Raw genomic sequence first — 113,651 nt, forward strand, 5'->3', positions numbered from 1 at the left:
GCGAGGGCCGTATATGAGGATAGTGATGATCCGGAAGGACTATTGAATCATATAGGAATGAATTTCGGGTTCAATACGTCGGGGAAATCCCAACTCATTACTGAACAACATCTGAAATCTCTTGAGCCGTATATTTCTGATATTCCTAATATGGATTTGATAGGAATCGTGGAGAAGGCGGATGAACTTGGAATGAAAGATTGGGCCGCAAACCACGTACAGCCTCATTTGCCAAATGACCAGCGACCGAGGCACTTTCCGACTAACGACGACTTCATAGAGGAACTCAACGAGATTAAAGACAACGACAATAAAGATATCAGGGGTTGGATGACAAGATTTGATCAACGGTCGATATCAAAGTCTCGTGTCTTTGGGGTTCTAGAAGAATGGCTACAAACTAACCCAACACTGGAAACATACAGAATATCTGTGGAGGTAGTAAAGAACTGGGGGACCCGTGAGGAACTCAAAATCTTGGACGACATATCGATTGAAGACGAGAGTGCCCAGCGATTCTACAAAGATGCGGAATTCGGAGTGAAGGTTCGTACACTGAATTGATTATATTTGAAACGATGTCACAATCTAACTGCCACTAAGAAGCTACTCTCTCAGGCAATAATATAACACATATTATGCAAAATTAGACTGTCTTGTCTCAATCCAAGACACCTCTGGATTCTAAGCAAGACAAAATTACAGAGTCAAAACGATTAAAAATACCAAGCGGCTCTATACCTGATGTAACGGTTCGCAGGAAGACCAACCGCGATGGGTCCAGCATCGCGGCTGAGTTCGCGGGCCTTGGTTGGCACAGGCTCCGCGAGGAGTCCTGCACCGAGTAGCAACAGCGTTCGCCACAGGACCATGCAAGACTCCCGAATCCCACCCCAAGAGCGTATCGCTTTCCAATCAGTCGAGCGTCAATTCGCCCTCAAGATAGACGCGACCACGGGCCGTGATTTCGTAATATCCCGGCTCCTCGCGTTCAATCAATCCCTCCTCTTCGAGTTCACGGCAAATTCGCACGATGTAACTGCTGTTCTTATAGCCGGTAGAACGAGTGATAGAGGTCGGATTAAGGCGCATTTTCTCAGACCGACCGCTCGATGGTGGCTCCAACGCAAGCAGTTCAAGGACAGTCCGGTGGGCATCCGTTGGACCATCCTTCTCGATAGCCATACGACATTGTTTTCTCTACCTAACTTTAGTGTAGCCGGAATCCCTCCACAAGTAAATACCTGTTATACCGAGTCAATAGGTATTGAGTTAAGTTTAAGTTGCTACATTTACCACTCGACAAGTAACGGGAACGAGACGCGGATTCACCACTTTCGGTTGGACGCATCGCAGAAACGATGCGGACCCGATGGTGGAGTCATCGGGGTCCGCGGTTCGCTCCCGTATCCACGGTACGGAAGCATGCACGAATTCACCGACGCGGGACTTGAATCCCCCGCACGACTAGCGGATAGTCTGTCAATCGCACGCGCCAGCGGTCGGGGAGGAGTGGCGGCATGACGGCCGAGTCGGTCACGTCGCTCAGGACCATGCCCTACTCCCGAATTCCAATTCAAGAACCTACTATCTTCCAATCAGTCGAGCGTCAATTCGCCCTCAAGATAGGCACGGCCACGCCAATTAATCGAATAATAGCCGGGGTCCTCCCGCTCGACCAACTCGGCATCACGCAATTCTCGGCAGACAACTCCGATATGGCTAGAGTCTTTGTAGCCAGCACTCTGGGTGAGACATTTTGGAGAGAGCCGCATTTTATCGGAGCGAGAAGAAGGCGGGGTTTCGAGCGCCAAGAGTTCGAGAATGGCTCGATGTGCGTCAGTCGGTCCATTCTCTTCCAAAGCCATGGAGAGACATTCTTAAGCCCAGAATTTAATTTGCGTGATTTAATCCCACAATCACTTACTTGGGTTCCTAGGCATTCAGATGAGTGTATAGATTTAAGTTGTGTTAGTTATGAATTGAGAAGCAACGGGAACGAGACGCGGATTCACCACTCTCGGTTGGACGCATCGCAGAAACGATGCGGACCCGATGACTCCAGCATCGGGGTCCGCGGTTCGCTCCCGTATCCACGGTACGGAAGCATGCACGAATTCACCGACGCGGGACTTGAATCCCCCGCACGACTAGCGGATAGTCTGTCAATCGCACGCGCTAACGGTCAGGGAGGAGTGGCGGCATGACGGCCGACACAGTTGCGTCCCTCACGGACTTGCGGGCGTTCGAGCGCGACCTCCTGTACGCGGTCTGCGCGCTCGAAGACGATACGCCGCCGAAAGGACTCACAATCAAAAACTATCTCGACAGCGAGTACGGCGAGGACCTCAACCACAGCCGGCTCTACCAGAACCTCGACCGGCTCACCGACAACGACCTCCTCACCAAAGGCCAGAAAGACGACCGCACCAACGAATACGCGACCACCGACCACGCCCGAGAACTCCTCGCCGACCACGCCCAGCGCCGCGCCAGCGCGGTCGACCTCAACGGAGGTGGCCCCGCATGACCCACGCCATCGAGTTCGGTCCCGACCTAGACGACGCCATCCCCGAGACGTTCGACATCTGCGACGACTGTGGCACGCCCACCGTCCAGCTCTCCTCGCACACCTGTCCCGACCCGGACACGGTTGCCGACCCGTCACGGGCGGAACTCGACCGGCGCGCCGAACAGGACCCCTTCCCCGACTCCGAGACCGTCCTCATCCAGCAGGCGCGACGAGCAACGAGCTACGCCTACCACGAAACCGACGCGAACAACCAGCCGCTCTGTCCGGCGAACACCACCAGCGGATTCGAGCAACTCACTCGCACCGACGCCCAAGCTAAACGGTATGCCCCCTGCCAGTTCTGTCACCGCATCCGCGGAGCCAACGCAGACAACGGAGGTGACCAGTGATGAGTGCCCGTCGGAGACAACTGGCGAGCAACCTGACGAGCTACAAGCGCGACTTACTCTGGGGCGTCCATCGCGCGAACCGCGCACACGAGACCCCCGTTGGCGCAGACGTAAAAACAGAACTCGAAGAGCTAGGCCAAACCAACACCGAGGGCGGCCAATTCTACCCCCGGCTCAACGAACTCGTCGATGCCGGTCTCGTCACGAAAGACGACCATCCAGATGACGGACGCGGATTCACTGTCGACTTGACCGAGGAGGGCAACGCTGTGTTGACCGAGTTAGTCCTCCGAACCGTCGAGTCGCTGGATGTGGATGTCCCCAGATGTGCCCTCCCAGATGCTGATGCTCGGCCGCAAGTTCGAGGTGAAGGCTAATGGCAACTAGCGAGTTCTATGCCAACTCCAGCGGAGAAATCATCTCGATGACCGACGCGGCCGCCAACCGGGACCAGAACCGAGACCGGGACAGCCCTGAGGGATCGAATTCGCTCCTCGTGGCGGCGCTCCATCGGCTGTTCGCCTGTCCAGCGAAAAGACCCGGCAGTTGAGACGTTCTGCCCGAACCACCAGACCAGCCACGGAGGCGACGATGCCGGACCGGACACCGGATATCGGGAGAGTCGTCGAGATGCCGAGCGGCGAGTGCGGCGAAATCCCCACCGACCACAAGCCCACTCCCGACGCTATCCGTGTCCGACTCGATTCCGGCCGCGAACCACGGTATAGCAACGTTGAACCAGTCTCCCCCAACCGAGAAACCACTTCCCAGCAATGACCGCGACACGGACCGACTCCCCCACGACCAGTACCGAGACACGAACTAGCCAAGTTTTCATTCGCACGAATAGCGAGGAGAAAGCGATGGCGGAAGCCGCCGCCGAATACTATGGTTGTTCGCAGGCGGAAGCCGGACGGCAACTCTACGAAGCGTGGTTCCAGAACACGTTCGGCGACGTGGACCCCCAGCTCGTCGCCGACACGAACCTCGATGCCGAAGACTTGCAGAATCTCGCCGCGAAAGATCTCTCCGAAGACGAACTCCACGCAGAACTCCGCCGACACGCAACCTCGGACGACTCCGACACTACGCCGACGAGCTACACGGCGACGGTCGTCCCGGCCGAACTCGAACGCTCCGGCCCTGAACTCGACTACGAGGATCTTCGGGAAGCCGTCCAAGACCCCGAAGACGGCGGCTACTGGAGCGACAATCTCGAAATCCACCCCGACCGCGTCGGCAACACAACGCTTCGAGCGAACCACTTAGTCACGAGTCGCGTCCTCGCTGCGATGGCGCGGTCATGCGCAAACGAGGGCGTTTTTCACGAAGATCCACTCACTGACCTCGTTCAACAGTACTGTTTGCATCTCACGGATCGGTTCAACGCCGACCGTGGGAACCAGTATATCATCGAGACCTACAAGAACAACGTTAAACGACTACTTTGGACCCACCCTCGTCCGAGTTCCAAGACGTTGTTCACGAGCGAGGAGTCCTACTACAGTGCGCTTCCCGGCCTGATGAACGACTGCGAGACCACGCTCAGCGGCTTTGCCGATATCATCCTCCAGCGAGAGGAGTGCCTTGAGACGGACCTCGCTGGCCCGCTAACCGCTTCGCTTGCGGAAGTCGAAGACCTCGATGACTGGTACGGCATCGTCGGTGAAGCACTCGAATTCGTCGCGACGACAAGAAACATTATTAGTGGAATCACTGACCCAGATCAGTTCCTTGAACAGGCCGGGGATGACGCCTTCGACTTTGGTGTCCGACCTGAGGTGGACGGACCGTTTGGAGAGCTAGCGAAATCCCAGAAAGAGTTCATGAATCTTTACGAGACGAATCTGCATGTTCACGTTCAAGAGAAGATAGAGGAGAACCACGTTTCCCCCGAAGTCCAGAATATGCTCAGACGGGAGTAGCCAGCTCGTCACGGGTCGGTCCGCATCACGCTGGATAGCGGCTACTGTAGCTTTCCCTTTCTTGGTTCGGCCATAGAAGCAGTACCAGTTCCTCGGTGACTGCGAAGAAGTAAGTTCTCGACATTTTCACAGCGATTTCTTGGAGCAGTCCGTTCATTAACCGGGTAGATGACACTGATGGACCGATTCGTCGAGGCGATCAATCGGCATTAGGGCGATACCGCTTGCGGTTAAGTTAGCTAGATTGGAGAAGCAGAGCGAGAAATAGCGTTCCGTCTTGCGATTAACAATAGACCGCTTGCGGAATTCGGCCCGATTTTCTCGTTCTACAGAACGGCATTAAGATAGAAAGATTGGTGGAAACGCTCGGTAGCGGGGCGAGAAGTAGAAATCATGCGCGGTTCATCGTCTGCAAGAATACCGATTGAGAGACGGTCATGAGCGACGCTACGGAAGAACTCTGTTCTTCCTTCGCTTAGAAGCCGACAGTACGGATATCATTGAAATTATGGATTTAAAAATATTTTGATTCCAGTAGTTTATCAGGATAGAACATACGATACCAGTTATTAATACATAGAACCGCGTTCTTAATAACGGGCTTTCCGGAGCGTTAACCGTGTATCTGGTTTTTCAGGTCTTCTCGACCACGCTGGCGGTAACCATACCGTCTTCTCACGTCCTTTCGGTCTCCCCACCCGTCCAACTCGCTGACTTACGTCTAAGAAACGAGAAAATCGAATCGAATTCCGCAAGCGGATCTCAACAACGTGCTGGTGCAGTTGAACGAAACTCCCCTTCCGTGTCGCATCGAATCTTCCCGCTGCGAGTTGCTCCCAGCGATATTTTGATATTATAGAGCGTATTAAAATAATCTAATGCGTCGAACACCAGATTCCGTTTCTGCGTCGTTAGACCCGCCGATGGACATGGCTGTTGAGTTGTTCCTCGAACACGGTGAACGAGCAGATTTTATTCGGGACACTCTTCGAGAGGAGTTTTTCGGTCGTGAGCCGGAGTCTATCGACGAGTATCGCGTTTTGACTGAGCTGGCACGGCAACACATCAGGGAGTTAGATGCCGACATCGAACGGTTAGAGAACGAAATCGCCTCCAAGCGGCGACAGCAAAAGAAGTATAGAGAGTACGTGGATCGCTTGGAGGAGCTAAAGTCGGAGATTGCAAAGAAAGACGCAAAAGAAGAGATGAATCGACTTGACCAAGCCGATCCAGTAAACAAGTAGCTGTTGCCATCACGGCCTCCACCGACAAACTAAGATAGAGAGACCATCGTTTCCAGTGCTTTTCCAAACTGAAGCGTGAGTCGTTGCAGTGGCGGTCGACATTTACTATTCTTGTCAATCGTCAATTGCGGGGTGTCAGCATCGGCTTGGCTGTCTTGTGTCGCGGTCAAATGCTTCTCATCCTCAACTGAGTCATCGTCGTTCGGTGTTCTCTAGAACGACTCCCTCCGCTGGGGTAGCGGTCTGTCCTCTTAGAGACTTACCTCCAACTAGGGCAGTATAGTGTACGTGACTGTCTTTCATACAGGAATAGTCCAAGTAGTATTCTTGTTTGGTGTTACTGTCTAGTGTTACTGCTTGGTATTGCTGTCCAGTATTATTACTTGGTGTTACTAACCATTGACAATAGCCAGTACAGTTGACCAGTCTATCTGGTTAGCGTATTCGACAGGTACGTGTACTCAATGAATCTGATGAGTACATCTGGCTAACCCACCCCCCAGTGTTTCTAGATAGTGTTACTAAATAGTATTACTGGACAATTTTACTGGACAGTGTTACTGGCTTGTCTGACGAGTCTTTTTATAGCAGGGGTGGGACATCTCAATTGATGATCTCGTACACCGTCTGGAGTGAAGCAGGCGGCATCGGCAAAACAACGACCACCATCAGCCTCGCCGCTGCACACGCCCGCCGCGACCAAGACGTTCTCGTCATCGACATGGACCCACAGGATGGGGGCCTCACCCATCACTTCGGCGCAGAAGACTACCGCAAAGACCCTGACGTGGACAACCTCGTCCGACACCTCGTTGAACGTCCGAAAGGAGACTTCGGAGATATCATCCGAACTGTGGAAGACGATATTGACCTTGTCCCCAGCCACAACATGCTCAGCGACCTCGAACAGAACCTCTCTCGGGCAGCGAAAATGGAGGAGTCCATGCATGACGCCAATTATCGCTGGCCGAAAGAAAAGCAACTCCGGCGTGTCCTCGCTGACGCCGACATCCCGAACGAGTACGATGTGATCATCGTGGACCCGCCTGCGACGGTTGGTCAGCACCTCTATAATGCTGTGTACGCCACCTCGAACTTGTTCATCCCTGCAGAACTCTCCCCGAAGGGGAAGCAAAGCGTGGACGGGCTGCGTGACGTTGTTGACGGCATTGAGGATACGCTCGGCGATATCGAGGTCGGCGTCCTTGGAGTGGTCCCAAACAAAGTCTCTGATACGACCCTCCAACAGGAATACGAACAGCGACTCGCCGACCAAGACCTCCCCGTTGCACCCGTCTCGATTCGAGAGCGCGGGGCGATGCTGAGTACTGCATGGGAACACCAAGTCAGCATCTTCGAACTCGCTGAAAATGATGACTACCGCGACCTCCGCGACTACGAGGAGCAGACCTTGGAGAAGTTCCACCAGCTCGCCGACTACATCACGACACAGTTCGAGAACCCTGAGGAAGTGAAAGCATGAAATCCGGCGCATCAGATCCATTTGCTGACGACGATGACTCGACTGACGAGACGAAACAGGAAACAGAGACGGACTCGGTAGTGTCTGAGCAGTCAACCGACCGAGTTGACTCGGCAGATGAGGTCAGTAATACTGGTCAGTTTAACCGATCAGACTTACCATTCAAACTTCGTCGTGACAAGGTGAAAGACGAACGAGAGAACGTCCATCAGTTGTTTGTCCAAGATGCGACTGAAGCGGACGAGCAGGATGCTCGCCGCAATCTCGATGACCGCTTCGATGAAAGCGTCTACAAACTCGACGCCCGCGAGGCGATTTATCTCGCAGGAATGCAGAATATCGACGACGCCGAAGACATCCTCCGAGAGTGGGGCTACGACCTATAGCCCACTCCCGCTAACCAATGTTGACCTAGCCATAGATGCCATCATTGGTTAGTTCCGGTCGTTGTCGCCGCAGCTTGGAACACCTTCATCACCCCTCATTCGTCGTTCAGTCCGTCGTAGTCAGTATCCCGAACCGTCGGGATTACTCACCAGCGCGTAGTACTCCCGCCCGTGAACCTGCTTGCGTGGCCCGATCTCCTCGCTGTCAGTCAACCTGTCGCCGTCGGTGTCGTAGCCAGTCTTGTGTGTGTCGGTCTCGACGGCCTACTTGATTCACCGTTGAACCCAACTGAGTGAGTACGAGCTGGTTAGCTGTCGCGGTTAAATTCGGCAGATGTGAGGAAGTCGGCAGTTGTTGGTGGCTCCCAACCGCCTTCGGTCTACGGTTCGGAAGAGGGGAGAACGTCGTCCTCGGCTAGTTCGTTAACTGGTGGCTGTAGGTCGTCTGCTTCCTTTAAAGGCTCTTCGTCAAGTTCCGATGACGAGCCGTACGCCCGGAGCAATTGGCGGATCTCGTCAGTCGGTAGACCAAATGTCTGTTTCAAACTGCATTTCTGAATCCTACCGACGGTCTTCGACAGTCTCCAATAGCTCTTGAAGTTCCCGAATCTGTCTGTGATCTCGAACGTCTTCATTTGTGGCAAATATCTTCTCCAACGATTCGTTCCCGAGACGAATCACTTCCTTGGTGAACGCCTCCTTCGTTATGATGACTTGAGGTTCGATGGACATCCGTTCGTGCGGTTCATCAGCGCTCTTTTTGGAGAAACATTGTGCGAAGGTCATCGTTTCGTCATCGCGTGGATCAAGAACGAGATACGTTGGCCCATCGGCCGTCTTGATGACTCTCTTTTCACCGTTTTCGATTGTCTCGACTGCCTCTAGAGCCTGACCTAAGAAGTTAGTCAGGTACACACCGGTATACCCTTTCTCAGCCCCGGAGATAGACACGTCTCCTGCTTGGATTCCGAGTGAAACACGCGGATTGTACGCGCGTCCCTCACCGGTGACCTGCCGCTCGAAATCGTCGTCGAACTCAACCGTTAGCCGGAATCGATCAAACACTGGGTCAGTCATCTCTACTTCAGTCTATCTTTCCAGTCGTTCGCTTCGCCGATCCATTGTTTTACTGCCGATCCTTCGCCTTCAGGGAAGGCAGAAACCAACTTTCCGGTGTCCGGATCAACTCGAACCGTGATTTCGTCAATACCGTCTATCGAAGGTTTATAGATGTATTCTATGTCACCTGTTGCCCCTATTTCGGGGTTGTCACCTCGTTTCACCGCGGTATACACGAGTTCTTTTACCTCCTCTTCTGAAAGTCTATTCGGCAAGTCGCGCCCCTTAACAGTTTGACCTATAGGGAAGAACGAGGTTAGTCTTTTCTCATCCAACTCAATCGTACCGTAAACGTGACGACCGCGTATGTGTGTCCAACCGGTATCTCGGTCACCCAGTTCAAGCGACACTACACCGGTGTTATCGTTGAACGATTCATCCGGCGAAGTAACGAATTCAGTTTTACTTAAGTCACCTCCATCGGCTTCAACTTTGAGAAGTTGTTTAGCAGTGATATCACTATCTGCGTAGTACTTTGTGTTGTCGTCGTCAATCAACTTCGACGCCCGCTGAAGGTCGTTCCCGTCGATATCGTCACGCTCGTAGGCCTGGATAAGCGGGACGATGTCTCTTTGAGCGGTGTTTCGGAAGAACTGCACGCCGAGAATCTCGGTCTCTGATAGAACTTCTTTGAATTCTCCGCCAAGCCCATCGTCAACTAAACTTTCGTGTTTCTGAAGAACGTTCTCGATATCCCGACTACTTAGGTCCGCACCGTCAGCCCGCCTCGCTTGGACGAGTACTCGCTGTGAATCAGCATCCATCCGAACGAACTGATTCAAGGCGTCATCGTCCAGTTCGCTCGCCACCTCGACGCCATACCGACTGGTATGAACGAACGCTCGTCGAGCGTTTGCAGCACTCACGTCGGTCTTCGCTAACCGCGCGCTGAATTCACTCGGGTCAACATCCGCCGCAACGACCGCATCATTATACACTCGTTGCTCACGATCATTCAGATCCGTACAGTCACCACCACCGACCCGCTGGGTTCCGTATCCACCAGCACTACACGCCCGTTGGAACAGGGCTTTCACGTCTTCGTCGTCCAACTTTCGGAGGTCGTCTGCCCCATCCTCCCCGTGGCGCGCAAGGAACCTCGTCACCCGCTTCTGCTCAACGTCCGATAGGTCGGCGGTATCAACCTCAGCCTTCTGCTGAAGTTTCCACAGCCGATAGGTCGCACCCGCCGATTTCGCCCGCCGCAGTAGTGGCCCCGCCGCTTTCTTCCCACCTTCGGCCAGCCCGGTGGCCACGCGCGCCTTGCCACGGTCGTAGGGTGCCTTCAGCCGCATCGCGGTCTGGCCTGCCCGCGTCGATTTGGCGAACGACTCCATCTTTTTGAAGTACGACGTACTTTTGACGAATGACCCGACTTTCGCTCCTGCAATCGCTTTCGTGAGGAATCCGGCGACATACCCGCCGTACCATGCGTGCTTGTACTCGTCGTAGTACTGGTCGCCCTTCGAGTAGGGGTTATTCGTCTGCTGTTTGTCTTGAACACTTGATAGCATCGCCTCCATGAACATATCGAGCAAGCCGGTTCGGTCGAGTACTTCGATTAACTGTCTAAGTTGCTTCACGAACCCGAAGGGGTCGTCGAAGAACCCGAGGAGCGACTGAATACTGCTTCCGATGTTGGCTTGGAAGCCCGAACATGCGCCTAAATAGCCAGCGAAGCCACCGTTCTGTCTTCCGGTCGCGCTCATCCGCTTGGCTAACTGTCCGCAGTCGTTCGCTCGACGAATCGCGGTAAGAGACTCTCGATTCCCGTGGCTATCGGTCGCCGTCACCTCGACAGTAGACCCGCTAAGTCCAGTGTCTCCTATCTGGCTGATTTCGACGGTCATCGACCCATTGTGGTGGCTGAAGACGCGTTCGGGTGATTCGCGATAGAACGTGTTCCCGTCTTTTCGAAGCGTCGTCTGTTCGACGCCACTCGGGTCGGCGACGAAGTAATCGACGAGATACGTGCGTTCGAGAGCGCTGTAGTTTTCGATATAACCGTACTTGGCGAGGCGAATGTCCGGCCCCCGGTAGTCGTAGAGGGTCGGGTCTGCACCGAAATCGCGCTCGCGGCCGTCTTCGAGACCGTCGCCGTCGCTATCTCGGTTATCTGGATTCGTCTGGTACAGCCACTCCTCGCGGTCCGAGAGGCCGTCCTCGTCGGAATCTCGGCTGAGGGGGTCCGGACTCACCCACGGCCGGTAGAGTTGCGCTTTCTTTTTGCTCGGACTCTGCGCGCTAAGATACGTCCGCGACTTCTCCGGACTCCGCGTCACCGCGAGATGGTATCCACTTTCGACCTCCTGCTTGTCGCTCAGTCCGTCGTGGTCGGTATCCCGGACCGTCGGGTTGCTCACCAACGCGTAGTACTCCCGCCCGTGAACCTGCTTGCGCGGCCCGATCTCCTCGCTGTCGGTCAACCCGTCGCCGTCCGTGTCCGCGAGGTACGGGTCCGTATCCAGACATTGCCCGCGGCCGTCCCAGAGGCCGCAGGTCCCGCGCTCGACGCTGTCGTAGAGACCGTCGCCGTCGGAGTCGTAGCCGATTTTCAGCGCATCGATCTCGAAGGTCGCGCGCCCGACCGTCACGACCCGAATCGTGACCTGTTCGCCCGCGAACTGCGAGAGGTCTTGTTCGACCGCCTCAAACTCGCCGCGGTCGCCCTCGCCGCCGGGGATGATGCCCGTCGCCTTGACCGTCGAGTTGTTCGCCGTGCGAGCGATGTGCGAGCGGTCCTCGCCGTAGACACGGATGCGCTGGTCGTCAGGACCGATGACCACGAGTTCGGCGACCGACCGGTCGCTGGTGGCCTCGGCTTTGGCGATAGTGCCGAGCGTGACGGTTTCGGCGTCGCGTAACGTGACGGTACGTTCAAGGCTCGATTTACGCGGACAGCCGTTCGGCTTCCAACCGGGGAACTTCGGACAGGCGTCGTTCAGGTTCTTTGTATCGTCACTGTCGTCGTCCTCCGGACAGCCGTCCGGCCCGGAGCCAGCCTCGTCCGGACAGTCGTCGTAGTAGTCGTTGTACTGGTCGTCGTCGCTGTTCTGCGCGCATCCGTCGTCAACGCCGGGCGTATTCGGACAGTCATCGTAGTAATTGCGCGTGCCGTCGTCGTCGCTGTCACTCTTACAGCCGTCACCAGCCCCGACTTCGTACGGACAGTCGTCCTCATGGTTGACTTTTCCGTCGTCGTCGCTGTCGATGGGACAACCGTCGGACCCGAGACCATATTCGTACGGGCAGTTGTCATTGCGGTCCCACGTCTCATCACCGTCGGAGTCATCTCTCGGGTCCGGGTTCGAAACCTCCTTTTCCGTAGTCGTCTCCTTCGTCGTCTCCTCTGTCGTTTGACACCCCCGAGGATTCTGACGACAGTACACGTAGCCCGAAACGGTCTTGGCATCGGTCGTCCGTACCGTAGTCGTCGCTGTCGGCGGTTTGGTCGTCGTGGTCGTTGCGGTTGGCGGTTTGGTCGTCGCGTCACTCGTGTCCGTACCCTGTTCCGTTGGATCGGTGTCTGCCGTCGCGGTCCGGTCGGTATCTATCGTTGCTGTCGACTCGCCCGTCGTCGTCCGACCGGTTGCTCCTCCGTCAGTGGTCGTCACCGTGGTGACTGTTGGCGAACCATCACTGGCTCTATTGGTAGTCGTGGTGTTCGTCGACGTTCCGCCCGTTACGGTAGTGACGGTGCGAGTCATCGTCTCGGTCACCACAGTGGTCGTTCGCTCGGAGGTGGTCTGGGTCCCCGCGGCGTCGGTCGTCGTCTTCGCGTCCGGGACACGGGTGGTCGAGGAGTTCGCCCTGGACCGACCCCCGAGTTGTTTCGTCCGGTCGTCCGGTTTCGTCCAGTTGCGGTTGTCGGGGCGGTCGGTCGTGCCGACGACGACCGCCGACGAGCGGTCGGCGGTATCCGTGTCGCTGGCGGTATCGAGCGATGCTGTCGCACTGACCGTCGCGGTCGAGACTGTGCCGTTTTCTGTCCAGTTGGCGAGGTTGCTGAAGTCGTCGCTTTGGGACCATTTTGCGGGTCGGGTGCGGTTGAACTGTGCTTCCCATTTGTCGGTTGAGATGACCGTATACGTCGAGAAGTGGGGTGTTTCGGCGGTGACGGTGTCGTTGGTGGTGTCGACGGTGGAGTTCTCGACGGCGACGAAGGTTTGGAGGGTTTCGTTGTAGCGGTAGGCGTCGAGCGTCGATTCGTTTGCGTCGCTGACCGTCGACTCGTTGTAGGGGAGGGTGATGTTCGCGGTCGAGAAGTTCTCGCTGGTCTCGAACTCGTAGGTCTCGCTCGCCGTGACGTTCTGGACTGTCTGGGTTTCTAAGACGGGTTCGGAACTGTTGTTGACCGAGACCGTGTCGGCGACGTTGCCCTCGCCGGTGATGGACATCGTGACGCCGGTTTGTTCATCGGTCGAACTCGTCGTGAACGTCTCGTTGCCGTCGAGCGTCCCGTCGCCGTCGGTGTCGGCCACCGTCGGGTCCGTCGAGAGGTTGATCTCCTCGCTGTCGTTCAAGCCGTCGCTGTCGGTGTCGCCCGCCAATGGGTTCGTCCCGTAGATGTCTAGTTCTTCGCTGTCGTTCAGGCGGTCGCCGTCGGTGTCCGACTGGTTCAGGTTGGTTCCGACGGTCCGCTCGCGGCTGGTGTCGAGTCCATCGTTGTCGAAGTCTTCGGCGGCGTCGGGAACGCCGTCGTCGTCGGTGTCCGCCGACTGGGGCGATAGCAGACTGGATTGGGTCTCGTAGCCGTCGCTGAGACCGTCGTCGTCGGTGTCGTTGTCGTAGGGGTCGGTCCCCAGCGCGTACTCGTAGTAGGTAGCGACGGCATCCGCGTCGAAGTCTTCCGAACCATCGCTGACGTTGTTGCCTGCTTCGTTGGTGTCCGTGCGTCCCGAGTTACTGTCGGCGACGAGCGGGTTCGTGAGCGTCCGGTTCAACTCGGTGCTGTCGTTCAGGCGGTCGCCGTCAGTGTCCGAGGAGTTCGGGTCGGTGCCGTACTGGTGGACTTCCGGGCCGTCCCAGATTGTTTCGTTGTCGGTGTCGACGTTCAGCGGGTCGGTCTGGTAGGTGTGAATCTCGGGACCGTCTTCGAGACCGTCGTCGTCGGTGTCCGCGTCGAGCGGGTCCGTACCGTTGGCGACTTCCGGGCCGTCCCGGAGACCGTCACCGTCCGTGTCCGCCACCAGCGGGTCCGTTCCGTGGATGTTCAGTTCGGCCCCGTCCGAGAGGCCGTCACCGTCCGTATCTACCGCTAGTGGGTCGGTGCCGTGGTCTTCGACTTCTGCACCGTCCGCTACCCCGTCGCCGTCGGTATCAGCCGTCAGCGGTTCGGTTCCATGTACCTGAACCTCGGCTCCGTCTTGCAAGCCGTCGCCGTCCGTGTCCGGCGCGCTCGGGTCCGTCCCATGAGTATCGACTTCGACGCCGTCGGTGAGGTTGTCGCCGTCCGTATCCGCGACGTGAGGGTCGGTATCGTGGGTCTGCTCACGCTTGTTGTCCAGTCCGTCGCTCTCGAAGTCCTCGCTGGCGTCGAGCGTCCCGTCGCCGTCCGTGTCGGTCGCCCGCGGATCCAGCCGGTCGTACTCCAACTCGAACCCATCCTGAAGCTCGTCGCCGTCGGTATCTGGGTCGAGCGGGTCGAGCGTCGCGTCGAACTCCTCAGCGTTGCTCGCGCCGTCCCGGTCCAAGTCCTCCGCGCCGTCCCGTCGGCCGTTGTCGCTCTCGTCGGGCGCAGTCCGATTCGAGTCGCTGTCCGGATTGTCCGGCAACAACCCCGCCACCGTCTCGTTCCCGTCCGTCACCCTGTCGTCGTCAGTATCCGCCGCCAACGGGTCCGTCCCATACTGCAGGACCTCCTCACCGTCGGATAGACTGTCGCCGTCGCTATGAACCGCCAACGGGTCAGTGTCGTACTCGTTGACCTCCTCGCCATCCGTGAGACCGTCGCCGTCAGTGTCCGCGACCAACGGTTCAGTGCCGTGGTCGTGGACTTCGGGACCGTCTTCCAGACCGTCCCCGTCCGTGTCTACCGTGAGCGGGTCGGTACCGTTCTCGCGGACTTCCGCCGTGTCGTTGAGACCATCGTCGTCGGTGTCTGCGTCAGTGGGTTCAGTGCCGTACTCGTGGATTTCCGTGGCGTCCGAGAGACCGTCACCGTCCGTGTCGGGTTCGTTCGGATCCGTCTCGTGCTTCTCCACTTCCGCCGCGTCGGTCACCCCGTCACCGTCAGTGTCGACCACATTCGGGTCGGTCCCGTACCGCTTGACCTCCGCGCCGTCCCAAAGACCGTCGTCGTCGCTATCAACCGTATTCGGGCTGGTGTGTTGGACGTTGATCTCGGTCGCATCTCCTAGTCCGTCGCTATCGCTATCGAACTCGGTCGGGTCGGTGTCGTACCGACGTAACTCCTCGTGGTCGTCCAGTCTGTCGCCGTCCGTGTCGATGCCGGTCGGGTCGGTCCCAAGTCGCACCTCGGCGTCATCCGTCACCCCGTCGCCGTCCGTATCGTTGCTCGCCGGGTCGGTGCCGTACTGACTGACTTCCACCCCGTCGGCGATGCCGTCATCGTCCGAGTTGTTGCTCAATGGGTCGCTCCCGTACCTCGTCGTCTCGTTGTCGAGGAGACCATCGTCGTCCGTGTCGGGATTGAGCGGATCGGTGTCGTATTTTTGGAGTTCCGCGCCGTCTTCGAGACCGTCGCCGTCCGTGTCGGGATCGTCGAGCGCGGTGCCGAGGGTCTGCTCGCGCTGGTTGGATAGGCCGTCGCCGTCGAGGTCGCCGCCAGCATCGTCCGTTGCGTTCCCGGTCGCGGTGCTGTCGACCCGCACGGGACTGAGACCGTCGGCACGAATCTCGACACCATCCGCGAGACCGTCGCCGTCCGTGTCGGCCCGGAAGGGGTCCGACCCGACGTGCTGTTCGGCGGCGGTCGTGGCGTTATCAGCGTCGAAGTCCTCCCGGCCGTCGCGGACGCCATCGTCGCCCTCGTCGCTGTCGGTCCGAGCGGCGTCGCTGTCAGGGTCCAGCGGGTCGGTCCCAGTAACTGCCTCCTCGTAGCTCGCGCGAAGACCGTCGCCGTCGAGCCGCAGGACTGCAGAATCGTGCTGGACGAGCGAGACATTCGTCGTGGTCATGGCGACGCCAGCGGTCGTCGCGTTCACGACGATGCGGTGGGGCGCGTCGGTCAGCCGGAGGGTCGCGGTGAACGTCGCGTTGCGACCGGGCGCGCTCGGCGTCGAGACCGACACCGGTCGCCGGTCACCGTCCACGGTCACGGTGACGTTGGTGTAAAGCGTGCGCGCGTCGGACACCACACCGCGGAGGGTGTACGTGTAGCGGCCGTCACGGAACGGGTCTTGCCGTGTGGTGAGCCGCACCTGCGGGTCGGTGGCGCGGTCCAACAGAGCGAGCGCGCGCTGGGCGGCCAGCCAACTCTCCTTGTACGCGTCGATAGCGGCGGCGTACCGGCCGTTCGTCCGGCGTCGGTCGCCGCGCGCGAGCGCCTCGCGCGCCGTCGAGACATGCGAGGAGACTTGGGTGGCGGTCGTGTCGTTTAGCGAGGTTGGGTGTTGGTTGACGCGTTTGATGTCGGTGAGGGCGGTGTCGGCGGCGCGGTGGTCGGCGACGGCGAGGAGGCGGGCGGCGGCGGGGGTTGAGTTTTGGATGTCGGCGGCGACCTGTTGGTCAGTGATGAAAACGTCTCGGCTTTCCGGCCGGGTTGGTCCGGAGATGGCGAGGGTTGCTTTGAGTCTGGCGAGCGCGTTGGCGGTGTCGTTGCTTGCGGCGAGCCGGTCGATGGCGACTCCTCTGAGTTGTCTGGCGTTCGATGTAGAGAGTTGTGTTGCGAGTTCGGTTGTGGTGTTGGGTGGGGATTGGGCGTTGGGTACGGGTGAGGAGGTCGCGGGTGGGGTAGGCGAGGAGGAAGTGGGTGTGCTGACTGCGTTGAGCGGCAGGGCGGCTGTGACGATGAGAAGTGAAAATATTACTGCTAATATCTGACGAGATAACTGCATTTTCCCTATCTGTTAAGACAGTATTTATTTAAAAGTTATTACCTAGTTCTGGCTGATATGATTGGTCATTGAAAACCGCACCACACGGCGGCGTGTCCGTAGAAAGACAATCCCACGGCATAAGCCATGGGCAGGCGACAGATACACCAGCAGTTCGACAACACTGCAAAGCGCACCCTCTCGAAGCACTCGAAGAAGTGACCACCACAACCGCAACCCACAACTACAACCCTCCACGGGAGAGTTTCCCCGGCCACAGACGCTGTTGGCGGTCAAACCGCTCCCTCACCCTCTCTATAGTTGCCGCTGGATGCCGCTGGAACTGATAGACGCACCAGTAAGCGTATCGTGTCACCGCCACGAGGAGCCACCGTTTGGGGTGGGCTACATGTCGTGACGGATTCAGACCGCGGTCGATTACGGTCGGTTGTGGGAGAGAGGTGTCCCTCTCGGGGGATGTGTGGGTCCACCCACTCCGTTATCCGGCCACCTCGTCTGTTGCCGGACCCTCCGACTCACCGAGCGAATGCTCGCCCGGTAGATCGGCGTCGTCCGTGAGAACGACAACGTTCTCCTTGTACGTGAGGCCGTCCGCGGTGCGTTTCTTCTGGGTAGTGATGAGGCGGTGCTTGCTGAGTTCTCGCATCGCGTCAAGCGTCCGCCGCGCCAATTCTTGCGCATAGTTTTTCGAGACGCCCTCCTCGTTTGCGCGAATCCAGTCCGCAAGGTCCGAGGATTTCAGGTAGACGCGCCACCCGCTGCTGCCGGTGGTCCACAACTGATAACGGCCGGGATCGTCTCGTTCTCGCCACGCTTTCGCCGCTAATTCGTCTGGCTTCCGGTTGGTGACGCTCGCGAGCATTTCGTCATCATAGCGAGCAAGTCGCTGGATCGGGAGGAGGTCGGCCGTGGAGTGTGCGACTGCGCCGCCACGATTGAGTGCATCCTCCTCTCCAGGCAAGCGAGCATAGTGGTTGCCGTCGTCTTTCGTGACCCGCTCGACGCGCTCGCCCTCGATGTCGAGCAGTTCGTCCATGATGTTCGGCTCGACGTTGTCATACTGGAGGTGTGCGCTTTTTTCGAGTTCTCGCGATTGGAGTTCCGCGATCATCGACCGCGTTCCGTTCGCCTTCGCTTCCAGCGCGCTCAGGCGCGCATCGTGTTCGCCTTCGACTGTCTCCGCTACGTTTGCGAGTCGCGCTTCGGCTTCCCGGCGTGCGTCACGTTCGTTGGCTAGTTCGTCGCGGAGGTCGTCTACCTCGGCTTCGAGGTCGGCGATCTGTTCGTGGAGGTCCGCGGTTGCTTGCTGGATGCGTTGTTCGACGAGTTCATCGAGCTGGTCGGGGAGTACTTGTTCGGTCGGGGTGTGCGATTCGTCGGTGGGGGTGTCGGTGGTCATGGGTTCTCGGGGAGGTTCGGTGATAGTTGGATGGCGATACCGCTAGGCGTGCATGCGCGCGAACGGACGAACAAGGGCCGACTGAGCTACCCGCGGGATTGCCCGCGGAGACACTCAGTCGGCGGATTCACGAGGAGTTCCGTCTCAGGTATGTCGATATCGAGCGAGGTAGCGTTCCGCACGAACAACTGCGCAACTAGGCTTTCGCCCTCCTCGGTGAGGTTGCAGGTGAATCCACGGGCGTCCTCCGGGTGATCGGTCTTCGTGATGAAGCCTCGCTCGACGAGTTCGTTGAGCCGCGGGTAGAACTGGCCGCCCTCGGTGTTGGTCTGGCCGAGTGTTTCGAGTTCCTCCATGACATCCGTCCCAACCGGGGTGTCGTTCGCTTGGTTCGCGCGGTAGGCCGCGAGTAGGAGGTCGCGTTTATAGCTCGTGAGATCGGCCGCCATCTCCGTTATTGAGCGAGACGAATTCATCGACGGTCACCTCCCGTGCGAGCAGTAAATTCCGTGGGTAGGGTGCAACCACAGGGCTGGAGGGTGTGTTCCGTGGGACTATCGGCAGTGATCGCGGAAATCTTCGAATTACAGCACGGACACTCACCATCCTCAAGCGTCGTCGTGACACTACTCATTGGTCGGTCACCTCCTCGTTCGCACGGCGGATCCGCTGGCAGAACTGGCAGGGTGCGTACCGCTGGTCTTGAGCGTCGGCGCGGGCGAGTTGTGTGAGGTCGTCGTGGTCCACCGGGCACAGCGGGGTATCGTCGTGGTCGGTCTCGTGGTAGGCGTACGTATTCGTCCGATTCGTCGTCCGGACGAGAACGGTGTCACTTGCGGGAAACGTATCCTGTTCGGTGCGGCGATCAAGTTCCTCGCGCGTCGGGTCAGCAACCGTCTCCGGGTCCGGACACGTATGGCTCGACAGCTGGACCGTCGGCGTTCCGCACTCGTCGCACACATCGAACGTCTCGGGAATAGCTTCCGTGAGGTCCGGCCCGAACTTTTCGGTGGCTTGCGTCATGACTCGCCCTCCTGTTCGAAGGCGTCCGTTTGGCTCGGGGCAGAATCGGACTCAAGTTCGATGCCGGTCTGTTCTGCACGTCGGCGCGCGAATGTATTCAGCAGGGTGCGGGCTTGCTCAGTCGTCGCATACTCGTTCGTCCGGCCATCGCGTTCGGCCTTCTCCAGCAACCCGCGCTCAACGTGTTTATCGAGATTTTGGTAGAGTCGCGAATGATTAATCTCCTCGGGGTACTCGGCGTCAAGGTAGGACTTGACCGCGAGGCCCTTCGGTGGACTGTCCTGGCGTTCGAGCGCGCGGACCGCAAACAAGAGATCGCGCTCAAACGCACGGAGGTCCGCGACCGACCAAGAGGAGTCCGCGCTCATCGCGGGACTCCTCTCGTCGTCAGGGTAGTTGCGAAGCTAGTCGCTGGTCGTGCGGGACATTCAAGTCCCGTCTGAGTATAGGCGAACATGCGGTTCGTTTCTTCGAACGACCGCACGACGGGTCCGTGCGCCATCACGGATCCACTTCTGAGAGTCCGTCGATTGGTCGTTAGTTCCATCTCAACAGGACTAACTAATAAAACTAATCATTAATCCATGTTCTGAGAACACTAATTCATTATTTGCGTGTAAGAGTCGGCGTCGTTATCCCTCGGTCGTTGCACGCTATCCACATGCGCCAGCGTCCCGACTGGATGAGTCCCACGGATGATCTTATCCTCCAAACGCTGGCAGATTCCGATCTCGTTCTCACACCTGCAGTACTCGCATACAATCTAGATATTAGCAGAGATCACGTTAACCGACGACTCTCAAAATTTGTTGAGGCTGGGTTGGTCAATCGTCCTGACAGAGGTTACTATATCCTTAGCGAAACTGGCGAGCAGTACCTCACAGGCGACCTTGATGCGAGTGAGCTAGAAGACGAATAAAATGCGCCCGCGGGTCTCATGGATGAGCGGCCCAGACGATACTATTCTCGAATTCTATGCGGAGAAAGATCTCACCACAACTCCCAAAACAGTCCATTATAATCTCGCCAATCGATACGGGTTTCTTGATATCTCGTATGGCCACCTCAAACGACGCATGCGGACCTTAGCCGACCACGGCCTCCTTACCAAGGTAGATGGAATGCGCGGCGGCTACGAACTCACCGACAAGGGCCAGAAGTATCTCGCGGGCGGATCTCGATGCCAAAGAACTGGAAAACGACGAGGAGTAGCGTGATGGTCAGTCAGTTTATCTTCGGGGTTAGTCTCTTTTCTTTAGATTATTTATATGTTCCTTGTATTTTTTGTACTCGGATTCAACAATACGTCCTCTGTCTATAACTACGTAGCTTTGTTCCCAAAGCCGTTTGTAGTACTGTCCCCACTGATCATTCAATTCCTCTGAACGGATATATGAATCACGAGGATACGTCGATTCACGTTGCTCTCCGACGGCCACAAAATATGCACTTTCGTCGTCTATCAGTTGAACGGCAATATGTTCATTCAGGTCCTTTTCAGGTTTGTTATCTGGTAAACAAGCCAAAGAAAAGTTCCCGTCACCCTTATGAGTCTCTACCAACTCCTCTACCCACTCTTCCATCTCTGGAATTGCCCTGATTAGACGACGAAATTGTGCATCTGAAGATTTTGTCACCCTTTCGATTTCCCTATAATAGTTTATTTTATTTTCATTGGCGCTATCGAGAGGGCTTTTATTATCAAAATAACTAATAAAGACCTGATGTTTAGCGGATCGCACTTTCTGTAGAAAGTGAGAATAGAAATTTGGCTCTCTTATTGGATCAACTATTGATTCATTTTTAGTAGACTTTCTAACCTTCTCTAAACTTTTATCGATGTCATTCAGCCTTCTTTTAAGAAATTCATGTGTTGTCGCTATTTGAACGACTAAGAGACTTATAAATGCGCCTAGAAGGGTATTTGTACTCCATCCTGTGAATATAGTCAACAATGTCACTATTACAGCCAATATAAAAGTAATAACGTACGATAGGTGCCGTGTACTCAGTTGCCATAAACTCATTGTATACTATATGTATGATGGTTATATGCTGACTTATTAAACTTCTTAAATAGAAAGTATTTTTTACTAAGGTATGATTTTCATTATCTGCAATGGTTAAGAGACAAGTTAAAAGAAAAAGAAATGACATAATCCTGCTTTCGATTGACCCTCAATTTTCTGAGGAAATATTCTCGGGTAAAAAAGAGTACGAATTTCGGAAACCAAGTCTCCCCAAAGACTTGTCGTATGTAGTGCTGATGGAGAACGGGTACCGACATATTGTTGGCGGTTTTAGCGTTGGCAGCGTTTATGAGGGAGAAATTGCTTCCCTTTGGGAAAATTTTGGCAAAGATATATCCGTCAAAGATCGGTTTATGTCCTATTTCGAAGGTTGGGAAACAGGATTAGCAATAGAAGTTGATGAGATTGATAAATTTGAGGAACCTATTTCTGTAGAGGATATTACTAAAGTAGATGATGAATTAAAGGTCCCCAACCAATTCTCATTCATTTATTTAACGGACCGTTCTCTCCGTCTCTTGGCAGAACACAGTAATTTAATAGGTGACTTCCTCCCCAACACTACGCTATATGATTGGATAGATGGCAAAGAAAAAGAAGGAGAGTCTGAGTTAGATTTTCGCCTGATGGTTCCGGAAGAGGAAGATCAATTCCGGAAATTATTCTCCGAGTCGCCAGTTCCTTCTGAGTACGCTGATATCACCGACTCCTTTATCGATCATATAGTCCAAACGCATGAGGAAGGAGAAGATCCATACGGATACTTCACTAAGAAGAAGGAAATCTATACTCTCCTAGTAGATAATCAAGTAGCGGGCTTTAGTGTTACAACTTGGAAGAGAGGAGGAAGCGTTAAATATGGTCCTACCATGTTGAAAACGGAATATCGAGGAAGAGGATTGGGGCCACAATTTCGAGAACGCTTGGATAAGAAACTGAAAGAGAAAAATGTACGGAAAACATACTCTACCATTCCGGAAACTGCCCATCAGGTACTAACTTATCTTCTTAAATCTGGGTACAAAACGGAAGCTCACATGATCAATCAGTATTCTGAAGACCATAGTGAATTGGTATGTGGTAAATTATTACGATCTGGCTCTCCTCAAGCTAATATTCACCCAACAAGAGAGTCAATAGAAGATTTAGAATTTAGTATTGGCTCCTCCGAGTCAAATGAATTTGAGCAATTCATTCTTGAGTCTATGGAGCCTTGGTATAACGAGATTGATGACAGTTTCGTTAAGTCTGTTCAGAAAGCAGAAAATAGAGAGTTAGAGTCCGAATATCACAAAAAAGGAAAACGAGTCTATATTGGTGGGAAAAATGACCAAATCGAATGTGTGACCATAGCGAGCTTAAAACGTGGAGGCGGCATTAAAATCAGCCCCTTCTTAACTCGTGTCACCGGTGAGAGTATTACAAAGTTCCTCGAGTTCGTAGAAAATGATCTTAGAGAAGTCCAAGGGGCTCGAAAGCTCTATACTCATGTCCCACTCCTTGATTCTGAACTTCTGTCGTTCTTTACCCGCAATGGCTACGGAAGAGAAGGACTTATCCGAGAGCCCTACAAGGAAGGAATTGATATGGTTTTCTTAGGAAAGTTCTTAGATTCATGAGTGATTACGCCTTGAGCAACTGGACAAAAGCACAATATTTCTGGGTAATTAATTTACTTGTCCCAGCCTTGGCTACTGTACTAACTCTTTTTACAGATATTGTCTCAGCTTCAGGTCTTATTGTTATATTCTCTAGCATCCTTCTCTTAGAACTCACGATTGCGTTTGATTACCTCCATACAAAAGTAGATAATATGGACAAAGAACACCAAGACCATTTTAAAAATATTAACAGATTCGTAGAAAATCGGGCTTCGATAGAGGAGATATCAGAATGGAATTTTTATGATCGGTTTATGATTGATGTACGGAATGCAGACCGCCATGTTTATATTAGCTATTTCCACAATGAAAATCCCCTGAACAGCAATAACAATGATCAAAAAGAATATTATAACAAGATCGGAGAAATAACAAAAGAAAAAGCAGATGACAATGTGGAATTTAAGCGACTCATTCGGGCCCTCCCCCAACATGAATCTTGGATAGAAAAAATGAAGGAAGAACACGAAGGCGACCGGAATTTCTCACTAGCTTGTATTCCAGATAATGAACCAGAAAAAGGCAATACAGCCTATATTCCAGTTCAGCTCATTGATCGTGATACTACATATTTTGTTGCTGTCGGTGAACAACGAGAATTAGCGGAACCACGAGATACCTATGTTCAATCAAAGGAGTTGAATAAGCAATGGACTCGCTATTATGACCGACTCTGGAAAGACAGTTTTGAGATAATCAGTCGAGGTAAGGTTCAGCACGATGAAGTGGAAAAGTACGAGAAACATCTAGAGAAAATAGAAGGCTGTAATAAAAATGAGTGAAAATAACCGATCTAACTCGTCGCTTTTTGAAGCAGAGACGGGAATCAGTAACTGTGATAACTTTGCAGAATGCTGTAGTTCTACCTCTTTAGAATTAGAGCGAAGTGATATTCAGCCGGGTGATGAAAGACGCGGTAGTCGGAATCCTAGTGTCTTATTATTGACTGAGGCTCCAGATCAAAAATCAAGCGAAGGAACAGCATATAGCGGACCGACTAGTAGACGGATGATATCCTACTTTTACGATGAAGAATATGGGATTGGTATCAAGGGTGAACCACCAGATTCGTTCAGTGCTTTTCTCAACGAGAATGATTTTTATGCTACTTCTGCAATTAAATGCTTTGTTGGTGGCTCTGTATCCAAAGTAGGAGGTCATGTCGTCAGAAGCTGTAAACGTAAATTTTTATCAAATCAAGTTGGTGCAATGAAAAATTTAGATTTGGTTATCACTATGGGTCGAGTTGCCACTGCCTCGATGTTGGATTCGACGAGTGACCCTTTAGATATACAACTCTCACAAATACTTGGACGTAGAGGAAGTGGAATCTTAACGAAGGAACACGGTCGTGATGTTCCTCTAGTTGCGTTCCCACACCCTTCAGGGCAGAATCCAATGGCTAATCCACCACTAATCAATTCAGATGACAACCGTAAACAGAGAAATAAGAAGATACATTTCAGAGACGCACTTATATTTGTAAGAGATAAGTTAGAGAGAATGGGATACGATGTCCTGCAGGACTCTCCAGATTGTTGGGATTCGCCGGGAGGATTATCTGAGTTCTCTTAACCTAAAATAGAATCAACAAATTCTACAGGGTTTACATAGTAGAAGTTCTGAGGAACAGTAAACGCACGCTCGTTCCCCGATTCTTGATATAGTTTAATTGGCGGGGTTATCGGTTCAACATCCCCAATAAAAATAGCAGTGCCGGAATCTTTCCCATCAAAATATTCCTTGAGTGATTTTCTCGTAGAGGGAGTCTGTTTTGCTCCGAGATCGATTAGCTCCCAAACAGACCGCCTTTCGATTGACTCAATTTCAAAAACTGCAATTATTCCTTTCGTAGGCGCAGTTTCGTACAGGAATCCGACATCTGGAGGATTCGTCTGATTGACATTAGTCCGCCGGAATTCTATTTTCTTACTACCGTCAAGTATGTCCTGACTGTGAGGTTTCTGTATCGGAAGAACAATTCCTTTTTCAGGTTCAGGTGAGATATTATGGATTGAACTGATTATTTCGCTCAGCTTTTGATTCTCACCTTTCCCAAGGCTATCGGGTTTCTTCCATAAAATGGAGTTCCCAACTTTGTTCGATTCTACTTTTCCGTCTTCCTCTAATTCACAAAGACGAGTATATGCGGTTCGTCGTGAACAACCTACAGTATCAGCGATAGTTCTTGTATCTGCAGCTTCTTGATTCTGTAGACAGACTAAGAACTTATCATCGTTGTAGACTGTCCGAAACTCGCCATCCTTACTACGTTGTTGCGGGGACATAATCTAGGTACGTAACCGTCTCCTATGGAGGAGATGGTAGCCTAGCAACTTAAAACATGAGTTCTCCTTTAGAGATATCTCCATACTCTGGTCAATATAAAGGTGGGCAATAAGATTGGTTATTCTCCGGATGAGGATCAGAAGAGGGCTAACTCATTGTACTCCTACAACGCTCCACGGCCTTGCTCAGTCACGAGGGATATCTTTACGGGACAATTATCGGTCTTACACTTCTCGATTCCGCCACGCTAAATGCTACAGACCAATCTGAATCGATGCTAACCAATGAAGTCCTTCCTAGCGACAGCAGTCATTGGTTAGTAGCTGGCGCGAATCCTAACCTTCGCCACTCGGGAAAACTCCGCGCGGTCTCCAATACCAACAGCATTCTGTCACGATATCGCTAACCAATGAAGCCGACTCCCGAAACCCGCCACCATTGGTTAGCGAAAGCTACCGTCCATCTCGACCCTCACGTCTACCCGACTAACTAGCGACAACCACCGACCGCAATCAAGAGAGTACCTCCACCCCAACTGACGCGCTATGCGTCGCTTCCGTCGTCTGGCCCGCTGTACTCCTCCAACTCAACACCCGTCAAAACCAACCGACTCGTCTGCGATGCGGCCACTTGCAACACTCCAAGGAACGCGGTCGCCACAACCTCGGCTGTCCCGAGCGTGGGCGTCTCAATCTCACCCTCGTTACAGTCCCGACAATACATCCGCGGCAGGTTCCACTGGTCGTGTCCGGCGGTCCGATACGCATACACCGTGACACAGTGGCTGTCGTGTAACTCCCGACCACACCAACAGCAGGTGCCTTTCGCTCCGGCTAGCCCAACCTGCAACCCAGTAAGCACTTGCTCGATGTCGGTCTCGACTCGCACGGTCTCGGCCTCCGACTCGGCATACGCCATCCTAGCGACACCTCCAACAGACGACGCCCTCGCCACTCGTCTGACCGCCACACTCAGGACATGCTGCGTCAGCAAGCATCGAGTCGGAGCGCCGCGCCTGTTCTTCAGCACGCTCCATACGCTCACACTCACGGCAAATCCGATAGGGCGTACAACACCCACACTTGCGACACCCCATACTCACACCTCCTCCGAACGGACTGCATTCGATTCGCTGGCGATACGCTTTTCTTCGCGTAGACTTGACTCGAACATGGCTTTCCTCCTACCATTGGAAAGCCGTGGTCTCGGGTGTTGGCGCACCCGCGGACCGTTCTTCCGAAAAGAAGAACAAGTCCGTGTAGCCTCGGCTTTCCTAACTAGAGTTAGGAACGTAATCAAGTTAAAGCTACTGGAAGCAAAACACAAGATAGAGCGTCCAAAACGCGGTAAAACGCGCGTTTCACACCGCTAGAACCGCACTTAAACTGCGCTCTACAGTCCCTCCTTGGACCGGAGTATGTCGCGCTAACCAATGCCAGCCGCTATTCGGTTGGCGTCATTGGTTAGTGAAACCGAGACAAATAAAGTGTATCTTGGAGTCGGCCGAAAGACTTCGGCTGTCACGATTTCCCGTGTCGGAGGAGGTCTACATATCTCTCGAACAACTCGTCGGTTATCGACGCCCTACGCAGGCCCCCTAACTCGGTGTATCGGTGCGCTTGCGGGTACTCCTCGCCGAAGGGAATCGCTGCCAGCTCGTAGAGTATCCCCGACTCGAAGACCACCGTCTTCTGCGCACCGAACGTCACCTCCTCGCCCGTGTCTACCGAGTTCGCTAGTTCGGCCTCGGCGGCCGGAACAACCGTCTCGGCCGCGACGGACCGGACCTCGCGCGCCGTCCGCGTGGTGTAGACCGCGGTGTACTCCGGCGTCTGTCCCATCCGGACGAAACCTACGCGTCGTTCTCCTGCAGGAACGTCAGCCCGGACTCCTGCGACGGGAAGACGACCACTGGCGCGTCGTCGGGTCTCTCCAACTCGCTTCGCGAGATCTCCCTGGCGACCGCGTTCGCGCCGACCGCCGGTTTCCACTCGTCGGCTCCTCCACTTCCACTACTCTCCCCACCGCCTTTGTCGCCTCCGCACTTGGCGACGAGCTTGGCTTGCGCCTTGAGCGACCGAACCAGCGTATCTACGAGTTCCTTGGTCTCGGTTTCGAGTTCGACCTCCGGACCTCGTCGATTTCATCGTTTATATAGATGCTTTGGTGTTAGATTACTATCTAGAACGAAGTTCTTAACACATTGGTAGACGATGATAGTATATGCGTCGGAGAGAATATCTCACAGGACTATCGTTGGGATTAATCGCACTTTCTGGCTGCTCCATATTGGAAACTGAGACCCAAAATAATGACCCACAAGCAAATTCGTCAGTAAATGTTTTGAATGAATTTTGCGAAGATAAATCGTCACATATCAATATCAGTAAACATAACGATGGAGGGATAAAGTTCAGAGGTGTAATCAAAGATATAAAAAAGGGATATGGGATCGATTCTACTGTTTACGGTTCACCTGAAGAGAAGAGTCTCGTCTGTACAATTCGGTCCTCAGAACAGCGGTCTCCATCTATTGACTGTTCTGGAAGTGTCGAATATTCTGGTACAATAGAATATTCGAATTTTGAAATAACGGAAGTTTGGTTCATCCACACAGTCAATGGCGAACAAGGACTGGGACGAACCATCGAGACTGAACCATCATGATCGAATTTTGCACCTGTTGACTCTAAACAGGATATGTACTACATCACTTTTCTGTGGTAGCTTCCAAAGATGCGTTTTCGGGAGTAACCTCGTAGACAGGTCCGTCCTGTACGAATTCTTCGGGAAGACCAAGTTCTTCAATTTCACTCTCACTGAGTTTCTTTCGTGAGCTACTTTGAGTGCTGATGCCTCCATCAGAGCCAGACTCAAAGACGTACGATTCTTCAACTTCCGAGTAAGGGTCACGAATATCCTCATAAGCATTCGCTTCCTTGAGGTCTACGTAATGGTGGAGATCGAATGACACGGGTGCGCCTTGGCTGGGGGGTTCTATGAGGAAATCAATGAAGTGACCAACAAGATTGTGTCTCAGCTCACTCGCCCATTTATTATTCGTGTGACCCCATGCATAATGTTGGCCATTATCTAGAGACTTGGTCTGTCCATCGGTGAAGACAGCGGACTTCACTATGTCTGCCGCAAGTACAGCGGCTCCGGTTTGTATACTAGCTAACCCGATTGCACCTTTGAGGGTTGTCCATGCTACGTTAGCTGGAACACTTGTTTCTTGAGCGGAGCCAGCCGTATCAGGCCAAACACAAATGTTATTAGGGTCCATGTTTGCATAGAGACTTCCATCAGAGACTTGAATCCGTGATCCGTGCCCTTTTAGATAGGCATCGTAATTGCCATCGCCACAGCCGTCGAATCCAAACACTGCAGTGGCTCCGTGGTACAGTTGATCTCCAACGGAGTTTGTATACATGCTTAGCATATACGTAGTACTGTATACCCAGCCACTGTCCAGATTGTCTGAATCTACAACATCCGGACTACCGTAATCCCATCGGGAGCCATCTTCTAGCCAATCTGGGTCTGTGCAACTCCCAGCACTGGCTACACCTGCTCCAATTGTGAGCGAACTTGCGATCGATCCAACTGACGCCGATAGCACCTTCCGTCGGTTGATTTCTTCCGACATCATGTTAGAAAACCTATTAGTTCTAGTTAAATCTTTATACATTAGATTTTTGTCCAATATTAGTGTTAGGCAACTATAATTAGAAAATTGTCTTTCTTGAGCTATCATTGTTATTTTCATTATTAATAATAAATTTAGCAAATCAGACGTTTTAAGCCCGAATTCTATGTTAATAACCGCCAAGCCCAGCGTACTCCTCGACATCGTCGATTCCCAGCGTCGGCTTTTCGTCGTGGTTTAGGAGAACGTCGACGTGTACCGAATTGTCCTTGAGCTGCTGGAGGTGACGCACCTTGACGCCGGGAGGAGGCTTCTCAATGACTTCTACTTTCTCGTAGTCAAACTCAAGGGCCGCCGGTACGCGCTTGTGCAGCGAGCGCGTGACTCTTCGGTCAGCACGCGGTCCATTAGAAAGGCGGAGTCGATTTCAGTCACGATTGAGAACACGGAGAGAAAGAATGTGAAGGTCAGTCGTGGACAGAATGGATGTGAAAGTGGGGACACAAACTCTCAGACACCACAAATAACAGTACATTCGAGAAGGTAAATTCAAAGAGGACTGGCGGAGACAATACATGAGATAGAACAAGTCCACCCCGAGAAAACGAACGTTTCATACCATCTATAGAGTATTTAAATCAACTCGCAAAACCCACCAACCACGACGGTCTCCTCTCCTCGACCGTTCGAGGCGCGTAGCTGGTGGGACAAACCCGTTGTCTAGCTCTCAACTGTACCAACAACAGATGTCTTTCGCACCAACCTACGGTTCCCGAAGCATCGTCCTTTGTTTCCGTCGACCCCCCAGGGGTTCAGGGGGAATTGAGGGTCGACGGAAACACTTGTATGCGTTCGGCCATGAGAGCCTGTGAGGCCGGGAAATCCGGCATGGTTCCAGATGCACCCTTGTGGGGTTGAAGCATCGGTAGCCACGGCGAAGAGCTGTTTGAACGGAACATCGAGTTCCAGATGCACCCTTGTGGGGTTGAAGCTAAGGGAGAGAAATCAAGCGTCTCGCTCTACGACAACGTTCCAGATGCACCCTTGTGGGGTTGAAGCGATGGAATCCCCACCAGACAGTCACGACGAACACTGTTCCAGATGCACCCTTGTGGGGTTGAAGCGTCCCTCCTCGTGAGGGGGCCGAGTCGTGAGGGGTTCCAGATGCACCCTTGTGGGGTTGAAGCACGTCGTAGTAGCCCGCTCCGCCAACATTGCCGGTGTGTTCCAGATGCACCCTTGTGGGGTTGAAGCGTCGAGGTGAGTTGGCCGAACCCCTACCGGCGCTAGTTCCAGATGCACCCTTGTGGGGTTGAAGCACTTTACGCTGGACAACCCCAACGCTTCGGCGCAGTTCCAGATGCACCCTTGTGGGGTTGAAGCCGGGGTAAGTCCGCCAAGTTGACCTCCCCGCCCAGTTCCAGATGCACCCTTGTGGGGTTGAAGCTCTCCAATGTCGGCTCAAGATTCGTCACGAACCGTTCCAGATGCACCCTTGTGGGGTTGAAGCGCCTTCGACCACAAACCAGACACTGCACGAAACGCGGGTTCCAGATGCACCCTTGTGGGGTTGAAGCACAGGTTGCGTAGACAAACACGCAATGCCAGAACAGTTCCAGATGCACCCTTGTGGGGTTGAAGCGAGGGGTCAACACTGCTGATAACGGACGTTCCGGAGTTCCAGATGCACCCTTGTGGGGTTGAAGCGACCGCGCTGAGGCGGCGCTGGCCGACCGAGGCCATGGTTCCAGATGCACCCTTGTGGGGTTGAAGCCCGATCACCGACGAGGGCAAAGAGTACCTGATGAAGGTTCCAGATGTGCCCTTGTGGGGTTGAAGTACGGTCGAAGCGACCAGTGCGACGAGCGTCGTGAGTGTTCCAATTGTACCACGTGGGATCAAGCGATAGTGGTGGCTCAGATCACGACTGTTCCCGACAGTCGTAGATGTTCTCTCACCAAAGAGTTTTAACCAAACAACATTTTTTCAAAGCTAATGGATGAGGACGATGACAAAAGTATCGTAGACCGGTACCTCGCCGCCGAGCGCGACCCCCACCGCGACCCGAAAACTCCGATAACGGGCCTGATGGTCCAGTACTACCACGTCTGTGAGCGCGAACTCTGGTTCATGTCCCGCGGGTTGGACATCGACCGTGAAACAACGAACATCCAGCGAGGTAGCTACGTCGACGAAAACAGCTACGACGACCGCCGGAAGTCCTACCAGATTAACGGCCGGATTCAACTCGACGTACTCGACTCCGGCGACGTGATGGAGGTGAAAGTCTCCTCGACGCTAGAGAAACCAGCTCGGATGCAGCTGCTATACTACCTCTGGTATCTCGACGAGGTTCTTGATATCGAGAAAGACGGCGTTCTCGCGTATCCGAAGGAACGCAAACGCGAGAACGTCGAGCTGAACGATGAAACGCGGTCAGAAGTCGAAAACACTATTCGCGGTATTATCGAGGTGGTTGAGCGCGACGCACCACCAGAGCTGGAGAAAAAACCGTACTGTGACGCCTGCCTCTATCAGGACATCTGTTGGGTATAACGATGCCAAAGGATAATCATCACATCTTCGCCGACGGCGAACTGTCTCGAAACGAAGGCACTCTCCGAATCGATACCTTGGACGGTGAGACGGAATACCTCCCGGTCGAGAGTGTCGATACGCTGTATCTCCACGGCCAGATCGACTTCAATACGCGGGCGCTCGGCCTGCTCAACGACCACGGCGTTCCGGTTCACGTGTTCGGGTGGAAAGACTACTATCGCGGGTCGTACCTTCCGAAGCGCGAGCAAGTCTCCGGAAACACGGTGGTTGAACAGGTACGAGCGTACGACGATACTGACCGTCGACTCCGTATTGCGCACGACATCATCGCCGCCAGCATTCACAACATGCGGGCGAACATCCAGTACTACGACGGCCGGACGGAAGACTTCGGGAGCGCGGTAGACCGCCTCGAAGAGCAGAAAGCACGTATCTTCGATACGACCGAAATCAACGAACTTCGCGGCATCGAAGCGACCGCACGGAAGATTTACTACCGCTGTTTCGACCGTATTCTCCGCGACCCGTTCGAGTTAACGAAGAGAGAGTACAATCCGCCGACGAACGAAGCGAACGCCCTAATCTCGTTTCTGAACTCGATGGTGTACACGACGTGCGTGTCGGCGATTCGGAAGACGGCGCTCGATCCGACAATTGGGTTCGTCCACGAACCTGGCGAGCGTCGGTTCACGCTCTCGCTCGACATCGCGGACATTTTCAAGCCGATCCTCGCCGATAGGGTTCTGTTCCGACTCGTCAATCGACAGCAAGTCGGTATTGATGATTTCGAAAGCGAACTCGGGGGGTGTCTGCTTACTGAGGACGGCCGCGCGGCGGTTCTGGAGGCGTTTGAGGAGACGCTCGACCGGACCGTTGAACATCCGCGGCTTGAACGGAAAGTAAGCTATAAGACGCTTGTTCGAACCGACGTGTATAGCTTGAAGAAGCACATCCTTACCGGCGAACCGTATCGTCCGACGGAGCGGTGGTGGTAACGTGATAGTGATCGTTGTCTACGACGTGCCTGCCGAACGAACTCGGATCTACCGGAAGCTCCTGCGTCGCCGACTCGAACACCTCCAACAATCGGTCTTCTACGGCGACCTGACTGAAGGCCAGATAACGGGAATGAAAAACGAAATCCGAGACAAACTGGAAGGCGATGATTCCGTTATCGTGTTTGAGGCCGGATCGTCTGCTATCGTCGATTACGAAACCTTCGGTGATACCGACGACCCCGGCAGTCGCTTCACCTAATCTCCGTCGACCTCCCGGGGGTTCAGGGGGAATTGGAGGTCGACGAAAACACTTGTATGCGTTCGGCCACGAGCGGACGTATGGCCGGGAAATCCGGCATGGTTCCAGACGCACCCTTGTGGGGTTGAAGCAAACCCGGCCGTTAGCGAAGATAACCAGAATCTCTTGTTCCAGACGCACCCTTGTGGGGTTGAAGCTTCCAGATCGTGAACGCGCAGGGCGTCACGAACACGTGTTCCAGATGCACCCTTGTGGGGTTGAAGGTGTGTGGTGTTACTGTTGTCCAGGTGGTCGGGTGTTGCAGCACGTCGATAGTCTGTTATAGCGGCTGCTGCGACTGGACGAATGCTAACCTCCATCAGTTAGCGTGAACTAAGGGATCGGCCCTTCATTTCCATATATCAAAATATAGTTTATTCAAACATAGCGATTTTGAGCTATTCTGGGTCTGTTGTGGGTTTCCAGTGGAGGGGACTACACAGAACACTACTGCGTAGATTGAGTGAAACGCTCTTCCGGTCGAAGACACAAGTATCAAACTAGAGGTCGCCGAAACAGGCAACCTGTAGATTCTAGTGGTGTTGAAACCGCAGGGCCGTTGTACTCGGGTTGAAATCCGGTAACAGAATCCCCAGATCTTCAGGCACGCGAGGAGGTTAACTTGATCAAGCCGTCATCGACATGGTTGGGGCCGGATACTGGGCGACAGTGGCGCTCTCGGAACGTCCCGACGCCTCGATTGAAGAGGCGACCGCACAGTCTAGTGATTACTCATCTTGCGGTAAGCAGGAAACCCCGCCCTTTAGCGCGGGGGAGGAATCTGCGACCGTGCTTCTCGCGCTTACAGCCTGAGCATGTAGGGTGGAAACATTCCGAATTGAGTTCGGATGAGGTACTCAGTACCGCCGAGCAGAAGGCCAATTACGACTAGTACGGGCCAGAACAGCACGTAGCCAACGAAGGGTTCTCCAACAGTCGGCTCGGTAACAAAGTAAAACCCGTACACGAACACTGCGACCGTAAGCATCGGCGTCACAAGCGAGTATCGCGTGAGGAGAACTAACGGAACGGCGACTGTCGTTGTCAGTCCGATTCCACTCCAGACCACCCCGACAGGCCCGATTCGAGCATTTTGAGAGAGGAACCAGAGACCAAAGACTGCGTTAGCGAGACCGATGAGGAGAGCGAGTCCTATCGAGAAGCGAAGCCCTCTCAGAACAGATTGAGCCATAAAATAAAATCACCTTAGTTTATTATAACTTTTTCTGGCCACGTCGGATCGTAGACTTTGCCAATGTACCGTCAGAACCGTCGATGGTACTTCAGAGAGTTTACTCGCAGGTCCCCATCCCCCCGCTTAGCCAACTGCCGGAGAATTCAGCCACTTCGAAGGCTCACATATCGGCATCCCCGAACGCCCCAGCCAACTTCTCCCACACCGCATCACGACGCGCCTACCGGACCTCCTCGCCCGAGAGGAGTTCCGCGAAACACCCTTGACCGACGCACTCCCTTGGTCTTTGACGATGCCTTCGAGGTGTCGGTCGAACACTTGACATCATCAATATAATCGATTTACTCACTGATCGGCTTCATCGAATGCTTCCCCGGCCTCCTCAGCAGTCTCCTCGGCGGAGATGTGCGAGTAGGCGTCCATCGTCGTCTTCGGGTCCGCATGAAGCAAGTGCTTTTGGGCCTGCTCCCACCCCTTCTCGCGGACGAGCGTATCACCAGCGCCCCGCCGCCCGCCGTGCAGTTCCAAGTACTCGCCGTCGTCGGTGTTCAGGTCGGGTACGTCCGCGGCCTTCGAGAGCCGTTTCATCAAGTTTCGGCCGCCCGCGGTCGTCAGCGCCGGAGGTGCAATGTCCTCGGCGTAGCAGACCTCCAACGCCGTCGCATCTGCGCGCCTCGCTTCAATCTCCTCGTCGTCGTAGCCCTCGGCGTCGAGGCCATCCGCGACCGTCGAGGAGAGCGAGGGCGCGTGAAGCGTCGGGAAGACGGGCCACTCTTCGGAGGGCGGGTCGAAGACTTGTTTCCAGCGGGCGAGCGCCGAGACAGCCTGCTTTGGGACGCCGGTCTGCGTGTACTCTTGAGAGCCTTTTTCGAGAATCGTCATGGTACCGCGGTCGAGGTCCACGTCTGTCCAGCGTACGCCGTCGCGGCGGTCGTCGTTGCGGTCGGAGAGGATCTCGCCGCCGCGGACGCCCGAATATGCGATTGTCGCGACGAACGCCCGGTCGCGCGTCTCCGCGAGCGCATCCCCGCCCTCCTCGTCTATCGCCTTAGAGGCACGCTCATTCACATACGCCATAATCGACGAGCGTTGCGCTGGCGACCAGAGCTGTTGGGTGTGTTCGCTCCGCTGGTCGTCGTCGGGGAGCGCGTCAGTCGCCCGATCTTTCGCGGCCGGGTTGTCCGCGAGGTATTCGCGGCGCTGGCACCACGAGAGGTACGCTCGCACGTAGTCGTAGTACTTCCGCGCTGACGACGCCGCGAGGCCATTCACGTCATTCGTACGCCGCTTCAGGTGTCGAGCGTATGCTTCGAGGTCGTCCACGTCAAGCGCCGCGAACGTATACGTCGAACGTTCCTCGTGCATCCAGTCGATCCAGTTCTGGTCCCCCTTGTTGAGTACCTGCTCGGCGTTCCGCCGGTAGTTCCCCGAGTCGTTGCCCTTCGACTTATCAGTGAGGAAGTCTTCGAGCGGACCGTCGAGCGGTTGATCGCTCCTACTCGGCATCGGCGACCTCCTCACTGTTGAACTCTTTGAGAGCGTCGTGGTCGCGGTTAAACATGGCGACCACCGTCGACGTGGGGCGGGTGTTGGTCTCGTTGGCGGTGCAACGTGGTCGTGGCGGGTGGTTGGAAGCGCACGTCGTCTTGTGGGGGCATTGGTTGCTCCTTTCGCCGAATCTGGAGGTTTCGCGGTGAGAGGTCGGGTTCTGAGTGATTCGGCGCTTTCGTGCTTCCCTGAGGGCGTGGCCTTACTAAAATCTACTTGTGATTCTTGCGCTAATCACAAGTGCAGATATTGAAAAGTATTTATGCGGCTAAAGGGCCTGAAAGTGCTGGAAGTCGTTGAATTAGGACGTAGGCGGCAATCTTAAACTGTATTTCGGTATATGGAAGCTAAGGGCCGTCGAGTTGAAAAATAAGCCAGTTCCAGATCAGAAATTCGCTCAAGCTTGCTTGTCGGGCTTTGTTAACTGGACGGAAGCCCCCCGTTAGACTGAACGGGGTGCAGTAGAGTGTAGCGCGTTCAAAGCGTCACGAAAATATCGGAAGGGAGTCGCCAGCAAGAAGGACACCCCCCGTTAGACTGAACGGGGTGGCTTAGAGTGTACTCTGACGCCTTCCGGACCGGATATTTTCAACGAGTTTGCTCAAGCGTCCATCCGCGGACAGATTCTCGAAGGCAGTCTCGGTGCTGACCTGTAGGTCGTAAGTGTTCGTCATGCCCTTGCCGTGCCCTCGCCCGGTCCGGTTTTTCTCCAAGAGGCCGGAGTGTTCGAGGTCGTTCAACTTCTCCCGGAAGGTGTGGTCGATGTAGTTATCGGCGTCGATGGCCTCACAGTAGTCTGAGTACTTCTCGTAGAGGTCGCTCGTCTCGGCGGGCGTTTCGCCGTTCTCGGCGGCCTCGACCACCGTGAGGAGAGCCAGCTTCCGTTGGGTAGTCTCCGCGCGAATACTTTGTCCAACTCGGTCGCGTTCGATTCCAGCCTTCGCCTTCCGGACGTGGGATTCGGTGACTACCTCGTCGTTTTCCTTCTTCGCCAACTCGACAGACCGAGAGAGAAGCCTGAGTCCCTGCCGAGCGTCGCCCGTGTCTTGGGCCGCGAACGCCGCGCAGAGCGGAATCACGTCGTCTTTGAGAACGCCGCTCTCCAAGGCGGTGAACTTCTCCTCGCTGCCTTCGAACTCGGTGTCCCGGAGGGCTTTCACGGCGCGTCGAGCGAGGATGTTCTTGAGTTGGTTGGCGTCGTAGGGATGGAACGTGATTTCTCGCTTGCCGAGCGAGGAGCGCACGTCGGCATCGAGATTATCGCGGAATTGGAGGTCGTTGGTGATGCCGATAACGCCGAGTTTGGCGTCGTCGAGGTTTGCTCGCGGGAGTTCGTAGAGGATATAATCGTCTTCGCCGATGGCGTCGATCTCATCGAGGACGACGAGGATGGTCCCGCCGATTTCTTCCATCTCCTCGAAGGCCATCTCTACGAGGGTCTTGCGCTGGTGGCCGACTGGTTTGTCCACGCCGGGGCCGAATCGGACTTCCCGGAGTTGCTTGACGAGGAGCGTGAGGACGTTGTAGGATTTGTCCGACCCTTTGCACTGGACGTTGACCGTTGTGAGGTCTACGTCGTTTCGGTCGGCCCATTCCTGCAACTGGTCGGTCTTGAGTTTGACGCCGTGGGTCTTCCCCTGCCCGGTCGGGCCGTAGATAAGCACGTCACGGGGCGTGCCACCGCGGGCGATTGGTTCGAGGGCGGAGTGTAGTTCGTCCAGTTCGTCTTCACGCTCGGGGAGGTCTTTCGGACGGTAGGTCTCGGTGTCCGGCTCTAAGGCGTCGATGTCGTCGTAGAGTTTGTCGGCCTCATCGAACGTTCGCATGTCTTATCAGAAGCGTGAGCATGGAGGCACTTATAACCCCCTGCTAGAGTGAGTAGAGTGAACGGGGTTAGTTAGAGTGAATATGCTGTCGGTGAAGGTCTCGGCTTCCACTGGGGGACGGGGGGCATTAGAGTGTAGACGGAAAACGGCAGGGGATGCTCTTGGGGGAATTCGATTTCGAAAATATACCATAAAATCGGCGGGTAGAATGTCTATAGCGACTTATTCTTATCTAACTGGTTACTCTGGTATCAAATAACCACTCGCTGTTCTTATCGCGTTATTATATACTTTACTATATTAGATAGCAGTAGTAGAAAAGTACAGCAATAGATACAGTTAGCGGCGGAAATAGAATCCAGCTATTTCTACTTTAAGTACCCTGCCGGTAACCAGAATTCGTTCTCCCTTTGTTTCTCTCCAACTACACTCTAACACCCCCCGTCCCACCCGTGACGAATCCGCAGGAAAACTCGCATTGCTGCCCGCCGTTATTTTATAAGCTTAGGAAAACGGGAAAGGACGTTTGATGGCACAAACCGACCTTACCCGCACATCTGCCTTCCGAACCCAGTCTGAAAAGAATTGCTAACCCCCGCCGTGAACTAGTTAGTCGCGAAGAACGACCGCGTCCGCTGATTTCTCGAACCGCCGGTAGTCACGGTCGGCACCGATCACGTCTCGCGCAGCCCGGTTGAACGCCAATCGGACGGCCTCAACCAAATCCTCGTCTCGGTCGAGAGCGTCACCCACCATCGCAGTCCACTTGTCCGGCTTGACGAACACTATCTCTGTTTCGTCTCCAAGGAGAGGATTGAACTCGTCTGAACGAATATCATCAAGGTCGTCACGGTCGACGGTCGTTGTGACAGTAGTGACCGCCTGCTTGAGCTCTGATTCCGACACTCCAGTTGCGTTGCTCGTGGCCGTGATATCATCCGGAGAGACAGCAGTTGCAGGCTCACTGGCTTCGTTCACGTCGGGCTCGTCTGCCTCAGTTGCGTCCTCGTCGGCTTCGACATCTCTGTCTGCGTCCTGGTCGTCGAGGACATCGCTCGCGTATCCGAGTGGCTCCAGCGCGATCATCTCCTCTAAGACGTGGGGGTAGAAGAGGAACGGCTCCTGAGTGTCGTCATAGCTATTGAGGTCGATACCGAGGTCCTCTAAGTCTTTATTTGGTACGAGAACCTTTTGGTGGAAGGTTCGGACTTCCATGCCGGGAAGTTCCGTATCGTCTGGTGCGCTCCCGATAATAATCATTGGGGGAGTCTCCTGAAGGTCAAGCTGCACAGTTACCTTGCTGCCTTTCTCGATACCGGCGTCCTGTGCGGCCTTCGAGAGGCTAACTCGATAGCAGTCTTCGTCGGATTTCTGCCGGAGCGCGACCAACTCGTGGGGTATCTGATACGGCGATTCAGTAGTGTCGTTGCTCATTAGGTGAGTGGAGGACATTCGCGGATTTTGCACTTGTGCTTTGATGGCGGGGTTAAATCGCTACCAGTCGTCGACGCTACCTTCGGAATCTCCCTCAAAGCTGGAGCGTCACATCTGCTCACTCGAGGCCAACTCTTGATCGGGCCCTGCGGTAGCACGTGTGAGGTCCATCTTAGCTCCCTCCTTCGTCGTCGGTAGTTGGGGGAAATCCGATAACAATCACGCGTGTATTTGGCCAGCGGGCTTCTACTGACTCCTTGAACGGGTTAACTGAGTCGTTCGAGTTGCCAGTTTGTGGGTCGGGTTGTGCCATCGCAATTAACTAATTGGGGGACTAACGAATAAATCTTTCTATTCTTATTAGGTATTAATGTAGGTGTTCAGACGATGAGACTTCACCTACGAGAACGGTGAGGTCCAGACAGAATATGCGTATCCACAACAGGGCCAGTAGAACTGGAACTTCCGGAAACGACCCGCTTGCTTAAGTCCCACGAACCTGATACCACAGTCAATGATAACCGACGCTCGGGTCTTGCGAACCGGCTTCGTCCCCCGAGAAGTCGAACACCGTGACGCCGAAGTCACCCATCTCACCGAAATCCTCGCGCCGCTCACCGACGGCAACCCCGCCGACACTACACTTCTCCTCGGTCCCTCCGGCGTCGGCAAGACCTGTCTCGCGAAGTACACCGCCGAACAGCTTCGACAGGAAGTCCTCGACGTGGAGTACCAGTACGTCAATTGCTGGCAGAACTTCTCGGAGTTCCGAACGCTCTACCGGATTCTGGAAGGTCTCGGCAAGACCGTGGACATCCACCGGCAGTCCACGCCGCGCGACGAACTGTTCGAGCGCCTGCGGACCTACGACGGCCCGCCCTGCGTCGTCATCCTTGATGAAGCCGACCAACTCGAAGACAAGCGCCTCCTCTACACCCTCCACGAACTTCCACAGTTCCCGATGCTGCTCATCGCCAACCGCGAGCGCGAACTGTTCGCCAACGCCGACGAGCGCCTCACCAGTCGGCTCACCGGGTGCGAGCGTGTCCGGTTCGACCGCTACGATTCGGACGAACTCGTGTCCATCATGGACGCTCGCGTGAAGTGGGGCCTTGAAGAGGAGGCTATCGAGCGCGACCAGCTGGCGACCATCGCCGACGCCGCGGCGGGCGACGCTCGCGTCGCGTTGAGTATCCTGCGGACGGCCGCCCGGCAGGCTCACCAAGAGTACGAGTCGGCGATCACCGACGAGATTCTGGACTCCTCGATTCCGGAAGCCCGTGCCGAACGCCACGAGAAGGACGTGGAGACGCTGACGCCCCACCAAAAGACCCTCTACGAGATTATCGAAGAACGGGACGCGATTTCGCCGAACGAGTTGTACGAGGAGTACCGCGAGCGGATAGAGGACCCGAAGACCGACCGGACCGTCCGGAACTATCTGTCGAAGATGGACCAGTACGACGTCATCGCGGCCGAGGGGACGAGTCGTGACCGGACGTATCGGTCGGTCTCGGAGACGTTCGACGCTATCGAGTGAGCGATTCTACGAAACGAATCCAGTCCGTCTCCCTAGCCCGAGGAACGCAAAAACACTTAACGTATGTCTCTTTACCGAGCCGGTCTACTACTTGATCGAGTTCACACTCGACGGCACGACGCCCGAGACCGGCGGGCGAACTCCGTTCAATCCGTCACCACCTGACCGAGAGTACGACAGCGTTCTAGGTGGAGTTGTGTATTCGTCGGGTGACTTTTCGTATCGAGTCAGTTCGACCGACGACTCCGGTCGATTCGACTGATGCGTAAGGTTGGGCCTCTTTCTCGGGACCTCCGTGTGACTCGGGGCTGCCACATATCGATTTTTTATTATATTCAGTTTAATATTCACGTTTGGCGGCAAGAAACCATCATGTTGCGTCCTGCCGTACAGTGAAGCCCTCAATCCACTTGCCGCCACCCTCCTCTCGTTCCCCTGTCGCTGAAGACTGCTCTCGGGTTTCCGCTACCTCCTCGACTTAGAGACGGGCGTCTCCTCGACATGGACGACGACGAACGAGCGACCTCCTCGACTCGCTCTACAGCGGGGTCGAGTCCGGCGTGTTCGGTGTGGCTGTCCGACGGTCACTCACTCGAAATCGTTCGGTCGCCGACGACCCGGCGAGGAGGCGACGGAGGTTTCAAGAGCGTAGCGGGACCAGAGCGAGAGGAGTAGCGATGACGACGAACCGTTCGGCGACTGAGATATTTCGGCTCTTGGCCGACGAGACGCGCGTCGATATCCTTCGAGCGGTCGCTATCGCTCAGCACGAACTCGACCAAGCGGGGTCCGGACCGGCCGAACTCGCGTTCTCCGAGATATACGACCACGTCGACGTCGAGAACACCTCGAAGCTGTCGTATCATCTGGGAGAACTTACGGGGACGTATCTGCGGAAGGGCGATTCCGGATACTCCCTCTCGCACGCCGGTGAGCGCATCGTTCGATTCATCCTGTCGGGGAACTACGAACGACCGGATTCGTTCGGTCCCGAGTCGGTCGCCGGGGTGTGCGTGTTCTGTGGCGAGGAGGAACTCGAAGCGTGTCTCTCTCAGCAGTTCTTCCGAATCGACTGCAGGGAGTGCGACCGACAGGTGACGGGACAGCCGATAACGCCTGCACAGGCGAAGACGCGGGACGGTGATGCGCTCGTCGAGAGCGTCAAACTCCGGAGCGTCGACGATTACAGGCAGATTCGACGGGGGATGTGTCCGGAGTGTGGGGCTCGTCTCACTGCGGCGGTGAGAGCCATGCCGGAGAGTCCGTTACCGGACGCCGATTCGTTCCTCGTGACGAGCGACTGCGAGGAGTGTCTCCGGGAGTACAACAGTCCGCTGACCTACAGCGTCGCCTCGCATCCGGCGTCGGTCGCGTTTCATTGGGACCACGGCGTCGACGTGACCTCGAAAGGCGTCTGGGAGTTCCACGAACACGTCTACGAGGGCCGCTGGACGTCCGAACGAGTCGAGTCTGGGCCTGTCGAATACGAGGTGGTGTTTCGTCACGGGGACGACGCGGTGCGACTGCTCCTCGATTCGAGCGCGACGGTGACTCACACCGAGCGCGTGCGACGCGAGAGCGGCGAGTTCCGCCACTCTTGACAAGCATTTTACTTAACGGCCGTTGACAGGGATGTGTCCCATTCCCGGAGATTAGTCCGTAGAGCCGGATTCGGAACGTACTCCGTCGCTGTTCGGTCAACTGCAGTTTTGAAACCATCGCGACAAATTATCAAATATACGATACTTTTATTGGCGTCGATAGCCCCTCCTCACTCGCAACCGAGGAGGTCCGAACAGATGCAACCGAGCAAGCACGGCGACGAAGCAGACGCACAGAATCCAACGACCGGAACCGACGCCGAACCGTGGGAGCAATCCCGGAGACGTTCGATGTCGGCCGAAGATATCGCCGACGCCTACGCGGACGTGGCCGACAAACTGGCCCGATGGAGTCGGCTCGACCGACTGTTCTCCGGGCGGTACCGCCGCGAGCAGTTCGGGACGGCCACCGGCAGAGTACTCGACGTCGCCTGCGGCACGGGCAGAAACTTCCGGTATCTCGACGCGGCAGACGCCGTCGTCGGTATCGACATCAGCCCCGACGTACTCGCGTATGCCCGCGACGAACTCGACGCTCTCGCGCTGGACGGCACCGTCCACAGAATGGACGCACAAACACTGGACTTTCCGGACAACAGCTTCGACACCGTCGTCTCGTCGTTCTCGACGTGTACGTTCCCGGACCCGACTGCGGCCCTCGACGAGATGGGGCGGGTCTGCAAACCGGACGGCGACGTTCGGCTCCTCGAACACGGCCGGAGCGACGTCGCTCCGGTCGCTCGGTGGCAGGACTGGCGCGCCGAGTCTCACTACGAGAAAGCGGGTTGTCGGTTGAACCACGAACCGGTACGGACGGTCCGGAGTTCCGACCTCGCCGTCGAGCGCGCTAGCGGACGGCTCTTCGGACTCGTCGTCACCATCGACGCCGCTCCGAATCAGACGCCGGGGTCCCCATGACTCACGGCAGGACCGACACGTCGAGACGTAGGCTCCTCGTCGGTCTCGGTGGCCTCGGCGTCGCCGGACTCCGAACCGTAGGCGGTCCGGCGACGGCAACCACCGTCTCCGCCGAATCTCGCGTCTCGTCGGCACCCGACGACCCGTTCGCAGACGCGGACGAACTCGAGGAGTTCGTCGAGACGCGGATTCGCCGGCGCCTCGGGGACGTGACGCCCGGAGCGAGCGTCGCCGTCGTGAAGGGCGATACGCCCGTCCTCGCCGAAGGATACGGAACCGCGAACACGTTGACCGGCACCCCGGTGCGAGCCGACGAGACGGCGTTCCGCGTCGGCTCCGTCGGCAAACTCGTGACGTGGACCGCCGTCGTGCAAGGCGTCGAACGAGGCGTGCTCGACCTCGACGCTGACGTCAACACGTATTTGGAAGACTCGGCGGTCACGATTCCGGAGACGTACGACGAACCGGTCACGCTCCGACACCTCGGAACGCACACCGCTGGTTTCCAATCGGGCCTCGACCCCGGCGTCGTCGCCGACCCGGACGCGCTCGACCCGTTGGAGGAACTTCTGGCCGACCGCAGGCCGCCTCGGGAACGCCCGCCGGGCGAACTGGTCGAGTACTCGAACTACGGGGCCGCACTCGCCGGACACGTCGTCGCCGAGGCCCACGACATGACGTTCGAGCGGTACGTCCGGTCGGAACTCTTCGAACCGCTCGGCATGACCCACAGCACGTTCGCGCAACCGGTTCCGGACGACTTCTCCGGTGACCTCGCGTCGGGCCACACCGACGAGGGAACGTCGTTCACGCCCGCAGACGAGGTGTTCATCAACATGCGCCCCGCGGGCTCGACGAGTGCGACGGCGACGGACATGGCCGCGTTCATGAGCGCCCACCTCGGCGGGGGCGCGGTCGGCGACGCGCGAATCTTGGCCGAGGAGTCGGTTCGGACGATGCACGACCGACACCACGTTCGTCATCCGGCGGTCACCAACTGGCGGTACGGGTTCCACGAACACGGCGACCCGGACGCCAACCTCGTCGCCCATTCGGGCGCGACGGTCGACTTCACGAGCTACCTGCTCCTCGCGCCCGACCACGATGTCGGTATCTTCGTCGCCTACAACGTGAACGGCACCGAGGCTCCGGAGGTCGTCGTCGACGAACTCGTCGCCGAGTTTGGCCTCCAGCCATCGCCGACCCCGCCGATTCCGACGGCGACGCCGGGCGGTCACGAGCGCGCCGCGACGGTCGCCGGGGAGTACGGCGCCACGTACTTCCCAGAGACCGGCCCCTTGCAGGCGGTCGGCCTCCTTGCGCACTTGTCCGTGGAATCGGCGGGTGAGGGGCGACTGCGCACCGAGACGGCAGGCGGTGAGCCCCGTCACTGGGTCGAAACCGAACCGTACGTGTATCGGGAGGTCGGGAGCCACGACGTACTCGCCTTCGAGGTCCGCGACGACGAAGTTCGAGCGCTGAACGTGAGTAGCGAACCGACCGGCGTCTATCGCCCGGTTCCGGTCCGCGCGCGACAGCTCACGACCGCTGGGGTCGTCGGTGGCTCGGCGGCCGGGTTCGGGGCGTCGCTCCTCGGGTGGGGCGGACTCGGTGCGTGGCGGCGATTGAAACGGTGCGACGATAGTAGCGAGCGTACCACGGAGGAGTCGAGATGACGGGAAGGACTCGCCCGCGTGTTCCGTCTCGGACACGAGCGGCCGACTACTGGACCGGGATGGTTCGCGGCGTCGAACGTCGGGTGACGAGCCCCGCTTGGCTCGCTCGCGCGGCGGGAGTCGCGCTGAGCCTCGTCTCCGTCGGGTTCGTCTCCTCGTTCCTGTTCGTCCTCGAACGGGGCGGGAAACGCGCCCTCCTGACGCAGCCACTCTCGCTGCAAATCACGCTCGCACTCCCGACTATCATCGTAATTCTTACACTCGGGACGGCCGTGGGTTCGGTACTTGCGTGGCGGAATCACTACTGGTCGTTGCCCGCACGTGTTCATCAGACGGTACTAGCGGTGCTGGGACTCGCGTTCAGTTGGCAACTCGTTGCTCTCGGGTTCCTGCCATCGTAGACCGACGAAAAATCAGAAACCAACAGACAACCATTCGAGACTATGTTCACGAGCTTAGGATACGTTACGGAACTCGAAGAAGCGGCCGAGCGGGGAAAATCAGAGATTCGGTCACGGATGACCGTCGGCGAAGCCGACGTCCGACGAGCAGTCGGACGGGCGTTTCCCGACGCCGACTCGATAACGATTCACGGCGACCCGATGGCCGGGGCCGGAGGAGTCACCTACGTGGTCTCGCTCGGAGACCCCGAATCGAAGTACGTCCTGAAGTTCGCTCCGGAGGAGGCCGCGGACCACCTCCGGAACGGCGTCGCGGTCTACGACTATCTCAACGCCCGGACGGAAGTCCCGGTGCCGTCGGTACGGGCGATAGAGACGGAGGATACCGAGGTCCCGTATCCGTATGCCATCGTCGAGTACGTGTGGGGAGACGAACTGTCGAGTATCGAGCAGTTCGAATCGTTTCCGCGCGACCGCCAGCGGTCCATCGTCCGTGAGATGGGTCGCGTACTCGGCACGCTCCACGCACAGACGCAGTTCGAGACCTACGGGGCGCTCGAAGGCGAGACGACGCGGGACCTGACCGTGAAGAACGGCGCGTCGGACTGGAGGGACTACTACCGTGAGACGTACGAGGAGTACGCGACCGCGGCGGATGATTCGCCCGTGTCGGACCTCGTCGCCGAGGCCTACGAGTATTTCGAGGAGGCGTCGGCGACCGTTCGTCCGGAATCCGGTCCCGTCCTGCTGCACGCGGATTTCACCCCCGACAACCTCATCACCGAAGACGGCTCCGTTCGAGCGGTCTTGGACTGGGAACACGCCAAAGCCGGATGCAGCGCACGGGAGTTCTGGGAGGTCGAGGAGAACGTCGTCCGCATCTTCCAATCGGACGAGGTCCGGGACGACTTCCGAGCGGCGTTCTATGGTGGATACGGGGAAATCGAACCCACGTCGGAGACGTTCCTCGCGCTGAAGTCGCTGTTCGCCGTCGGCGAGTTCACCAGAATTGAAACCGTCCGGTCGGTGCTCGCGGAACTGACGGGTGAACTGGACGCCGCGGAGTTCAGAGACCGCGCCGAGCGAGAACTCGACGCCCGAATTCGAGACGCGGAAACCCGACTCGAAGAGCTAGCCTGACTCCCGGACGTCGAAAAGAGCGTTCGTGACGGGTCTTACCGGTCGAGGAACGACTCGGCTTCCGCCCAGACGAGGTCGGGCGCTTCGCCGGGGCCGCTGTGGCTGACGCCGTCGAACTCGACGAGACGGCTCGTCGGAAGCGCGTCGTGGACGGCGCGGGCGCTCTCTCGGAGGAAGTCCGGTCCATCGGTCCCGGTCAACACGAGGACGGGGGCGTCCACGTCGAGACGGTCGGGGAGTCGATACGCTTCGACGGCGTAATTCATCCGGACGACCTCCTCAGCGAGGTCGACGCAGTCGGGCCAGACCGGCCACTCCGCCAACCACGCGTCGAGGTCGTCGATGCCGTCGGGATGGAGGACCTGCTCGACGTAGCGTTCGACCGCTTCCCGGCGTTTGCCAGCCTCGACGAGCGACTCCATGCGACTGGCGAGGTCGGCTTCCTCTCGGTACTCCTCGGGGAGGACCGCGGGTTCGTACGCGACCACCGCTTCGACGGGTGCCTCGGTCGCGGCCTCGATCGCCGTGAGCGCGCCGAAGGAGTGACCGAACAGAATCGGCTCGCCGTCGACTTCGTCCACGAGCGTTCGGACGTACTCGGCTTCGCGTTCGAGTACGTCGTCGGCGCTCGTCTCCTCGGGGTCATCGAGACAGGTGCCGAAGCCCGGTCGCTGGGGGACGACGGCGGCGTACTCGCCGAGATGCGGAATAACCGGATTCCAGTACTCCCGAGGAGCCATCCCGCCGTGAAGCAGGATTACCGGCTGACCATCGCCGTGTCGTTCGTACGCTACTTCCGTGCCGTCGGCAGGCAAATTCGTTGGCATACACCTGTCGTTCGAGGACGACGGGGCTAAGTCGTTCTCTCACCAATTGCGCTCTTTAAATGGGGTCGGTCGATGAAGCAGTACGCTGTCGGACCCCGAGGCGCGGTCGTCGTGCCCGCCGGGGTGAAAGCGGGAGTGCCAGTATCGCAGTAGCAAGGATTATCGTGGCAGCGACGACTTCCGTGTCGGCGACCGCTATCGTGCCGGAGCCGTCTCGTCCGATGGCGTCTTCCGACACACCCATTAGCAGTGACAGAAACGATACGGTATGGGACTCGTCGCTACGTTCGAAATACACTGCGAGGCGCTCCCGCTTACAGGAGTAGCGACGGCCGTCCCCGAAGCGACGCTGGTTCTCGAACTGCAGTTCAACCACGGTGCCCGCCCGCTGTTCCTCGTCACCGTGACCGACGGTTCGCCGACGGCGGTCGAGAACGCCCTCGCCGACGCCTACGACGTCAAGGAGTGGACTCTGGTCGGTCGGGCCGGTGACACGCGCCGCTATCAGGCGGTTCCGGCGCTCAGTTTCGAGGAGCAACTCGGCGATCACCTAGAGGATCTCTCGGGTCTCGAAGCGCTCGCCACGGCCGACGCAATCATCGAACGAATCGAGGTACTGCCGAACGGCTGGCGACAGACGGGGTGGTTCGCCGACCGGGACGCGTTCGCGGCGTTCTCGTCGTTCTGGCAACAGAACGCTCGATTCCAGTTGGAGCGACTCACTCGCGACGACGAACCCGAACCGCCGGGTGACGGACTCACCGACGACCAACGCGAGGCGCTTCGGACGGCGTACGAACGCGGGTACTTCGACATCCCGCGTCGGGCGTCCCTCGAAGACGTCGGCGCGGAGTTGGGTATCACCGCCTCCTCGGTATCCGAGCGGCTGCGTCGCGCCCAAACGCAACTCATCCGAGAGACGGTGGCGACGACGTGGCCGCCGCTTCCCGGCTGAACCTCGACGCGACCCGGCGTCGTACTCCGCGGAGGCGAACGACGGCGGCCGGTCGCGCCGAGGAGCCGACACCGCCAAAGTGAGGGCGCTCGAACTAGCCGAGATACCATGACGACGTGGGACGACCGATTCAGGAACGGCGACTACCCCCAAGACCCCGACCCGTCACCGGTTCTTCGCCGGTACGTCGATAGCTTTCCGGACGGACGGGCGCTAGACGTCGCGACGGGTACCGGGCGAAACGCCGTCTTCCTCGCCGAGGAGGGCTATCAGGTGGACGGTATCGACAAGTCCGGCGAGGGACTCCGAATCGCGCGCCGGAACGCGGCCGACCGCGGCGTCGCCGACCGCACGAACTGGATTCGGGCCGATATCTCCTCGTACACCTTCCCGGAGTCCACCTACGACGTGATTACCATCAGCTTCTATCGCGCCGTGGACCGGTTTCCGGACGTCAAGGAGGCGCTCGCGCCGGGCGGCGTCCTCTTCGTCCAGCACCACCTCCGAACGTCGGACCCGGTCGAATCGGGACCCAGCGGCGACCGCTACCGCTTCGCCGCCAACGAACTCCTCCACTCGTGTCTCGACTTGACGGTGCTGTACTACGACGAGCGCACGGAACGCCGCGCCGACGGGCGCTCGGGTGCCCTCACCCAAATCGTCGCGCGAAACTCGTCGGGCAACCACCAGTCGTATCCGCGGGCCTCGCTCGCCGAAGACGACGGTCAGTCGTGACAGTCGCTCGCGCTTCGCCGCCCGTTCAGGCCATCGAACGCCCCGAATCGCTGGTGCTGTAGAACTGGCCGTGGAACGAGTACGGCAGTCGATGCGGCGGCGGTGCGTACGGTTTTGGTTTACGCTGTCGATGTGAGTCTATGACCGACCGAGGCCCCGGACCCGAGCGCGTGTCTTCCCAACGGCAGCTGACGGTCGATTACATGCAGATGGCGGGCCGCCGGAGCAACGTCCACGGACTCGTGGAGGTCGACGTCACCGACGCCAGAGAACGGATTCGGACCATCGAGGAGGAAACGGGAACGGACCTCTCGTTCACGGCCTTCGTCGTCTCCTGTCTGGCGACGACCGTGGAGGAACAGCCACAGATCAACCGATACCACGATTGGCGAGGCCGAATCCACTAGTTCGAGGAGGTGGACGTGAACGTTCTCGTCGAACGGGAACTCGACGGCGGGCGAATCGGCGTCCCCCACGTCGTCCGAGCGGCCAATCGGCGGTCGGTCCGGTCGATTCACGACGAGATTCGGCGCGTCCAAGCGGACGCCGCGAGCGGCCCCGAAGGCGGACTCGCCGCGCTCGCCCGCCGCCTCCCCGGATTCGTCCGCAGACAACTCTGGCGACTCCCGCAGTGGTTCCCGTCACGGTGGAAGGACCTCGCTGGCACCGTCGCGGTCTCCTCGGTCGGGATGTTCGCCAGCGGAAACGGGTGGGCCGTCAGTCCCACGAACTACACTCTCCAACTCAACGTCGGCGGTATCGGCACCAAACCGGGCCTCGTCGATGGCGAACTCCGGTCCCGAGAGTTCCTGAGTCTCACCGTCACCTTCGACCACGATGTCGTGGACGGAGCGCCCGCCGCGCGGTTCGTCCGACCTCTCGGCGAACGGCTGGAAGCCGGGACCGGTCTCGACGCCGCGTTCGACGAATGACACCGTCGAACTTGCCGATACTATCGGTCCAATCTCGAACGAAAGATTCGATAACGAAGCGTGTTCTCCTGCCACTGGCAGTAATTCGATAGTCCGAGTCCGTTCGTTTCTGGCAACTTCTGGAATCCTCCGTTCACCGGCGCTATTATCCCAGTGTCGGCTTCCTTCCGAGGAGGCCGCCGTTCTCGGAACTTCCGGAAACCGCGCGCCGACGCTTAACGGACTACCCGAAGTATGCGATGATATGCGAGCGATACGACAGAACGGTGGGAGAGCAGACCCGGAGCTACCCGAGTTACAGACGGGCGTCCGTCTCCTCGACGTGGACGGCGAGGAGCGAGCGACCGCCCCGCTTCAGTCGCTGGTCCTCGACCATCTCCTTACGAACGACGGAAACGCGGTGTGGGTGGACGCGGCGGGTCACGCGGTCACCCAGTCGCTGGCCTCGCTCGCGCCGAGCGGCCGAACCCTCGGTCGAATTCAGGTCGCCCGTGGGTTCACCGCCCACCAGCACTACGCGCTCGTCCGCGAACTACGCGAACAGGTAGACGAGGAGACGTCACTCGTCGTCTGTCCGGCGTTCGACCACTGCTACCGCGAGGCCGAGACGTACGCCGACGAGGGCGAGGACCTGTTCCTCCGGGCGCTCGCGACGATTTCGCGCGTCGCCGACCGACACGACGTGCCGGTCCTCGTCACGCGCGCTCGGCAAGACGGGTTCTCGGACCCACTCGCCGCGGCGGCCGCCGAGACCATCCGGTGCGAACGAACCAAGCTCGGGCCACGGTTCGTCGGCGACGACTTCGAGACGCTGGTCTACCCGATGGACGACGGCACAGTCCAGACGACACTGACGTTCTGGCGGCGCGTCCTCGAAGCCCGCGTGTCGGCCAGCGAGACCGCGACCACCGGGACGTCCCACGAGACGGTCGCGCCGACCACGGAGGTGAGCTATGGGGCGTACTAACCCGACGTTCCGCGACCTGCTCACGTCGCTCGAAGACGACTGGCAGGACTACCGGCGGGCGCTCCGACGCCCCGACCAAGACCGCTTCGACCGCCTTTGGGAGGAGGCCCGCCAGCATGCCGACGCGGGCGGCTACCTGAACCACCAGAACCCGATGGTGGTCGTCCTGTTCTCGATGCTGCTGGCTCAAGAGCGCCGTATCGAAGACCTCGAAGCGGAACTCGAAGGCGGACGCTCCGAGGCGACCGAGACAGACGACGCGGCGTCGTAGCGGGATGCCCTACAAAATAGACTTTTTCGACGGCGAGGCCGTCGAGTGGACGCTGACCGAGGAGGGCGCGACGAACGAGCGTGTCCTCGATTACACCCCGACGTTCTATGTCGGCCGCGGTGAGGGTGACGAGCAGTCGCTCGCGGACGCACAGGCGACGCTTGAACAGTTCCTGACGGTCGCGCGGACGAGCGTCGAGGAGTGGCGGCCGGGCTTTCGCCACGACGCCGAGGCGATGATTCGCGTGGATGTAACGAGCGTCGAGGAGGTGTCGCGTCTCGCTCGCTGGATTCGGGAGTGGGGCGACCCCGGCGAGTATCGCTGTTTCAACGTGGACTTCTCGCGGGAGTTCCGGTACTGTCTCGAACAGGGGTGTTCGCCCACGCCCGAGCGCGAGGTTTCGACGCTCGCTATCGAGGGGCGGGCGCACGAGTTCGAAGACGAGGAGGTGCCCGCGCTGTCGGTCGGCGGCGAGCAGGTGGGTCGGTCGCCCGACCGAGCCTTGCGGCGCATCGAGGAGACTGTCGCCCGTCGGGACCCGGACGTGCTGGTCGTAGACTCGGCGCAACTCCTCGCGGAGCTGCACGCGCTGGCGGATCGCCTCGGCTACGACCTGCAACTTGGGCGGCGACCGGGCTTCCAGCAACTCGCCCGCGAATCGACCTATACCAGCTACGGGCAGGTCGGCCACTCGCCCGCCCGCTACAACGTGCCCGGCAGGGTGGTTATCGACCGCTCGAACACGTTCTTCTACGACGAGACGAACATCGCGGGCTGTATCGACCTCGTAGAGCGGTCCGGGAAGCCCTTACAGGAACTGTCGTGGGCGTCCATCGGGAACGTCCTGACCGCGATTCAAATTCGGGAGGCGCTCTCTCGGCGCGTGCTGGTGCCGTGGCAGGCGTGGCGGCCCGAGCAGTTCAAGACGATGGGGCAGCTTCAGGACGCCGACCGCGGCGGGTTCACGTTCGCGCCCGACGTGGGCGTTCACGAGGAGGTCCACGAACTCGATTTCTCGTCGCTCTACCCAAACATTATCTGTGAGTACAATGTCTCGCCGGAGAAGATTCGGTGCGACGGTCACCGTGGTCGAGACGACGTTCCGGGGCTTGGGTACTGCATCTGCGACGAGCGCGGGTATCTCCCGGACGTGCTACAACCGCTCATCGACGCTCGCGACGAGATTAAAGCCGAGATTCGCGCGACCGACGACGACGAGCGACTGGCCGAACTTGAAGGGCGGTCGGGGGCTATCAAGTGGATACTGGTGTCGTGTTTCGGGTATCAGGGCTTCTCGAACGCGAAGTTCGGCCGTATCGAGTGCCACGAAGCGATTAATGCCTTTGCTCGTGAGATTCTGCTCGACGCGAAAGAGCGACTGGAGGACGGCGGGTGGCGCGTGGTGCATGGGATTGTCGATAGCATCTGGGTTACTCCTCGGGAAAGCGTCGAGCAGGAGTCGCTGGACGATTTGGCTGAGGAGATCACCGCCGAGGTGGGGATTCGGTTGGAGTACGAGGCCGAGTACGACTGGACGGCGTTCGTGCCGTTACGCGACAGCGAGGCCGGGGCGTTGACGAAATACTTCGGGTCGGTAGCGGGCGAAGCCGAGTACAAGTATCGCGGCATCGAGTGTCGCCAGCGGAGTACGTCGGCGTTCGTCGCCGACGTGCAACGAGACTGTATCGAGGTCTACGACGAGTACCGGACGCCTGAGGCGGTCTGCGACCGCGTGGCCGCGGCGCTTCGGCGGCTACGCGAGGGCGACGTAAACCCCGAGGAGTTGGCGGTGAAGTCGCGGGTGTCGAAGCACGTCGAGGAGTACCACCGCTCGACGCGGACGGTTGCGGCGTTTGAATCGGCCGCAGATGTGGGCCGGGACGTGCGGCCGGGGCAGTCGGTCGAGTACGTGGTCGTAGACGACGCGAAGTCGTCTCGTGACCGGGTGGCGTTGGTCAGTGAGGCCGAGGAGTACGACGCGGAGTACTACGCCGAGCAGGTGATTCGCGCTGCCGAGAGCGTGCTATCACCGCTCGGGTGGCGCGAGAGTGAAATTCGTGGGTATCTAGCCGATAGGGAGGACGCGAGTCTGAGTCGGTATTAGTTCTGAGTAGGACTCTTCGTGTATTAGCAGAAGTTCTGCGTCGCGTACACCCGAGTTTTCCCGTCGATTTCGACAACGTAGATGCCGATACCTTCGTTCTGCCAGTAGTCTCGCAGGATGTTCTCGCGGTGGCCGGTTGAGTTCATCCACTGGTTCACGAGACCACGGGCTAGTTCCTTCTCGTTCGAGTAGTAGACCTGCTCGCCGTTCTCACGAATCACGTCCTCGTGAGCGTAAGTGTACGCGATGTTCTCAGCACCGGTGGCGTACTGGTTTCCATCCATCGACACCTTACAGGAGTAGTCGTACTTCTCGTAGCGGTCCTCCATCGTCTCGCCGTCGGGTGCAGTGTGAGCGAAGTACTGTTGGTCTCCCATGTCGTGGCTGTGGTAGCGGGCGATAGTTCGGAGTTCGGTATCGAAGTCCAGCGGTTGGAGGCCACGGTCTCGTCGGCGGTCGTTGATGCCTTCGTGAACCAGATACTCGATTTTGGTTCGATTGAGGTCGTCCCCGAGGAGGGCGGAATCACCTTCGTCGCTCGACGCTGACGTGGACTGGCGTGTTTCGGTGGCGTTCGCGACCGCGCCTTGCGAGTCGTCCAGCAACGACTCGGCGGGTGAGGTATCGACCGGGAAGCCCGGAATTGGCGCGAGGCCAAGCTGGCCAGTGGTGGCGAGTCCGAGAAGTAGCACGACGAGAACTGTTCGGAGACTCGGCGTCGCCAGCTTGAATTTGAGCCACGTTAGTTCGAACTTCTGTGAGAGGGCGCTCAGAACACCGCCGTCGTTGGTCGCGGAGTCGCGGATGCGGTCGAGTTCGTCGGTGAGGTTGTCGTCCTTGATTGACCCGTCGGTGTTGACATCCGGACTGGACGGGAAGTCCGCGTTCTTCTCGTTTCGTCCGGTTCCACTATGCGTATCGGGATTCGCTATCGGTTCGCGCGTCGTTTGACAACAGTGTTGGGCGTCGGCGAAGTACTCGTAGGAATCACCGCAGTCGCGACAGGTGAACTGCTGAGAGTCGTTCGTTTCGGTATCCGAGTCGCGCCGAGCGTCGAGGTCGCTCTGCAAGTGCTTCGAGTCGTCGCCAAAGAGATCGACAGCAGGGCAGTCGTGGTTCTCGGGGAGGGTGTGTTCACCGCAGACTTCTTTCCCGCAGTGGTTGCAGTCACGGGTCAGAGCGTCGGATGTTCCACAGTGCGAACAGGTTCCCATCTATCGAGTCCTATTTGTATCACAAGTTAATGGTTTTGCTCGTACACGAATGCCACCCCTCCACGACTATACCGCCCTCGAACGCGACATGTGTTTTCTCCTCGCCGAACACGACGACCCCTCAGGCCACGACCTCGGTGATGCGCTGGATAAACTGTACTCCTCGGGTGCAAGTCAATCGAGCGTCTACCCGGTGCTGAAAACGCTCCGTAGCGATGGTCTGGTTGAGAAGCGCGCGAGCGAAGGCTACGGGAGCGCCTACGTGCTGACCGAGGAGGGCCGTGAGGCAGTACGGGAGTATAGCGAGTGGGTTGGGGGGCGAGTGCCCGAGGAGTGAATGACTGCGGTTTCTTATTTCTGTCACGTAAATCGGTATGGGGTACGAAAACTAACCTCAAAACCATTCCGTTACGGATAGTTGAATTGGTCTATTCGGCCACTCTCACTTCCGGCCCGGACGGCGAGAGTCTTAGTGGGTTCCCGATTTCGATGACATGTAATACTAAGAGGAGACCGAATCGTATGAGAAAACTGATTACGGAATTGCGATGGTCAAACTGGCGAAGTGACCGGACGGCACGTGCGAGGCTACGCAGGTTGGGTGGAAAATCGTCGGAACGGGGGACTCGGCTGCGCGCGTAACTGAGGATATGGCCGGGCAGATTGCCGAGAGGAAAGAGAACGGGCGATATAACGATGATTCTTCTTTCCACTAATAGCGAAAGATTTGACGAGTTGGACTTCGTACCCCTCAGAGAAGAAAATGAGTTCAGAGACTCCTACTAATGGCTGCGGCAACGATTCTGCCCTATTTAAAGTGGAAACCAAGGAGTCTACTATCGAGGGGAACAAACATCTTCGCCGATTTCACGAGCGTGAAGGCTCTATTTTGACGTTTGAGTCTCGTAAGCAGGCCGAGATTGAAGCGATTCACCTCTCCTACATCGGGACAAGGGACCTCCGAATTCAAACGGTTGCAAAGAACGATACTACTCCTGCAGATGCATACCTAATTCCGACAGGAGGGTCGCGTCATGGTTATGGACGAACAACGGAGAATGCGACCACAGGATGGGAGAAAAAGCGAAAAGAGGTGCTAAATCGGGATGACTTCATTTGCCAGGAATGCAAGAGAACGGGTGGCCCAGCGGGAGAGGTGCAACTTCACGTTGATCATGTCACCCCAAAGAGCGCTGGCGGAACAGACGAGACCTCAAATCTTCGAACTCTCTGTAAGGAATGCCACCTCGAAAAGCATGGGAGTACGCCTCGTTCGTCCTTCCAAACAGACGATGAGATCGCTAGGGCTGTCGTTCGTACCGCTAACGCTGCTCAGTATCCGATTTTCACGATTTTCGAACTAAAGGATGAACTCGAAATCGGCTCTAATGCAATAAAGCGACTACGGAGCGTGATGTCGGAATTGGAGAAATGGGATAACTGGGGGGAAATAGAAGCAGAATACGGGAGTGTCTACTTCAAAAGAGAGGCGAACATAGATCGGAAATCAATCGAGATTCTTGGTGGGCAGGTAGCCTATCAGAATTATCTCTTGGATAGTGGTACTGCAGTACGGAGGCTTGACGATAAACAGAGTACGTCACTTTCAGATTTTAGCTAACCGGCACCACTTAGCTTCGTGAGCGCACCCACCCTCTCGTCGACATCGTCGAACAGGGTGAGAAGACCATCTTCTACAGCCCCGATGGTGGAGTCTTGTCGCGGCCCCGTTCGACGAGTCCGGCGTTGACGGGACCGAGCAATTCGAACGATAAAAAATTAATGAACGCTGAGTGCTACATCCGCAAGAGAGGAGTAGTTCTGGGGGCCGATTCATCCATGGTATCGGTAGGTGTTCGAGATTTAGAAGAAACGAACTTATTTCGATGGAATCCAAAATTATCATAAATTTTACTCTTATTATTTCACTATGTAGTCCTAAAGAGTTCTTGGATATCCATACTGAGTTTGTAGAAAATATAAATGTATTTACTATTTTATATATAAAAGTAATTAAAATGGATATTTCAGGTCAGAAGCGATCCGCAAGGGATGATGCACCATCACCAAATTGGCACGAATACACAAATCAGGACATCAAAGAAAACATTGAAGAAAGTTATCGAGAGGACTATCACGGGTGAATCACTTTCACTTTCAGTGCACTATAGAACGAACTTTATCACGACCCGGTTTCTCGGACCGGTGCATGGTTCCCACGCACCCAGAGTAGACCGGCACTGCGCGAATTGAGCTACCCGTCGGCGTTGAGGAGGTGGTCGGCGGTGCCAGACGCGGTGGCCCCGTCCTCGGCGGGAAGTCGCGGCTTACGTCGTGGATACCGGAGTCCATGCTTGAACACATCTGCTTCGTGGGGGTGTTCGGCGGCACGAGTAACGCGCTGGTGAACAAGGACCTAGATAGGAGTACCGTCGAGGTGTACAGTAACCGGGACGGCAACCTCGTGCAGTTCTTCCAGGTGCTATGCGACTGCGAGAAGGAACTGGTCGAGTGGCTGGAGACGGTGTTCTACTTTTTCCGTCTGATACTGAATCAGCCCCTGATCTTCGTTCAGCAATTCCCCTCACAAAGAATTAGAGCCGACAAACAATTTAAGTGCCGTAAGAATCTATTTTTAGACATAATTCCCTGGTGGGAAGTGATCTTGGCCTGATCCCCCGGAAGGCAGGGTTCGAATCCCTGCATGGGCATCGATTCCGCGGAAGCGGGGGGCAGGTCAAGGAGGTGATTCGACAAGTTATGGTAAACATCGTCGGAGCGGGTCTCGCTTCATACATGATGGCACAGTTCAGTATCGCATTCACAATTGGTATCGGCATCGTAATCACAATCCTCACCCTACCTTCCGCGGTTACCTCCCCAGAGGCATTGCTAATCCAATTTAATTGTATTCATCCGGTTTCAAAACATCTGCCGTCTTCTGAATCAAGGATGCGAATGCTTCTAGCGTCTCCTCGCCAAGTTCGTCATCGCTGTACTTCCCACTCGCTATTCGGTCGTAGATGGTCTCCGCAACCACACCCTTATCGAACGCACCTTCCTCCGGTTCCCCCTGCTCGATCTCGTTGAGTTTCCCTTCTACAGCATCGAACATCATCTTATGTTCGTGGTCGACAGCCTCAACCAGCTTGTCCGGATCCACATCGTCGGGGTATTGCTCGGCAACGACCTCGCAGAAGGTGTTCGCGGGGAGGCGTTTTTCAACCTTGACCGATTCTCGTCGGCGTCGTCCAGCACCTCACTCATGAAGATGATTCAACTCTCGTCGATGTCCTTTTCGGCCAGCATCTCTTTATGAGACGTAGCATCCTTGATATCGCCGTCATTGAGAAAGACAACGTAATCGTAGCCCTCGGCGTCGAGGAACCTAACCACGTATTAGGTCTTGGAGCCATCCCCCGAGTGTAGAGCGCGGTTTAAGTACGCCTCTAGTTGTGTGAAACGCTCAATTTCTCGCGGTATGGGAACTCTATCTTGTGTTTCGCTTTCAGTAGTTTTAAGTTTAATACGTGCATAATTCTAGTTAGGAAAGCCGAGGCTATTAGGGCTTGTTCTCACTTTGGGAGAACGGTCCACGGGTGTTCCAGCACCCGAGACCACGGCTTTCCAACGGGACTAGAAAGCCATGTTCGAGTCAAACCTACGCGAAGAAAAGCGTAACGCTCGCCAACCAGTTGTCGAACGCTTGGAGGGGGTGTAAGTATGGGATGCCAGCAGTGCGGTTGTCCCACTCAGTACCGTGTGTGTCGAGAGTGCGAGCGCATGGAGCGTGCCGAACAACAGGCGCGCCATTCCGAGCTTGGGCTTGATGTTGCGGACTGTCCCGAGTGTGGCGGTCAGACGAGTGGTGAGGGCGTCGTCTGTTGGAGGTGTCGCTAGATGGCGTTCGCCCAGTCGGAGTCCGAGACCGTGCGCGTCGAGACCAACGTCGAGCAAGTCCTCACGGGACTGCAGGTCGGTCTCGCTGGTGCGAAGGGGACGTGTTGCTGTTGTGGTCGAGAGTTGCATGACGGCCACGGTGTGACTGTCTACGCGTATCGCACCGCCGGGCACGACCAGTGGAACCTCCCGCGGGTGTACTGTCGGGAGTGTAACAGTGGTGAGGTTGAGACGCCGACGCTCGGGACAAATGAGGTCGTCGCGACCGCGTTCCTCGGAGTGATGCAGGTCGCGGCGGCGCAGACCACGCGGTTAGCGTTGACGGGCGTCGAGGTAGAGGAGTACAGCGGGCCGGACAAGGGAAGCGAGGCGTAGCGGACGGATCAGGGTGGGGCTTCCTTCTTGATTACCCGGTGTTGGTACTCGCCTAAGTAGTCCAGCAGACGCAAGTGTCGAGACGGACTGTACGCTTCTCGCTAACCAATGGAGTGTGTTTTGCGAGTTGGTTCCATTGGTTAGCGATATGCTGGTGCGAACCGTTTTCTTGCTACCAGACGACCACGCGGATATCTTTCGGGCGGGAAGAGTCAAAATTCGCCCTGATACTAACCAATGATTACTATCACGTAAAGGGTGTCATTGGTTAGTAGTGACACGGACCGGCGTTCAAATTGGAATAGCGAGCGCGTCGCGGTCGGGCGCAAAGTGTTTTGCGCACATAACTCGCGCGCGAGACCCGGTACGTCGCCGCCGTCGAGACAATCGTCCCGTCCCAGGAGGCCGAACTAGCGAAGTCGGGAGACGAGTACAAGGGCGAGGAGACCGTGTTCTACTGCGACCCGCCGTACGTCGGCAAGGAGGGGTACTACCCCGTCTCGGACATCGAGCATTCGGAGTTCGTCTCGGCGTTGGGCGAGTTGGAGGGCGACTGGCTGGTGTCGTACGCCGAACTACCCGGCGGGCTACGGGAGGAGTATCGGGTCGTCGGGCGCGGCGAGAAGAATTTCATGGGCAACGGGAAGTCGGGGAGCGCGAAGCGAACGCGCGAGCATCTGGTGATGAACGTCGAGTAGACCGCGAGAGACGTTTTGTTCGCTCTCTCGAATCGGTTACTATTCCACCATTCTTATGAAGTATTTTCACTTTCACCGAACTATCGAATCGGTATCATAACCCCCTCGTGAGTAGCGCCGGATATGGGCGTCGCACAGGTGCAGATCACGAAGAAGTCTCAGAAGTGGCGGTATCGCTGTCCGAACGGGCACACGTCGTGGGAGATGACAAATAACCACATGTGGTGTCGAGCGTGTGCGAACCAGTTGGACGTGGACCCCGAGTTCTGGGAGGTGTACGACCAGAAGACCGACGAGACGATTCCGAGGGAACAGGTGATTTTGGAGGCGTAACTTTATATTTAATCCTCTTTTTGATGTTCAGATCTCTATTAAGTAGAGTTCTTATTCCGGCCTAGGTTCTTTGATCAACAAATAATATTCAAATAGGAAATTATAATCGAAAAATGTATACAGGTATATGGTATTCTCTAGATGCGTTCATGAAAGCAGGTGCAATCGCAAGGGTACACGGGGACTTCGACACTATCGACACATCTGACTTCCCAGATGAAGATACGCAACACGGCGAAACCATTCGCTCCAGTCTCGAAGTCGGTCAAGCAGAAACGGATATCTACGGTCATCAAGTCGTCTACGGGCAGGCGGCTCATCAAGAGGCGACGGAGATAGAAACGTTCGGTATCAATCAGAACGGTCAAATCGGAATCGACGAGACGCGAGTCGATGTCGTAACGAACGTCACGGACTTTCTTTGCGTCCTCGGAGAATACGCAATCGTCGAAAGCACGGACGACACGTTTGCTTTCGACCTCCTGAGTAGAGCGACCGATACGACTGTCGAGAAGGTCGAGTTCGACATCAACTCTCTTATCGAAGCTCACCACCCGGAAGCGACGTTCTGGATGGGTGGATTCCACAATCGGTCGGGTGACGTAGACTCCGGCGATGGATACGGAGAAGGCGACATCTTCGAAGACGAGGATATCGGTGATGTCCTCTGGGAGTCGGACAAGAACCGAATCGGGATGCGGTTCGAGTTCGAGGACCAGATGGTCAAGATGATGGTCACACAGTCGGGGTACGCCGAGGTCTATCAGCCGAGTGGCTTCAGTTCGCTCGAATTCAGTCGTCTCGTGAACGAAGTCTTACTACCGCACGCACGATAGGAGAATCCAAATTATGTCCCAGACTCCATCCGAGATTCCAGACGACGTAGCATTTCACGTCATCGTCGAGGCGAGCGTCCTGAAAGAGATAGTCGAACCGCCAGTAAAATTGGCGAGCGACCAAACGACGAATGATAAAGCAGCTAACTTCCGGTGGTCCGAAAGCCAGTTGCGAGTCCGGACTGTCGATGGCTCGCAAATTATGATGGTCGAACAGACCGTTCCTTCCTCGTCCTTCGAGCACTACGACTTCCGAACGTCGGGTGAGATCACTTTCGGGACTGCCTGCAAACGACTCGACAATCTTCTCAAAGCCGCCGACAGTGACGACCTCGTTGAACTGCGATTGGACTTAGAGACGAACCGTCTCAACATTCAGTTCGCGGACGTGAGCTACTCATTGGCTGGTGTCGATACGAGCACGATAAACGAACCGGACATGCCCGACCTTGACCATGCTGTCTGCGCGAGTGCGCACAGTAGTGTCTTCGAGCGTGCGCATAACGTCGTCGGAACGATTGCCGATACGCTGACCTTCGAGGCTGGTGACGGTAGCTTCCGTATTTACGGCGCTGGCGATACAGACACCGCAGAGGTCAGTCCTGAGGTGACGCTTGACCAAAGCAATCTACAGGCCGACGGCATTGACGTTTTCCTCGAAACTGATGGGCCTTCGGTTCAGAGCCAGTACAGTAGCGACTATCTCAAGGACGCGGTTTCGTTCCTCCCCGACGACTACGTGACGGTTGAACTCAATACGGAGATGCCGATGCGAATCAATGCGAATCGAGCAGACGCGCGGATTCCGACGGAGATCTTGGTTGCGCCGCGGATAGATGATCCAGCATGATTTAGATTTTAGTATTCGAAGTAAAACGTGGTTATACGTTTTTGGCTCTCCCAAGTAAGTGACCAAGACATCTTCTGAAATCTGACCGAAAAGTTTTTCCATACGACAACCCTGTTCTAAATGGACTTTTCACTACAGTATAACCAACAATGAAACTAATATTGTAGTAAAACAAATTCACTTTACAAAATTTTTATATATTGCGGGTCTAATCACGCAAATGGATATGGACACGGTGGGATGATGTTTTTCTCACCGTTACCTCACTTGGTTTCTTAGTATACTCTCTAGTTATTTTCTCCCTTTGGGGCCATTACGCTTGAAATCTCTGGCGATTCATAATCAAGAACTAATGAAGATATTCCCTTATAAACTCTCTCGTCTTCGAGAAAGTGGAAATCGAAAGATGACCTGTGACGGTTTATAATAAAGAGTGTCGCTAATCCACGCTACTAATTACCATACATCCAAGGGTTTAAACGTGGATAGACACATCGCTTCGAATAGGTTTGATACAACCTCCCTACCGTGTCCATATCCACCGCACTCGCTTCTCCTCCCCCGAATTCGAGAAGTTGAGTGCGGGAGACTCGGGGGAAATCAGGTCCGAGAAACATGAGCGATAGTCATGATGACCCCCACTATGAACGTCATAACGACTAACGTGGATAGCGACACTCTATCCGCCGAGAAAGACGTTAGAATCGACTCAAAAGAAACCAGTACTCCTGCTAAGGCTCTTCAGGTCGGGAAGCTCCAAGCCTCAGAGCAAGTTTCCGACCTCGCCCGAGGAGTCGCTGAAATCTACATAAAGGCAGATGGCACTGCTCTAGAGAACTCCCGAACCGGTTGGGACAATCTCCGAGAGAACCTCAAACGCCAAGCCAAGCGAGCGGACGACGATGAAGTCGTCGTTCCGTTCGTTCAGTACGACGACGCGGAAAAGCTGACCGAGGCGAACGCCGCAGAGATTGCGAAGTTGGAAACGACCTACGGAGATATCGTCTCGGTCCCGTTGATGACTTCGCTGGTAAACGAAGCGGATGACGGTGATGGACTGTCTAACGAGACAGTTGCGACCATCGTCGAGAACGCACAGACCTTCCTGAAAGCGGTCGGGAAACTGGATATCCAAAAGCCAGTGATGGGCGTTATCCCGCCCGTCAGTAAGGAGTGTACGAAGGCCCTACTTGAACTGTACGTCGACCACGACCTCCCGGCCTACTGCGTCGACTTCAACAGGCGGTCGCCGATGGCGAGAACTCAACTCGACTTCATCGACAAGCCGCTGATGGAGACTCTGGAGACGTACGGCATGCGGGAAAGCAGTCTGCTGTACGCGGTTAACGCAGACGAAAGTCGTCGAGTTACCGAGAACCACGAAACGCCCGGCGCGCTGTACGCCTACACGCTCGGCTTCGACATCGTCGGCGACGTTCACCTCCCTCCGCGGCTTCCGCCAGAAGTCTTCGAGGACATGGAAGAGACGACCGACCTCCGACTGTTCAACGCGGACACGCTCTCAGTGGTAGAGGTTCCGCTGAGGGACCTCGACTCGTTCCTCCCCGACGAGGCAGAAATCCCGGTCGGCCGCGTCCGCCAGCGCGTCAACAGCAACGCCGACGAGAGGTTCCGCTTCGAGAAGCTCATCAACGCCGAACTGATCGCGTTGTACCTCGACGCGGGCGGCGGCGTCGATGCGCAGGAAATCTTCACTGCGCTTAGAGGAGGGTCGGCCATGCAGGACTCCGACCTCGAGCGTGTCCGTGAAGTCGCCAGCGACGTAACACCGTAGAAGAGAAGGGCAGTTCGCGCGGCAGAATCTCTATTTTTCGCAGGCACCAATTGCGGCTCGTCGTTCGTGAGCAATCGTCGAGAGTGTTTCACCACAGTCGGGGCAAATATCGTATTCGGGAAGTGAACCAGTAAAGTCAAGCCGGATTTCTGCGGCTTTGTGCCACGCTGAATCTTCCTGCCGCCAGAGAAGTGCCTGCGTGTCGGGTCCCGGTGCAGTTACCAAATATTGTTCATCGTCAGCTTCGACACGGAGTTTTGGTCCGTAATAGGTCATTAGCCGTTGAACGACTTTCACGAAATCAGGAACATTGATGTCTTCAAAATTGGAAACGACTGTAGTGATTTTGAGTTCATCATTACGTTCTGCCCGTACTAAAACGCGCTTCGTTTCTGGATTCGTTTTTGGATTACCATCTACAGAATCGACTTTTACGGCCATGTAAGTCCTTAGCAATGCATAGACTAGAAAGTGTTGTGGTTGCGGCGACTAACTAACTTGGTTCTGGGAGTTCGGACTTTATTGAAGAACGTTGTTAATACGCTCTGGGGAGGAGAGTGTTAGCGAACCCTCGATATTTCCTCGCTCCTCATGTTCCTCAACCCACTCAACGGCCAAATCTATCTCGTCCTCGGGTACCACGAGAACTCGTTTGAATCCGCGAGTCCGGAAGTCACGGAGTTGTTTCAGAGCATGCTGTTCGTCGTCTGCGATTCCTTCCATCGTCTCAGCCTCAACGATGAGATTTGACGAGGTAGAGTCGATGGAAATGAGGTCCGGGATACCATCGACATTATCGATTATGCCTTCTGGGCTACTTGCTTCTGCTCCGCTTGGATCGATGTGGTGGACATAGAGATTAGCACTCTCGCTGGTTGCCTCCTTCACCTCGTAGAAGGTATCACGAAGTACGTCTTTGTGGTCGGATTCGCTTCCGAACAACAGGCTACCTAATGTCGCACCGCCCGCGGCTCCGGCTGGACCAGCGATAAGTCCTTCAATTACGCCTCCGATTGCACCACCGCTAAGTTGCTCTTTCTTCTTATCGTCCATGTACTGCATTCTATGTTTCTATGGTGTCAAAAACCATTGCCTAGCAGAGTGAAAGTGAAAGTGGATTCAATGAGTGGACTTTCAAATAGGAAATCTGGATAACAGCGTTCTAATATACCTTCGGGAGAAATATGATTTTGCTATAAAACTAGTGATCTATTGATGAATGGGAGTAAAATTACTGAGATTGCTGGAAGAATAACTAGGCCAACCAGAACCATGTAGCCCTGTTGAACCTGCTTTTGTTTTTCTCTAATTAGTTCTTGGTTTTTGTCTATTTTCACAGCTTTCTCATTAATAGTGCGTTTTTGAACTCCGCTAAGATGCTCCTCTGCTTTTTCAAGGAGATATTTCGAAATAGACTCACTGTCTGATTGTTCTCTTGAAGAGAGGCTACGCTTTAGTTTGTAGCCACTTATGACGAGCGGACCTTGGTAAAGGACATAGAGAAGTCCAATCAAAGTTAGTGGGACAATTATGGTCCAAAGCGCAGCAACGAATGATTCGTGGATAGAAAAAGAGCCTAATTTTGGGAAGTTCATTGAGAATAGTAACGAGTACAGAACCGTTATGAGAGTTCCTGTAAGGTAGATTCTGTCGATCTGCCGGTCTATGCGATTGAGAGTTTTCTCTTGGCGCTTAATTTCCGTATCGGCTTCCCGCTGGAGAATCTCATCCCACGCCTCTGAACTCTTCAACCCTAGCTTTTCTTCGACTTGTCTATCACTACTGTCTTCAATTTCGCTCTGCTGTTCCTCGGTGTCTTCTATTTTCTCTACCGTCTCTGGTTCTTTTTCATCTGTCTTCTCAACCATTTTGGCGCATATAAAACTGATGGGAATTGGACTTGAGCTTTTCTATACAGCGAAGAATATTACGACTCATCTTCTAAATCGTTCGCCAGCGAGATACTGCCGACCTTTCCCTACTCACTCTCAGGCAGAACGTCGCTTAGCTCTTCAATCAACACTCCGAAAGCCTCCAGACTCTCTTCTCCAATTTTCTCTTCGTCGTACTCCCCGCTCGCAACCCGTCCGCAGATGGTCTCCGCGATATCGCCCTTATCGAAGCCGCCCTCTTGGAGTTCACCCTGCTCGATTTCCTGCAGCTTCGCTTTCACCGCCTCGGGTATCGTTCGATACTCGTCGCCGGTCGCTTGGACCAAGTCGTCCGGGTCCACATCGTCGGGATACTTCTCGGCGACGACTTCGCAGAAAATCTCGGCGGGAAGCAGGTCCTCGATTTCGACTGGCGTCTCTTCGTCTACGCCGTCCAGCACGTCGCTCACGAGAACGATGCTGTCCTCGTCCACACCCTTCTCGACTAGCGTCTCCTTGTGAGATTTTGCGTCCTCGGCATCGTCATCATCGAGGAGGACGGCGTAGTCGTACCCCTCCGCGTTGAGGAACCGGACCATGTACTCGGTCTTGGAACCGTCCACGTCCACGAGGCTGGTCTGGTAGCCGACGGTAGTGTCTTCGCCCTGTCGGCGGAAGTACTCGCTGAAGGTCTTGAGATAGAGCTTGTCGGTGAAGCCCTCGACGAGGACGTTCTTGGTACTGCCGAACAGCGAACCGGAGATGTCCCCGCCGAGACTTTGGCGGACGGGTGCGAGAACATCGAGGTCGGGTTTTCGGCAGTAAAATATCTATTGTTTCAGCTCTTCTCGATTCCGATCTACCCAGTCATATGTTTCTTTTAAACCGATATGGTCAACTGGCAGGTCATTCTCCAGCAACCATTTTGCATGATTGCCTACTCCCCGATTTCTGTTGAGTGATGTTGAGAGAATAGAGTCAGTTTTAACAAGGTGACGTGCAAGGAAAAATGTACCATCGAACATCTCTCCACAAACCGGACATTCGAAGGATTGGTTAGTACCAATATATTCAAACGTCTTTGTTCCATTCGATTCCTCTACTTCGATACCTAAATGGTCTGCATTCATCACGTCTGCGATTAAATATCCTATGCGCCTATTTGAACGGAGAACACGCTTCGCAGCGAGAATTCTCTGAAATAGTTCATTTTCTGTTAAAACACGTTGTTCATCATGGAGTAGAACTTGTACAAGATTCTCGTCAAAATAGAAGAATTCAGACTCTGGGAAGTATGAAGAATCATATTCCCCTATGAAAACGGGGTCTAACCGTCTTTTTAGGACTAAACAAACAAATTCCTCTAGTTGATCTGCTTTTTGATGCACATTTTCGATCGGGGTTCCTTCGTGGACAAGACCATTCCGAGAACCATACAGAGTACCGATTTCCTTAGGAAGATCTTCTGTAACTTCTGGATGCCCTCTACCTAAGGTATTGCGTAACAACTCAACGATTGCATCGACAATATCCCCATGGTCTTCATTATGCGAGCCAAGTTCATTTGCAAGAAATGTGCTAATTTTCCCTTTCATGGCCGTTGATGAGATGTTATCTACAACTGCTTCACGAGCCGTCTCAATTTCATCATCCCTCACTCCTGGCTCATTCAATAAGTCCCGTTTGACAAATCGTTCTACTTCCTCAGAAATTATATCTGCGGCATCCTGGGTTAATTCGGATTGAATAGCGCTACGAGCCTCCTTTATTGCCCGTTTTGCTTCTCTTTTAAGGTTTTTTGAGACGGTGGGATCTCCTACGTTGTATTTGTCAGAAAGGATTTCTAAAGCAAGCCAGAACGAGAGGAATCGGTCAGTAGGATTCTCTCGAGAGAGTCCAGAGGAATACCAACGCATTGCATTCTTGGTGGATTCATCAAAGTCAGTAGCCTTGAAATTCTCATAGAGATCAACAATGAACTCTGCCCACGCTTTTGGGTAATTGAAGGTTCCACCAGTCGCAGTAACTTGTACGGTCTTATCCTGTCTATACGGTTTATGAGGAGGCCCTGTGACTACACCTTTACCAGAAACGAATGAAAATAATTCACCAAGATTTGTTGCTTCCTTGTACATTTCCTGTTTCTTCTCATCCACTTCATCTGTATTTGCAGAAAACTCGGCAAGAATTTCATAATCTGGATCGCTGTCAGAGTCACCGCTTCCAGTAACCTTTCGAATGGTTAGATTCGAGGTTTGAACGTTCGGCAACTGGAAATCCGGTGCTAGCCTTAACGGGATACGGACTCCGTATGGATTGGACATATTATTATGGTAAAGTAATCCCTCATACAAAAAGGCAGCTAAGACAAAGAACTGGAAAAAGCCTACTCTTAGGAAAGGACTCAAGTGTCCCAGTTGTAACAGCTACTTTGGAATTAAGACCGAAGACGATCTGAAGGAGTACGCCGACAGCTCAAAAGTCGGATGCCGAGTATCGCAGACCGGAAGTACGGAATTCGGCGAGCGGCGTAGGACTGGGATGGGGAGATCGAGTCGTCTGAGGATGCAGATTTGCTGTAGTTTGGTTAATCGAGTTGACTGTCTAATTCCTCTTGGAGTACCTCGCGAACGTCCGACTTCGTCAGATGGCCCCAGTCCTCCTCGTCTACTTCATTGAGATAGAAATCAATTGCTTCACGGATGAGGTCGGTCGCGTTCCATCGTTCATACGGTGTGGTACGCTCCTGTGCCAACTCGTTCAATCTCACTGCTCTATCCAAGCGGACAGCGACCTCGAAAACGCTACTCTGGTCCTGACTGGGCGGTGATGGACACATTCTACCTCCATCTACCAAGACCAGTTAAAAAGTTGCTTGGTTAGATGCTTCGACTCGACGCGTCAAGCGTCCCGCTGAGTTCTCCAATCAAAGCAGTAAAGACTTCGAGCGTCTCACTACCGAGTTCTCCTTCGCACATCTTCGCCATGTAATAACGGTAGAAAAGAATATATATTAAAGTTGGCTAGAGGATACGGAGAAATAGAACCATCTTATTGAGCCATTCCTTGAATCTTCGTTATCAACTCTTCTAATTCATCCGGGACCTCCTCCGGTTCGGCGTGCCTTGCGATCATCCAGCCATGTTCCGTCTCGTCATAGGACTTCTTCCCGTCGGTGAATTTGTCGAACAGGTCCTTCATCACGCTCTTGCCGTTCGGGCGGTCTTCGTTCTCGGTAATAAAGGCCTCAACCTCGTCCACATCAAAGTTGAACGCAGAAGAGATCGCATTAGGCATCTGGAGGAGATAAGACTCTATACAGTAGTCGTTCAGGACCTCAACGTTCCCCGAGTCTACGGCCTCACGCAGTTTTTCTGCCTTTTCTTCGGGTTCTTGGTCATCGGAGTCTGCGACAAAGAGGTAAGGAGTACGCATGTGTCCAAGGAGATTCCCGAGCTCCGCACCGTGTTCTCGCATCCGGTCACCACCGAGGGCGTGTACGCTAACTCCTAAATCTGCCAGTGAATGGTACTCATCCGAATCCGCAGCGAGTATTTCGGAGAATTCGTTGAGAATTTCCTGATCTGACCGCCCCTCGACGAAGACGACGACATCTGATTGATAGAGTTCGCTCTTATCGTAGCCAAGTGACTCAAGAAGGTCGTCTATCCCCTCTTCATTGATTGTCTGGATACTAGTATCTACGTTACGCTTTACTGCGATGATATTGTCCGTATCCGTTCGGTCTACAAAGGCATCAGAGTGAGTCGATACAAGGACTTGAGGTCCTCCTTCAGAAGCGATATCCTGCAAAAGGTCGTATATTGCTTGTTGAGCATTTGGATGGATATGAAGTTCCGGTTCCTCTACAAGAAGAATGTCACTGTTCTCTGCCATGACTAACTTTGTTATAAGTGTCAGGACATCCTTCGAGCCTGCTGAAATTTCTGACAAAGAAAACCCACTTGGATACCCCTTTTCGTCCACCATTATGGTTGTACGATTTGCCGAAACAAAGGGAGTACGTAGTCCTGTAACTCCTTCCATAATTTCAACAAAAGCGTTTTCAACGCTCGAAAACCTGTCAGGATAATTTCTGAACATCGTGTCCACAACTTGGACTAAATTCTCTCCTGATTGTTTGAGGTGATCAGCCCGTTCTGTAACCATCTCGTTTTCTGGTTCTCGAAAGGCAGTAGCAAGCTGCCACTCTTTTGCTGAATCTTTCACAAGAGGTTGCACGACGTTATCTGCGCGATCTCCATTCCCAGACTCATTTATCTCTTTAGGGGGAAGTTCAGAGTACGTGATTGAATCAAATCTGTCACCGTCCCTCCGTACCAAATCTGTCCATTTTCCGTCTATTAGTGTACTCCAACTAAACGATCCACTTTCTGACTCAGTCGCTGTAACCTGAACTCGAACCTTTTCAAAAGAACCCGTATCTGTAATAAAATTTATGTATGCTTCCCCAACTCCACGATCTTGTAGCCTTTGTATCACCGACCTCTTTTCTTCCCGGTTTAAATCCAATTGCAATTTGACCATCAGTTCTTCTGCACTCTTCTGCTGGTTTAATCTAGAACTCCAACTCGGCCTTCCATAGTTCTCGTTCCAGTGGCCCGCAAAATCTACAATTGCCTTTATTATGTTGGATTTCCCTACGTTGTTCTTCCCGATTATAGTATTAAAGGGACCAAACTCTACCTCTGCTGATTTGATACTCCGATAGTTCTTGAATTGAATCTTGTCGATTTGCATGGGTCACTCGTTGTCTAGCTTGCTTGCATTAAGATCACCAGCGAGATACTGCCGACCCCTCTCCATGATTCGGAAGTAAGAAGTGTAGTTCTCATCTCGAGCTATGAATCCGCGAGCCTCCAATTCATCCAATGCTCTCTTTATCGTCTGATAAGCGGGGTCCAACTCATTATCTAAAACCCCGATTGGCACGGCAATATCGTGGTCTTCCAAGAACTCTAAAACGGGGTCTGTAGCGGAGTTCATCCACTGTCCCCGTTTTCTTCGTGCCATTGGCAGGAAGTGAACCAGACAATACTTACGGGGTTTGGTTTGTCCCAATGATGATAGTTTAAAGAACCAGAATTGGACTCTAAACTACCAAGGTATAAATGGATGGTATCTAAATGTAGATGTCACGGAAGCAAAACGCGGACCCGTCACTCCTCGATGGGTCCACTCGAAAACAATGCGGACCCCGATGCTAGGGACATCGGGTCCGCGTGAGCCTCCGTAAACAGGCTACGGAAGCCATGTACGCAAACACGACGACGGGACTTGAAACTCCCGCACGACGACGCGCATCGACTTCGAACAACTCGCTCGCTGGCACGCGCTCCAGTTTCACTTTCGCCGAACTATCGACTCTTCTTCAAGTGGCATCTACGAGTAGCGCCGGGTCCATGCCAGACCGACAGCCCCCCGCGAACCGAGGTGACGCCCGATGAACGACGCCGACCTCGAACTACTCGAAGACGCGCTTCACGAACTCCGGAGCGATAACCCCGGTAAAGTCGAAAGCGCGAAAGCGAATCTGGAGTTGGTTGTCGAACGCTACGGAGGTGACGCCTGATGACGACCGCCGTCATCTCCATCGACGACCTCTGCGACCAGCTCCGAGACCTCCAAGCGAAGAAGCGCGCCGACGACGAGGAACCCGTCGTCGTCATCGGCGACCTCGTGGGCGAGTACGAACTCCTCGCCGCCGACGAATCGGAACACGACATGCTACAGGTCGGTGATGGCGGGTTCTCGCCCGACACCTTCGCCGACTCCGCGGGCACGGCCGCGCTCCAGAATGCCGACGCGTCGATGCTACACACGCTCGTCGTCGCCGAGTCGGACCTCTCCGAGGGCGCACGCGCGATGCTCCACGGCGAGGAGACCGACGACGGCGACGATGACGACGACGGCCAGATGCGACTCGTGACCGACGGCGGTGTCCAGTTCGCCGACCTCCACGCCTTCGAGCGCGACCTGCTGTACGCGGTCCGCGCGCTGGAGCGCGACGGCGACGCCCCGAAGGGCCTCGCCGTGAAGGAACTCCTCGAAACCGAGTACGACGAGGAGTTGAACCACTCGCGGCTCTACCAGAATCTCGACGGTCTCGTCGAGTGCGACCTACTGGAGAAGGGCAAGAAGGACAACCGGACCAACGAGTACGGGACGACCGACGAGGGGCGCGACCTGCTTGAAGCGTGTACCGAACGTCGGATGAACGCGGTCGATCTCGATGTTGACGACGACCCGTCCGAGATCGTCACCGACGATGGGCTTCCGAATCACGAGGACGTGGGGAGCGCGCAGTGCCAGATGCCGGAGTGCGACAGGATGGACGATGTGAAGACGTGCAAGGACCCCTCCGCGAATCTGTTGTACGTGTGTGGCGACTGTCGCTCGGAGGTTGCTGTTTTAGAGGTCGTCTCCGACGAGACTGTTCCGGGCGTTAAGGCCGACGTTCTGCTGGAGGACGAAGCATGAGCCTGCCCGACATCGAGTGTCCGGAGTGCGACTACAGCGAGAAGATCCAGCCGGGGAAGCAGATGCTGAACCCGAGGCTTCGGGACTGTCCCGAGTGTGGCGCGAGCGGCTTGGAGGTGAATCGATGAGTACCGATGAGTCCGGGAGCCAACTCGGCGGCGTTCTCTGCCAGCGGTGCGGGCAGTACTGGCCGCCGATCATCCTTGACTTCGCAAACGGGTGTCCTGAGTGCGGCACGGATCCGCGCTGTGACCACGAGAACGTTCGGCGCGTCGGTCGCTCGGACGCCGTGGGTAATCCCGTCATCGAAGAGCAGTGCGTCGATTGTGACGGCTCTCTCGATGCGGAGGGAGACGCGTGAGCGAGAATCGTACGTGCAACTACGACGCCGACGGCACGTTCCGCCAACTCCGGAACAAATCGACCGGCGAAACGTTCGAGCGCGACGACCTCCGACTGCTGACGCCCGCCGGTCCGTATCAGGACCTCCGGAGCGATCACCGGGAGGGGTCGGCTTGAGAAACCGCTCTGCTGGTGGACTGAAGCGAATCCCGACGACGGTCGAGCGAGACTACTCCTCGTCTTGCTCAAGCAGTCGTTGGATAACGTCGTCGAACGTGTCACCCGGCGCTTTCCGACCGTTCAGTTCCTGCCACGTCTCGGTGCTGACCTGTATCGAAGTCACGTCGTCGCTCATTGTCGGAGCAATCGGCGCTGTAGGATATGGGTTTTTGGATGAGGTCAGGAACTGGAGTGCTATAGGACAACAGAACTATAGAATCTGAATAATAGGACTATAGTGCTATGGCAGAAATGACAACCGTGTCCGTCTCAACGGACACATGGAAACGGCTGAATCGTGCGAAAGAACCGGGCGAGTCGTTCGATGACGTACTCCAGCGACTGATGCGCGAGGAGGGGTCGGCATGAACGCCAGCGCCGGAGTTCGCTTCGCGGACCTCCACGCGTTCGAGCGAGATCTCCTGTACGCGGTCCGCGCGTTGGAGCGCGATGGCGACGCCCCGAAGGGCCTCGCCGTGAAGGACCACCTCGAAACCGAGTACGACGGGGAGATCAACCATTCGCGGCTCTACCAGAATCTCGACGGTCTCGCGGAACGCGGTCTTCTCCGGAAGGGCAAGAAGGACGACCGCACCAACGAGTACGGGACCACGGACACTGCCGAGCAACTTCTCGAAGCGCATGCGGAGCGCCGCGCGGAGGCGGTCGGCCTGCACGGAGGTGACCGAGCGTGACCCACGCTATCGAGGAGGTCGGCCCGGACCTTACTGAGGCGATTCCCGAGACGTTCGACGTGTGCGACAACTGCGGAACGCCGACGATCAAGTTGTCGAGCCATACGTGTCCGGATCCGGATACCGTAGACGAGCCGACGCGCGAGGATCTCGACGCCCGCATCAAGAACGATCCCTACCCGGCACGGGAAACCGTACTCGTTATTCGCTCGACGGGCAGGCGGTCGTACGCCTATCACGAAACCAACGACTCCGACGACCCACTCTGCCCGGTCAATCACGACGGACTGACGGAACTCGCCCGTGGTGACGCCCAAGACGAGCGGTATGCGCCGTGTCAGTTCTGCCAGCGGATTCGCCGCGCGAACGGGGAGGTGGCCGACCGATGAGTATCACCGTGACTCTGGAAGACGGCGAATGTCCCGCCTGCAAGTCACCAATTTGTGCTATCACCGCCAACAGCCCGACAGAACATACAACCCTGCGGGTGTACACTCCCCGCTGGTGCCACGACCAGTTCCGGAGGTGACGGTCGATGACTTCGTCTCGCTCACCCACTAAGGCGGCGGACCTCACCAGCTATAAACGCGATCTCCTGCTTGCGGCCTACCGGGCGAACCAAGCGAACGAGACGCCGGTTGGTGCGGACGTGATGGACGAACTGGAAGCGCTCGGCCAGACCAACACCGAGGGCGGCCAGTTCTATCCGCGGCTCAACGAATTGGTTGAGGCCGGGTTCCTCACCAAGAGCGACCACCCGGACGACGCGCGTGGATTCACGTGTAGTCTCACCGAGGAGGGTCGGATGATTCTTGGGCAGTTGTTCGTACGGAACGCTGACTCATTAGACATCGACATCCCCGAGTCCGATCTGCCTGTGGAGTCGCCACAGTCCGGCCTTCGACTGCACGGGCGACCACGCGGATAGCCCGAACACCCCCTGTTCGTCTTTCGCGCGCCCACGCCCGGCTAGCGGTATCGCCATCGAACCAGCCAACCCACACCCCCGGAGAATTCATGTCCACCGACACCCCCACTATGGAAGCAGGCCCCGAACAGCTTGACGAACTCATCGCACAACGTATCGAAGACGCAACCGCCAGCTTACGGGAACAGATTGCCGACCTCGAACGCGAAGTCGAAAATCTCCGCGACGAACTCGCCGAGGAACGCGACGCACGACGGAAGGCTGAAGCAAAGCTTGCAGACATCGACGAGACAGTCACCAACGAATACGACGCACGACTCAGCGCGCTCGAAGCGAAGGCAAACGGCACACGGTCGATGATTGCGGAACTCCAATCCCGCGAGTTGGAGAAAAGCGCACACCTCGCGTACGAGAACGTCGAACCGAACATCATGGATGAACTTCTGGATGTGGATGGCGAACAGGTCGAACGCATTACGAAAGACGATGGGAACCACTACGCCCGACTGCCCGGCGAGGAGGTCGCACTCAATCGCGGCGGTAGGGTTGCGCACTCGACGGCCGACTTGCTACCGATCCAGCGACTTGCTCGCTACGATGATGAGATGCTGGCGGGCGTCACCAATCGTAAGCCCGACGAGCTTGCGGCGAAGGCGTGGCGGGAGCGTGACGACCCCGGCCGGTATAACCTCTGGACGAGCGGGAGTAGTGGCTGGCGCGTATACCTCAAATCCTCCGACCTCGCAGACTGGATTCGCGCGAACGAGGAGGGCGTCTCGAAAAGCTACGCGCAAGAATTGGCGCGGCGGACGCTCAACGCGATGACGGAGTTGAGCAAGCATCGACTCATCGAGACGCAGAAAACACGTCGGGCGGATGGTCTCACCTATAAGGAGAACGTCGTGGTGTTGACCGAGGAGGCCGACCTACCGGGCGAGCCGTCGCTTGGCGAGACCGACAGTCCGGCCACAGACGAGGTGGCCGGATAACGGCGTGGCCGGACCCCACACACCCCGAGAGGGACACCTCTCTAACCCAAACTAGCACGGTCGGCCGCAGTCTGGATCCGTCACGACATGTAGCCACCCCAAACGGTGGCTCCTCGTGGCGGTGGCATGGTACGCTTACTGGTACGTCTATCAGTTCCAGCGGTGTCCAGCGGTAACCATGGAGAGGGTGAGGGAGCAGTTCGACCGCCAACAGCGTCTGTGGCCGGAGCGAAACAAGCCCGAGCGAGATTCAATGGCGCGTCGAAACGTATTCGCAGGCTCTGTAGCGGTTACGGCGCTTCTGACGAAATCAGGGATGTTACGATCTAGTACGCTCTATCGTTCATCTATATCCGCTGCTCGGAGTGTCTTATCGATGTTGTGAGTAGGACAGTCGATAGCGAGTTGGTAAGCTCGACATTTAACCACTCTTATTAGCGTCTGGACTCTCCCTTAGGGATAAGCGTGTCCTTGGTAAGGACGAAAGTCTAAGTTCAAATCCTGGCCGGGGCTCTTTTTGCGAAGGAAACGGCGCAGATTTCCGTGTATCCGAGCGATTACTGCTCGAACTGTGAACGTTCACACTGAATCCGGGGACTATCACCAGAAACTACCCATCGTTTTATATCCATTAGATTTTTATATGGAATAACAATATAAATAACATAAATGATACAGAAGTATATTGACTCTGATTTTAGTGGACTCTTTGGGAACGGAGTATTCATGCGGTTGTTTTTCGGCCGGGTCGTTACAGACGTCGGGGATAGTTTGTATTTTATCGGATCAATGTGGATTGTATTTGAATTGACGGGCTCGGCGTTCTACACGGGAGTGGCCACCGCGCTAATGCGGATCCCGGACATCCTCACCGTATTCATCGGACCGCTCATAGATCGCTGGCAACTGCGCCGAATCCTGCTGAGCACGCAACTCATCAATGGTGTCGCCGTATTGCTCGTTCCGCTTGCAGCGCTAACGGGCCATCTCTCCGTGTGGCTAGTCCTGTTTCTCATCCCGCTGCTGAAGTTCATCAATGGATTCGTCTATCCTGCTCAGAACGCGGCCCTCCCTCGGCTCGTTGAAGAAGATGAACTCACGCGGGCGAACTCGCTGTTTTCGACGTCCCTGCGAACGGTCGATATGATCGCCAACGCGGCCGCTGGGGCACTTATCGCAATTATCGGCGCAGTCGCTCTCTTCGTCGTCAACTCCGTCACGTTCGCTGTTGCAGCGCTCATGTTCATCGGCGTTACCGTTCCAAAGAAAAACCGAAAAGACGACGCTGAAACCGAAGACACCACGGACGATGGAACTACAAACGAGAGCGGATATCTCGTCGAATTCAGGGAGGGGATCGACTACGTTCGTGGGTCGGCGCTTCCAGCGGTGCTCTTCGGGATGATGGTGAATAATTTGGCCGCTGTCGCAGTGACCGCAATTCTGCCAGCGTTTGCCGATTCGATTGGTGGACCGGCGGTATATGGCTTGCTGACCGCGGCGATAGGTGCCGGAGGTCTCGTCGGGGCGGCCAGTGCATTTCTTGTCGAGGATCTTCCGTTCGGCTGGGTAGCGGCCGCAGCACACTTCTCGTCGGGAGCGCTGATTCTCGTGGCGGTCGCCGTGCCTGGGGTGTGGGCTACCGCACTACTGGTATTTATCGCTACGATCCCGACCGGCATGTGTAACGTGCTGTTCTTTTCGATGGTCCAGTCGACAGTCGACAATACGCTGCTCGGTCGAGTTACGTCACTCGTCAGTGGTGCCCTTTCGATGATGGCACCTGCTGGTGGACTGCTCGGTGGAGCCCTCGGTAGCGCGGTTGGCAACGTGATGGCACTGTATGGAGTCGGCATTACCATTGGACTCATCGGCATCTACTATCTTCTTCATCCGCAACTCAACGCTCTCTCACCAGTCACCGAAATTAACGAGGCGCAACTTGGGTTGAAACAACCCGATTAGCTTCCAGCCGTGTCGTAGATGAGAATCGTGATATCGCCCGAGGTATGGTTCTCGTACGGCTGATTCACCCAGTTGGAGTTCGGGGGAACGTTCCAAAACGACCATTTTGAGGCATCCTCGGATCGAAGCTATCACGGACGACAGTATCGTCGGTTGCTGCTATGACTCTTTCTCCCACTCTCGCCGAAGTAACCCGTACTGAATCCCGTCTCGATACTCGCCGTCAATAAACTCTGTTTCGCGTTTCCGTCCTTCCTCGGTGAATCCGAATGCTTCGGCGAGACGCTGAATTGGGACGTTGTGGTCGTAGGTTTCCATATATATTCCGTGTGGATTGAATGTCCGGAAAATGTAATCGATCACGAGTCCCAAGGATTCTTTGGCGTAACCCTGGTTTTGGTGATCGGGTAGGATCCACCCCTGGAGTTCTGGGCGGGTCGCGTTGACGTTTACCACGTCGATTGCGCCGATGGATATCACCTCGTCCGCCGAGGGATAACCGGACTCCGTGTCGTCATGATTGAGACAGATGAGGAAGTTGGCATTATCTTGGTTTTCAATGTGCCCTTCGAGTACCTCTTCCATCTGCTGGCGATTGCGGTGCATGGAGATGCCGAGTGGATAGCGAAGTTCCGGATTGGCGTGGGCCAGTTGAAGGAACTCGGCATCTTCACGCTCAACTGTCCACAACGAGACTCGCTCACCGTTTTCGACGATTCGACCTGGCATAAACCTGAAGTTGTATACATTACGTAAATATTTTTCTTCTGTATCATATATTTACTACTTCACAAATTACTCTATTATCCGCAATATTTAACTTCTTTAGTTACATTTAGTGATTTAGGACTCTATGAAAACAGATAAATCAACAACGTTAGAGAAACCGGAGAAAGTCCTGTCCCGCCGGCCAAGGACAGAGGCTAGCGGAACGTTCGACGTAGGAGCGAACCGACCGCTTCGAGGTAGTCACGTGACTGAAATCCGGACAAGAGCCAGCGATACTGTCGATCATCAGACGGTGACAGCATGACGATTCTCGTCGAACCAAATACCGGATGTAACCTCGGTTGTACGTATTGTTATGAGGAACCGGATCGGCAACACTCCCAGGCGGACATCGACGCGGAGTACGACATCGAGAAGATGATGGACCGTCTGGAACAGTTCAGTGAAAAATACTCTGAGGTCCCGTCGCTGTTCGGTGGCGAGCCGCTGTTGATGCGGAACGAGCACATCGAGCAGATATTCGAGTGGATCTATCAGGAGTACGATCTTGAAGAGACCGGCCGATACACTCAGATCCAGACCAACGGGACCCTCATCGAAGACGAACACATCGAGATGTTCGAAAAGTATAGGGTCCATGTTGGGATCTCCTGTGACGGGCCTCCCGGCCTCAACGATCTTCGCCTAGCACGTTCCGAGGTAGATGGCGAAATGCGTGACGTCACCGAGACGATGACCGAGCGGACCCTCGACGCAATTGATCGTCTTAAGAAGACCGACGTACCCGTCGGCATTATCACCGTTCTCACCACACAAAACGCCGGTACCGACGAGAAGTTCGAACAGCTCCTCGATTGGATGGACGACCTCACACAGCACGGCATCCACGGTCACTTCAATCCTGCAATCCCCTACGAGGACATCCAAGAGGACCAGTCGCTGAGTCCCGAGCGACTCAAAGAGGTGTACCTCCGGAGTTGGGAGTGGTTCAAGGCTGAGCCCTACCATCAGTGGGGTCCGATGACCAATTACATAGACAACCTGCTCGGCAACCACCTCAAATACTGCATAAACGACAAGTGCGACCCGTTCAACGCGGCCGGTGCAAAGGTTATCAAGGGGGACGGGGCCACGAGCGGTTGCGGGAAGACGTGGTCGGGTGTTGGTGACGGGAGCGCATTCTTGCAGGGTGATTCCACCGGTAATGAGTACAACAACACCGAGGAGCGCTACGAGATGCTCAAGCAGGTCCCGGGTCCCCATACCGAGGGAGAAGAAGACCAAGGGGGGTGCAAGGGCTGCCGGTACTGGAATGTCTGTACCGGCGGCTGTCCGGCGGCGGGAATGGACTACGACTACCGGAACCGGACGAGAGATTGTGAGGCGAAGTACGCCCTTTACAAGCAGATCGAAGAGGACGTGCGCGCGATGTTCCCCGGAATCAGGTTGATTACGGACGCCCCGTGGGATGCTCCCCTAGCCGACTTGACCATTACTAACGACGTCGACATCATGCCGTTTGCCGGGATGCACCACAGTCAGGCGGAAGATCCGAACGTGGTTGGCGGCTCTCACGACGCTCCCAGTGTTGAGGAGATTGCCTACCGGGAGAACAGAGAAGAATGACGTCGATCACCAACGACCGTACCCGAATTCGAGGTTCTAATCGCTCACAATGATGCTTGATCCTTCTCGAGACGAACCGGACGTTTCGCTCAACCTCCCAGAGGTCTCCAAACATAACTGGAAGGATCTGGAGATTCGTGATGTCTGGGACGATCCACTCGAATCGTTCGTTGAGGGCCGACGCAAGGTCGCCCAACGGGCGCTCCTAGATGAAGACCACTCACGGAAAACCCTCCGTCGACTCGTTCCGACGGAACGGGCATCGGACATCGTCGCGGACATGAGCGAAGAGATCGATGTCGCACGAGCGGTGGATGACAACGAGACAACTCTCGTGTTGACGTCTCCAGATTGCGCTGTCGACCCGGAGATGTTATTGGACGGGGACGTCGATCCCCTCGATCAGATGAAATACCGGGGCGTTCCGGATTGCTGTGCGACTGCCTACAACCAACACCGAGCAAGTGGACATCACGATCCCATCGTAGCAATCGCCCGGAATACGCCGAGTACGGAGGAACGTGGCGGCGAACTCGTCGTCGAAGATCCCCACTCGATCCTTAACCCGATCTGGGCCTACCAAGGATGGAGTTTCGTCGACTTCTACCCGTGTTCGTTTGAGTGCAATCGCGCACGCGAGATCGCCAGTGAAACCGGACGGCTATTCCGAGAAATCGGAAGAGGTGAGGCCGCAGAAGCCACCTACGAGTTTCTCACCGAACCCACGTACTGGTCCGGGTATCACGGCCTCGCCCACGTCAAGAACAGCTGGTGCATCGGCGAGTACAACACTGACGATTACTGGAAAGAAGAGGTCGTCCGATTCAACGGATACCACGACGAAGCCGGTGACGTCTCCTCGATCGACTTCAATAGCTGACCGATCAGTCAGGGTCGCTCCTTCCCCACTATTGCGTGGCGAAATTAATAGTATAAGATATAATTTAATATAAGAATTTATTAGGAAAGAGTACATATTGTGTGATGGCATGTCGATGCTACAAGACAGCGCGTTTGACGAGACGCACAGTGAGGATACCGACTTTGAGCCCATGGAAGCGCAGTACACTAACATCACCGACGACTAACGTCAACGACGAACCGAGATAGCCGGAATTCACTGGATTCCGTCCACAAGCTATCACATATTTTGTGTTAAGACCTGAAGGGCACTGTCTAGTTAGCGCGGTTTGAGAAGCGAGCAGGCTATGCGGTTGGTTGGAATGAAATTCGTGAACCCGCTCAGAGAGACGTTAGACACGGCTACGCTTAAATGTTGGCAGTGTGAGCGGACGGTGACGCGGCGACGCTCTCGCGGCCTCAGCAGAAACAGGAGCAGACCGTCCCGACCCACGACAACTACTACCGGCTGTCCCTGCTCATCTGTGAGACCGCCTACGACCCCCACGAGTTCTCACGGACGACCATCGAGGGCGGGGTGGCGGACCTCATCGACATGGAGGACGCACAGGCCGCGCACGAGCGGTGGCTGTTGTCCGACGTGACCACCGCGTTCAACGAATCGATGTATTGCCCGTACACTTCGTTGAAGTTCCACACGCTGCTCGTGGCGGCGCTACTCGACAACTACCGCGCCGGTCACGAGTTCGCTGACCTCCGGCCCATCGTGGACTCGGCAGGTAAGGTAATCCCGTTTCGGACCGTTCACCGCTTCGCGCTCCGCCTTGACGAGAACACGGATGGAAATCCGTCGGCCCGACTCGGGAGTCGCCCGTGGCGGTCGTGGGCGTCAGCGTGGAACCGCCTGACTGCGCACCTACTCGATACCGGACACGACAAATACAATATGACTCTCGATGCGAACTTGAGGCGAATGCAGTCCTGAAGCGCGGCGCTCCAGTACATCAAGGACTACGCTGAATGGAGGCCCGGCCGATGACGGCGATTCAGCAAGTTCTGTGGGAACTGCGGATGGACTACATCGGCCATCCGTACTGCGTGAGCGGGAACGCCATCCCACACGCCCTCGGTCAGCACCTCGATTCCGAGACGCATGGGCCGGTGTCGGCCAGTTACGGCGTCTTCGTTCCTGGTCAGTTCGGGACGTTCCCGGAGGAACACACGCAGTCGGGCATCCGCCCGTACCTCGGGAGCGGGCTCCCCAACGTGGAGGCCTACGACGACCTCTTCCTCCAGCGGGAGGCGATGCACTCGTGGCTTCCCGACACCCGCGTTCGGGACGCGCTGAACACGCACGATCTCCGCGTCCAGGGCAGCCACTAGGCTCTCGCCTCACCCGGTCTATTTGGATAATAGAGAGCTACTCTCATAAGCATTTCTATCCTTATTGGGTATTGGTCTCTCAAGAAGGGTGTGACAATAATTTGTAGCTGTTCGTCCCTACACGACTCACACAACGGTAGTCGATACGAAAAGACCTCTTCGCTGACTCTTTGATATTCTCCAGTAGGGCGAGCGCGTGGTCCGGACCTCACTTCCTTCGTATCAATTATAGATACTAAATTGACAGTCTTACACTCCTCACCGCACTCAGCACATTTGTTGGGCCCGGTTTCTGCCCGTTCTTCTTCTCTCTTAGCAGTCAGGTCGATGATTGTTTCAGCCTCCATACGTCCGTTCGGAGGTTGCTCAGTGGTTTGTCCCTCAACTCGCAGTTTCCGACCAAGTTTCGTTGTATCCGCCTCAGTAATACTCTTGACTGCTCCGACTACTTCCATACTTTCTCCATCGCTGTTCATGAGGGTCAAACCGTCTCGCTCCTCGACAATGGTTCCAGTAAATTTGTCCGTGTTCGCCTCTTCTTTCGTCGAGCCTTCATCGGTAGTGTTGGGTCCGCTCATCGTAATTGTATAATCGGGAGTCTCACTCATAAGATTTTCTATTCTATTTAGGTACTAAAGTAGGGGCGGTTCACCGGAATCCAAGGTGAATCAAGAGCAAGGATTCTCACTGCCACTCTATTCCAACTCAACGATTCTCTCACCATCGCCCAGTCAGGTCGCGAAGTAACTCCCTCAGGCTGACTCGGCTTAGTGCCGGATCGGTTTCCGACCGTAACTCCTCGGCGTGTCTCGGGCATGCAGTTATAGTCATACCAGTTGACGATTGTCGAACAGGACTTCCATCCTGGTCGCAGGCGACCATCCGTCCCTCGTCGTCAACATCAAACATCTCGCACGTCCCATTACCTCCTTCTTCGTCGTCCTCCTCCTCGGTACGGGTTTGGTTCTGGGTCATGGTTGTCTCACTCCTGCTCGTTCTCGACCGTTAGCGGTCGATTCGCTTGCTTCTGAGTCTTGAGTAATAGCTCGCCGTCACGAATCCCCGCGTGAGTCACCCGAACCGCGATGTCGTCCAGCACGTCCGCCAGCGGAATCTCATGACTCTCTTCGTGGTCGGTCTCGACGTTCGTCCGTCGGGCCAGCGTCTCACTCTCGCCCTCGACCACGACACCGCGAGCGTTCTCCCACGTCCCTTCGTCGTGGACCGTCTGACACTCCGAGCAGACTTTCGCTTCTCGCACGGGATCGTCACGATGGCCGACCGCGGTCATGACGACCGGAGAACCCATGTGGGTGTCGCCTTCGCAAGGGTCGCTTTCGTCGGGCGCGTCCTTGCCGAATCGCAGGTTAGTCCTTTCCTCGGTACTGGCGTTCTCGTCGGCGTTCTGTTCGGTTTTGCTCATGCTTGTCTCATTCCTGCTAGTTCTCGGCTTCATCAGTTACCGCTTCAACACTCTCGGCGATTATCCGGACATTGCTCTCGTCTTCGACGATTCGACCGTTCGCACGGACTCGGTCGCCGAGAGCGAGGTCTACCTCGGTTTCTTCGATAGTGATGGTTTGCTCGCCATTGTCGAGGATGAGTGGCGAGTCAGCCTGCACGACCGTCCCAACGAACGTGTCTGAGTTTGCTTGGATCTCCTGCACTTTGCTGGCGCGCTCGTCGCGAGTATCGTGCATCTCCCAGAATACCTCGAACGCCTGCCTGTAGGGCTTTGCTGGCGGGTCCGGAACCCATGAAGCGTCTCCTCGAATGGTGACGTGATAGAAGTTTTTGACTGGTTGCAGGTCGCTATATTCTCGGCCATTCCACGTCCGGTAGTAGATGGTTTCAGTGCCTGCTTGGGCGAATACGAGAACCGGCCACCGTGACGCAATCTTACAGAGGGGTTGGCCTTTCGGCAGGCAGATTAGTCCAATATCGCCGACGAACTCGTGCCGATCTTCGACACGGAGTGGAGCGGACCGGTTGATTACGACGTGATCGTCCTTCGTTGCGTTCTGGGCCTCCTCGAAGAGTGTTGGACGACGGCAGTAGAGGTCTGGGCAAGTTTCGTCCTCCATCGCAGTCGGATAACCGAAAGCCTCTCCCTAAAATATTTCTATTCTATTTAGGTACTTATTCTTAACTACTTCTGCTGCTCAAACCGACTACTTGCACGACAGACACGCTCTCGTCGGCCATCGCTCGGAGTGCTTCGAGCGCGTCGCCAATCCGATACTCGACGGGCATGGCTACACACACCCCTCCGCGCGGCCGTAATCGACGCCCGGAAGCGGCACGTCTCGCCCGTTGTACTGCTCGGGGCCTTCGAGGAACGCGTTCACGGTCTTGCGCGACCCACGCCCCTCGATCTTCTCGAATGCGAGGTCGTCAACGTGGCCGGGTTCGGGTACGTCTGAGCGAGCGCGTACGTCTACCCAGCGGGTTGAGTGGCGGTCGTCGTAGTCCATCGCGTCGGGACAGTCGGTGGTCCACGTCGCCTGCTCGGTCGCCACATCGACCGCGACGCGCCGGGCGTCCACGCGGGCAAGTTCGGTGCCGAAGTCTACGAGCGCGACGTACTCGCCGTCTCGACATTCTCGTAGTTCGGCGACCCGACCACGGCGGGTTTCGAGACGGCGCATTCCCGGCCGCGAGGCGCGATCTCGCGTCTGCCAAAGCCAGTTGCCGACCGAGAGGCGGGCAACGTTGGCCTTGTCGCCGGACACGGCGAGGAGTGTCCGCGTCGAAGCGGATGGCCCGCCGAGGCGGACCGACCACTCGTCGTACTGTGCCTCGTCGAAAAAATCGTTACCGTCAGTATGCCGAATCACGCTCATATTTAAGGAGATATTCAAGCTATTCGTGATCTCCCGTCAATTGACAAAACGGCTATCTAACGACTACGGCACTTCCCTTTCTCGCTAATCAACTGTTGAATTGGTTCCGCTGCGGAGTTGGATACTGAATCCATCACCTGATATAGAACATCTTTCTTAATGACTACTTCGTCTTCCCCGACGTACTGCGCCTCTACTTTCCGAATCTTTTCTTGTCGGTGTGACTCCCAAAATTTCTTGAGTGAATTCGACTTCACTGTCGGATTATTGCTAAGTTCCTCAAACACGACTTTTCCTGCGTAACCGTCGTATGCCGTAACACGGACAATCTGTCCTTCCCACTCAAGGGTTACTGGAGGCTGATATGGTAGTTTCTCAATTATTTCGTTACTATCTGTAGCTTCTGTCTCGGGGGTGTCACCCTGCTCTGCCATTGTATCTGAATAATAGGGAAACTACAGCTAAAAGCTTTCTATTCTAATTAGGTATGTCAGGTGCGCCGAGATTATTCCGTAATATAACCACTCCGCAACTTGGACACCTGCTATTCACGGTCACCACAGGGAAGTCCGAAAAAGACGCTCAACTATATCCAACGCTGGAGCAATGCAGTAAACCGCTACTCCGAATAAAGAGTTCATTACCTCAGAAGACACTGCCAACTCGTAGAGCGTCCCCAACTCGAACGCGACGACCTTCTTGCGTTCGCTGGGCGTCGCCTTCCTACCCGTGTACTCGTCTCCCGACTTCGCCAGTCCGGCTGCTGCAGCCGGGACGAACTCCTCGACCACGCTTACTTGTCCGATTCGAGCGCCGGGCCGTATCGCTACTAACCAATGACGCCGTCTATTGGATAGCCATCATTGGTTAGTAGGGTGCCTCAGTGGATTCCTCTCGCTCGGAAAACACTCGCGTAGTCGTAGAGAAGCAAAAGCGAACTGCATCAGCAGCTTCGCTAACCAATGAATCACCTGCCGAAACTTCATTCCATTGGTTAGCGAAAGCCACCGTCCGTCTCTACTCTTACGTTGACCGGACTAACTAGCGAAAACCAGCAGTCGAGAGAGTAGCCTCCACCCGATTTGCGCGCTACGCGTTGCTTCCGGCGTCTGGCCCGCTGTACTCTTTGACTTCGACGCCCGTCAACGCTAATCGCGTACTTTGCGAAGCCGCCACTTGCATCACGCCGAGAAACGCGGTCGCGACGGCCTCGGTTGCGCCAAGCGTTAGCGTCTCGATTTCCCCGCTGTTACAGTCGCGACAGTAGACTCGCGGAAGATTCCACTCGTCGTGCCCAGCGGTCCGTTACGCGTACACCGTGACACAATGTCCGTCGTACAACACCTGGCCACACCAACATGTCCCCTTTGCTCCGGAGAGTTCAACCTGTACTCCCGTGAGGAGTTGCTCGATGTCGGTCTCGACTCGCACGGTCTCGTCGTCGGTGTCGGCGTACGCCACTTAGCGACCCTTCAATCAGACGACGCTCTCGCCGCTGGTTTAACCGCCACACTCGGGATAGTCGGCAACGTCAGTCCATAGAGTCCTCGCGGACGTTCGAATCCGTCTCGGCGGCTGCGGTCGAGGCTTCTGTCTCGTCGCCCTGTACATCCTCATCGTGACGCATCACCATGTCGAGGACGACTGCGACAGCGGATGTTTCGAGGTCTTCGAACTCGGGGTCGTCGGTATCGGCACGCTCCCGCATCTCCTCGGGGTCGGCGTCCGGCGCGTCGTCGGCAAGGTACGCCAAGAGCGTCCGCATCGAATCCGGGAATCGGTCACGGTGCGAGTCGACAGTCTCACAGATAGCGTCCGGGTCAGCATCGATTATGTCCGGGCCGGCGACCAGCGCGTGGGCGGCGAGCAGGACACCCCCCGAGAGAACCGCCACGTAGTCGTCGCTGTCCTCCTCAATCTCGTCGCGTTGTTCCCAGAGACGAACCAACGCCGCAACCGCGTCCTGCGCCTCGTTTTCCACAATAGCAGAGAGTGCAGTCTCGTATACCTCCCAGACATCGGGAGTTTCGGGTGCAGACTGGAGAATTTCGACCAGTTGGGCGACCACATGGGTTTCGAGGTCTGCAATGTCGAGTTCGTCGCTATCAGTATCGACATCCACCCGGAGCGCGTCGAGGTCAACTGCGTCCTGTTCTCCACGGAGAAGGTCGAAGAGTGTTTGAACTGGGTCGGAGAGACGGCTACGGTGCGGGGCGACAGTCTCACGGATAGCGTCCGGGTCGGCGTCGATTACGTCCGGGCCGACGACCGGCGTGTGGGCGGCGAGCAGGACACCCCCCGAGAGAACCGCCACGTAGTCGTCGCTGTCCTCCTCAACCTCGTCGCATTGCTCCCAAACATCACCGAGTAGCGAGATAACTGTTTGAGCGTCACCGTCGCGGGCGATGAGTCTGAGGGCAGTTTCGTAGTCGTCGCGCGGTGTCCGTGTTAGTTCTGCTAGTAGGTTGCTGTAGGCGAGCGTTTCGAGGTCGGTGAGCGAGTGACTGTCGGCGTCGGAATTGATGCCCGCACGTAGTTCGTCGGGCGTCACAGCTGGCTCGCGGTCGTCGAGAACCGCTGCGACCGTCCGTACCGCCGCGGGATGGTCGTTCGTCTCGTCGGGAAGCGCGTCAAGAACGTCCGCTGCGTCCACATCGGCGTCACCGATGTCGAGTGCGAGGTGTGCAGCATAGCCGACGCCCACCCGTTCGGTGACAGTCGACGCGTCATCGCTGAGTACGTCTCGGGTACGCCAGACGCCTGCGAGACACCTCATCGCTATCGAGGGATTTCCATCACGGACGTGCTGGAGGCCAACTCGGTAGAGAGCCGTCGGCGCGTCAGCGCCAAGGTCGTTGCACGCACGAGTGGCCGCTCGGTCATGCCAATCCGCCACGGCATCTCTTGGGACTCTGCCGAGTGCCCGTGCATGGTATTCCGCCAGCGTAATCCTGCTTGCGTCTTCGAGTGTGTCTCGGCCTTGCTCGTGGATAGTATCGAGGTCGTCCGACGTGATCGAGTCGGCGTCGGCGACGACCGCGAGCGCCGTGGGGTAGACTCGTGCCAGCCACGCCCCAGACGCCCCGGCACCTGTGTCAGCGTCGTCGGTGTCGGCGTCTACGAGACTATCGGCCACCCGACTCACCACATCGTGGAAGAACTCGACGCTAGGTTCTGCCGTCATGCCGACGCGTGCTATAATGGCGCGAAACACCTCCGACTCGAAGCCGTCACGCTGTGCCGCCGACCACGTATTTTCGGCGATGTCCGCGACGAATCCACTGACTAATTCCACTCGCTGCTCGCGTGTCTCCCTGATTGGTGACTCCGCTTCGGCCGTCCGGTTGAGAACGTCGTCAACCAACCACACCAGACCATCTGGGTTTGGTTCCTGCCTCAGTCCCGCGTGTGCCGCGTCATAGATGGTGTTGAGTTCCGAGTGGGGAAGCGTCTCGACTGCGTGGTCTACGATTGTCTGCCCCCACGCGGTCGCCCCGTCGCTCTCGCCCGAGAGGACTTGTGCCACACCGAACCCGTACGTCCACGCGACGAACTCCACCTGAGCCTTGGAATGAGTGTCGCTGGCCGCCACCTCATCTACCTGTTCCGCGATATGATCCACCCACTCTGTGACCGCCTCCCCGTCCGGGTCCGCCGACTTAGTCGCAAGGAATTCTAGCGCCATCGCGTACACGTTCATCAGAAACTGCCCCGCCGAGAGATCGTGGGCGTCATCGCGGCCCGCCATCACGTTCGCTCGTTGCTCTAGTTCGTCCACCCACTCTGTGACCGCCTTCCCGTCCGGGTTCGCCTCTTTATCCACGAGCTTTTTGAGCGCCATCGCGTACACGTTTTCCAGAAACTGCCCCGCCGAGAGATCGTGGGCGTCGTTACGACCCGCCATCACGTTCGCTCGTTGCTCTAGTTCGTCCACCCACTCTGTGACCGCCTTCCCGTCCGGGTTTGCCTCTTTGTCCACGAGCTTTTTGAGCGCCATCGCGTACACGTTCACCAGAAACTGCCCCGCTGGGAGATCGTGGGCGTCATCGCGGCCCGCCATTGCTTGCGCCCGCTCTTCCAGATCGTCCACCCACTCTGTAACTGCCTCCCCGTCCGGGTTCGCCGACTTGTCCGCGAGATTTGAGAACGCCATCGCGTACACGTTCGCCAGAAACTGCCCCGCCGAGTCGTTGTGGACGTCATGGCGGCCCGCCATTGCTTGCGCCCGCTCTTCCAGATCGTCCACCCACTCTGTAACTGCCTCCCCGTCCGGGTCTACCGACTTGTCCGCGAGATTCGAGAGCGCCATCGCGTACACGTTCGCCAGAAACTGGCTGGGGTCTTCGTTGAACGCGTCGTTACACGCGGTGGCGAGTTCCGGGAGTAGTGACTGGAGTGCAGTTAACTGCTCGGGACCGATGTCTCGACTGTTCGTTAGCGCGTACGCGAGCAAGGTCTCGGTGACAGTAGTCGGGTCTGTGTCTACTCGGTCGGCTTCTATCCGGGCACTGATAAAGAATTGCGCGTTGTTTTGCTCGAAGATGGTCGCCGGAACGGGAACGTCGTGGAACAGGAGCGTCCGTATCGTGCGGACGAACAGATCGCTCCGGCGGGCGACTCCCTCGTCGTCCATGTCGTCCGAGATGGCGAGCCGGTCGTTTACACCGTCCGTAAGAAGCCATTTGACGCCGACCTTATAGATAGCGTTGGCGAGGTCGTCGGCGTCGCGTTGTCGCGCCCTCCCGTAGAGACCACCGAGACTCCGTGCGAGTCTGACAAGCGCAAACTCGGGGTTGTCCGTTGCTTCGTACCGTTGGAGATACTTGTCAAGGTCTTCTTCAATTTCACTGGGATCCTGTTGGACGTTGCCAGCAGTCGTTCGGAAGACTTCGTATTCGACGACGGCTCGGCCATAGATTATCGGTCGCGGTCGCCACGAGTCCTCCGGGTTCACGGACATGGTGGTATCCGACGGTCCGTAATCGTGCCACCCCGCGGCCGTCTCTCCGTCGTCCGCATCGTCGGTTGCGTTTTCGGCGTCAGTGATGTCACCCCCGAGGTAGCCCGCGAGCGTCTTCGCACACTTCGTGATGTTCCCCTCGAACAGGTCCCCGAGTTCACGCGTCTGAACGCCTGGCGTGACACACACCTGCTCGTATATCTCGCCAACATCGCCATGGTCGGCGTCAGCGTCGAGTACAGGCTGGACGTCGTGGTGGACGAGTTCCATCGCGGAGCCGAACGCCGACAGTTGCTCGCCTTCGGTGGCGGCGTAGCGAGCGGCGAGTTTCGCTATCTCGATGTTCCCATCAGCGAGGGCTACCACCTCGTCAACGACTGCCTCGTACTCGCCCTCGTAATCGAGAACGTCCAACGCCCATCGGGTGGTCTCGCGGACGGCGTCGGCTTTTTTGTCGAACCGCTCGAACGTAATAGTCGCCGCGTCTTCACGGGTGTCGCGCTCCGCTTGCGCGAATTTTTTCGGGGCTTTGTCGGCGAACGAGTTATGGAGTTCGTCGCGACACTCGATAACGACGGTGCCGTGGTCACACGACCAACTCTGGAGTTCGCGGAGTTGTTGCCCACTCGCTACCGTTCCGACTTCGACTTGCCGCTCGTTGTCACCGGCCGCGCCGAGACCAACCTCCGTCTGATAGTTCGCGTACAGAATCGTGTGCTTATCACTCGACTCGATCACTTGCTCGACTGTGGTCGCTTCACCGAACCGAGGAAGTCGCACTTCGTAGTTACTATCGTCGCTAAGCTCCCGGCAGGCTTTGTAGGCAGCAGTAGTCTTGCCCGACCCGTGCGGGCCGCGGAGAACCACGACATCCGTTGTGTCGTCTTCAAGTCGGTCGCGGAGTTGGTCGACTTCGTTACCGTCTTCGTCGGGCAAATACTCGACATCATCAGGGTGAACGCGCTCACCAAGCAGGACCTCCTCTTCGTTCTGGAGGCGGGTTTCGAGGTGGGCGAGACCCTCGGTCGCTTTCTCGCGGCGGCCGTAGACTTCGTCTGTGAGGTCGGCGAGTTCATCCTCAACAGTTTCGAGTCGGTCGCGGTGATCTCGAAGGTCTGCCTGCATCGTTTCAACGTCGGACTGGAGCGCGGGCAGGGTGGCGAACGCGTCGATGAACTGGCTTTCGACGTGGTCGTCGATGCTGTCGAGCGTGTCGAGCGTTCGCGGCGGAAGGCCGAGGCCGGTTTCGAGCCGGGCTTTGTCGAGGGGTGTGAGGCGGTCGTCGAGCAAGTGGTCGAAGAGGTCGTCTGCAAGATCGGCCATGTCATTGCCGGGGTTGGCACGCCACAACAGCAGGCCGAATGCGACGACGAACGGCATCGACCCGGAGAGTGCGGATACGGCAGTTGGTGCTGCGCTTTCGGCGAGGTCGGCGACTGTCTCACGGTCGATATCTGCCTCAACCGTGACTTCGCCGGACGTGATTGCCTGTGCGTACTCGGCAGCTTTCTCGCCGAGCGTTTTGAACGGCGTGGTCGCCATCGACAGGCCGGTTGCGCCAATGTATTCGCGGAGTGAGCCGGTGGGCCATCCCTGTGTGGCCGTGTCGGTGTCGGCCGTGAGCGCGAGTGCGACCGGCGGGACGAGCGTCGGGCCGTATGTCGCGTCGGCGAGGCGGCCAGCGAGCAACCCGGCGGAGTCAAGGGCGTAGTCGTACGTGAGTCGGTCGGCATACGTTTCGAGCGTGTCGGCAGACACCGACTCGTCGACACCCTCCCAGTCCTGAGGGGTATCGGACGGGTGACTGAGAACAATGAGAGTGTCAAGCGCCTCGCGGAGTACAGTGGCAAGGTCGTGGTCGGCTGTAGAAGAGGTATCAAGGGTAGAGTCGGCGTCCGTCTCACCGTTAGCGTCGGTATCAAGGTCAGTGGTACAGAGCCAGTCGAGGTCACGCGGCCGGGTGGAGAGACAGAGTTGGCTGGCGTCCGCGAGGGTGTTGTGGAACTCCCGGCGGTCATCGGGGGTGGCGTGCTGGTAGGCGGTATAGAAGTCATCGACGACCACAGGTCCAGTGGATTCGTCAGCGGCTGACAGTGAGTCGACGCAAGTAAGCTCGGCCTCGTCGGCGAGATCATCGAACCGCTCGGTCTTGCCGATGTGTGGTGCGCCGACGACGACCGTCACGCCCTCCTCGCTCACCACCGTGTCAGTGTCAAGCTCCGATGGTCGCCGAGAGATAACAGGCCCAGACATCGTCCTGATATTCATCTAATGTTACGAGGGGGAAATAAGTATCGTGAAAGGTAACGCACAGAGAAGAACGTCGGTCCGAAGACATACCCATCCCTGTTCGCACATGCCGTACCCCTGTAGGTTCGTCCGACCACAAACGCTGTTGGCGGTCGAACCGCTCCCTCACCCTCTCCGTATCTACCGCTGGACACCGCTGGAGTTACTAGACGTACGAGTAAGCGTACCGTGTCACCGCCACGAGGAGCCACCGTTTGGGGTGGGCTGCATGTCGTGACGGATCCAGACCGCGGCCGAGTACGAGTGTTTGCGTGAGAGTTATCGCCCTCTCGGGGTGTGTGGGGGTCCGGCCACGCCGTTATCCGGCCACCTCGTCTGTTGCCGGAGCGTCCGACTCACCGAGCGACGGTTCGCCCGGCAGGTCGGCGTCTTCGGTCAACACGACGACGTTCTCCTTGTAACTCAAGCCGTCCGACCTGCGTTTCTTCTGGGTCGTAATCAGCCGGTGCTTGCTTAACTCGGCCATCGCGTCGAGGGTGCGCCGTGCCAATTCTTGGGCATAGTTCTTCGACACGCCTTCTTCGTTCGCACGAATCCAATCCGCGAGGTCCGAGGATTTGAGGTAGACACGCCACCCGCTACTGCCGCTCGTCCATAACTGGTATCGGCCGGGATCGTCACGCTCCCGCCACGCCTTCGCGGCTAGCTCGTCGGGCTTGCGGTTGGTAACGCTCGCGAGCATTTCATCATCGTAGCGAGCGAGGCGTTGGAGCGGTAGCAGGTCGGCCGTCGAGTGGGCGACTGCGCCACCGCGATTAAGTGCGTCTTCCTCGCCGGGCAGGCGGGCGTAGTGGTTGCCGTCGTCTTTCGTAATCCGTTCGACACGCTCACCATCCACGTCGAGAAGCTCGTCCATGATGTTCGGCTCGACGTTCTCGTACTGGAGGTGGGCGCTTTTTTCGAGTTCCCGTGATTGGAGTTCCGCGATCATCGACCGTGTGCCGTTCGCTTTCGCTTCGAGGGCGCTCAATCGCGCGTCGTGTTCGCCTTCGACTGTCTCCTCTACGGTGGCGAGTCGTGCTTCGGCCTCGCGACGCGCCTCGCGTTCGGTGGCTAGTTCGTTGCGGAGGTCCTCGACTTCGCGTTCGAGGTCGGCAATCTGTTCTCGGAGGTCGGCGGTCGCTTCCTGAATGCGTTGGTCAATGAGTTCGTCAAGCTGTTCGTCGGCCGGAGTCTGCGATTCGTCGGTGGGGGTGTCGGTGGTCATCGGTTCTCGGGAGTGATCTTGGGTGATTCGGTGGCGATACCGCTAGGCGTGCATGCGCGCGAAGAGGAGCGAACAAGGGGGCGTCTGGGCTACCCGCGTGTTCTCCCGTGTAGGCGTCGCTGTCGCGGACACGATGGGTCGGCGGGCAACTCGAACTCGGCCACGTCGATATCGAGTGAGGCAGCGTTCCGCACAAACAACTGGGTAAGGAGAATCCGGCCCTCCTCGGTGAGGTCGCAGGTGAATCCGCGGGCGTCGTCAGGGTGGTCGCTCTTCGTCAGGAACCCCTGCTCGACGAGTTCGTTGAGTCGTGGATAGAACTGGCCGCCCTCGGTGTTGGTCTGACCGAGCGCTTCCAGTTCGTCCTTGACATCCGTCCCAACCGGAGTGTCGTGCTGTTGGTTCGCGCGGTAGGTCGCCAGCAGGAGGTCGCGTTTGTAGCTCGTGAGGTTGGCCGCTGTCTCGGTGAGCGACGACGACTGACTCATCGCCGGTCACCTCCCGTGGGAGAACCCGCGGGAAGTGTGCAACCGCAGGGTTGGAGGGTGTGTTCCGTGGGACTATCGGCGGTAATGGCCCAAATTGGTGCCTTGCACGCCGGACACTCGCCATCCTCAAGCGTCGTCGTCGTACTCATCGGTCGGTCACCTCCCGGTTAGCGTCGCGGATGCGTTGACAGAACTGACACGGCGCGTACCGCTGTGCTTGGGCTTCACTGCGGGAGAGTTGCGCGAGGTCGTCGTGGTCAACCGGGCACAGCGGGTTGTCGTTCTCGTTGGTTTCGTGGTAGGCATACGACCGCTGGCCCGTCGAACGAATGACGAGAACTGTTTCGCGTTCTGGGTAGCGGTCGTTCTCGATACGTGCATCGAGATCCTCGCGCGTCGGGTCGTCCACCGTCTCCGGATCCGGACAGGTGTGACTAGAGAGTTGAATCGTTGGTGTACCGCAGTTATCGCACACATCGAACGTCTCGGGAATGGCTTCCGAGAGATCCGGGCCGACCTCCTCGATAGCGTGCGTCATTTCGAGCTACCTCCATGCAGGCCGACCGCATCCGCGCGGCGCTGTGCATGCGCTTCGAGAAGTTGTTTGCTGGCGTCGGTCGTCCCGTACTCATTCGTCCGCCCATCCTTCTCCGCTTTCTGCAGGAGGTCGCGTTCCACCAGTTTGTCGAGGTTCTGGTACAGCCGCGAATGGTTCACCTCCTCGGGGTACTCGATTTCAAGCCGCGACTTGATCGCGAGTCCCTTCGGCGGGGTGTCCTTATCGTGTTCGAGCGCACGCACCGCGTACAGCAGGTCGCGCTCGAACGCTCGCAGGTCCCCCGCGGACGGAGAGTCCGCGCTCATCGCCGGACTCCTCGCGTCGTATGGGTGGTTGCTAGACTATCGGCTGGTCGTGCGGGACATTCAAGTCCCGTCTGGGTGTAGGCACTCATGCTTCTCGCCTGAGGAGCATCACGGGCCGGTGATCCTAGCACCGGTCCGATTCTCGGATTGGCAGATTGATACCCGTGACTACTCCTTATCCAAGTGTGTAAATGCAACATACATAAAACTTGGCCAAATATCTACTCAGACTGTGGGTAGAAATATATTCAGGAAGAAATATTTTCAAAGTAATTAAAAACGGAGTTAGAGTACTCAATAACGTGCGGCTTCGCCCACCATGGATGACTGATAGTGACGAGTTGATATTAGAGTTTCTAGCCGATACTGAAATCGCACTTCCTCCGACCCCTATCCACTACAACCTCCAGAAAAACCACGAAATTTCATATTCAACTGTCCGCCGCCGAACTCAAACATTAACCGAACACGGCTTTCTAGAAATCGATAATCCTGATAAAAAGTATTATCAGATCACCGAACTCGGTCGCCAGTATCTCATGGGCAATCTCAATGCAAGTGAACTAGAAAACGAGTCTGACGAATACTGAGAAGTCATTGTTGCCACTTAGCTGGTATTGGAATGCATTTCTGATCTATCTTGTCTATCGAATTTTCGGATTTAGCCACGTACTGAATATGGAGATGATTCTCTAATTCACCATCATTCTGGACTTCTAATTTTAATGGAATGATAAGATTGGCCCAGTCTGGGGGTGAATCGATTGCATCTCGAATATTCTGATAGAAGGGATTTCTAAATCCGTACTTTCGCCGTATGTATGCGAATTTTGGAAGCGAATCATCTATCTTAATAAAGTCTTTTTGAATCTCACGAAGGAAGCTTTTATTAATGGGTAATGATAGTTCAGGCATCGAAAGTATTTCTGACGGTGCCCGATTGGGAGCGCCGATCCCACAAATATGTCCCTGCTCAATTTTTTCAAAGAGTTCCTTCTCAATTGTTGAGAGATTGAAAGTATCTTCTAAGTATTCCCGAATGCTTGCTTCGTAGTTCTCTGTTGTGAAATCTGTTGGTGAGACAACTTTCATGACTTTCCCACTAGGAGTAATTTTATGTTCCACTGGCTTAGTTTCTGGACAAAGAAATACCATCTCGTCGACATTGAGAATTGTAGAGTATCGATACATTTGGTTCCTATTTTCTAAATTACGAACTGGATTAACGCCCCCAGAATAGTACTTTGTATCAAGAATAGAGATTATATCATTATCTTTAACTAATAAATGATCTGGCCGGATATGAGTATCTATATCTGAATATGGGCTAGTTTTTTCCTCATTTCTTATTTCTATATCTGATTCATCAGTTAACTCTGATGATATTTTATCTATTTGCCTTTCTAAAACAATTTGAGAGTATTCCTGAAAAAGACTATCCATATTAATTAGATAATCCATAGTAAGATGTTTTTCCCCACCAGTCATTGGCTCACCAATCGCTGAAGATAAAATAGTTTTTGAGATTTCTATAGCTCGTTGATAATAAGCCCGCTGGGGTGGTAGCGATCCGACCGTTATTTGACTATACTCTCTAATGTCGGAAGAGCTACTAGAGATATCTCTTTCCTCTAAGTACCGGACTTTCTCCTGAACTTCGGAAAATATACTGTAGTAACCTTGATGAGGATTGTTAGGTTCGTAACGACGAAATAAAGCGAGAAGATATTTTCCAGCTAGGTGAATCAAGCTGTTAACTGGAATATTATAATTTGGTTCTTTAGTGACGAAATGTTGCTTCGGAGTTCCGGATTTATAATTCCAGATACTTCGTTTGATATCAATGCGACCGTGAGCATCGACTGCATCTACTCTTTGGCTATCAAACGTTCGTATGACTCCCTGACGAAAAATCGGTTTCAAACTCTCGATATAGTTTGCAGCAACTATGAGATAGACATCTGTCAAGTCCTTATCATCGTTGAGAAAATTCTCAATTGGGACCCCTTGGTAATTGAACGTGCGCTTATACCTGTGTACTTCCAAGAAAACATTAAATACTTCATTCCAATCAATTTTAGGTTTTATTTCTAAACTTGAGGATGGGGTAAGTGGTGTAACGCCGACATGGTCACGAGCGGTAATCTCTAATTCGCTATTCCGATTATCGATCTCGGCTTTTGCGATTAAATAATCCTTCTCGTCGTATTTCGTGCGCTTTTTCTTCCTGAATACGTTTTCCTGAACTGGATCCGGTTGGAAAGCTGCTTCCTGCAACTGTGATGCAACTAAATCAGGGTTATCTATTTGTTGTGTGTGGCTTCCGTGTTCGTCTACACTTAGGGTAGATGGGAGGTTTACACTACTCATGAATTCCGAGATGTTGTCTTGTCGTTTCCTGACGACGATTCACCACCTCGATTGCGGGAGAAAAGTCGAAATCAGACTGGCTATTAATTTCCTCATAATGGGTTTTGATTCGCTTCATATCTTCGTATGTGGAAGTATTCAATAGCCTAGGTATGATGTACGTACGATAAGCTTGACCGACTGCTTCGTACGGTCGACCTTCGTAACGCCCACCCTCACCACACGTTGAATCTAAAAAAGAAATAACATCTTTGTAATGCATTGGTCCGAATTGCTGAATTGCAGATTCAGACTCGTTATTCCTGTTATTCAGTCGGCTGTGATCTCGTTCAAAGAGATTTCGCAATTCGTCACCGTCAATCGGAATATTCGCTCCGTCTATCCAACTTTCGAATAGCTTAGTTCGGCCTGTATCTGTATAATGATCCACGTCTATCATAGCAAATCTCCGAGTGATTGCATCGTCTAATTCATTCACCGTTCGGTCGGAGATGTTCATTGTACAGATAATGTTAACATTTTGATCTAGCTGTATGGTTTGCCCATCATCGGTCTCAAAAATTGTTTGATTCGGGTTCTCTATCGCCGAATATAACGGGCCAAAGATCCGGGAGATGTCTGCACGTGTGATTTCATCAAGAATTACTGTATATGTATAGCCATCATCACAGATTTCGCGGGCCTGAGCAACTGCTTGGGTTACTGCTCCAAGACGTTTGTTGTACTGCAATCCTTCCTCATTGTTTGTCAACTCTGGTTCAATTCGTCCAAGTATATCTTCAGCTGTCCAAGATGGTGTTGCAGTATGTATTTCGTATCCGATGTTCTTGTCAAATTCATTCGCTAATTGCTTCGCAAATGTAGTTTTCCCAGTACCTGTTGGCCCATAAAGAACGAGAGGCTTCCCTGCCTGTAGCGCCCCAAAAGCATTATCTTGAACATCACGGGGGACACGAACTTCTTCCGGTGTATTATCTGCGCGGAGGTGGATCTCTTTTTTGTGTTCTGCATCACAGTCGGAGTAAAGAACTTGTCGGCGAATATCTCCCATACCGTCTTCATGATGAACATCTAATGGAGCCTGATAAGAATCGTCATCCACATATTCAACAATCTCATCGCTAGTCAGAAAATAAAGAACATCCGCTGTCGCTGCTTCTCTGGCGGCTCGTACTGCTTCGTCATAACGACGATACAGGGTTACAGCTTTATCTTTTGCATCTTGGAGAGTAGTCTGCTCTTCCTGACCCTGAGAAGAGTCCCGAGTGTGATTCATACTGGAATATTATAGTCTGCTATAATAAATGAACCGGTTAGGTAGCACTAAATATCATGCATGAATTATTATTTGTTTCCTATTTGTATTTCACTAACCAATGTGGCTAAGCGGAGCCTGTATTGCATTGGTTAGCGAAGTATCGAAAGGCGACGAATATCTGCTTGTGAACTTCGATTTCGGCGTCATCACATGGCTCCGACTAGTCTCAGACTGAACGCGTCGCGCTACTCGACGTTGGCGCAGTTGATTGCTCGATGTTTCCGGGCTTGGCCGTTTGTTCTCTCTGGTGTCTATAAGCGGACGACGCGAATAGTTTTCACTCGGTTGGTGGCTGTCTGGTGAAGATGATGTTCTTCAGGAAGTCATTTAGTTGTCCAGTTGGCGGTGATTTTGTCGTTGGGGGAGTACTGGATGGTCAGTTGGTCTTTCGACACACTGCTTGGTACTTCGTAGATCAACCAGCCGGATTCTGTTTCTCCCGATTCATAGTTCCAAGTTGCAGCATACTGGACGCCGTCTACGGGTGAGAGGAGTTCGAGATCTCCGAGGGTTACCTCGTCTTTGGCGGTGTATTGTTGGCCGTTCGCGAGGACCGTGATGTCGGTACTGGATGGGAATTCGAGGAGTTCGCTGGTCGTGTTTTTGACGGTGACTTTGACGAACGCGAATTTCTTGCCGGAGGATGCGTTCGTGGTTTCCTCAGTCCATCCGCTTCCATGGGTGTATGAGTCGCTGAAGCCGCTGAAATTGAACCCACCGATGTTGGTGGTGATTTTCGCACCGTTTGGTGTTGTATAGCCGTCTCCGAGCGACCGCGAGGCTGGCGTGAACTTGATTGATTTGTGAACTGAACCGGGGCGGAGGCGATACTGTGTGGCACCGATCTGTGCTTTTTCAATCGTCGTTGACCAAGACTTACTTGCGCCAGCCGGAAGATCCAGTGAGAATACTCCGACTTGCTCCCACTGTGTTTCTCCGGTAGTCCGACGTTCGAGCGTCCCGAAATACGTTCCCGCTGCGGACCCAGTGTTCTTGACCGTGATCCTTCCCTCTGCTTCAGCGCCGATTTCGACCTCGCTTGGGAACTCCATCTGAGCGACTTCGAACTGGGGCAGTTGCGTGGAACTGACCGTCCAGTGCGCTTCCGGTTCTGAATTCTCTCCTCCACGGTTCCAGAAGACATCAATGCCGTTCTTGAGAGTTTTCGGTGCTACCTCAACGAGAATCCAGCCAGCTTTTGACTCACCCGGTAACACAGTATCACTCGACAACGGTTGCCCGTCAATGCGGAGAGCGTCGAGGCTCACACCGACTGGGTCCAACTGGGCAATTCGCTCCCCGTTCTTCACACTAAACGAATCAGGCCCAGTATAGAGCTTACTGTCACCTGTGTTCTCAATTGATAACTGAAGGAAAGCGAAAACACGGTCGGATTCCGGCGTCAAAATCTCTCGGCCATTGCTCGTCTGATAAGCAACTGATTGACGGACCGTCGTATCACTCACCGAGATAGTCGGCCCGTTTTCGATTTCCAGAGCTTTGTCTTCCTCAAACGCCTTTGTCGTTACTGAGACCGTATGCGAAACCCCATGATCGGTGATTCTGAATTCATAGTCTCCAGCCGTCCCTATCTGGAACGGTCCAACCTCCGTCGATTTCGTTTTGGTGACCGGGATGCTCCCAATCTGGATATTCTCCTCTACGCTAAATGCTCCCTCTCCGACGGTTAGAGTATTCGTGAAATCGCCTTTCTTACCGCCGGTATTCTTCGCAGATATGGTAAGCGAGAATTCTTGACCGACCTCGGCTTCGGACGGCCCCGTAAGCTCAACCTCCTCGAAATGAGGTGGACCGGTTCGAACAGCACTACTGAACACTTGACAACCCGCAAGTGACGTGAGGCTTGCTGTTCCACCTAGCGCAAGGAATTTCCGTCTCTCCATATTCGTTGGAATAGAAAGACACTAAATAATTCTATTGAAGTAAATAAAATATAATATATTATTAGTTAATATAATTTAATAATATATAGCCACATTCCTCAAAGATAACCGACTGAGAAACTGTTGTGGATACGATGCTGAGACTAAGCTACGCTAACCAATGAAGCCCTCTGTTGGGTAGCGATCATTGGTTAGCAGTAGGCCACATTGGATTTCTCCTGCTCGGAAAACACCGGCTTAGTCGTTAAGTGGCGAAAACCCGGATTGCACCCGCAGTATCGCTAACCAATGAATCGAACACCTGATAACGTCTTCATTGGTTAGCGAGGCGCGCACCGTTTCCCGACCGTTGCCACCGAGGTCAAACACCGAGAGACACCGAACAGCGATAGAGTAGCGGTTCCGGAGTGACGACGCTATGCGTCGCTCCCCTCGTCCGGCCTGCTGTACTCCTCTACCTCGACGCCGGTCAGTACCAACTGAGCCGTCTGCGAGGAGGCCACTTGCAATACTCCGAGGAGTGCGGTGGCTACAATCTCAGTCACTCCGAGGGTGGGCGTCTCGATCTGGCCACCGTTACAGTCGTGACAGTACACCCGCGGCAGGGTCCACGTGTCATGTCCGGCGGTGCGATACGCGTAGACGGTGACACGGTGACCGTCATGCAGGTCCCGGCCGCAACAGCAACATGTCCCCTTCGCACCGTCCAGCCCGACCTGCAATCCAGTAAGCACCTGCTCGATGTCGGTCTCGACGCACAGGGTCTCGGCGTCCGATTCAACAAACGCCATCTAGCGACACCTCCAACACACCACACCTTCGCCGCTGGTCTGACCGCCGCACTCGGGACAGTCCGCAACAGCAAGCCCAAGCTCGGAGTGGCGCGCCTGTTCTTCAGCGCGCTCCATACGCTCGCACTCACGGCAGATCCGGTGAGGAGTCGCGCATCCGCATTTCCGACACCCCATACTTACTCCTCCTCCGAACGGTCCGCAGATAGTTCGCTGGCGATACGCTTTTCTTGCGCTAGTGGTAACTCGAACATGGCTTCCATCACCTTGGAAAGCCGTGGTCTCGGGTGTGCCAGCACCCGCGGACCGTTCTCCCGAGAGAGAAGAACAAGCCCGAATAGCCCCGGCTTTCCTAACTAGAATTATGCACGTGTCTAACTTAAAACTACTGGAAGCAAAAAACAAGATAGAGCGCCCATTACCCGAGAAAACGCACGTTTTACACCAGCAAAACTGTATTTAAACTGCGCTCTACATCACCGGCTCAGACTGGAGTAACTACCGTAGTCGGGGTATGTCGAGCTAACCAATGTGGGCGGCTTTTCGTTTGGCGTCATTGGTTAGCCAAGCGGATACAGCGAGAGGCGTATTTTGAAGTCGTCCAGAAGGCGTCGGCTTTCACGACCCCCCTGCTCCCAAGGAGGTCTACAACGACCCTACTCAGAACAACTCGTCAGTCACGGACGCATCCTGAACTTCCCTAACTTGGTGTACCGATGCGCTCGCGAGTACTCCTTGCCGAAGGGGAGTACTGCCAACTCGTAGAATATCCCCGACTCGAAGACCACCGTCTTGTGCGCGCCGAACGTCGCCTCCTCGTCTAAGTCGGTTTGAAAGAACTTCTGCAACCATGGGGAAGACCGATGAGGTCAAGGTAGCTATCCAGGACCAAGGGCTAGCGTCAAGCCCTTCCGGAACGTGGCGGGCATTTCACTTCACAGGTCCCCACCTCCGTGCGGGCGGCTTTTCCCGTCTGACTGGCCCGTGCGGGCATTTCAAATGATGATTTCACCAAGCGTTGTCTACAATACCGCCTTGTCGAGGAGAAATTCCACAAAGACCGCACCGCTCCGTGAGCGACATCGCGGAGTACGACAGAAAGTCGGCTGCCTCAAGATTCAAGAGGAGTTATTGGATGTGGCCTTCGGCTCGGAGCTGGTCGGCGTCTTGCTGGGTGTAGCGCCATTCCACGTTGGCTTTCTCGTCTTGCCAGTCCCAAGGTTCGACGACGACGACATCACCCGTTTCGATCCAAGTGCGGTACTTCATGCGACCGGGGATACGACCCATCCGATTCTCGCCGTCCTCGCATTGAACGCGAAGGTGGTTACCGCCATTGTGTTCGGTCACGACACCGAATAACTCGTCGTTGTTCGGCATTCGAAGATTCCGCCGGCCCGAATTTTCACTCATAATTTATAGAGGAACCTACCACGGAAAAGCCATCCGGAACAGTTGTTGGCACGGACCAGTAACTGCGTGAGGCTACATCGTCGAAGGTAGGACTACAGAATTAGGTGCAGGAGAGCCGAAACCGAAGCCCGTTTGAGGGCAGTGGTAACAGGTTCCGGTCCGGGCGAACAGCGCAGGTGGTCGGTTGGACACCAATGGGCGTCCGTTCCGCGTTGTCGGTGAGCCGCCAGTCCTACTCGTCACTCATCGTCCGTCACCTCGCTGGTGAGTATCGCCTTTAGACCGCCGCGGTCACAGTTTTAGACACTAGAATAGCCGTCGCTCGTGGTTGTTGAGCAGACGGGGTAGGTCAGACAGCGGTAACCACACGTGGAAACCACGCAGGCTGAAAGGACGCTGCCAACCGTGCCGTCTACGTATTCAATTCGGTCGTCGGTACAAAACACCTCCGATACGCAGACCGAGTCCGGGGTCGGCCGTTGGAGACCGTTCGTTCACGACGCTCCTTGGTCGCTTACTGACACTGCTGGAAGAAAAAGACCGATCCGAGTAGTAGGGAATCGTTCGGTATGGCACAGCGAGCGACGAGACGTTAATTTCTCGAGACGAGTGCAACCGTGGTACTCGCAGGCCTCGCAGGGTGTACCGAACTACAGGCTTCCCTGGTCGAGATCTCGGAACCGTCGGATCCCGACTCGCTGAGTGCATCTGCGTGTATTCTCTCAGCGTTTGAATAAGATGTAGGCTTCATCGAGAGCCAACACAAAACCGGATTTCACCACGACAGCTTACAACTCGTCAGGTCCCGACGTGTCGTCGTTGGTAGAATGGGTGTCGGAGCCACCCATCGACAAAAACTCCAGACTAACACGGACAGTCCCGTGTATAGCGCCGTAGAGACGAGGGCGACTGAGAGCGCTACGACCCACGGACTATCTATCATTTCGCCGATTCGAGCAGTGAACTGCGAAGAAGGAAAGTGGATTACTACTTCAACCCCACAAGGGTACATCTGGAACTTGATTACTCGGTCTCTCCGTCTTCTGCTGATTGAATGGCTCGAAGACGGTCCGGCCAGTCGTTTGCTTCACCCTTCGACAGCGCTTTCTCGAAGTCCCCAGCCGCTTTTTCAGCGTTTTCGCCACGGCGTTCGATAACGAGTTTGTCTTAATTTCGGGTAGTGTTTCTCCGCTTTATTTTGGCGCGAATTTTGGGTGACAAAAGTGTCCGTGACTATCGGCCGAGTAATCGGCCGAGGAAACTATTGGTGTCGGTGCCTTTATCGCTCTCTTGCACTTCGGCTGGTTGTGTGGTGTCCGTACCGGTTTCGTCTACACCATTGAGTAGTTCTTCGACGGAGTATCCAATCCATTCGGCGAATTCCTCTGGGGCACCGATATAGACGCTGGTAGAGGATTTTTCCGACATAAATCGCTTGGGCAGGCGTTTCTCATAGTCGTATACTTCGTATTCTTCACGGTCGAAATCAGCGGTGATTGCGTCGGGTTCAGACTCGAACGTGACGCGGCCACCCTGAATGTCGCGTTGCCATTTCATCCGCCCCGTGTCGTACGTTTTCTCGGCGGGTTCCTGAGCAGGGAAATATTCTGGTTGCTCTCGACCGGCCTCCTCGTAGAACTCGCGGAAAATGCGACGCACATCCTCGATTGTACCATTTCCATCTGTCCACGGCTTCTCGGTGAGCATCCGACGAGCAACGTAACTAAAGATTGGGTTCTGCCGCTCCAATACGTCCGAAAGGTCTTCTTGGGCTTCGCGGAACCCTGGATCTTCCGGATTCGAGGGGAAGGAAACATCCATGCTCAGAATCTTCATTCGATTCCGGAACTCTGATTTTGGGAGTGCGTCGTTCGTCGTGAAAATCAAGCAGGGCTGATCGACGCTGGTTGGTGTCCAGTCACCCCAATAATTCCGGATTGGGCTCCATCGCTGGATTTTCTCCTTTTCTGCGTCGATGATGGCGTATGGGAAACTTGTATCCCATTCGCGGACGCCACGAACTTCCTTGACACCAACATCGTCTGCGTCAACCCCAGAAATGACCGTATTGTCGGAGACAAGTCGAAGAATGTACTCGGTGAGCTTGTCCTTCCCAGCGTCACTTTTCCCTTCAATGTAGAGATGCTGGAGGACATTATCAAGCGTCCGTGACGGCGACGACAATGCCTCAGCGTACTGGTTAGCGAATGGAGCCCAAAACCCATAGAGGAACGCCTCATACATTTGTGCCATTACCGCAGTCTCCGATTGGGTGTGGCCGTGGTCGTCAACAGTCTTGATGTAATCCTCGATGGTTCCCAGACAATGATTCAAGACTTCGGGCGTCGGGTCTTCAGTGGCAACCAGAATAATTTCGTCGTCCTCACCGATAATAATCTGCTCAGCCTCGGGAAGAACCGACATCGTCGGGATTGAGGTCGATTCTTTCACTTGGTTGTTGTACGCGCTTAGTGGAGCAGTAATACTGTGGTCCTCGACGGTTGCACCGCGATCTCGAAGACTACTCCCGAACTCGTCAGCCGAGTCCTTATCCACCTTGCTCGTACCCATTCGAATCTTCTCGTCAGGCGCTCGAACGCGCGGCCGGTCAAGCGTATCCGTCAGGTCCGTCTCATGGTCTGATTCGACAAGCCCAACATCCGGCGACTCATCATCGTCCTCGCTTTTGTTGGAATCTTCCTCGGTTGTCGACTCATTAGATTCAACGACGGTCCGAGTGGCATTCTCGGGTTCTTCGACGAACGCAACCGTTTCATCGGCCTCCTCTGGGTCGTCGACAACAGCGGTGACTTTGTCTGCGACGTCTTTCAAGTCCTCGACGGCATCTTGGTTCAGGGCGGCTGTGTCGCTCACGTCTAGGTCGCCTGCACCGACCCAGTACTCAATCCGGTTTTCCCGCTCTTCCGGTGAATCGGCCGCCTCAAGTGCTTCGACCAATCCCTCTAACAGCGTCTGGTCGCTGTATCCCTCTCGGTACTCATCAATAAACTTCTTAAACTCCGTGTCCAGTTCTGTCCCGACTTCGGTTGTGAAGACTGAGATTTGATTTGTATGATACTCCCAAGAGTTCCGCGAGAGATTCGCAGATCCCTGTACGAGCTTTACTGTATCGTCTGGCATTACGATCCGGTAAATCTTCGAGTGGACTATCTTCCGATTCTTCAAACGAACGGTGAGACGGTTGTCTTGCCGTAGTTGCACTAGCGACCGAGCGGTTGAGACCTCATTGACCTGTTCGGCATAGTCGTTGGCATTACCAATGAGTACATCTAGTGACCCGATGTCGTAGTCGGTGAGCATCTTTACCATCAGGTCAGGAGTCTCTGCGTATGTTACAGCGTCCACATGGCGGGCTCCCTCGAAGAGGTCAAGGAAATCGTCTCGGTCTTTCACCATCGCCAAACGGTATTTGGCTGCGCCCGAACCATAGAATTCCGGCATATCCGCGAACCTGTCGAATGAGATATTTGCTTTCAATTCATCCATATCACAGGATATGAATACCTACCAATAAATCCGTCTAAAAGCGAGGCACGGTGGACGCACTTTTAGTTGCGGTGCGTCGCCCAGTTCCGCCAGCTCGAGGTCACCAAGACCGATAAAGCGATTAGAGAAGTACGATACGACCCTCTTCCGGTCGTAACTTGACGTTCGTCCCCACCGCTTCGTCAAGACCGTGAACAAGCTGTTTCGAGATGTACGCGCCGAATTGCAGATTCTCGAAGTCTTCAACTCCGTTCCGCCACGTCTGCCACGCCCACGTCCGTCGGTCCTGCTCAGATGGCTCAAGTTCCAACACTAACGCGAGCTGTCCATCGCGCGCACCGATACGGACCCCGAACTCATCACCCTCCTCCAGTTCGTACACGTCTCGATACTCGTTCGGCAACTCAAGCCGATACTCCTTCACACCAGTCGGCGACTCCTCGTGTTTGATTTTCACCAACGACTTTCGAACCTGCGAGACACCGTCGAGGAGGTCTGTCGATTCGCTCGTCGATGGCTCTACGGCTGGCCATGTCGAGACGCGGAACGAGTGGTCGTCAATCTGCTCGAAGATGGTTGCGACGTGGCTATCGTCGGCGAACGAACGCATGTTCAATGCCTGCGCGATGTGGCTCGGCCATCGCATCTTCGTCTGCTGGTACTGCTTGAACGTCCGTTCGTTCGACCGCTCGCCCGACACATCCGGTCCGACATCGACTCGAAACGTGACTTGGGTTCCATCCAATTCGGGCGTGATGCGGTAGGGTTGCTGGTGAGCGAGATGATAGTCCTCGACGACTTCCGAGGGTAGCGACACTTCGACTTGGCCGTCTGAGGTGTGACGGAGTTTCCGGTCCTCGCTATATTCTTTTGGGGTACTCATTGGTCCTTACTAGCGGGTTGAGATACCAATATATAAATGTTTCTATCGTATTTAGGTACTCGGTTCTGCTCAGCCTAGTCTATGCTCTGGTCCAGCATATCAATACCTTTTCATGGCCATAAATATGTAGAAAATGTATGAGTGAAGATAATACCGAGCCGGATATCTGGGTGCTTCGAAGTGGATACTACGAGTGCTGGCCGAGTTGGAGTGACGAAAATGTTGTGTCAGTTGGGTGGCCAATTGGATGCCTTCGCGATCTCCACGAGGAAGCCGACACTACCAGTGAGTCGAAGTCGAAAATTAAAGAAAAGCTAGATGAAAAGCACGATATGGACAAGCACGCTCGGAATTCTGCTGCAGGAACGATTCGAACTGTTGCCGGTATCCGGGGGTCAGACCGAAACTTCCAGCAGGGTGACTACGTGATTATTCTCGGAAAGCCCATTCGCGGTGAATCAGTCATCCATGGCGTCGCTGAACTTAAGAAGTACCGATACGACGGTGACAAAACAGATGTTAAAGAAGACGCTCATCCCTACGTCTGGGATGTAAACTTCTGCGCGAAAGGATCGGTGTACCGCAGCGATCTCGAAGAGGAATTTGACGGTAGCGTTCCAAAATCTCGTCAGACACTCATCCGAAAAACAGAGCTAGGCCAAGAGTTTATATCGGCAATCAAGGACGCAATCGACAACTGCGATACGGTCGATATTACTGACGAACACTTCACGCATAGCTCTATCGACGAAGCTGATCTTCAGCGATATATTTCCGAACACCAAAATAAACTGGATAGCCGACTCGACCAGAATACACTTTCGAGAGAAGTCTCTGTCGGTGATGATGCACGGATTGATTTTCGCGGAAAAACCCCACAGGATGACCTCTTCCTCGTTGAAGTGAAAGCCGAAACAGCGTCGACCAAGGCTGTTGATCAATTAGATCACTATAAAAATAAAGCAGACTCAAACCGACCCGACTCCACCCAAATCATCTCGATGTTAGTGGCACCTGACTTCAACGAAGCCGCCCTCAAAAAAGCCGCTCAAAAAAATTTCCTAACACGGCAAGTCCACTTGGAGGCACGATTTGAGGACGTTGACCGTGACGTACCAACAACCGAACCATCCGCATAGACTCTCCCCAGACACAGAACAGTCTTCACGAACCCAACCAACCGCGTCCTGTATCGCGGCCTCGTGGTGAATTCGTTGATGCGCCGTCAACGACTATAACAACACACGACATTACTTATCAGCAATTAGCCGCGGGGGAGCCACGACGACCTCCTCGCCTTACCACATGAGTCGCTCAATCTGGCATGGTTCGTTTTTCGTCGTCAGATAGGGTCTTAGCGCGTTGTGCTGAGCTATCTATAGAGATCTCCTTTTAAGCATTCCCGCACGGATTCTGTTACTCATCACCTCGTGGCTGACCGTTCGAGTATGCGGGACGGTACAACCGAGGAGCGTCTGTAACGTTCCTGTCGGTGCGGTTTGTTGGCGAACACTTTTCTTTCGGACATGTGTATCGAGGGGTCATGAGTCGAGATATCCGGCGAGAGATCAGTCTGGTGCAGTACGACGACCGGCAATGGTCGGCGACCGACGATATCCTTGAGGTCACCGTCCACGGAGAGACGAAGGAAGGAGTTCTTGAACAGTTGGACGCCGAAATCAAGCCCTCCGTCGACACCGACTTAGCTGAGCAGACGGAGGAGGATCTCGAAAAAGCCGTGTCGGATATTCTCTCGAATACCGAAGATAAAGAGTGCATAAAAGAGGCCATTGACTCCGCCTTAGAGGACCTCGACGAGCGCGAGTCAGACGACGATCCGGAGTTCACAATTTGACATCCTCCTCCGACTTTAGCCGGAGGACTCACGTCAGTTTCCATGATACAGATATCGCTGACTCTCCGAGAGTCAGCCGTGAGGAGCGTTCAGAGTTCGCCTCGCTCCTTCAACTCCGCAATTCGTCCGGCCATCTTCTCGGTCGCTCGCATCGCCGACGCCGCGGTCTTGACGACCCAATTAGTCGTCGCTCCGGTAGGCGTCGCCACCGCGCTTCTTGATCATCAAAACCCACAGAACCTTCTCGTTTCGACTCAGCCGACACCCGACGCGAAACGGCCCGACCCGGAGCTTCTGGTGTGGAACGCCAGCTAGCGGTTCGAGGTAGTCGTCGGGTTCTCGCCACTGGTCCTCGACTACTTCGTCCAACTTCGAGACGATGCGCTCGCGGGCGTAGTCGTCGAGGCCGTCGAAGGTCCGTTCCGCGCTGTCGGTGAGCCGCCAGTCCCACTCGTCACTCATCGTCCGTCGCACCGTCGCCGAGGTCGTACTCGTCCTTCACCTCGTCGCTGGAACTGGTCCGCCCTTCTTGGATGTCCACCTCGCTGGCGAGCATCGCTTTCAGGTCGGCGCGGTCGAAGTCGGGATGCTTCACCGCGTCGCGCAGCACGTCTCGAATGAACTCGCTCCGGCTGTTGTAGCCCAGTTCCTTCCACGTCCCGTCCACGTCGGCGAGAAACGTCTCGGTCATCCGGATATTCACAGTCGTCTTCTCGGGAGGAGTATCGGCTTCGGACATGGCTGTGTGTTGAATTTGTGTAGCAATAACGGTTACGCCGAGTGAAGCGTTCACTCTCCTCCGACCGTTGACCTCCTCCTGCGCCTGAAGACGGAGGTATGCGCTATCGGTCTGTATCACGCTAACCAATGAAGTCGATTTAAATTCCTCCGCATTGGTTAGTAATCGCCGTCGTCGTCCCGCCCTCTTCACGTGATCCCAAACGGCGACCACTCCTACTCCCTCTAAACTTCCGATACTTCACACCGACCAAACACGAACCCCGCGCCTACCCCACACAAATGACACTCTCGACCACAGCACGATGCACCACTACCATCCTCATCGGGAGTATTTCACCCGGCCACAAACGCTGTTGGCGGTAGAACCTCCACTTCACCCGCTCCGTCTCTACCGCTGGACACCGCTGGAAATACTATACGTACAGGTAAACGAACGGCGTCACCGCCACGAGGAGCCACTCTAAGGGGTGGGCTACACGTCGTGACGGATCCAAACCGTGGCCGAGTACGGGTGGTTGGGTGAGAGGTGTGTCCCTCTCGGGGCTTCTTTTGGTCCGGCCACTCCGTTATCCGGCCACCTCGTCTGTGTCCGGACCGTCAGTTCCACCAAGCGATGGCTCACCCGGAAGGTCGGCGTCTTTGGTTAACACCACGACGTTCTCCTTGTATGTCAGGCCGTCCGCGGTGCGTTTCTTCTGGGTGGTGATGAGTCGATGCTTGCTGAGTTCCCGCATCGCGTCGAGCGTCCGCCGGGCGAGTTCTTGGGCGTAGTTCTTCGACACGCCTTCCTCGTGACGCATAATCCAATCCGCGAGGTCCGAGGATTTGCAGTAGACGCGCCACCCGCTGCTCCCGCTAGTCCACAACTGGTAGCGGCCGGGATCGTCGCGTTTCCGCCACGCCTTCGCGGCTAATTCGTCCGGCTTGCGATTGGTGACGCTCGCGAGCATCTCATCGTCGTAGCGAGCGAGGCGTTGGAGTGGGAGGAGATCCGCGGTTGAATGTGCGACTGCGCCCCCGCGGTCGAGCGCATCCTCTTCACCGGGCAGGCGGGCATACTGGTTGCCGTCGTCTTTGGTGATGCGTTCGACGCGCTCGCCGTCCACATCCAGAAGTTCGTCCATGATGTTCGGTTCGACGTTCTCGTACCGGAGGTGGGCGCTCTTCTCTAGCTCGCGGGACTGGAGTTCCGCGATCATTGATCGAGTGCCGTTCGCTTTCGCTTCGAGCGCGCTGAGTCGTGCGTCGTGTTCGCCGTCGAGTGTCTCTTCTATGTCTGCGAGTCGTGCTTCGGCCTCGCGACGGGCCTCGCGTTCGGTGGCTAGTTCGTTGCGGAGGTCCTCGACTTCGGCTTGGAGATCGATGATCTGTTCGTGGAGGTCCGCGGTTGCTTGCTGGATTCGCTGTTCGACAAGTTCGTCAAGCTGTTGGGGGAGTCCGTCGTCGGTGGGAGTGTCGGTTGTCATAGATTCTCTGGGGGTGTCGGCAGGGATGGTTGCGTGGCGATACCGTCTGCTAGACGTGCGTGGGCGCGAGTGGGACGACTAAGAGCGAGTTTATGCTACCCGCGTGTTCTCCCGTGCAGGTATTGAGTCAGCGGACTCGCAGGGAGTTCCGCCTCGGGAACGTCGATATCGAGCGACGTAGCACTCCGCACAAACAACTGCGTCAGAAGACTTCGGCCCTCCTCGGTGAGGTCGCAGGTGAATCCCCGCGCGTCGTCCGGGTGATCGCTCTTGGCGACGAAGCCGCGTTCGACTAACTCATTCAGTCGCGGATAGAACTGGCCGCCCTCGGTATTCGTCTGACCGAGCGCTTCCAGTTCGTCCATGACATCCGTCCCAACCGGAGTGTCGTTCGCTTGGTTCGCGCGGTAGGTCGCCAGCAAGAGATCGCGTTTATAGCTCGTGAGATCGGCCGCCGTCGTCGCGATTGAGCGAGACGGCTTCATCGACTCTCACCTCCCGTGCGAGCAGTAGGTCCGCCGGGGAGTGTGCAACCACAGGGTTGGACCGTATGCTGGCTCGGGCTATCGGCAGTGATCGCGGCAATCTTCGAATTACAACACGGACACTCACCATCTTCCAGCGTCGTCGTGGTACTCATTGGCTGGTCACCTCCTCGTTCGCACGGCGAATCCGCTGACAAAACTGACAGGGTGCGTACCGCTGTGCTTGGGCTTCGCGACGGGCGAGTTGCGTGAGGTCGTCGTGGTCAACCGGGCACAGCGGGTCGTCGTTCTCGTCGGTTTCGTGGTAGGCATACGACCGCTGGCCCGTCGAACGAATGACCAGAACTGTTTCGTGTTCTGGGTAGCGGTCGTTCTTGATACGTATGTCGAGGTCCTCGCGCGTCGGGTCGTCCACCGTCTCCGGATCCGGACAGGTGTGCGACGAGAGTTGAATCGTTGGTGTCCCACAGTTGTCGCACACATCGAACGTCTCGGGAATCGCCTCAGTGAGATCCGGGCCGACCTCCTCGATAGCGTGGGTCATTTCGAGCTACCTCCATGCAGGCCGACCGCATCCGCGCGGCGCTTGGCATGTTCGATGAGGGGTTGCTCGGCAGTGTCGGTCGTCGCGTACTCGTTCGTGCGGCCATCCCTCTCGGCCTTCTCTAACAGACCGCATTCCACGAGTTGATCGAGATTCTGATAGAGGCGAGAATGATTGATATCATCGCCATACTGTTCATCGAGGTAGGCCTTGATGGCGAGACCTTTCGGCGGGGTGTCATTGTCGCGTTCCAGCGCGCGCACCGCGTACAGCAAGTCGCGCTCGAACGCTCGGAGGGTTCCGACCGATGTGAGAGTGTCAGCACTCATGCCCCGACACCTCCCGTCGAGTGGGTGATTGCTAGACTATCCGCTGGTCGTGCGGGAGTTTCAAGTCCCGCCGTCGTGTTTGCGTACATGCTTCCGTAGGCTGGATACGGGAGCGTCTCGCGGACCCGGTGGCCCAAACACCGGTCCGCTTGCTTTCTGTGATGGACCCATCGAGGAGTGACGGGTCCGCGTATCGTTCCCGTTAGAGAACATGTGCGAACACAGGGTACATAAATCTTCACATCAATTGTTGTGTCGTTCCTCAACAATCGTTGTGCAAGACTAGACATATCGACGCCGGTAAAAATGAGCGATTGGTGGTCCTCATCATGCGCAGACCCGGCGATTGGATGCAACTCCCCACCGACGAGCGCATTCTGGAAACGCTCGAATCGTCGGGTCTGATTCTCTCCCCCGCCGTTATCGCCAAGAACATCGACAGAAGCCGTCACGAAGTGAATCGGCGATTGACGGCTCTCGTGGACTACGGCCTTGTTGAGCGCGAAGAGAGAGGCTACTACATTATCAGCGAAACAGGCCAGCAGTATCTCGCGGGAGAGTTCGACGCGAGTACGCTCGACGAAGACGAGAAGTAGCCTGATGTCCAGCACGTCCGTCCATCGGTGAACTCGACTGTTACTCGTGTTTTTGATCGGCTTTGTCGCCGCGAGCGTCGAGTTCGTTATCTGGGTGACCTCGCTGGTGTAGCGCGCTCGCTTGACCGCCGTGTACTCGCGTTCAAAACGAGATTTGATGCCGAGACCCCTCGGCGAGTTCTCACTGTCACGTTCGAGCGCCCGGACCGCGTAGAGGAGATCACGCTCGAACGCTCGAAGATTCTCGACCGACACGGAAGTGTCGGCGCTCATCGCTGGACACCTCGCGTCGTGTGGGCGATTGCTAGACTATCCGCTGGTCGTGCGGGACATTCAAGTCCCGTCTGAGTATAGGCGAACATGCGGTTCGTTTCTCCTAACGACCGCATGGTGGGCGCGTGGGCCAACACGCGTCCATTTCTGCTGGACGAATCACCCACCAGCGGCCGTTGGTATAGGTTTGCTAATCATGGATACATAAATGTAACCCTATACAGACTCAATCTAAGTCCATATAGGCTATACTTATCACTAGTCGGAGATATTAAACGCGCGCATATAAAATTCCGGGACATGCGACCTCGCCCCTCGTGGGCTGGCAAATATGACGACCCAATCTTGGAGTTCCTAGCCGATACTAATGCCGCCCTCCCTCCTGCAGTCGTGGCATTCAATCTTGAATGGCAGAACATCGTTTCGCCCGCCTACTCAACAGTAAAGAGACGAATGCGCAAACTCACAACTCACGGCCTCCTCGAAAAAGTTGACCAAGAAGCCGGATACTATGCTATCACCGACAAGGGCCGAGCGTATCTCGCAGGCGATCTTGACGCCGAAGCACTGGAAAACGACGAGGAGTAGTGTGATGAGTGGTTCGTCAGTCCATCGTTGGATGCGACTGTTGCTCGTGTTTCTCGTCGGGTTCGTTGCCGCGAGCGTCGGGTTCGTTATCTGGATGACCTCGCTGGTGTAGCGCAACCTCCTCGGTCATCGTATGAGGTCGTGACATGCGGCCACGGACGGCGAGGGCGTCCGCCAGCCTCAGATTCAATTCCGTTGTGGGTTTTCTGGCTTCTACGACACGGCAGAGTTGGACCCAAACCACGCGACGAGCGATGTTTCAATCCCGATGTGGGTTTTCTGGGTTCTGCGACAGCGCGGTGAACGTGCTGGCGGCCAAACCGAGTATCGAGTTTCAATCCCGTCGTGGGTTTTCTGGGTTCTGCGACCCGGGAGTTGCGCGCAAGTCAACCTCGGCACCACGTTTCAATCCCGTCGTGGGTTTTCTGGGTTCTGCGACCTCACCGACCATCCGTCAATCAGTTCGGGCCTCGAAACGTTTCAATCCCGTCGTGGGTTTTCTGGGTTCTGCGACCCCGCGCTATCCCGCCCCGCCGAGAACGGTCGCCCCGTTTCAATCCCGTCGTGGGTTTTCTGGGTTCTGCGACTCCGCGTCGTCTACCTCCTCGCGGTCCCGCAACAGTGTTTCAATCCCGTCGTGGGTTTTCTGGGTTCTGCGACATGGCGCGACCTCACCGCCGGGCGGCGAAACGTCCTGTTTCAATCCCGTCGTGGGTTTTCTGGGTTCTGCGAC

Annotated in this window: 109 protein-coding genes, 3 pseudogenes and 2 CRISPR repeat arrays (1 of these 114 running past the window's edge); of the genes and pseudogenes, 58 read left to right on the forward strand and 54 right to left on the reverse strand. The window is 55.7% G+C overall.

The window, feature by feature from the left end; translation table 11 throughout:
* A pseudogene (locus EPL00_RS20965) lies at nucleotides 1–564 on the forward strand (hypothetical protein); the annotation flags it as partial.
* Nucleotides 565–915: 351 nt separating this feature from the next.
* On the opposite strand, the gene EPL00_RS20970 reads toward EPL00_RS20965, so the two are convergent.
* Both EPL00_RS20970 and EPL00_RS20975 read right to left on the reverse strand, forming a co-directional pair.
* Complete coding sequence (locus tag EPL00_RS20970; protein WP_135855313.1) at nucleotides 916–1,185, reverse strand: MarR family transcriptional regulator; 270 nt, start codon at nucleotides 1,183–1,185, stop codon at nucleotides 916–918.
* Nucleotides 1,186–1,598: 413 nt separating this feature from the next.
* Nucleotides 1,599–1,868 carry a MarR family transcriptional regulator gene (locus EPL00_RS20975; protein WP_135855314.1) on the reverse strand — a complete coding sequence of 90 codons (270 nt, stop codon included), beginning with the start codon at nucleotides 1,866–1,868 and terminating at the stop codon, nucleotides 1,599–1,601.
* 335 nt (nucleotides 1,869–2,203) lie between these two features.
* Between EPL00_RS20975 and EPL00_RS20980 the strand changes: the two genes are divergently transcribed.
* The 8 genes from EPL00_RS20980 (at nucleotide 2,204) to EPL00_RS21015 (ending at nucleotide 7,960) form a co-directional block, all read left to right on the forward strand.
* Entirely contained in the window at nucleotides 2,204–2,530 is a 327-nt protein-coding gene (locus EPL00_RS20980) for a helix-turn-helix transcriptional regulator (RefSeq protein ID WP_135855315.1), read from the forward strand.
* A complete protein-coding gene (locus EPL00_RS20985; RefSeq protein ID WP_135855316.1) occupies nucleotides 2,527–2,922 on the forward strand; it encodes a hypothetical protein in 396 nt (131 codons plus the stop codon). Before EPL00_RS20980 ends, EPL00_RS20985 begins: the two co-directional genes overlap by 4 nt.
* A complete protein-coding gene (locus EPL00_RS20990; protein ID WP_135855317.1) occupies nucleotides 2,922–3,299 on the forward strand; it encodes a helix-turn-helix transcriptional regulator in 378 nt (125 codons plus the stop codon). The genes EPL00_RS20985 and EPL00_RS20990 overlap by 1 nt, the downstream gene beginning before the upstream one ends.
* A complete protein-coding gene (locus EPL00_RS20995) occupies nucleotides 3,299–3,472 on the forward strand; it encodes a hypothetical protein (protein WP_162224292.1) in 174 nt (57 codons plus the stop codon). The genes EPL00_RS20990 and EPL00_RS20995 overlap by 1 nt, the downstream gene beginning before the upstream one ends.
* Before the next feature lie 313 nt (nucleotides 3,473–3,785).
* The gene (locus tag EPL00_RS21000) at nucleotides 3,786–4,847 is read left to right on the forward strand and encodes a hypothetical protein (protein WP_135855318.1); all 1,062 of its coding nucleotides are present in this window, start codon (nucleotides 3,786–3,788) and stop codon (nucleotides 4,845–4,847) included.
* Nucleotides 4,848–5,770: 923 nt separating this feature from the next.
* Nucleotides 5,771–6,091: a hypothetical protein gene (locus EPL00_RS21005; RefSeq protein WP_162224293.1), complete on the forward strand. Its 321-nt coding sequence runs from the start codon at nucleotides 5,771–5,773 to the stop codon at nucleotides 6,089–6,091.
* A 610-nt stretch (nucleotides 6,092–6,701) separates the two neighbouring features.
* Nucleotides 6,702–7,574: a ParA family protein gene (locus tag EPL00_RS21010; RefSeq protein ID WP_135855320.1), complete on the forward strand. Its 873-nt coding sequence runs from the start codon at nucleotides 6,702–6,704 to the stop codon at nucleotides 7,572–7,574.
* Entirely contained in the window at nucleotides 7,571–7,960 is a 390-nt protein-coding gene (locus tag EPL00_RS21015; protein ID WP_135855321.1) for a hypothetical protein, read from the forward strand. Before EPL00_RS21010 ends, EPL00_RS21015 begins: the two co-directional genes overlap by 4 nt.
* 561 nt (nucleotides 7,961–8,521) lie before the next feature.
* Here the strand turns inward: EPL00_RS21015 and EPL00_RS21020 are convergent.
* The 7 genes from EPL00_RS21020 to EPL00_RS21055 form a co-directional block, all read right to left on the reverse strand.
* Nucleotides 8,522–9,037, reverse strand: a complete 516-nt coding sequence (locus EPL00_RS21020) for a hypothetical protein (protein ID WP_135855322.1) — start codon at nucleotides 9,035–9,037, stop codon at nucleotides 8,522–8,524.
* A gap of 2 nt (nucleotides 9,038–9,039) precedes the next feature.
* On the reverse strand, nucleotides 9,040–17,097 hold the full coding sequence (locus tag EPL00_RS21025) for a hypothetical protein (protein WP_135855323.1): 8,058 nt from the start codon (nucleotides 17,095–17,097) through the stop codon (nucleotides 9,040–9,042).
* A gap of 478 nt (nucleotides 17,098–17,575) precedes the next feature.
* Nucleotides 17,576–18,496 (reverse strand): hypothetical protein, encoded by a 921-nt coding sequence (locus EPL00_RS21030; protein ID WP_135855324.1) that lies wholly within the window; start codon nucleotides 18,494–18,496, stop codon nucleotides 17,576–17,578.
* An 86-nt stretch (nucleotides 18,497–18,582) separates the two neighbouring features.
* On the reverse strand, nucleotides 18,583–18,945 hold the full coding sequence (locus EPL00_RS21035; RefSeq protein WP_162224294.1) for a helix-turn-helix domain-containing protein: 363 nt from the start codon (nucleotides 18,943–18,945) through the stop codon (nucleotides 18,583–18,585).
* Between the two features lie 181 nt (nucleotides 18,946–19,126).
* Complete coding sequence (locus EPL00_RS21040; RefSeq protein ID WP_162224295.1) at nucleotides 19,127–19,519, reverse strand: hypothetical protein; 393 nt, start codon at nucleotides 19,517–19,519, stop codon at nucleotides 19,127–19,129.
* Nucleotides 19,516–19,887 carry a helix-turn-helix domain-containing protein gene (locus EPL00_RS21045; RefSeq protein ID WP_135855169.1) on the reverse strand — a complete coding sequence of 124 codons (372 nt, stop codon included), beginning with the start codon at nucleotides 19,885–19,887 and terminating at the stop codon, nucleotides 19,516–19,518. The genes EPL00_RS21040 and EPL00_RS21045 overlap by 4 nt, the downstream gene beginning before the upstream one ends.
* 873 nt (nucleotides 19,888–20,760) lie before the next feature.
* The gene (locus tag EPL00_RS21055; protein WP_135855171.1) at nucleotides 20,761–21,480 is read right to left on the reverse strand and encodes a hypothetical protein; all 720 of its coding nucleotides are present in this window, start codon (nucleotides 21,478–21,480) and stop codon (nucleotides 20,761–20,763) included.
* 158 nt (nucleotides 21,481–21,638) lie between these two features.
* Here EPL00_RS21055 and EPL00_RS21060 point away from each other — a divergent pair, with 158 nt between their 5' ends.
* Genes EPL00_RS21060 through EPL00_RS21070 form a run of 3 tightly spaced genes read left to right on the forward strand, consistent with a single transcriptional unit; the run spans nucleotide 21,639 to nucleotide 24,785 of the window.
* Nucleotides 21,639–23,168 (forward strand): hypothetical protein, encoded by a 1,530-nt coding sequence (locus EPL00_RS21060; protein WP_135855172.1) that lies wholly within the window; start codon nucleotides 21,639–21,641, stop codon nucleotides 23,166–23,168.
* Nucleotides 23,165–23,992: a hypothetical protein gene (locus EPL00_RS21065; RefSeq protein WP_135855173.1), complete on the forward strand. Its 828-nt coding sequence runs from the start codon at nucleotides 23,165–23,167 to the stop codon at nucleotides 23,990–23,992. Before EPL00_RS21060 ends, EPL00_RS21065 begins: the two co-directional genes overlap by 4 nt.
* The gene (locus EPL00_RS21070; RefSeq protein ID WP_135855174.1) at nucleotides 23,985–24,785 is read left to right on the forward strand and encodes a uracil-DNA glycosylase family protein; all 801 of its coding nucleotides are present in this window, start codon (nucleotides 23,985–23,987) and stop codon (nucleotides 24,783–24,785) included. Before EPL00_RS21065 ends, EPL00_RS21070 begins: the two co-directional genes overlap by 8 nt.
* Here the strand turns inward: EPL00_RS21070 and EPL00_RS21075 are convergent.
* The 4 genes from EPL00_RS21075 to EPL00_RS21090 form a co-directional block, all read right to left on the reverse strand.
* Nucleotides 24,782–25,498, reverse strand: a complete 717-nt coding sequence (locus EPL00_RS21075; RefSeq protein ID WP_135855175.1) for a hypothetical protein — start codon at nucleotides 25,496–25,498, stop codon at nucleotides 24,782–24,784. The genes EPL00_RS21070 and EPL00_RS21075 overlap by 4 nt on opposite strands.
* 544 nt (nucleotides 25,499–26,042) lie before the next feature.
* Nucleotides 26,043–26,417 (reverse strand): hypothetical protein, encoded by a 375-nt coding sequence (locus EPL00_RS21080; RefSeq protein WP_135855176.1) that lies wholly within the window; start codon nucleotides 26,415–26,417, stop codon nucleotides 26,043–26,045.
* 602 nt (nucleotides 26,418–27,019) lie between these two features.
* A complete protein-coding gene (locus EPL00_RS21085; RefSeq protein ID WP_135855177.1) occupies nucleotides 27,020–27,340 on the reverse strand; it encodes a hypothetical protein in 321 nt (106 codons plus the stop codon).
* Nucleotides 27,341–28,209: 869 nt separating this feature from the next.
* The gene (locus tag EPL00_RS21090; protein WP_135855178.1) at nucleotides 28,210–29,352 is read right to left on the reverse strand and encodes a hypothetical protein; all 1,143 of its coding nucleotides are present in this window, start codon (nucleotides 29,350–29,352) and stop codon (nucleotides 28,210–28,212) included.
* A gap of 687 nt (nucleotides 29,353–30,039) precedes the next feature.
* Nucleotides 30,040–30,988: a CRISPR direct-repeat array (repeat unit 30 nt; unit sequence GTTCCAGATGCACCCTTGTGGGGTTGAAGC).
* 155 nt (nucleotides 30,989–31,143) lie between these two features.
* Here EPL00_RS21090 and cas4 point away from each other — a divergent pair.
* Genes cas4 through cas2 form a run of 3 tightly spaced genes read left to right on the forward strand, consistent with a single transcriptional unit; the run spans nucleotide 31,144 to nucleotide 32,964 of the window.
* Nucleotides 31,144–31,704, forward strand: coding sequence for a CRISPR-associated protein Cas4 (cas4, locus tag EPL00_RS21095; protein ID WP_238398279.1), 561 nt, complete (start codon nucleotides 31,144–31,146; stop codon nucleotides 31,702–31,704).
* Nucleotides 31,705–31,706: 2 nt separating this feature from the next.
* Nucleotides 31,707–32,702, forward strand: coding sequence for a type I-B CRISPR-associated endonuclease Cas1b (gene cas1b, locus EPL00_RS21100; protein WP_135855326.1), 996 nt, complete (start codon nucleotides 31,707–31,709; stop codon nucleotides 32,700–32,702).
* Between the two features lies 1 nt (nucleotide 32,703).
* Nucleotides 32,704–32,964, forward strand: coding sequence for a CRISPR-associated endonuclease Cas2 (gene cas2 / locus EPL00_RS21105; protein ID WP_135855179.1), 261 nt, complete (start codon nucleotides 32,704–32,706; stop codon nucleotides 32,962–32,964).
* An 841-nt stretch (nucleotides 32,965–33,805) separates the two neighbouring features.
* Here cas2 and EPL00_RS21110 read toward each other — a convergent pair.
* From EPL00_RS21110 to EPL00_RS21125, 4 genes are all read right to left on the reverse strand, one after another.
* Complete coding sequence (locus EPL00_RS21110; RefSeq protein WP_135855180.1) at nucleotides 33,806–34,195, reverse strand: hypothetical protein; 390 nt, start codon at nucleotides 34,193–34,195, stop codon at nucleotides 33,806–33,808.
* 348 nt (nucleotides 34,196–34,543) lie between these two features.
* On the reverse strand, nucleotides 34,544–35,704 hold the full coding sequence (locus tag EPL00_RS21115; RefSeq protein ID WP_135855181.1) for a tyrosine-type recombinase/integrase: 1,161 nt from the start codon (nucleotides 35,702–35,704) through the stop codon (nucleotides 34,544–34,546).
* 593 nt (nucleotides 35,705–36,297) lie between these two features.
* Nucleotides 36,298–37,572 carry a Cdc6/Cdc18 family protein gene (locus tag EPL00_RS21120; protein ID WP_135855182.1) on the reverse strand — a complete coding sequence of 425 codons (1,275 nt, stop codon included), beginning with the start codon at nucleotides 37,570–37,572 and terminating at the stop codon, nucleotides 36,298–36,300.
* 609 nt (nucleotides 37,573–38,181) lie between these two features.
* On the reverse strand, nucleotides 38,182–39,006 hold the full coding sequence (locus EPL00_RS21125) for a hypothetical protein (protein ID WP_135855183.1): 825 nt from the start codon (nucleotides 39,004–39,006) through the stop codon (nucleotides 38,182–38,184).
* Between the two features lie 514 nt (nucleotides 39,007–39,520).
* Between EPL00_RS21125 and EPL00_RS21130 the strand changes: the two genes are divergently transcribed.
* The 6 genes from EPL00_RS21130 (at nucleotide 39,521) to EPL00_RS21155 (ending at nucleotide 46,282) form a co-directional block, all read left to right on the forward strand.
* Entirely contained in the window at nucleotides 39,521–40,546 is a 1,026-nt protein-coding gene (locus EPL00_RS21130) for a Cdc6/Cdc18 family protein (RefSeq protein ID WP_135855184.1), read from the forward strand.
* Nucleotides 40,547–41,223: 677 nt separating this feature from the next.
* Nucleotides 41,224–42,147 (forward strand): winged helix-turn-helix domain-containing protein, encoded by a 924-nt coding sequence (locus tag EPL00_RS21135; RefSeq protein WP_135855185.1) that lies wholly within the window; start codon nucleotides 41,224–41,226, stop codon nucleotides 42,145–42,147.
* 198 nt (nucleotides 42,148–42,345) lie between these two features.
* Nucleotides 42,346–43,065, forward strand: a complete 720-nt coding sequence (locus tag EPL00_RS21140) for a class I SAM-dependent methyltransferase (protein WP_202932732.1) — start codon at nucleotides 42,346–42,348, stop codon at nucleotides 43,063–43,065.
* Complete coding sequence (locus EPL00_RS21145; protein WP_135855186.1) at nucleotides 43,062–44,741, forward strand: serine hydrolase domain-containing protein; 1,680 nt, start codon at nucleotides 43,062–43,064, stop codon at nucleotides 44,739–44,741. Before EPL00_RS21140 ends, EPL00_RS21145 begins: the two co-directional genes overlap by 4 nt.
* Nucleotides 44,742–44,824: 83 nt before the next feature.
* On the forward strand, nucleotides 44,825–45,142 hold the full coding sequence (locus tag EPL00_RS21150) for a hypothetical protein (protein WP_135855187.1): 318 nt from the start codon (nucleotides 44,825–44,827) through the stop codon (nucleotides 45,140–45,142).
* A gap of 42 nt (nucleotides 45,143–45,184) precedes the next feature.
* The gene (locus EPL00_RS21155; protein ID WP_135855188.1) at nucleotides 45,185–46,282 is read left to right on the forward strand and encodes a phosphotransferase family protein; all 1,098 of its coding nucleotides are present in this window, start codon (nucleotides 45,185–45,187) and stop codon (nucleotides 46,280–46,282) included.
* Between the two features lie 35 nt (nucleotides 46,283–46,317).
* Here EPL00_RS21155 and EPL00_RS21160 read toward each other — a convergent pair whose 3' ends face one another.
* Nucleotides 46,318–47,109, reverse strand: a complete 792-nt coding sequence (locus EPL00_RS21160) for an alpha/beta fold hydrolase (protein ID WP_135855189.1) — start codon at nucleotides 47,107–47,109, stop codon at nucleotides 46,318–46,320.
* 268 nt (nucleotides 47,110–47,377) lie between these two features.
* On the opposite strand from EPL00_RS21160, the gene EPL00_RS21165 reads away from it, so the two are divergent.
* The 7 genes from EPL00_RS21165 to EPL00_RS21190 all read left to right on the forward strand — a co-directional run bounded on the left by EPL00_RS21165 (nucleotide 47,378) and on the right by EPL00_RS21190 (nucleotide 53,073).
* The gene (locus tag EPL00_RS21165) at nucleotides 47,378–48,064 is read left to right on the forward strand and encodes a helix-turn-helix domain-containing protein (RefSeq protein WP_135855190.1); all 687 of its coding nucleotides are present in this window, start codon (nucleotides 47,378–47,380) and stop codon (nucleotides 48,062–48,064) included.
* A 108-nt stretch (nucleotides 48,065–48,172) separates the two neighbouring features.
* Nucleotides 48,173–48,799 carry a class I SAM-dependent methyltransferase gene (locus EPL00_RS21170; RefSeq protein WP_135855191.1) on the forward strand — a complete coding sequence of 209 codons (627 nt, stop codon included), beginning with the start codon at nucleotides 48,173–48,175 and terminating at the stop codon, nucleotides 48,797–48,799.
* 140 nt (nucleotides 48,800–48,939) lie between these two features.
* On the forward strand, nucleotides 48,940–49,206 hold the full coding sequence (locus EPL00_RS23705) for a hypothetical protein (protein WP_202932733.1): 267 nt from the start codon (nucleotides 48,940–48,942) through the stop codon (nucleotides 49,204–49,206).
* A 15-nt stretch (nucleotides 49,207–49,221) separates the two neighbouring features.
* Nucleotides 49,222–49,731 carry a 2-oxo acid dehydrogenase subunit E2 gene (locus EPL00_RS21175; protein ID WP_202932734.1) on the forward strand — a complete coding sequence of 170 codons (510 nt, stop codon included), beginning with the start codon at nucleotides 49,222–49,224 and terminating at the stop codon, nucleotides 49,729–49,731.
* 244 nt (nucleotides 49,732–49,975) lie between these two features.
* A complete protein-coding gene (locus tag EPL00_RS21180; RefSeq protein WP_135855192.1) occupies nucleotides 49,976–50,698 on the forward strand; it encodes a hypothetical protein in 723 nt (240 codons plus the stop codon).
* Complete coding sequence (locus tag EPL00_RS21185) at nucleotides 50,685–50,969, forward strand: hypothetical protein (RefSeq protein WP_135855193.1); 285 nt, start codon at nucleotides 50,685–50,687, stop codon at nucleotides 50,967–50,969. Before EPL00_RS21180 ends, EPL00_RS21185 begins: the two co-directional genes overlap by 14 nt.
* Nucleotides 50,970–50,973: 4 nt before the next feature.
* Nucleotides 50,974–53,073, forward strand: a complete 2,100-nt coding sequence (locus EPL00_RS21190; protein ID WP_135855194.1) for a type B DNA-directed DNA polymerase — start codon at nucleotides 50,974–50,976, stop codon at nucleotides 53,071–53,073.
* A 23-nt stretch (nucleotides 53,074–53,096) separates the two neighbouring features.
* Here the strand turns inward: EPL00_RS21190 and EPL00_RS21195 are convergent, their stop codons facing one another.
* Nucleotides 53,097–54,287, reverse strand: coding sequence for a CAP domain-containing protein (locus EPL00_RS21195; protein ID WP_135855195.1), 1,191 nt, complete (start codon nucleotides 54,285–54,287; stop codon nucleotides 53,097–53,099).
* Nucleotides 54,288–54,336: 49 nt separating this feature from the next.
* Between EPL00_RS21195 and EPL00_RS21200 the strand changes: the two genes are divergently transcribed.
* The 4 genes from EPL00_RS21200 to EPL00_RS21215 all read left to right on the forward strand — a co-directional run bounded on the left by EPL00_RS21200 (nucleotide 54,337) and on the right by EPL00_RS21215 (nucleotide 56,961).
* Nucleotides 54,337–54,624, forward strand: coding sequence for a PadR family transcriptional regulator (locus tag EPL00_RS21200; protein ID WP_135855196.1), 288 nt, complete (start codon nucleotides 54,337–54,339; stop codon nucleotides 54,622–54,624).
* A 426-nt stretch (nucleotides 54,625–55,050) separates the two neighbouring features.
* On the forward strand, nucleotides 55,051–55,908 hold the full coding sequence (locus tag EPL00_RS21205; RefSeq protein ID WP_135855197.1) for an HNH endonuclease: 858 nt from the start codon (nucleotides 55,051–55,053) through the stop codon (nucleotides 55,906–55,908).
* A gap of 328 nt (nucleotides 55,909–56,236) precedes the next feature.
* On the forward strand, nucleotides 56,237–56,431 hold the full coding sequence (locus tag EPL00_RS21210) for a hypothetical protein (RefSeq protein WP_162224296.1): 195 nt from the start codon (nucleotides 56,237–56,239) through the stop codon (nucleotides 56,429–56,431).
* A 206-nt stretch (nucleotides 56,432–56,637) separates the two neighbouring features.
* Nucleotides 56,638–56,961, forward strand: a complete 324-nt coding sequence (locus EPL00_RS21215) for a hypothetical protein (RefSeq protein WP_135855198.1) — start codon at nucleotides 56,638–56,640, stop codon at nucleotides 56,959–56,961.
* Nucleotides 56,962–57,189: 228 nt separating this feature from the next.
* Here EPL00_RS21215 and EPL00_RS21220 read toward each other — a convergent pair whose 3' ends face one another.
* Nucleotides 57,190–57,450, reverse strand: coding sequence for a hypothetical protein (locus EPL00_RS21220; protein WP_135855199.1), 261 nt, complete (start codon nucleotides 57,448–57,450; stop codon nucleotides 57,190–57,192).
* A 737-nt stretch (nucleotides 57,451–58,187) separates the two neighbouring features.
* Here EPL00_RS21220 and EPL00_RS21225 point away from each other — a divergent pair.
* From EPL00_RS21225 to EPL00_RS21250, 6 genes are all read left to right on the forward strand, one after another.
* The gene (locus EPL00_RS21225; RefSeq protein ID WP_135855200.1) at nucleotides 58,188–58,562 is read left to right on the forward strand and encodes a hypothetical protein; all 375 of its coding nucleotides are present in this window, start codon (nucleotides 58,188–58,190) and stop codon (nucleotides 58,560–58,562) included.
* 449 nt (nucleotides 58,563–59,011) lie between these two features.
* Nucleotides 59,012–59,260 (forward strand): hypothetical protein, encoded by a 249-nt coding sequence (locus EPL00_RS21230; protein ID WP_135855201.1) that lies wholly within the window; start codon nucleotides 59,012–59,014, stop codon nucleotides 59,258–59,260.
* A gap of 123 nt (nucleotides 59,261–59,383) precedes the next feature.
* Nucleotides 59,384–59,593, forward strand: a complete 210-nt coding sequence (locus EPL00_RS21235; RefSeq protein ID WP_135855202.1) for a hypothetical protein — start codon at nucleotides 59,384–59,386, stop codon at nucleotides 59,591–59,593.
* A gap of 113 nt (nucleotides 59,594–59,706) precedes the next feature.
* Nucleotides 59,707–60,429: a hypothetical protein gene (locus tag EPL00_RS21240; RefSeq protein ID WP_135855203.1), complete on the forward strand. Its 723-nt coding sequence runs from the start codon at nucleotides 59,707–59,709 to the stop codon at nucleotides 60,427–60,429.
* Between the two features lie 13 nt (nucleotides 60,430–60,442).
* The gene (locus EPL00_RS21245) at nucleotides 60,443–61,279 is read left to right on the forward strand and encodes a beta clamp domain-containing protein (RefSeq protein ID WP_135855204.1); all 837 of its coding nucleotides are present in this window, start codon (nucleotides 60,443–60,445) and stop codon (nucleotides 61,277–61,279) included.
* Nucleotides 61,280–61,922: 643 nt separating this feature from the next.
* Nucleotides 61,923–63,074, forward strand: coding sequence for a hypothetical protein (locus tag EPL00_RS21250; RefSeq protein ID WP_135855205.1), 1,152 nt, complete (start codon nucleotides 61,923–61,925; stop codon nucleotides 63,072–63,074).
* Between the two features lie 30 nt (nucleotides 63,075–63,104).
* Here EPL00_RS21250 and EPL00_RS21255 read toward each other — a convergent pair whose 3' ends face one another.
* The 7 genes from EPL00_RS21255 to EPL00_RS21285 all read right to left on the reverse strand — a co-directional run bounded on the left by EPL00_RS21255 (nucleotide 63,105) and on the right by EPL00_RS21285 (nucleotide 69,952).
* On the reverse strand, nucleotides 63,105–63,515 hold the full coding sequence (locus EPL00_RS21255) for a hypothetical protein (protein ID WP_135855206.1): 411 nt from the start codon (nucleotides 63,513–63,515) through the stop codon (nucleotides 63,105–63,107).
* Nucleotides 63,516–63,593: 78 nt separating this feature from the next.
* A complete protein-coding gene (locus EPL00_RS21260) occupies nucleotides 63,594–64,127 on the reverse strand; it encodes a hypothetical protein (protein WP_135855207.1) in 534 nt (177 codons plus the stop codon).
* Between the two features lie 140 nt (nucleotides 64,128–64,267).
* Nucleotides 64,268–64,942, reverse strand: a complete 675-nt coding sequence (locus EPL00_RS21265) for a 6TM ABC transporter family protein (RefSeq protein ID WP_135855208.1) — start codon at nucleotides 64,940–64,942, stop codon at nucleotides 64,268–64,270.
* A gap of 110 nt (nucleotides 64,943–65,052) precedes the next feature.
* Nucleotides 65,053–65,775 (reverse strand): TOPRIM nucleotidyl transferase/hydrolase domain-containing protein, encoded by a 723-nt coding sequence (locus EPL00_RS21270; protein WP_368407958.1) that lies wholly within the window; start codon nucleotides 65,773–65,775, stop codon nucleotides 65,053–65,055.
* The gene (locus EPL00_RS21275; RefSeq protein ID WP_135855210.1) at nucleotides 65,776–67,269 is read right to left on the reverse strand and encodes a HEPN domain-containing protein; all 1,494 of its coding nucleotides are present in this window, start codon (nucleotides 67,267–67,269) and stop codon (nucleotides 65,776–65,778) included.
* A 727-nt stretch (nucleotides 67,270–67,996) separates the two neighbouring features.
* Nucleotides 67,997–69,706, reverse strand: a complete 1,710-nt coding sequence (locus tag EPL00_RS21280) for an ATP-dependent nuclease (RefSeq protein ID WP_135855211.1) — start codon at nucleotides 69,704–69,706, stop codon at nucleotides 67,997–67,999.
* Nucleotides 69,707–69,709: 3 nt separating this feature from the next.
* Complete coding sequence (locus tag EPL00_RS21285) at nucleotides 69,710–69,952, reverse strand: phenylalanine--tRNA ligase subunit alpha (protein ID WP_135855212.1); 243 nt, start codon at nucleotides 69,950–69,952, stop codon at nucleotides 69,710–69,712.
* Between the two features lie 457 nt (nucleotides 69,953–70,409).
* Here EPL00_RS21285 and EPL00_RS24125 point away from each other — a divergent pair, with 457 nt between their 5' ends.
* From EPL00_RS24125 to EPL00_RS21300, 5 genes are read left to right on the forward strand one after another with little or no spacing between them, the layout of a single operon-like run.
* Entirely contained in the window at nucleotides 70,410–70,538 is a 129-nt protein-coding gene (locus tag EPL00_RS24125) for a hypothetical protein (protein WP_274381015.1), read from the forward strand.
* Nucleotides 70,538–71,446 carry a helix-turn-helix transcriptional regulator gene (locus EPL00_RS24210; RefSeq protein ID WP_135855213.1) on the forward strand — a complete coding sequence of 303 codons (909 nt, stop codon included), beginning with the start codon at nucleotides 70,538–70,540 and terminating at the stop codon, nucleotides 71,444–71,446. The genes EPL00_RS24125 and EPL00_RS24210 overlap by 1 nt, the downstream gene beginning before the upstream one ends.
* The gene (locus EPL00_RS24130; protein ID WP_274381016.1) at nucleotides 71,443–71,574 is read left to right on the forward strand and encodes a hypothetical protein; all 132 of its coding nucleotides are present in this window, start codon (nucleotides 71,443–71,445) and stop codon (nucleotides 71,572–71,574) included. The genes EPL00_RS24210 and EPL00_RS24130 overlap by 4 nt, the downstream gene beginning before the upstream one ends.
* Nucleotides 71,571–71,807, forward strand: a complete 237-nt coding sequence (locus tag EPL00_RS21295; RefSeq protein WP_135855214.1) for a hypothetical protein — start codon at nucleotides 71,571–71,573, stop codon at nucleotides 71,805–71,807. Before EPL00_RS24130 ends, EPL00_RS21295 begins: the two co-directional genes overlap by 4 nt.
* Complete coding sequence (locus EPL00_RS21300; RefSeq protein ID WP_162224298.1) at nucleotides 71,804–71,965, forward strand: hypothetical protein; 162 nt, start codon at nucleotides 71,804–71,806, stop codon at nucleotides 71,963–71,965. The genes EPL00_RS21295 and EPL00_RS21300 overlap by 4 nt, the downstream gene beginning before the upstream one ends.
* A gap of 52 nt (nucleotides 71,966–72,017) precedes the next feature.
* On the opposite strand, the gene EPL00_RS23910 is transcribed toward EPL00_RS21300, so the two are convergent.
* On the reverse strand, nucleotides 72,018–72,143 hold the full coding sequence (locus EPL00_RS23910) for an antitoxin VapB family protein (protein WP_238398280.1): 126 nt from the start codon (nucleotides 72,141–72,143) through the stop codon (nucleotides 72,018–72,020).
* Between the two features lie 107 nt (nucleotides 72,144–72,250).
* Between EPL00_RS23910 and EPL00_RS21305 the strand changes: the two genes are divergently transcribed.
* The 6 genes from EPL00_RS21305 (at nucleotide 72,251) to EPL00_RS21330 (ending at nucleotide 76,584) form a co-directional block, all read left to right on the forward strand.
* Entirely contained in the window at nucleotides 72,251–72,376 is a 126-nt protein-coding gene (locus EPL00_RS21305) for a DUF7557 family protein (protein ID WP_135855215.1), read from the forward strand.
* Entirely contained in the window at nucleotides 72,373–72,702 is a 330-nt protein-coding gene (locus EPL00_RS21310) for a helix-turn-helix transcriptional regulator (protein ID WP_135855216.1), read from the forward strand. The genes EPL00_RS21305 and EPL00_RS21310 overlap by 4 nt, the downstream gene beginning before the upstream one ends.
* Entirely contained in the window at nucleotides 72,699–73,091 is a 393-nt protein-coding gene (locus EPL00_RS21315) for a hypothetical protein (RefSeq protein WP_135855217.1), read from the forward strand. The genes EPL00_RS21310 and EPL00_RS21315 overlap by 4 nt, the downstream gene beginning before the upstream one ends.
* A 146-nt stretch (nucleotides 73,092–73,237) precedes the next feature.
* A complete protein-coding gene (locus tag EPL00_RS21320) occupies nucleotides 73,238–73,630 on the forward strand; it encodes a helix-turn-helix domain-containing protein (protein ID WP_135855218.1) in 393 nt (130 codons plus the stop codon).
* Between the two features lie 89 nt (nucleotides 73,631–73,719).
* A complete protein-coding gene (locus EPL00_RS21325; protein ID WP_135855219.1) occupies nucleotides 73,720–74,619 on the forward strand; it encodes a hypothetical protein in 900 nt (299 codons plus the stop codon).
* Between the two features lie 669 nt (nucleotides 74,620–75,288).
* Nucleotides 75,289–76,584, forward strand: a complete 1,296-nt coding sequence (locus EPL00_RS21330; RefSeq protein ID WP_135855220.1) for an MFS transporter — start codon at nucleotides 75,289–75,291, stop codon at nucleotides 76,582–76,584.
* 159 nt (nucleotides 76,585–76,743) lie between these two features.
* Here EPL00_RS21330 and EPL00_RS21335 read toward each other — a convergent pair whose 3' ends face one another.
* Nucleotides 76,744–77,313, reverse strand: a complete 570-nt coding sequence (locus EPL00_RS21335; RefSeq protein ID WP_135855221.1) for a GNAT family N-acetyltransferase — start codon at nucleotides 77,311–77,313, stop codon at nucleotides 76,744–76,746.
* Nucleotides 77,314–77,613: 300 nt separating this feature from the next.
* On the opposite strand from EPL00_RS21335, the gene EPL00_RS21340 reads away from it, so the two are divergent.
* The 4 genes and pseudogenes from EPL00_RS21340 to EPL00_RS21355 form a co-directional block, all read left to right on the forward strand.
* A complete protein-coding gene (locus EPL00_RS21340; RefSeq protein ID WP_135855222.1) occupies nucleotides 77,614–78,939 on the forward strand; it encodes a radical SAM protein in 1,326 nt (441 codons plus the stop codon).
* 49 nt (nucleotides 78,940–78,988) lie between these two features.
* On the forward strand, nucleotides 78,989–79,819 hold the full coding sequence (locus EPL00_RS21345; protein ID WP_135855223.1) for a hypothetical protein: 831 nt from the start codon (nucleotides 78,989–78,991) through the stop codon (nucleotides 79,817–79,819).
* A gap of 408 nt (nucleotides 79,820–80,227) precedes the next feature.
* Nucleotides 80,228–80,785 (forward strand): annotated as a pseudogene (locus EPL00_RS21350) (hypothetical protein); the annotation flags it as partial.
* Nucleotides 80,786–80,835: 50 nt separating this feature from the next.
* Nucleotides 80,836–81,180: pseudogene (locus tag EPL00_RS21355) on the forward strand (hypothetical protein); the annotation flags it as partial.
* Here the strand turns inward: EPL00_RS21355 and EPL00_RS21360 are convergent.
* The 11 genes from EPL00_RS21360 to EPL00_RS21410 form a co-directional block, all read right to left on the reverse strand.
* On the reverse strand, nucleotides 81,180–81,761 hold the full coding sequence (locus EPL00_RS21360) for a hypothetical protein (protein WP_135855224.1): 582 nt from the start codon (nucleotides 81,759–81,761) through the stop codon (nucleotides 81,180–81,182). The pseudogene EPL00_RS21355 and the gene EPL00_RS21360 sit on opposite strands and share 1 nt — an antisense overlap.
* A 404-nt stretch (nucleotides 81,762–82,165) precedes the next feature.
* The gene (locus EPL00_RS21365; RefSeq protein ID WP_135855225.1) at nucleotides 82,166–82,606 is read right to left on the reverse strand and encodes a hypothetical protein; all 441 of its coding nucleotides are present in this window, start codon (nucleotides 82,604–82,606) and stop codon (nucleotides 82,166–82,168) included.
* A gap of 16 nt (nucleotides 82,607–82,622) precedes the next feature.
* Complete coding sequence (locus tag EPL00_RS21370; RefSeq protein WP_135855226.1) at nucleotides 82,623–83,267, reverse strand: hypothetical protein; 645 nt, start codon at nucleotides 83,265–83,267, stop codon at nucleotides 82,623–82,625.
* 171 nt (nucleotides 83,268–83,438) lie between these two features.
* On the reverse strand, nucleotides 83,439–84,020 hold the full coding sequence (locus EPL00_RS21375) for a hypothetical protein (RefSeq protein ID WP_162224299.1): 582 nt from the start codon (nucleotides 84,018–84,020) through the stop codon (nucleotides 83,439–83,441).
* A 62-nt stretch (nucleotides 84,021–84,082) separates the two neighbouring features.
* On the reverse strand, nucleotides 84,083–84,460 hold the full coding sequence (locus tag EPL00_RS21380) for a hypothetical protein (protein WP_135855228.1): 378 nt from the start codon (nucleotides 84,458–84,460) through the stop codon (nucleotides 84,083–84,085).
* Between the two features lie 120 nt (nucleotides 84,461–84,580).
* A complete protein-coding gene (locus EPL00_RS21385) occupies nucleotides 84,581–84,817 on the reverse strand; it encodes a hypothetical protein (protein ID WP_135855229.1) in 237 nt (78 codons plus the stop codon).
* A gap of 740 nt (nucleotides 84,818–85,557) precedes the next feature.
* A complete protein-coding gene (locus tag EPL00_RS21390; protein WP_135855230.1) occupies nucleotides 85,558–91,170 on the reverse strand; it encodes a hypothetical protein in 5,613 nt (1,870 codons plus the stop codon).
* 424 nt (nucleotides 91,171–91,594) lie between these two features.
* Nucleotides 91,595–92,503, reverse strand: a complete 909-nt coding sequence (locus tag EPL00_RS21395; protein ID WP_135855231.1) for a hypothetical protein — start codon at nucleotides 92,501–92,503, stop codon at nucleotides 91,595–91,597.
* A gap of 89 nt (nucleotides 92,504–92,592) precedes the next feature.
* Nucleotides 92,593–92,991, reverse strand: coding sequence for a helix-turn-helix domain-containing protein (locus EPL00_RS21400; RefSeq protein ID WP_135855232.1), 399 nt, complete (start codon nucleotides 92,989–92,991; stop codon nucleotides 92,593–92,595).
* A gap of 145 nt (nucleotides 92,992–93,136) precedes the next feature.
* Nucleotides 93,137–93,529 (reverse strand): hypothetical protein, encoded by a 393-nt coding sequence (locus tag EPL00_RS21405; RefSeq protein WP_135855233.1) that lies wholly within the window; start codon nucleotides 93,527–93,529, stop codon nucleotides 93,137–93,139.
* Entirely contained in the window at nucleotides 93,526–93,855 is a 330-nt protein-coding gene (locus tag EPL00_RS21410; RefSeq protein ID WP_135855234.1) for a helix-turn-helix transcriptional regulator, read from the reverse strand. Before EPL00_RS21410 ends, EPL00_RS21405 begins: the two co-directional genes overlap by 4 nt.
* Before the next feature lie 323 nt (nucleotides 93,856–94,178).
* Between EPL00_RS21410 and EPL00_RS21415 the strand changes: the two genes are divergently transcribed.
* Nucleotides 94,179–94,445 (forward strand): hypothetical protein, encoded by a 267-nt coding sequence (locus EPL00_RS21415; protein WP_135855235.1) that lies wholly within the window; start codon nucleotides 94,179–94,181, stop codon nucleotides 94,443–94,445.
* 4 nt (nucleotides 94,446–94,449) lie between these two features.
* Here EPL00_RS21415 and EPL00_RS21420 read toward each other — a convergent pair whose 3' ends face one another.
* From EPL00_RS21420 to EPL00_RS21455, 8 genes are all read right to left on the reverse strand, one after another.
* On the reverse strand, nucleotides 94,450–96,225 hold the full coding sequence (locus tag EPL00_RS21420; RefSeq protein ID WP_135855236.1) for a 5-methylcytosine restriction system specificity protein McrC: 1,776 nt from the start codon (nucleotides 96,223–96,225) through the stop codon (nucleotides 94,450–94,452).
* A complete protein-coding gene (locus EPL00_RS21425; protein WP_135855237.1) occupies nucleotides 96,218–97,501 on the reverse strand; it encodes an AAA family ATPase in 1,284 nt (427 codons plus the stop codon). The genes EPL00_RS21420 and EPL00_RS21425 overlap by 8 nt, the downstream gene beginning before the upstream one ends.
* Before the next feature lie 365 nt (nucleotides 97,502–97,866).
* On the reverse strand, nucleotides 97,867–99,447 hold the full coding sequence (locus EPL00_RS21430) for a DUF4352 domain-containing protein (RefSeq protein ID WP_135855238.1): 1,581 nt from the start codon (nucleotides 99,445–99,447) through the stop codon (nucleotides 97,867–97,869).
* A 416-nt stretch (nucleotides 99,448–99,863) separates the two neighbouring features.
* On the reverse strand, nucleotides 99,864–100,238 hold the full coding sequence (locus EPL00_RS21435; protein WP_135855239.1) for a hypothetical protein: 375 nt from the start codon (nucleotides 100,236–100,238) through the stop codon (nucleotides 99,864–99,866).
* 677 nt (nucleotides 100,239–100,915) lie between these two features.
* The gene (locus EPL00_RS21440) at nucleotides 100,916–101,086 is read right to left on the reverse strand and encodes a hypothetical protein (RefSeq protein WP_162224300.1); all 171 of its coding nucleotides are present in this window, start codon (nucleotides 101,084–101,086) and stop codon (nucleotides 100,916–100,918) included.
* A gap of 280 nt (nucleotides 101,087–101,366) precedes the next feature.
* The gene (locus tag EPL00_RS21445) at nucleotides 101,367–101,651 is read right to left on the reverse strand and encodes a translation initiation factor eIF-1A (RefSeq protein WP_135855240.1); all 285 of its coding nucleotides are present in this window, start codon (nucleotides 101,649–101,651) and stop codon (nucleotides 101,367–101,369) included.
* 1,233 nt (nucleotides 101,652–102,884) lie between these two features.
* Complete coding sequence (locus EPL00_RS21450; RefSeq protein WP_238398283.1) at nucleotides 102,885–105,158, reverse strand: phospholipase D-like domain-containing protein; 2,274 nt, start codon at nucleotides 105,156–105,158, stop codon at nucleotides 102,885–102,887.
* A 121-nt stretch (nucleotides 105,159–105,279) separates the two neighbouring features.
* Nucleotides 105,280–106,041 (reverse strand): hypothetical protein, encoded by a 762-nt coding sequence (locus EPL00_RS21455; RefSeq protein WP_135855241.1) that lies wholly within the window; start codon nucleotides 106,039–106,041, stop codon nucleotides 105,280–105,282.
* 137 nt (nucleotides 106,042–106,178) lie between these two features.
* Here EPL00_RS21455 and EPL00_RS21460 point away from each other — a divergent pair, with 137 nt between their 5' ends.
* Together EPL00_RS21460 and EPL00_RS21465 are read left to right on the forward strand one after the other, a co-directional pair.
* A complete protein-coding gene (locus tag EPL00_RS21460) occupies nucleotides 106,179–107,180 on the forward strand; it encodes a PDDEXK family nuclease (RefSeq protein ID WP_135855242.1) in 1,002 nt (333 codons plus the stop codon).
* Between the two features lie 404 nt (nucleotides 107,181–107,584).
* Complete coding sequence (locus EPL00_RS21465) at nucleotides 107,585–107,896, forward strand: hypothetical protein (protein ID WP_135855243.1); 312 nt, start codon at nucleotides 107,585–107,587, stop codon at nucleotides 107,894–107,896.
* 180 nt (nucleotides 107,897–108,076) lie between these two features.
* Here the strand turns inward: EPL00_RS21465 and EPL00_RS21470 are convergent, their stop codons facing one another.
* The 6 genes from EPL00_RS21470 to EPL00_RS21495 all read right to left on the reverse strand — a co-directional run bounded on the left by EPL00_RS21470 (nucleotide 108,077) and on the right by EPL00_RS21495 (nucleotide 111,461).
* Nucleotides 108,077–108,358: a type II toxin-antitoxin system RelE family toxin gene (locus EPL00_RS21470; RefSeq protein ID WP_135855244.1), complete on the reverse strand. Its 282-nt coding sequence runs from the start codon at nucleotides 108,356–108,358 to the stop codon at nucleotides 108,077–108,079.
* The gene (locus EPL00_RS21475) at nucleotides 108,351–108,635 is read right to left on the reverse strand and encodes a ribbon-helix-helix domain-containing protein (protein WP_135855245.1); all 285 of its coding nucleotides are present in this window, start codon (nucleotides 108,633–108,635) and stop codon (nucleotides 108,351–108,353) included. Before EPL00_RS21475 ends, EPL00_RS21470 begins: the two co-directional genes overlap by 8 nt.
* Nucleotides 108,636–109,203: 568 nt before the next feature.
* Nucleotides 109,204–110,103, reverse strand: a complete 900-nt coding sequence (locus EPL00_RS21480; protein ID WP_135855246.1) for a hypothetical protein — start codon at nucleotides 110,101–110,103, stop codon at nucleotides 109,204–109,206.
* Nucleotides 110,104–110,198: 95 nt separating this feature from the next.
* On the reverse strand, nucleotides 110,199–110,468 hold the full coding sequence (locus EPL00_RS21485) for a hypothetical protein (protein ID WP_135855247.1): 270 nt from the start codon (nucleotides 110,466–110,468) through the stop codon (nucleotides 110,199–110,201).
* A gap of 271 nt (nucleotides 110,469–110,739) precedes the next feature.
* Nucleotides 110,740–111,132 carry a hypothetical protein gene (locus tag EPL00_RS21490; RefSeq protein ID WP_135855248.1) on the reverse strand — a complete coding sequence of 131 codons (393 nt, stop codon included), beginning with the start codon at nucleotides 111,130–111,132 and terminating at the stop codon, nucleotides 110,740–110,742.
* Nucleotides 111,129–111,461: a helix-turn-helix transcriptional regulator gene (locus EPL00_RS21495; RefSeq protein WP_135855249.1), complete on the reverse strand. Its 333-nt coding sequence runs from the start codon at nucleotides 111,459–111,461 to the stop codon at nucleotides 111,129–111,131. Before EPL00_RS21495 ends, EPL00_RS21490 begins: the two co-directional genes overlap by 4 nt.
* 329 nt (nucleotides 111,462–111,790) lie before the next feature.
* Between EPL00_RS21495 and EPL00_RS24215 the strand changes: the two genes are divergently transcribed.
* Both EPL00_RS24215 and EPL00_RS21505 read left to right on the forward strand, forming a co-directional pair.
* Nucleotides 111,791–112,057 (forward strand): transcriptional regulator, encoded by a 267-nt coding sequence (locus EPL00_RS24215; protein ID WP_135855250.1) that lies wholly within the window; start codon nucleotides 111,791–111,793, stop codon nucleotides 112,055–112,057.
* A gap of 573 nt (nucleotides 112,058–112,630) precedes the next feature.
* Nucleotides 112,631–112,918: a hypothetical protein gene (locus EPL00_RS21505; RefSeq protein WP_135855251.1), complete on the forward strand. Its 288-nt coding sequence runs from the start codon at nucleotides 112,631–112,633 to the stop codon at nucleotides 112,916–112,918.
* Nucleotides 112,919–113,101: 183 nt separating this feature from the next.
* A CRISPR array of direct repeats spans nucleotides 113,102–113,651; the repeat unit is 37 nt; unit sequence GTTTCAATCCCGTCGTGGGTTTTCTGGGTTCTGCGAC; it runs 509 nt beyond the window's last position.

The organism is Halorussus salinus, from assembly GCF_004765815.2.
GTDB classification, from domain to species: domain Archaea; phylum Halobacteriota; class Halobacteria; order Halobacteriales; family Haladaptataceae; genus Halorussus; species Halorussus salinus.

What these genes read in the sequence shown, in the direction of transcription:
- EPL00_RS20970 (WP_135855313.1), bottom strand. Translation starts at nt 1,185, where the DNA reads ATGGCTATCGAGAAGGATGGTCCAACGGATGCCCACCGGACTGTCCTT.
- EPL00_RS20975 (WP_135855314.1), bottom strand. Translation starts at nt 1,868, where the DNA reads ATGGCTTTGGAAGAGAATGGACCGACTGACGCACATCGAGCCATTCTC.
- EPL00_RS20980 (WP_135855315.1), top strand. Translation starts at nt 2,204, where the DNA reads ATGACGGCCGACACAGTTGCGTCCCTCACGGACTTGCGGGCGTTCGAG.
- EPL00_RS20985 (WP_135855316.1), top strand. Translation starts at nt 2,527, where the DNA reads ATGACCCACGCCATCGAGTTCGGTCCCGACCTAGACGACGCCATCCCC.
- EPL00_RS20990 (WP_135855317.1), top strand. Translation starts at nt 2,922, where the DNA reads ATGAGTGCCCGTCGGAGACAACTGGCGAGCAACCTGACGAGCTACAAG.
- EPL00_RS20995 (WP_162224292.1), top strand. Translation starts at nt 3,299, where the DNA reads ATGGCAACTAGCGAGTTCTATGCCAACTCCAGCGGAGAAATCATCTCG.
- EPL00_RS21000 (WP_135855318.1), top strand. Translation starts at nt 3,786, where the DNA reads ATGGCGGAAGCCGCCGCCGAATACTATGGTTGTTCGCAGGCGGAAGCC.
- EPL00_RS21005 (WP_162224293.1), top strand. Translation starts at nt 5,771, where the DNA reads ATGGACATGGCTGTTGAGTTGTTCCTCGAACACGGTGAACGAGCAGAT.
- EPL00_RS21010 (WP_135855320.1), top strand. Translation starts at nt 6,702, where the DNA reads ATGATCTCGTACACCGTCTGGAGTGAAGCAGGCGGCATCGGCAAAACA.
- EPL00_RS21015 (WP_135855321.1), top strand. Translation starts at nt 7,571, where the DNA reads ATGAAATCCGGCGCATCAGATCCATTTGCTGACGACGATGACTCGACT.
- EPL00_RS21020 (WP_135855322.1), bottom strand. Translation starts at nt 9,037, where the DNA reads ATGACTGACCCAGTGTTTGATCGATTCCGGCTAACGGTTGAGTTCGAC.
- EPL00_RS21025 (WP_135855323.1), bottom strand. Translation starts at nt 17,097, where the DNA reads ATGCAGTTATCTCGTCAGATATTAGCAGTAATATTTTCACTTCTCATC.
- EPL00_RS21030 (WP_135855324.1), bottom strand. Translation starts at nt 18,496, where the DNA reads ATGACCACCGACACCCCCACCGACGAATCGCACACCCCGACCGAACAA.
- EPL00_RS21035 (WP_162224294.1), bottom strand. Translation starts at nt 18,945, where the DNA reads ATGGCGGCCGATCTCACGAGCTATAAACGCGACCTCCTACTCGCGGCC.
- EPL00_RS21040 (WP_162224295.1), bottom strand. Translation starts at nt 19,519, where the DNA reads ATGACGCAAGCCACCGAAAAGTTCGGGCCGGACCTCACGGAAGCTATT.
- EPL00_RS21045 (WP_135855169.1), bottom strand. Translation starts at nt 19,887, where the DNA reads ATGAGCGCGGACTCCTCTTGGTCGGTCGCGGACCTCCGTGCGTTTGAG.
- EPL00_RS21060 (WP_135855172.1), top strand. Translation starts at nt 21,639, where the DNA reads ATGGTTAAGAGACAAGTTAAAAGAAAAAGAAATGACATAATCCTGCTT.
- EPL00_RS21065 (WP_135855173.1), top strand. Translation starts at nt 23,165, where the DNA reads ATGAGTGATTACGCCTTGAGCAACTGGACAAAAGCACAATATTTCTGG.
- EPL00_RS21070 (WP_135855174.1), top strand. Translation starts at nt 23,985, where the DNA reads ATGAGTGAAAATAACCGATCTAACTCGTCGCTTTTTGAAGCAGAGACG.
- EPL00_RS21075 (WP_135855175.1), bottom strand. Translation starts at nt 25,498, where the DNA reads ATGTCCCCGCAACAACGTAGTAAGGATGGCGAGTTTCGGACAGTCTAC.
- EPL00_RS21080 (WP_135855176.1), bottom strand. Translation starts at nt 26,417, where the DNA reads ATGGCGTATGCCGAGTCGGAGGCCGAGACCGTGCGAGTCGAGACCGAC.
- EPL00_RS21085 (WP_135855177.1), bottom strand. Translation starts at nt 27,340, where the DNA reads ATGGGACAGACGCCGGAGTACACCGCGGTCTACACCACGCGGACGGCG.
- EPL00_RS21090 (WP_135855178.1), bottom strand. Translation starts at nt 29,352, where the DNA reads ATGTCGAGGAGTACGCTGGGCTTGGCGGTTATTAACATAGAATTCGGG.
- cas4 (WP_238398279.1), top strand. Translation starts at nt 31,144, where the DNA reads ATGGATGAGGACGATGACAAAAGTATCGTAGACCGGTACCTCGCCGCC.
- cas1b (WP_135855326.1), top strand. Translation starts at nt 31,707, where the DNA reads ATGCCAAAGGATAATCATCACATCTTCGCCGACGGCGAACTGTCTCGA.
- EPL00_RS21110 (WP_135855180.1), bottom strand. Translation starts at nt 34,195, where the DNA reads ATGGCTCAATCTGTTCTGAGAGGGCTTCGCTTCTCGATAGGACTCGCT.
- EPL00_RS21115 (WP_135855181.1), bottom strand. Translation starts at nt 35,704, where the DNA reads ATGCCGAGTAGGAGCGATCAACCGCTCGACGGTCCGCTCGAAGACTTC.
- EPL00_RS21120 (WP_135855182.1), bottom strand. Translation starts at nt 37,572, where the DNA reads ATGCGAACGTTCGATGAGGCCGACAAACTCTACGACGACATCGACGCC.
- EPL00_RS21125 (WP_135855183.1), bottom strand. Translation starts at nt 39,006, where the DNA reads ATGAGCAACGACACTACTGAATCGCCGTATCAGATACCCCACGAGTTG.
- EPL00_RS21130 (WP_135855184.1), top strand. Translation starts at nt 39,521, where the DNA reads ATGATAACCGACGCTCGGGTCTTGCGAACCGGCTTCGTCCCCCGAGAA.
- EPL00_RS21135 (WP_135855185.1), top strand. Translation starts at nt 41,224, where the DNA reads ATGACGACGAACCGTTCGGCGACTGAGATATTTCGGCTCTTGGCCGAC.
- EPL00_RS21140 (WP_202932732.1), top strand. Translation starts at nt 42,346, where the DNA reads ATGCAACCGAGCAAGCACGGCGACGAAGCAGACGCACAGAATCCAACG.
- EPL00_RS21145 (WP_135855186.1), top strand. Translation starts at nt 43,062, where the DNA reads ATGACTCACGGCAGGACCGACACGTCGAGACGTAGGCTCCTCGTCGGT.
- EPL00_RS21155 (WP_135855188.1), top strand. Translation starts at nt 45,185, where the DNA reads ATGTTCACGAGCTTAGGATACGTTACGGAACTCGAAGAAGCGGCCGAG.
- EPL00_RS21160 (WP_135855189.1), bottom strand. Translation starts at nt 47,109, where the DNA reads ATGCCAACGAATTTGCCTGCCGACGGCACGGAAGTAGCGTACGAACGA.
- EPL00_RS21165 (WP_135855190.1), top strand. Translation starts at nt 47,378, where the DNA reads ATGGGACTCGTCGCTACGTTCGAAATACACTGCGAGGCGCTCCCGCTT.
- EPL00_RS21170 (WP_135855191.1), top strand. Translation starts at nt 48,173, where the DNA reads ATGACGACGTGGGACGACCGATTCAGGAACGGCGACTACCCCCAAGAC.
- EPL00_RS23705 (WP_202932733.1), top strand. Translation starts at nt 48,940, where the DNA reads ATGACCGACCGAGGCCCCGGACCCGAGCGCGTGTCTTCCCAACGGCAG.
- EPL00_RS21180 (WP_135855192.1), top strand. Translation starts at nt 49,976, where the DNA reads ATGCGAGCGATACGACAGAACGGTGGGAGAGCAGACCCGGAGCTACCC.
- EPL00_RS21185 (WP_135855193.1), top strand. Translation starts at nt 50,685, where the DNA reads ATGGGGCGTACTAACCCGACGTTCCGCGACCTGCTCACGTCGCTCGAA.
- EPL00_RS21190 (WP_135855194.1), top strand. Translation starts at nt 50,974, where the DNA reads ATGCCCTACAAAATAGACTTTTTCGACGGCGAGGCCGTCGAGTGGACG.
- EPL00_RS21195 (WP_135855195.1), bottom strand. Translation starts at nt 54,287, where the DNA reads ATGGGAACCTGTTCGCACTGTGGAACATCCGACGCTCTGACCCGTGAC.
- EPL00_RS21200 (WP_135855196.1), top strand. Translation starts at nt 54,337, where the DNA reads ATGCCACCCCTCCACGACTATACCGCCCTCGAACGCGACATGTGTTTT.
- EPL00_RS21205 (WP_135855197.1), top strand. Translation starts at nt 55,051, where the DNA reads ATGAGTTCAGAGACTCCTACTAATGGCTGCGGCAACGATTCTGCCCTA.
- EPL00_RS21215 (WP_135855198.1), top strand. Translation starts at nt 56,638, where the DNA reads ATGCTTGAACACATCTGCTTCGTGGGGGTGTTCGGCGGCACGAGTAAC.
- EPL00_RS21225 (WP_135855200.1), top strand. Translation starts at nt 58,188, where the DNA reads ATGGCGTTCGCCCAGTCGGAGTCCGAGACCGTGCGCGTCGAGACCAAC.
- EPL00_RS21235 (WP_135855202.1), top strand. Translation starts at nt 59,384, where the DNA reads ATGGGCGTCGCACAGGTGCAGATCACGAAGAAGTCTCAGAAGTGGCGG.
- EPL00_RS21240 (WP_135855203.1), top strand. Translation starts at nt 59,707, where the DNA reads ATGTATACAGGTATATGGTATTCTCTAGATGCGTTCATGAAAGCAGGT.
- EPL00_RS21245 (WP_135855204.1), top strand. Translation starts at nt 60,443, where the DNA reads ATGTCCCAGACTCCATCCGAGATTCCAGACGACGTAGCATTTCACGTC.
- EPL00_RS21250 (WP_135855205.1), top strand. Translation starts at nt 61,923, where the DNA reads ATGAACGTCATAACGACTAACGTGGATAGCGACACTCTATCCGCCGAG.
- EPL00_RS21255 (WP_135855206.1), bottom strand. Translation starts at nt 63,515, where the DNA reads ATGGCCGTAAAAGTCGATTCTGTAGATGGTAATCCAAAAACGAATCCA.
- EPL00_RS21260 (WP_135855207.1), bottom strand. Translation starts at nt 64,127, where the DNA reads ATGGACGATAAGAAGAAAGAGCAACTTAGCGGTGGTGCAATCGGAGGC.
- EPL00_RS21265 (WP_135855208.1), bottom strand. Translation starts at nt 64,942, where the DNA reads ATGGTTGAGAAGACAGATGAAAAAGAACCAGAGACGGTAGAGAAAATA.
- EPL00_RS21275 (WP_135855210.1), bottom strand. Translation starts at nt 67,269, where the DNA reads ATGTCCAATCCATACGGAGTCCGTATCCCGTTAAGGCTAGCACCGGAT.
- EPL00_RS21280 (WP_135855211.1), bottom strand. Translation starts at nt 69,706, where the DNA reads ATGCAAATCGACAAGATTCAATTCAAGAACTATCGGAGTATCAAATCA.
- EPL00_RS21285 (WP_135855212.1), bottom strand. Translation starts at nt 69,952, where the DNA reads ATGAACTCCGCTACAGACCCCGTTTTAGAGTTCTTGGAAGACCACGAT.
- EPL00_RS24125 (WP_274381015.1), top strand. Translation starts at nt 70,410, where the DNA reads ATGAACGACGCCGACCTCGAACTACTCGAAGACGCGCTTCACGAACTC.
- EPL00_RS24210 (WP_135855213.1), top strand. Translation starts at nt 70,538, where the DNA reads ATGACGACCGCCGTCATCTCCATCGACGACCTCTGCGACCAGCTCCGA.
- EPL00_RS24130 (WP_274381016.1), top strand. Translation starts at nt 71,443, where the DNA reads ATGAGCCTGCCCGACATCGAGTGTCCGGAGTGCGACTACAGCGAGAAG.
- EPL00_RS21295 (WP_135855214.1), top strand. Translation starts at nt 71,571, where the DNA reads ATGAGTACCGATGAGTCCGGGAGCCAACTCGGCGGCGTTCTCTGCCAG.
- EPL00_RS23910 (WP_238398280.1), bottom strand. Translation starts at nt 72,143, where the DNA reads ATGAGCGACGACGTGACTTCGATACAGGTCAGCACCGAGACGTGGCAG.
- EPL00_RS21305 (WP_135855215.1), top strand. Translation starts at nt 72,251, where the DNA reads ATGGCAGAAATGACAACCGTGTCCGTCTCAACGGACACATGGAAACGG.
- EPL00_RS21310 (WP_135855216.1), top strand. Translation starts at nt 72,373, where the DNA reads ATGAACGCCAGCGCCGGAGTTCGCTTCGCGGACCTCCACGCGTTCGAG.
- EPL00_RS21320 (WP_135855218.1), top strand. Translation starts at nt 73,238, where the DNA reads ATGACTTCGTCTCGCTCACCCACTAAGGCGGCGGACCTCACCAGCTAT.
- EPL00_RS21325 (WP_135855219.1), top strand. Translation starts at nt 73,720, where the DNA reads ATGTCCACCGACACCCCCACTATGGAAGCAGGCCCCGAACAGCTTGAC.
- EPL00_RS21330 (WP_135855220.1), top strand. Translation starts at nt 75,289, where the DNA reads ATGATACAGAAGTATATTGACTCTGATTTTAGTGGACTCTTTGGGAAC.
- EPL00_RS21335 (WP_135855221.1), bottom strand. Translation starts at nt 77,313, where the DNA reads ATGCCAGGTCGAATCGTCGAAAACGGTGAGCGAGTCTCGTTGTGGACA.
- EPL00_RS21340 (WP_135855222.1), top strand. Translation starts at nt 77,614, where the DNA reads ATGACGATTCTCGTCGAACCAAATACCGGATGTAACCTCGGTTGTACG.
- EPL00_RS21345 (WP_135855223.1), top strand. Translation starts at nt 78,989, where the DNA reads ATGATGCTTGATCCTTCTCGAGACGAACCGGACGTTTCGCTCAACCTC.
- EPL00_RS21360 (WP_135855224.1), bottom strand. Translation starts at nt 81,761, where the DNA reads ATGAGCGGACCCAACACTACCGATGAAGGCTCGACGAAAGAAGAGGCG.
- EPL00_RS21365 (WP_135855225.1), bottom strand. Translation starts at nt 82,606, where the DNA reads ATGAGCAAAACCGAACAGAACGCCGACGAGAACGCCAGTACCGAGGAA.
- EPL00_RS21370 (WP_135855226.1), bottom strand. Translation starts at nt 83,267, where the DNA reads ATGGAGGACGAAACTTGCCCAGACCTCTACTGCCGTCGTCCAACACTC.
- EPL00_RS21380 (WP_135855228.1), bottom strand. Translation starts at nt 84,460, where the DNA reads ATGGCAGAGCAGGGTGACACCCCCGAGACAGAAGCTACAGATAGTAAC.
- EPL00_RS21395 (WP_135855231.1), bottom strand. Translation starts at nt 92,503, where the DNA reads ATGACCACCGACACCCCCACCGACGAATCGCAGACTCCGGCCGACGAA.
- EPL00_RS21400 (WP_135855232.1), bottom strand. Translation starts at nt 92,991, where the DNA reads ATGAGTCAGTCGTCGTCGCTCACCGAGACAGCGGCCAACCTCACGAGC.
- EPL00_RS21405 (WP_135855233.1), bottom strand. Translation starts at nt 93,529, where the DNA reads ATGACGCACGCTATCGAGGAGGTCGGCCCGGATCTCTCGGAAGCCATT.
- EPL00_RS21410 (WP_135855234.1), bottom strand. Translation starts at nt 93,855, where the DNA reads ATGAGCGCGGACTCTCCGTCCGCGGGGGACCTGCGAGCGTTCGAGCGC.
- EPL00_RS21415 (WP_135855235.1), top strand. Translation starts at nt 94,179, where the DNA reads ATGACTGATAGTGACGAGTTGATATTAGAGTTTCTAGCCGATACTGAA.
- EPL00_RS21420 (WP_135855236.1), bottom strand. Translation starts at nt 96,225, where the DNA reads ATGAGTAGTGTAAACCTCCCATCTACCCTAAGTGTAGACGAACACGGA.
- EPL00_RS21425 (WP_135855237.1), bottom strand. Translation starts at nt 97,501, where the DNA reads ATGAATCACACTCGGGACTCTTCTCAGGGTCAGGAAGAGCAGACTACT.
- EPL00_RS21430 (WP_135855238.1), bottom strand. Translation starts at nt 99,447, where the DNA reads ATGGAGAGACGGAAATTCCTTGCGCTAGGTGGAACAGCAAGCCTCACG.
- EPL00_RS21435 (WP_135855239.1), bottom strand. Translation starts at nt 100,238, where the DNA reads ATGGCGTTTGTTGAATCGGACGCCGAGACCCTGTGCGTCGAGACCGAC.
- EPL00_RS21445 (WP_135855240.1), bottom strand. Translation starts at nt 101,651, where the DNA reads ATGAGTGAAAATTCGGGCCGGCGGAATCTTCGAATGCCGAACAACGAC.
- EPL00_RS21450 (WP_238398283.1), bottom strand. Translation starts at nt 105,158, where the DNA reads ATGGATGAATTGAAAGCAAATATCTCATTCGACAGGTTCGCGGATATG.
- EPL00_RS21455 (WP_135855241.1), bottom strand. Translation starts at nt 106,041, where the DNA reads ATGAGTACCCCAAAAGAATATAGCGAGGACCGGAAACTCCGTCACACC.
- EPL00_RS21460 (WP_135855242.1), top strand. Translation starts at nt 106,179, where the DNA reads ATGAGTGAAGATAATACCGAGCCGGATATCTGGGTGCTTCGAAGTGGA.
- EPL00_RS21465 (WP_135855243.1), top strand. Translation starts at nt 107,585, where the DNA reads ATGAGTCGAGATATCCGGCGAGAGATCAGTCTGGTGCAGTACGACGAC.
- EPL00_RS21470 (WP_135855244.1), bottom strand. Translation starts at nt 108,358, where the DNA reads ATGAGTGACGAGTGGGACTGGCGGCTCACCGACAGCGCGGAACGGACC.
- EPL00_RS21475 (WP_135855245.1), bottom strand. Translation starts at nt 108,635, where the DNA reads ATGTCCGAAGCCGATACTCCTCCCGAGAAGACGACTGTGAATATCCGG.
- EPL00_RS21480 (WP_135855246.1), bottom strand. Translation starts at nt 110,103, where the DNA reads ATGACAACCGACACTCCCACCGACGACGGACTCCCCCAACAGCTTGAC.
- EPL00_RS21485 (WP_135855247.1), bottom strand. Translation starts at nt 110,468, where the DNA reads ATGGACGAACTGGAAGCGCTCGGTCAGACGAATACCGAGGGCGGCCAG.
- EPL00_RS21490 (WP_135855248.1), bottom strand. Translation starts at nt 111,132, where the DNA reads ATGACCCACGCTATCGAGGAGGTCGGCCCGGATCTCACTGAGGCGATT.
- EPL00_RS21495 (WP_135855249.1), bottom strand. Translation starts at nt 111,461, where the DNA reads ATGAGTGCTGACACTCTCACATCGGTCGGAACCCTCCGAGCGTTCGAG.
- EPL00_RS24215 (WP_135855250.1), top strand. Translation starts at nt 111,791, where the DNA reads ATGCGCAGACCCGGCGATTGGATGCAACTCCCCACCGACGAGCGCATT.
- EPL00_RS21505 (WP_135855251.1), top strand. Translation starts at nt 112,631, where the DNA reads ATGCGACCTCGCCCCTCGTGGGCTGGCAAATATGACGACCCAATCTTG.